Consider the following 101,212-nt stretch of genomic DNA (forward strand, 5'->3'; position numbering starts at 1 on the left):
TTGATCACGCCGATGATCGAGAGCGCCATGCCCACGAAGGACAGGATCGTCACCCGCGCACCGCCCAGCTTGTCGGCGATCCAGCCGCCCGCCCAGCGCGCCAGCGCGCCAAGGGCCGGGCCCATCCAGGCGTAGGTGGCCACCGAGTACGCGGGGAAGGTCGTCTTGATGAGGAGGGGGAGGGCCGCGGCGAAGCCGATGAAGGAGCCGAAGGTGCCGACGTACAGCCAGGTCATCAGCCAGTTGTGCTTGCGCTTGAAGATGATCTTCTGCTGGCTGAAGGGAGTGGAGGCCACCTTCAGGTCGTTCTGGCCGAACCAGGCCACCGCGGCGAGGACCACGAGCACCGGGACCCACACGAAGGCGGCGTTCTGGAGGTAGATCTCCGAGCCGTTGGCCTTCTTCTGGCCCGCCCCGATGGCGAGGACGGAGGACGTGATCAGGATGGGAGTCAGGAGCTGGACCACCGATACGCCCAGGTTGCCCAGGCCGCCGTTGATGCCGGTCGCGTTGCCCTTCTCCTGCTTCGGGTAGAAGAAGCCGATGTTGGCCAGCGAGGAGGAGAAGTTCGCGCCGCCGATGCCGCACAGGGCGGCGATCGCGATCATCGTGCCGTAGGGGGTGTCCGGGTTCTGCACCGCGAAGCCCAGCCACAGCAGCGGCACGACCAGCACGACGGTGGAGATCGCCGTGAAGCGGCGCTGGCCGATCATCGGGCCGAGGAAGGTGTAGAAGATCCGGGCCGTGCCGCCGGTGATGCCGGGGACCGCCGTCAGCCAGAAGAGCTGGGACTGGCTGAAGCCGAAGCCGACGTCCTTCAGGTTGGTCGCGGTGATGCTCCACACCTGCCAGACCACGAAGGCCACCAGCAGGGCCGGCACCGCGATCCACAGATTGCGGGTCGCGACCCTCTTCCCGGTGGACCGCCAGAAGGACGGGTCCTGCGGCGTCCAGTCCGTGATGGTGCGGCCCGGCCTGTACTGCGCCGGATCGGCGAGCTGCGGCCGTACCGCGTCCTGCGTGGCGGAACTCATGGCTTCGTCCTCATGCGTCGAGGGGTGTCCTTGCCTATCCAGGTTCCGCCCCGCCCATGGCCCCGCGGCAGAGGAGAACGGACTGTGGGCGACGGGACAAGGTCCCGTCGCCCACAGTCCGTTGGTCGAGAGATCAGTTCATCGGAAGCACCGGGAGGCAGACCTCCGGATCGTCCAGGCAGACGCCGGTCCGCAGGTCGAAGACCTGCTTGTGCATCGGCGAGGCGACGATCGGCACGCCGTCGCGCGAGCCCATGATGCCGTTGGCGATCACGTCCGCACCCGAGAAGGGGTCGCGGTTGCCGACCGCGTACACGGTGCCCGCGCGGTCCTTGAAGACCGCCGCCTCGGTGCCGTCCGCCAGGACCGCCGTACGTCCCCGGCCCGGCTCCAGGACTCCCTCACCGGCCGCCCCGAAGTCCACCGTCCCGAAGCGGTCCAGGGCCGCCGGGTCTTCCAGGACCGCCTGCCACTCGTCCTCGTACGCCGCCACGTGCCGCTCCATCTGCGCCTCCAGCTCGGCGCAGATCCCGAGCGAGTCCTCGATCAGGACCTCGCGGAGGTGTTCCACCCCGCCCTCCAGCCGCTCCACCCAGGCCGCCGTGCGCTCCAGGCGCTCCCCGGTGCGGATGTAGTACATGAGGAACCGGTCGATCAGCGCGAAGAGTTCGCCGCTCGTCAGGTCCGAGGCCAGCAGGTCCGCGTGGCGCGGGGACGCGCCGCCGTTGCCGCCGACGTACAGGTTCCAGCCGTTGGCGGTGGCGATGACCCCGACGTCCTTGCCGCGCGCCTCCGCGCACTCGCGCAGGCAGCCGGAGACCCCGCCCTTGAACTTGTGCGGGGTGCGCAGGCCCCGGTAGCGCAGCTCCAGGTCGATCGCCAGCTGGATCGAGTCCCCCTGCCCGAACCGGCAGAAGCGGGCGCCGACGCACGACTTCACCGCGCGCAGGGACTTCCCGTACGCCTGCCCGGACTCGAATCCCGCCCCGCCCAGGCGCCGCCAGATGTCCGGCAGCTGCTCCTTGCGGACCCCGAAGAGCCCGATCCGCTGCGCGCCGGTGATCTTCGTGTAGAGGCCGTAGTCGCGGGCCACCTCGCCCAGGGCGATGACCTGCTCGGCGGTGATCTCGCCGCCCGCGACGCGCGGGATGACCGAATAGGTGCCGTCCTTCTGGAGGTTGGCGAGGAAGAGGTCGTTGGAGTCCTGGAGGGCCGCCTGCTCGCCCGCCAGGATGTGCCCGATGCCCAGGTCGGGGGCGAGGGTGCCCAGCACGTTCGCCACCACCGGCTTGCAGACGGCGCAGCCCTCGCCGCCCTGCCCGTACGTCTCCAGCAGCTCGCTGAAACTCCGGATGTGCTCGGTGTGGACCTTCTCGTAGATCTCGGCCCGGGTGAGCGCGAAGTGCTCGCACAGTCCGCGCGGCTTCTCGATGCCCGCCGCCGCCAGTTCGGCGTCCAGGACGGCCTGGAGGGTGCCGAGGCAGCCGCCGCAGCCCGTGCCCGCCTTGGTGCACTTCTTGATCCCGCCGAGGTCGGTGAGGGACTCGGTGACGACGGCCTCGCGGACCTGCGCCTTGGTGACGTTGTGGCAGGAGCAGACCACCGCTTCGTCGGGCAGCGCGTCCGCGCCGGGCGGCGCCGTCCCCTCCGACGGGGGCAGGATGAAGGCCTCCGGCGGGGCCGGCAGCACCCGCCCCGCGTGCGGCTTCAGCGAGCCGTACGCCGCCGCGTCGCCGACCAGGATGCCGCCGAGCAGCGCGCCGTCCGGGCCGAGCAGCAGCTTCTTGTACACGCCCTCGCGCGCGTCGGAGAAGACCACCGACACGGCGCCGTCCCGGCCCTCCGGCGCGAACGGGTCGCCGAAGGAGGCCACATCGGCGCCCATCAGCTTCAGCTTGGTCGAGGTGTCCGCCCCGGTGAAGGTCAGCGCGCCCTCCCCGGCCAGGGCGTCGGCGACCGTCTCGGCCATCTGGTAGCCGGGCGCGACGAGCCCGTACACCCTGCCGTCGACGGTCTGCGCGCACTCACCGACCGCGTAGACGTACGGGTCGCTGGTCCGGCAGTGCGCGTCCACCACCACGCCGCCGCGGTCACCGACCGCCAGTCCGCACTCGCGCGCGAGGCGGTCGCGCGGGCGCACGCCCGCCGAGAAGACCACGACGTCCGCGCTGATCTCCCGGCCGTTGGTCAGCCGCAGGCTGACGGCCCTGCCGTCCCCGTCGGTCCCGACACCGGCCGCGCCGACGCCCGTGTGCACGGCGACGCCCATCGACTCGATGGTGGCGCGCAGCGCGGCGGCGCCCCCGTCGTCCACCTGGAGCGGCATCAGCCGGGGCGCGAACTCCACGACGTGCGTGGTCAGTCCGAGGGTGCGCAGCGCGCCCGCCGCCTCCAGACCGAGCAGCCCGCCGCCGATGACCACACCGGTCCGTGCCCGCCCGGCGTAGGCGGTCAGCGCCTCCACGTCGTCGAGGGTCCGGTACGTGAAGCAGCCCTCGGCGTCCGCGCCCTCGATCGGCGGCACGAACGGGTACGAGCCGGTCGCCAGCACCAGCGCGTCGTAGGCGACGACCGCCCCGGACCGGCTGGTGACCGTACGGGCGGCGGTGTCGATCTGTTCGGCCGGGTCGCCGAGCCGCAGGTCGATGCCGTGCCGCTCGGGGAAGCCGGGCCCGCACAGGGAGAGGTCCTCGCCGCTGGAGCCGGTGAAGGCGGCGGACAGGTGCACGCGGTCGTATGCGGGGCGCTCCTCCTCGGCGAGGACGGTCACGTGCCAGCCGGAATCACCCGGCCGCCCGGGGCCGGCGAGCGCGTCGCGCTCGGCGAGCGCCTCCAGCAGGCGGTGCCCCACCATGCCGTGGCCGATGACCACCAACGTCTGCGCCATGGGTATCGCTCCGTGTGTCCCTGAGCCGTGCACACGCGCGGGCCGCGTATGCCTCCTCCCTCGACGCTAGGTCCGCCACACGGCGGTGAGCTGCGGAAAAGGGCCCCGGCGGAGGGGTCGGGCGCCCCGTCGTCCGCAGGACGTGCGGCCCGCCTCGGTGTGCCCTTCGGGCCACTGGCACGGCCCTCGCCCGCGCCTAGCGTGGAGGCATGCTCGTACTCGCCGTGCACGGCAGCGCCGTCCCGGCCGCCGCCGCGACCATCCGCCGGCTCATCACCGCCATCGAGGCGATGAGCGGGGTCCGTGCGGTCGTCGGCCACTTGGGGGTCCCCCCAGCGGTAGCTGGGGGAGTGCAGGTGCCGTCCCTCGCCGAGGTCGTACGGGAGCACCCTCGCGCGGTGGTGGTCCCGCTGCTGCTCGGCGACGGCTACCACCGCCGCGTCGACATCCCCGCGGTGCTCGAAGGCACCGGTTGCGTGCTCACCGAGGGCCTCGGCGGCGAGCACGCGGTCGCCCTGGCGGTGCGGAGCCGGCTGCGCGACGCCGAGCGCCGCCGGGGCCCCCACACGCGGGCCGACGCGGTGGTCCTGGCGGGCGCCGGGTCCTCCCGGCCGGGCGGCACCGCCGGTACGGCGGCCTGCGCGGCCCGGCTCGCCGAGCTGCTGGAGCACGACGGGGGCCCCGACCCCGTCCCGGTGGTCCCCGCCTACCTGACCTCGGCCGGGCCCACCGTCCCCGAGGCCCTGGCCGCGCTCCGTGCCGCCGGGTACCGCCGGATCGCGGTGGCGGCGCACCTGCTGGCCCCGGGCCGGTTCACGCACGCGCTGGCCGGCTCGGGCGCGTGGGCGGTGTCGGAACCGCTGGCCGACCATCCGCACGTGGCCCGGCTGGTGCTGGAGCGCTACGAGGCCTCCGCGCGGGGCACCGGTGTGCTGAGGGCCGCGCGTCTGGCCCGCTGAGCACGGCATCCTCTGCTGTGCTGTCCGGTATGGCCTACTCCCCCATGACCGCCCGCAGCCGCGAAGAGGACCACCGCGCGGCCACCCCGCTGGAGCTGTTCTTCGACCTCTGCTTCGTCGTCGCGGTCGCGCAGGCCGGCGCCCGGCTGGTGCACGCGCTGGCGGAGGGCCATCCCGGCACGGGGGTGATCGGCTACTTCTTCGTCTTCTTCGGCGTGTGGTGGGCGTGGATGAACTTCACGTGGTTCGCCTCCGCCTACGACGTCGACGACGTGCCGTACCGGATCGCGACCCTGGTGCAGATCGCCGGTGTGCTCGTCTACGCGGCGGGGGTGAGCCGGGCCTTCGACGAGAACGACTGGACGGTCGCCGTCATCGGCTACATCATCATGCGCGTCGCCCTGACGGCGCAGTGGCTGCGGGCCGCCGCCGGGGAGAGCGGTGCGGCCCGCACGACGGCGCTGACGTACGCGGCCGGGCTGGTGATCTGCCAGGCCGGGTGGGTGGGGCTGCTGTTCGCCCCGGACGACTTCAAGCGCTGGCTGTTCCTCGTGCTGGTGGTGGCCGAGCTGCTGGTCCCGGTGCTGGCCGAGCGCGGGCACCAGACGACGTGGCACGCGCACCACATCGTGGAGCGGTACGGGCTGTTCACCATCATCGTGCTCGGCGAGACCATCGCGGCGAGCACGGTGGCGGTGAAGTCGGCGCTCGACGAGCACGAGGCGCTGGGCGAGCTGCTGCCCATCGCCGGAGGCGGGCTGCTGATCGTCTTCGCGGCGTGGTGGATCTACTTCGCGGTGCCGATGCACGAGCACCTGACCTCCAACCGGGAGGCCATCCCGTGGGGTTACGGCCACCTGCTGATCTTCGCCTCCGGCGCGGCGATCGGGGCGGGCATCGAGGTCGCCGTCGAGCACGCGGTCGGCAAGGCGCACATCTCCCAGGTCGCCGCCAATGCCGCGGTGACGGTCCCGGCCGCGCTGTTCCTCCTGATGGTGTGGCTGCTGCACTCCCGCCACTTCAAACGCGGCATGGCCCAGCAACTGACGCTCCCGCTCTCCGCGCTCGTCCTCCTGGCCTGCACCTGGACCGGCCCTTACGCGGTCCTCTACGCGGGCCTCGTCGCGGCCGCGACGGTCGCGGTCGGCATGACCCTCGCCTCCCGAACGCCCCACTGACCCCTGCGGCAACGACGGCGCGCCGAACCGTCACTCCTGCACCCCCGCACCCGTTTTGCAGCGCGGAACGCCCCCCGCCGAAGGAAGAGGCCCTGCCCATGACACTCCCCGCACCACGCCCCGGCAAGGACCCCGGCAGGGAACTGGCCGAGCCCGGCTTCTGGCAGGCGCCCCCCGCCCACCGTCTGGCGGCGTTCGCCCGGCTCCGGGCCGAGGAGTCCCCCGTGTTCATCCCTGAAGGGCCCCGTGCCGGCCACTGGGCCCTCGTGCGCCACGCCCAGGTCCAGGAGGCGAGCCGCCTGCCCAAGGTGTTCGCGAGCGCCCCCGGCGTGACCACCCCCGAGCCGCCCCGCTGGGTCCGCGCACTGTTCGGGGACTCGATGGTCAACCTCGACGGCCCCGACCACGCCCAGCTCCGCAAGATCGTGCAGCGGGCCTTCACGCCCCGCCTGCTGGCGGCGGCCGAGGAGGACATCCACACGGTCGCCGCCCGGATCGTGGACGACGTACTGGAGGACCGGCCCGACGAGTTCGTCTCGGCGGTGGCCTCCCGGCTGCCCCTGGAGGTCATCTGCAACATGATGGGCATCCCGGAGCGCCACCGCGCCGAGATCGCCGACCGCGTCAACCACGCCTCCGAGAACATCGGCGTGGAGCGCGGCCTGGCCGCCCGCCTGCGGATGCCCGGGCGCGGCCTGCGGGCCCTCGCCCGTATGCAGCGGATGGTGGCCGGCATCGGGCGGGAGCGCCGCAAGCACCCCACCGACGACCTGATCTCGGCCCTGGTCTGCGCGAACGTCGACGGCCAGGCCCTGGGGGCCCGCCAACTCGGGGCGTTCTTCTCGCTCCTGATGGTCGCCGGGGTGGAGACCACCCGCAACGCGATCACCCACGGCCTGACCCTGCTGACCGACAACCCCGACCAGCGCGACCTGCTGCTCTCGGACTTCGAGAAGTACGCGGACGGCGCGGTGGACGAGATGATCCGTCACTCGACGCCGATCATCCAGTTCCGCCGGACGGTAGCCGCCGAACACACCCTGGACGGACACCTGTTCCGCCCGGGCGACAAGGTGGTCCTGTACTACGCCTCCGCCAACCGCGACGAGGCGGTCTTCCCGGACCCCGACGCCTTCGACATCACCCGCTCGCCCAATCCGCACCTGGGCTTCGGCGGCGGCGGGCCGCACTTCTGCCTGGGCGCGCACCTGGCCCGGGTGGAGATGAAGGCCCTCTTCCGGGAGCTGCTGACCCGCCCGGTCGGCCTGCGCGCGGTGGGCCTGCCCGATCTGGCGGGGTCGAACTTCGACAACCGGGTCCGCTCGCTGAAGTTCGCGTTCGAGCGGCCCTGAGAAGGCAGAACCGGAACCGGCCGCCGGGCAGGCTGGGAGCCCGGCGGCCGGAGCTGTACGGCAGCGCTCGCTACTGCAGGGTCTGCACCGCGATGACGCAGTGGGCGCTGCTGGTGAGCACCGCCTCGTCGCCCGCGAACGCCTGGAGCACCTCCGGGGCCACCGGCTTGCCCGGGACGGCCTCGGGCCAGGCGCGCGTGGCGAAGAGGAAGTACGCCTGTCCGCTCTCGCGCGCGGCGGCGACCCACTCCGGGGGTGCGATGCACGTCGCGTTCAGGCCGGGCATGGTCAGCGTGACCTGGTTGCCCGCCATCAGCACGATCTGCACCGCGAAGGTGCGCGGGCTGCGGGTGCCGTCCATGACGACGTCACCGATGGGCAGGCCGATCTCCTCCAGCAGCCCGCGGGCCGCCGCCTCGCCGGCCTCCGGGCCCTTCGGGCCGTCCCCGAGGGAGTAGGCGAGGAGGTACGGGATGTCGTGGGCCTCGGAGGGGTCGCCGATCCAGGCGAGCACCGAAAGGGTGCCGAGCTGCGACCGGTCGATTTCGGCTTGAGTGGAAGTCATGCGCCGCACCCTAGTCGTCTCTCCCCCGGCCCTTTCACGGCCTTTCACCCGGGCGGGCTAGACGGCCCAGAATCCCCCTCCGGAATTCGCCTGGATGTTCGCGTCCGCGTACTGGATCCGCTCAATGCGAGCGTTTTCCGGGATTTCGAACACCACCCATCCCTCGGCCCGCTCACCGACCGCGAGGGAATCGAAGACGAGCGGTTTGCCGGTCGTCAGTTCACCGGTCGGTACCACCGGATGGCGCTGCCCCGCGCTGTCGTGCGCCCACATGCGTCCGAGCGCCCCGTACGAGGCCCCGCCCACGTTGACGAAGGACATCGAGGCGGCCACCCAGCGCTTGCCGGCCGGCGGGGCGAAGTTCTTCTCGACGCTGACCGCGGGGTCCACGTACGCGTTCAGCACTACCTGGAGGTGACGGCCGACCTGCTGCCCGTGCACCCGTACGGGATCACCCACACGAGCGTCCTTCGCCCCAGTCCGGTCGGGGGCCTCCTCGGCGCCCGGCGCCCCGTCGTCCGCCGGGACGGCGGGCGCGGCGGCGGGGGCGAGCGCGGCGCCCTCGGGGGCGCTCTGGCAGGCGGTGGCGCCGAGCAGGAGGAGCGGGACGAGCGCGGCGGCGAGGACGGGGGTGTGGCGGCGGGCGGCGGACTGACGCATGCGGGATCCCTTCGGGGATGTATTTCGGTCAGTCTCACGCGCCCGAGCGGGCAATTGCACTCACCGACACGAGCACGCGGAGCCAGTTGCCGTCCGATTGCCAGCACAATGCGTTCCGGCGGAATCCCGCCACCGCGATCCCCTTGGAGGAAAAATGCGCATGTCCGGCCGCCGAATGGCGCTGGCAGCCCTGTCCGCACTGGCCGCCACCACGGTATTCACCGTCCCGGCCGGTGCCACCGTTTTCGAGCAGGGTATTTCCGTACATCCTGAAGCTCACATCGCAAAGGACGGCGCCGTCACCCTTTCCGGCACCTACCACTGCGAGCAGGCGTCACCCGTCGGGGCGATGCAGATCAAGGCGACCGTCGAGCAGGACGGCAGCCGGCTCAGCATCGGCGCCGGGGAGGTCGTCTGCGACGGCACGGAGCGCGAGTGGGTGGCGCACGCGCCCGCCTTCGTCAGGGGCAGCGTGCACCCGGGCCACGCGACGGTCACCGGCGAGCTCCAGGAGATCCACCTCTCGCCGAACCTGATGCCGCGCTCGGTGGCCACGGTCGCCCAGGACACCCAGGACGTCGAGGTCCACGAGGAGCGCTGAGCCGTCCCGGGTCCGTGCGCGCCCGCCGGTCCGGTAGCCGCCGCTACCGGAGCCGGGCGCTGCCCGGCGCCCGCGTCCGGAGGGCGTCAGCGGCACGCGGGCGCGACGCCCGTCATCGACATGAACGCCACCGCCTGGCAGCCGGGGTCCGCGTGCGGGCGCCCCGTCGTCCAGTCCACGACCGTCGGCACTCCGGCGGCCAGCAGGAGCAGGGCCAGGACGCCCGTCACGGCGCCCTGGCTCAGCCTGCGCACAGCACGTTCCGTTCCATGGTTCGCATCATCACCCCGCCCCCGAGGCCCCACAACTCGGCGTGAGCGCCGGGTCACTCCGCGCTCCGGGGGTTGCCCCCGGCGTCGAACTCGCACCACACCGCCTTGCCGTCGCCCCGGGACTCCACGCCCCAATGCGTGGCCAGCGCGTCCACCAGCAGCAGCCCGCGCCCCGTCGTGGCCGCCTCGCCCGGGGTGCGCCGGCGCGGCCACACGCTGGAGCGGTCCTTGACCCACAGCCGGATCCGCCGGACCGGCTCCGGCAGCACCTCCATGGTCAGCACCGCCCCGCCGTCGGTGTGCAGCAGGGCGTTGACCAGTAGTTCCCCGGCCGCCAGCTCCACGTCGTCGGCGAGGTCGGGCATGCCCCAGTCGCGCAGGGCGAGGCGCAGGGCGTAGCGGGCCTCCGAGAGGCCCTCGGGGTCGGCCTGGTGCACGTACTGGTGGATGCGCGGCGCCCGGTGGGTGCCCGGGTCGGGGGCCCGGCGCAGCACGAGCAGGGCCACGTCGTCGCCGGAGCCCCAGCGCTCCCAGAGCCGGTCCAGGAGGTGGTCGGCGAGCGCCCCGGCCCCCTGCGGCCCGCTGCGCACCGCGTGGGAGAGGGCCTCCATGCCCTGGGTGATGACCGATCCCGGCTCCTCCACCAGCCCGTCCGTGCACAGCACCAGGGTCTCCCCCGGGACCAGGTCGAGGCGGGTCTCGGGGAAGTCCTCCTGCTCGAACACCGAGGCCAGCCCCAGCGGCAGGCCGCCGCGCACGTTGGGCCAGCCCGTACGCCCGTCCGTGTGCCGGATCAGCGGGCCGAGGTGGCCCGCGCGGACCGCCCGTACGCCTCCGGTCTCCAGGTCCACCTGCGCGTACATGCAGGTCGCGAAGCGCTCGGTGTCCAGCTCGGCGAGGAAGCGGGAGGCCCGCGCCAGCACGGTGGACGGCGGATGGCCCTCGCCCGCGTACGCCCGCAGCGCGATCCGCAGCTGGCCCATGATGGCCGCCGCGTGCGTGTCGTGGCCCTGTACGTCGCCCACCACGATGCCGACGCGGTCGCGGGGCAGGGCGATCACGTCGTACCAGTCCCCACCGACCTCCCGCCCGCTCCACGCGGAGTGGTAGCGGACCGCGATCTCCCCGCCGGTGATCTCCGGGATCCGCCGGGGCAGCATGGCGGCCTGCAGGCCCGTGGCGAACTCCCGCTCCTGGTCGAAGAGGAGCGCCCGCTGGAGGGACTGGGCGACGATGCCCGCGAGGCCGAGGCACAGGTTGCGCTCCTCGGGGCTGAACTCGGTGCGCCGCCGGTAGAAGAGCACCAGCCCGCCGATGGCCTTGGCCTGCGCGATCAGCGGCAGATAGGCGGCCGCGTCGAACTGGATGCGGTTCAGGTAGTCGCTGAGCAGCGGGAACTCCGCGCCGAGCGCCCTGAGCGAGGTGACGAAACGTGCCTGCCGGGTGATCACCGCGTGCGACAGCGGCAGCGAGCCGTCGAGCCGGGTGAACCGCCGCTCGCTGAGGATCTCCAGCGACTCCCCGCTCAGCGCGATGATCTTGATGGTGCCGCCCTCGACCAGCCCCAGGGCCAGCCCGTCCGCACCGAGCCGCTCCAGCGCGCCCGCCCCGGTCAGGGCCGCCGTGACGTCGTCGACCGTCACCGCCCGCGACAGGGCCTCCGTGGTCCGCTGCACGATCGTCGTCTGCTGCGCCCGCGCCGACTCCAGTTTGCGCAGCTGCGTGGCCTGGGCGAGCTCCGCCGTCGCGTCCCGGACGATCCCCACGATCCGGTACGCCTGCCCGTCCTCCGCGCGCAGCACCCGGCCCGAGGTGTGGGTCCACTGGTCGCGGCCGTCGCGCCGCTGCACGGTGAAGTAGACGCCGTACGACTCCCCGCCGCTCTCCAGCACGTCCGCGACGGCCTGGCGCAGCCGGCCCGCGTCCGCGGGCGGGATCCGCAGCCCGAGCGCCTGCGGGGTCCCGTCAAGCTCTTCCGGCTCCAGGTCGAAGACGAGCATCCCGGCCTCGTCCAGCTCCAGCGTCCCCGCCGCCAGGTCCCACTCGAAGCTGCCCATGCCGTTCAGCGCGAGCCGCTCCCCGGGCCCGGTCCCGGGGGGCTTGCGGTCCTCCCCGGATCTGTCGCGGTCCGCCGCTGCCACGAGTCACACCACCTAACGGCCGGGCCAGCACGGCTGGGAGATCAGCCGCTCCCACTCCTCGTCAGGATGCCCCGGAAGAGTGCGCCCGGCCTCCCGCCAGCGCTTGACGAGGGTGAGGTAGATGGCGGGCTGGACGATGTGCGGGGCGGTCGCGTACGGGGCCTGGTCGTAGGCGGCGGTCCTGTCGTATCCGGTCGTCCGGTCGTAGCCCGACGTCCTGTCGTAGCCGGACGGCCTGTCGTACCCGGCGGTCCTGTCGTATCCGGTCGTCCGGTCGTACCCGGTGGTCCGGGCCGTGGCGGGCTGTTCCCCACGGCTGGCGGGAATGCGTACCCAGCCGCGGCCCTGTGCTCGCTCCGCGCTCATCGCGGACCCCTCTCACCGCAGATACGTCTGGGGTTGCCCGGAGGCAGCCCGGTCGTAGGTCCTGGTGGAACCCGGCAGCGGACCCCTGGCACCGAGGCGCCTGCGGACTCCTTTCACCAGTCTCCCCGCCGTGAAGCCCGCACCGTGCACGAATCGCATGGAAGGGCCGAATGAGGGAGCCGTCAGCAGCCCCGCGAAGAACAGCCCGGGCCACGAGGACTCGAAGCCGGGGCTCAGCTCCGGCGTCCCGGTGTCGCCCACGGTCTCCAGCGCGGCCCGCAGCCCCGCGTCGAGCAGCTCCAGCCGGGCCAGGTCGGGGCTGAAGCCGGTGGCCGCGATGACGTGCGCCGTGTCCAGCACCACGGACTCCCCCGACCTGGTGGTCAGCCCGAGCCGGGTCCGCCCGCCCACCGCGACGGCCCGGTGCAGGTGGTGCCCGAGCAGGACGGGGACGCGCCGCTCGAAGCGGTCCCGCAGCCACCAGGCCCCGGCCGGGCCCAGCGCGGTCGCCGCGATCCGCTCCCGGGTGGCGGCGGGCAGCCGCCGCACCGCCCAGGGCAGCTCCGACCACACCCAGCTGCGCCAGCCGGTGCCGAGCCCGCTGTGCGGTTCGCGCAGGGCGCGCAGCGGCGGCCGGCTCAGCGGCTGCGGCACGGTGTTCCAGTTCAGCCGCGAACGCCGGGCCACCAGGCACGGCCGGGCGCCCTGCTCGGCCAGCAGGGCGGCCGTCTCCAGGGCCGCCTGCCCGGCCCCGAGCACGGCGACCTCGCGGCCGGCGAAACGGGCCAGGTCCCGGTGGCCGCTGCTGTGGGAGTAGTGGGCCGGCGGCAGGTCCCGCAGCGCCGGGGGCAGGTGGACGAAGGGCATCACCCCGACCGCGAGGGCGACCGTACGGGCCAGCAGCGGAGGCCCCTCGGCGGTGCGGACGCGGAAGCCGTCGCCCTGCGGGGTCACCTCCGTGACGGTCACCTCCTCCACCTCGGGCGCGGCCTGCCGGGCGAACCACATCCCGTACGCGCTGAAGGTGCCGATCGGCAGCGGATTGCCGTGCTCCGCGACCAGTCCGCGGGTGGCGCAGTACTCGGCCAGGGTGTGGCGCCCGCCGGGCGCGGACAGGTTGGAGGACCACGGCTCCGACTTCAGGTACATGCCGTCGGGCATGTGGTCCCGCCAGGAGGCCATGGGCCGCCCCAGCAGCCGTACGTCGAGCCCCGCGCCCGCAGCGTGCGCGGCGATCGACAGCCCGTACGGGCCCGCGCCGATCACCACGAGATCGTCCATCCGCGTCACGGCTGTCCCTTCAGCTCCATCGTCTGCGTACTCGGCCCGGTCGGTCCCGCTACCGGGTGACCAGCTCGTCCGGCGCCGCCGGGGCCTCCGGCGGCGCCGGGCGGGAGGCCGGGCCTCCCCGCGTGGCGGGCGGCTGCTCCCGGCCGCCGCGCTGGCGGGGCGCCCGCGCCGACTCCGTGCGGGCGGTGCGCCGCCGCCCGTTGGCCTGCGCGGGGATGCCCCGCAGGGCGCGCGCGCCCTTGCCGAACCCGCGGCCGAGGAAGGCGCCGAGCATGGCCAGGAAGGGCAGCAGGTCGTCGGCGGCGAACCAGGCCGTCTCCACCCGCCCCCGCTCCCCCGCCGTCCGGTCCGGCGCCGGGGCCGCCCGCTCCGCCGGGGCGGATGGCGGGCGGCGGGACAGGGAGCCGCCCCGGACCGCTGCCAGCAGCGCGTAGTTCTCGGCGACGAACACCCGGCCCGGTCCGCCCGAGGAGGCCGGGACCCGCTGGCCCGTCAGATCCAGGTACATCGCCTGTACGACGTCCAGCCCGGCCGCGTCCGTGAACAGCCGGAACTGCGCGCCCGGCCGGGGGTTGAAGTCCACCAGCCGGAAGGTGCCGCGCTCGTCCCGGCGGAAGTCGAGGTCCAGGATCCCCTGGTAGCCGAGGCGTTCGGCCAGCCGCAGCCCCGCCTCCTCCACCGCCGGATCCGGCAGCCAGCGCCCGAAGGCCGTCAGCCCCGTCCGCACCGGCCAGGACAGCTCCTTGCGGCCCGACCCCGCGAGCAGCGGATGCCCGCCCCGGCCGAAGGCGCCGTGGAAGAACCAGTCGGTGTCCGGCCCGGCCGGCAGGAACCGCTGGAGCAGCAGCCGGCTCCCGGCCTCGGCGGAGCGCTCGTACAGCCGGCGCGCCTCGGCGGCCGTGTGCACCAGCGTGGTGCTCCGCAGTCCGCCGCCCCCGGCCGGCAGCAGCCAGGGCCGGCTCCACTTGGCGACCACGGGCAGGCCGAGCCGCCAGGCGGCCTCCGCCGCCTCGGCCCCGCTCGCCGGGACGACGGTCTCCGGGTGCGGGATGTCCCAGCGCGCGCAGAGCCGGGCCAGCTCGGCCTTGTCCGCCACCCTGGCCGGCAGGTTGTCGGGCTGATGGGGAATCCGGTAACGGTCCATCAGCATCGGCGCGACCCGGGACACGGCGATCGCGCTCAGGTCGTCCATGGCAACGAGCACGGCGGGCCTGCCGATCCGCTCCGAGACCCCGGTCAGGCACTCCAGGAGCGCCTCCGGCGCCTCCGGATCCAGCCCGCCCTCCGGCCCGGGATGCACGGCGTGCAGATAGCGCGAACGCCCCATGGGACCTCCCCCGGCCTCGACGACGGCATGGACCTCCACGCCCCTGCGGCCAAGGGATCTGACGGCGCCAAGGGTTCCGTGGTGGAACGGATTCCGATCGAGTCTGAGCAGAACTGCGGGCACATGGTTGAGATACGCGTGCATGGCAACGGTGTCTTTCACCTAGTCGGACCAAGCGGGGATGGTGCGCAGATGCGAATGGCCTACGCAGCTGTCACCGGGCAGGCCAATCGTCAGATCTGATGCCTAACGTCTTTGGTAAGCACACCGATTCAGGAAAGCTCGGGAGACGCCATGCCCAGACCACGCCGCCGACTGGCGAGCACCTGCATCGGTACGGTCACGGCCGGACTGCTCGCGACCGGGGCCGCGTTCGAGGCGCCCGAGAAGGACCCGCCCCAGGGCTCGGGCATCGCCATGGGCGCCTATCTCGACTACGGGCCGCCCGGGGTGGCCCGCATCCCGTACCTCTCGCGCTGGCTGGGCGGCAAGGAGATCCGGGTCGGACACACCTACCTCCCCGGCGACAGGTGGGGCGGCATCGAGGGGAACGTCGACTTCCTGGACGACTGGGCCGAGTGGCGCCGGGCCCGGGACGACCGGATGTTCGTCCTCAACGTGCCCATGCAGGCCCGGAACGAGGGCCGGGTGCCCGACTACCAGGTGGCCCGGCTGATCCGGGCCGGCGCGGCGGGCCGCTACGACCGGCACTTCCAGAAGCTCGCCGAGCGGCTGGTGTCGCTCGGCGTCCCGGACACGGTGATCGTGCTCGGCTGGGAGATGAACGGCGTCACCTACACCCACCGCTGCGGGCCGGACCCGGAGAACTGGAAGACGTACTGGAGGCGCGTCGTCAACACGATGCGGGCGGTACCCGGGCAGAAGTTCAAGTTCGATTTCGCCCCGAACAGGGGTACGGACGCGATCGGCTGGACCAAGTGCTACCCCGGCGACGACGTGGTCGACATCATCGGAATGGATTCGTACGACCAGGCTCCCGGCCGGAGCTTCGACGACCAGATCACCCAGCCGTACGGTCTCCAGGAGCATGTCGACTTCGCGAAAGCACACGGCAAGCCGATCTCCTACCCGGAGTGGGGGCTGTTCCGGCGCGGGGACAATCCGGAGTACGTGCGGCGCATGCTGCAGTGGATCGAGCAGCACCGGCCGATCTACCACACCATCACCGACTACTGCCCGCACGGCGTATGGCAGTGCAAGCAGAACCCGCTGTCCGCGCAGGTCTTCCGCGCCGCGCTGCGGCAGGAGCGGCCCGGCCCGGTGGTCCCGACCCCGGTGAGCCCGAGCCCGGTGTCGCCGAGCCCGGAAGCCCCGAGCCCGGTCACCCCGTCGCCCGAAGCACCACTGCCCGTGACCCCCAGCCCCGAAGCCCCGAGCCCGGTCACCCCGTCGCCCGAAGCACCACTGCCCGTGACCCCCAGCCCGGAAGCCCCGTCGCCCGAGGCACCACTGCCGGTGACCCCGAGCCCGGTCGCGCCGTCGCCCGAAGCACCACTCCCCGTAAGCCCCAGCCCGGTCGCATCGTCGCCCGAGGCACCACTGCCGGTGACCCCGAGCCCGGTCGCGCCGTCGCCCGAAGCACCACTCCCCGTAAGCCCCAGCCCGGTCGCACCGTCGCCCGAGGCACCGCTGCCCGTGAGCCCGAGCCCCGTCACCCCGTCGCCCGAGGCACCGCTGCCGGTGACCCCGAGCCCCGTGGCCCCCACGCCCGAGGACCCGGACACGCCGAGCCCCGAGGCTCCGCTCCCGGTCACCCCGAGCCCCCTCGCCCCCACCCCGGAGGTGCCGGCCCCGGCGCCCTCGCCCGTGGCGCCGAGCCCCCTGGTGCCGAAGCCCGAGTCCACGCCCCCGCCGACACCGACGCAGCCCCAGCCGGCCGACCCGCCGCTCAACATCAGGCAGTGGTGCATCCCGCTCAACTTCGGCGAGTGGCTGTCCAAGCTCGTCGGCAAGCAGTCGGTCTGCGTACAGATCGGCTGGGGCAAGGACTCCGGCTTCTGGCCCTTCTAGACGGGTCATCGCACCCGCAGTTCGTTGAGCCGCGCACGCCAGTCCCTGGCGGCCGGCAGCGCCTCCCGCAGCGCGTCCACCGCCCGCTCGCGCCCCGTCACCTGCGACTCGTGCAGCCGCAGCAGGGGCGCGAGCGCCGTCGTGGCCAGCAGGAACCGCTGGTTGACCACGGTCTCGGGCCGCCAGTGGTTCTTGTACGGCTCGTTGCCGCGCAGGAAGCTCACCACCGGCCGGCCCTCGGCGAGCGCCCGCCCGGCCTCGTAGCGCAGCAGCAGCGTGGCCACGTCCACCTTGCGCTCGCGCAGGTCCGGGTCCGCCCCGTAGAGGTAGCCGCCGCTCAGCGCGGCCGACAGCAGCGTGACGTTGACGGCCACCACCTTCCCGTCCAGCCGGAACTCCGTCAGCCGGCCCTCCCCGGCCCGCACCATCCGCCGGGTGGCCCGGGTCAGGTGCTCGGCGAAGCGGGGCCTGAGGTGCTCGGGCGTCACCCCGCGGCCGCGCCACTGCTTCTCGTGGAGCCGCAGCAGGGTCCGTACGGCACGCGGCACTTCCTGCTCGGTGACCTCGTGTTCCTCGATCCCGGCCGCGTCGGTCTTGCGGAGCTTGGCCCGGACCCGCTGGGCGCCGGAGGCCGGCATCCGCTTGACCAGCTCGTCGAAGGGCAGCGCGGGCAGCTCCATGCAGGTGGAGTCGGCGAGCTGGGCGCCCACCCCGGGCCAGTGCTTGTGGAGCCGCTCGACGGCGGCCCCGGGGCGGACCTCGCGCAGGTCGACGACCGCGCCCCGGGCGGCCCGGTGCAGCCCGCGGGCCAGCGCCGGGACGACCTGGTCGGCGTGGTCCGCCGCCACGAGCACGTCGAAGTAGTCGGTGATGTTGCCACCGAGCGGCACGAGCAGCGGGAGCGGCCGGTGTACGAGCATCAGCGCGGCCGCGCCGACCAGTTCCTCGCCGCGCCGCACGAGGACGATCCGGAGCCGGCCGTCCTTCCCGTACGACAGCCACCAGGAGTGCAGCCAGGCGTGGCTCTGGAAGGGGGTGGCGGTGGGACAGCCGCGGACGAGCCGGTTCCACGGCTCCTCCAGCGCGGCGAACTGCCGGGGGTCGCGGCACAGCGTCACCGACAGGGCCCCGGCGGAGCCCGACGTCATCGCACGGACTCCTTCTCCTTGGTCTCGGTGTGCTCACCCTGCGCGGGGAGCGAGGCGTACTCCTCGACGACGGGCTCGCGCCCCTCGTCCACCTCCACCTCCGCCTCCGCCTCCGCGGCCGCTTCCTCCGGCTTGCGGCGGGCGGGCCGGGCGAGCAGCCAGAGTCCGCCGAGCAGACCGCCCGCACACATGCCGACGCCGCCGCTGATGGGGGCCGAAGGGGAGGCGGGGGCGTTCGGCGCGACGGCCTGGTTGAAGAGGAGCAGCTGCACGCCGGTGTTCTTGGCTGCCTGATTGCTGCTCAGCGACAGGGCGTCGGCGACGGCGTTGGCGATGTCGGCGGCCTCGGACGGGCTCTTCGAGGTGCCCGTGATGGCGATCATCGGGGACTCGGGCGAGGTCTCGGCCCGCACCTGGGTCCGCAGCGTCTGGGCGCTGATCCCGGCCCGGGGCTGGGCGTAGGCGAGGGTGGAGCTGCTGGTGGCGATACGGGCGTACGCCTGGGCGAAGCCGAGGGCGGTGGCCGGCTCGGTGGTGTCGTCGGGGACGGCGACGACGTAGCTGGTGGCGGCGTACTCGGGGGCCTTGAGCACCCCGTACGCGCCGCCCGCGGCGAGCCCGAGCAGCGCGCAGGCCGGCAGCGGCCACCAGACGGGCGCCTTCGGCCGCCGCCGGGCGCGGCGCGGGCCCCTCTTCTCGCGCCTCTTCGCGCCCTTCTCCTCGCCGTTCCTCTCGGTCTTCCTCTCGGCCTTCTCCTCGGCCGTCTTCTCGGCCTTCTTCTCGGCCTTCTTCTGATCGACGGTGTCAGCCATGAGCGTGCTCACTTCCTGGGTGGAGGGAGTTGTTACGGGTGGTCGGATACGGGTCAACCGGCGGCTCCGGGGCGGAGCCCCGGGGCGAGCGGGCCGGCGGTGTGGAGAGGGCCAGGTCGTAGACGTCCAGGAGTTGGCGGGCGCTGCGGGCGATGTCGTAGCGGCGGACCACCGGCGGCGGCGGGAGACGCCGGGCGCCCGCCTCCATGTGGCCGCGCAGGGCCGCGACCAGCTCCTCCGTGCCGGTGCCGATCCGGCGGGCACCCGGGGCCTGCGCGGCCGGCAGGTCGTCGATCGCCGGGCACGTCACGTGCAGCACCGGCAGCCCCGCGGCCAGGGCTTCCACGACCGCCAGCCCGAACGCCTCCTCCCGCGACGGGGACACGAAGACGTCCATGGCGGCCAGCAGCGCCGGGATCCCCGGCGTACGCCCGCCCGCGCTGTCGCCCAGCGGATCCCGCTCCCCCAGCAGGTGGATCCGGCTCTGCGCGCCGAGTTCCGCCGCCAGGGAGCGCAGGCGGGCCCGCTCGGGCCCGTCCCCCGCCAGCAGCAGGTGCGCCCCCGGCAGCGCCGCGACCGCCCGCACCAGCACGTCGAACCGCTTGCCCGGGACCAGCCGCCCCACCCCGCCGACCACGAAGGCCCGCTCCGGCAGCCCGGTCCTGGCCCGGGTGGCCCGTCGTACGCCCTCGTCGAAGCGGAAGCGGGCGGCCTCGATGCCGTTCGGGACCACGTGGACCCGCGCCGCCGGCACCCCCCACCCCTCCAGCCGGGCCGCCACCGTGTCCGAGACGGCCACGGTCGCCGCCCCCAGCCGCTCGCTCGCCAGGTACAGCGCCCGGACCCCGCGCGAAAGCGGGCGCCCCTCGATCTCGCCCTCGCCGAGGGAGTGTTCGGTGGCCACGGCCGGGCCGGCCCCGGCGAGCCGGGCCGCGAGGCGCCCGTACACGCAGGCCCGGTACAGGTGCGTGTGCACGAGGTCGTACCGGCCGCGCCGGATGAACTTCACCAGCCGCGGCAGCGCCCCCAGGTCCCGGTTGCCCCGCATGCCCAGGTGCACGACCCGCACCCCGTCGGCCCGCAGCCCCTCGGCCACCGGCCCGGGGTTCGTCAGCGTCAGTACGTCGCACCGCATCGGCATGTGGCGCAGCAGCAGCCGCAGTTGCTGCTCGGCCCCGCCGACCCCGAGTCCGGTGATGACGTGCAGGGCCTTCACTTGCGCACCCCCCGGCGCAGCTCCCGCACCTGGTGGCGCAGCTGCTTGACGCGCAGCCGGGCGCCGCCGTCGGCCTGGCTGACGTGCGTACGGGGCAGGGCGTGCGGGCCGGCGAGCCGCCCGGGGTCGATGGCGCAGGCGTACCCGTAGCCGGCGTCCCGGGTGGCGGCGACGACCCGCTCGTCGAGGTGCCCGTACGGGTAGCAGAAGCCCTCGGGCAGCGTCCCGGTCAGCTCGCGCAGCAGGTCGCGGCTGCCCCGCAGTTCCTGCTGGAGCACGTCGTCGGCGGCGGCCGTGAGGTCCTGGTGGAGCAGCCCGTGCGAGCCGATCTCCTGCCCGGCCCGGGCGACTTCGCGGATGCCCTCGGCGGTGAGCAGGGACTTGCGGGGGCCCAGCGGGTCCCAGACGTTGTCCACGCCGAGCCGCCCGGGCAGGACGAAGAGGGTGGCGGTGCAGTCGTGGCGGTCCAGCAGCGGGAGGGCCTGGGTGAGGAAGTCGGTGTAGCCGTCGTCGAAGGTCAGCCCGACCAGCCCGCGCCCGCGCCCGGCCGCGCGGGCCCGGAGCAGTTCGCCGACGGACACCCCGCGCAGGCCCCGGGAGCGCAGCCACAGCAGCTGGTCCTCCAGGGTGCGGGGGGTGACGGTGATCCCGTACGGGTCCTCGGCGGGGTCGGTGAACTCGGCGACCGAGTGGTACATCAGGACCCACGGCGATGCGGTCCCGCGGGCGGGGACCACCACGGCGGCGGGCGCCGAGTCGGTGTCAGCGGACATTGCGGAACCTCTGAGTGAACTGGGAGATCTGACCGGGCAGGGCGGTGACTTCGAGGGCGCGTATGGCCATGCCGGTGGCGCCGAACATGGCGGGGACCAGCAGGCAGCCGAGGGCGGCGCTGAGCATCGGGTCGGGGATCATCGGCCCGGCGATCCAGCCGGTGGCGCAGGCGGCGGCCGCGGAGACGGCGAGCCGGCCGGTGCTGACGGCGACCCGGCGGACGTGGATGGCGATGATCCGCGAGCCGAGGCCGGTGAGCAGGAGGGCGGCGGCGGCGGTGATCCCGGCCGCGTTGGCGGCGGCGATGCCGTAGATCCCCCACCAGCGGACGGCGAGGGCTCCGGCCACGATGTTGACGAGGAGCCCGGCGCCCATCGCGAACGCCGGGAACCAGGTGGGCCGGGCGGTCGAGAAGAAGGGCCGGGACAGCGCCCCGACGAGGCAGTGGCCGAGGAGTCCGATGCCGTAGACCCGCATGACGGAGGCGGTGGCGAGGGTGTCCGCGTGGGTGAAGGCGCCGCGTTCGAAGAGGACCTGGATGATCTGGGGCGCGTAGCCGATGACGAGGGCGCTGCCCATGAGGACGGCGAGGGAGGCGAGCGCGAGGTCCTGCTCGACGCGGCGCCGGGCCTTCTCCAGCTCCCCGCCGGCCATGGCCTGGGCCACGACGGGGAAGGTGACGGTGCAGATCATCAGCGACAGCACCATCGGCATCTGCGCGACCTTCTGCGCGTAGTTCAGGTGGGAGATCGCCCCGGGTGACAGCGAGGCGGCGAGGAACCGCTCGACGAGCACCTGCGACTGCCGGAAGACGGCGAAGAGGATGACGGGGGCGATGAGTCCGAAGGCGATCAGGGTGGGCCGGTCGCGGTCGCGCTGGCTGCGCGGGGGACCCGCAACACGCGCAGCCCGGGGCGGGCCGAAGCCCACGTTCCGGATGAAGGCGGGCAGTTGGACGAGGACCATCAGCAGCCCGCCGACGGCGACGCCGGCCGCGGCGGCCCGTACGCCCCACAGGGTGTGGAGGGCCACCATCGTCCCGATGATGCCGATGTTGTACGAGACGTAGATCGCGGCGGGCGGCACGAAGGAGCGGTGCGCCCGCAGCGCCGCGCTGAAGTACCCGGCGACCCCGAAGGAGAGCACGGTCAGCGCCGTCATACGGGTGCACTGGACGGCAAGGCCGGGGTCGGGCAGGCCGGGGGCCAGGACGGCGACGACGGCCGGGGCGGCCACGATCAGTACGGAGGCCACGGCGGCCAGGAAGACGGCGAGCCGCGGCAGGGTCGCCCCGACGAGCAGCCGTACGGGATCGGCCGCGCGGGCCTCCTTGCGGGTGAGGCCCGCGCGGCTGGCGGCCCGCCGGGCCAGCGCCTGGCTGAAGGCGGGCACCATCAGCAGGGCCATGGCGTCCTCGATGAGCAGCGTCGAGGCCATCTCGGGGACGGTCCAGGCGATCAGGAAGGCGTCGCTGTCGTGCCCGGCCCCGAAGAGGTGCGCGATGGTCTGGTCGCGGACCAGCCCGAACACCGCCCCGGCGGCGGTCAGCCCGGCGGTGACGGCGGCCGCCTTGGCCAGGAACCGCCCGAGCCGCGGGCTCCCGCCGGGGGAACCGGGGGCTTCGGGCGCCGAGCGGGGGTACCCCTCCGGCGCCGCCGGTGCGGCGGTGGACCCGGTGCCGCGGGGGCGCCCGGCCCGTGCGCGCACCGCGGCGGCCACCGGCCCGGACGGAGCCGCGGCCGGCGCGGCCACCCGCAGGCCCGGCAGCCCGGCGGCGCCGGGGTACCCGGCCGATCCCGGCAGGGCCGCCGCATCGGCGGAACGCACGGCGGAGCTCCGCCCCGGCACACCCCCGGCGACGAACCCGGGATCCGCCGCGGCCGGCGGCCGAACGGGTAGGACGGGGCCCCGGACGGCCGGACCCGGACTGGGTTCCGCCGCAGCGGGGTTCCGGCCCGGCACCGCCCCGGGATCCGCCGCGGCCGGGGCCCGGCCGGGCAGCACGGGGTCCCGGGGCTCCGGTCCCGGTCGGGGCGCGGTCGGCACCGCGGGCTCACCACCAGAAACGGGCGCCGCCGCGGCGGAGTTCCACTCGGGCGCGATCGCGGCGACGAATCCGGGATCCGGCGGCACCGGCGGCCGGCCGGGCAGCACCGAGCCCCGGGTGACCGCGCCGGAACGCGGCTCGGCCGGAGCGGAATTGCGCCCCGGGACGGCGCCATCGGCGAACCCGGGATCCGCGGGCACCGGCGGCCGGCCGGGCAGCACTGAGCCCCGGGTGACGGGGTCGGAACGCGGCTCGGCCGGAGCGGGATTGCGCCCCGGGACGACGCCGTCGGCGAACCCGGGATCCGGCGGCACCGGCGGGCGGCCGGGCAGGACCGGGTCCCGGGTCGGGCCCGGGGCCGGATCCGGCACGGCGCCGGGGTCGGCGGGGCCGCCCGGGACGCGGGCGGGGCCCGCCCCGGCCGGTGGGCCGGAAGCGGGCCGCCAAGGCGTGGTGTCCGTCACCGGCCGCTCGAACCCTCAGGGATCCCGCCGGGCGCGCCCGCGCCGACGACGGCGGTGCGCACCCCGCCGGAGCTCCCGTGCCTACCGGGGCCGCCCGGGACCGCGTCCCCCCGGGAGGGCACCGGCAGCGCCCACCAGGCCGCCAGGCCGATGATCACCCCGGTCAGGACGGTGGACGGGCCGCCGATGTCCGCGTAGAGGAAGTCGGTCAGCTGCCACACGAACAGGCCGGTCGCGACCAGCCCGCAGTCCCTGGCGGCGCCACCGCCGGAGGCGTACCGGCGCAGGCCCGCCACCAGCAGCGCCGCCCAGCCGCCCGCCAGCGCGGTCAGCCCGATCAGCCCCTGCTCGCTCAGGATCAGCAGGTACATGTTGTGCGGGGAGAGCAGCGGCTGGCGGATGTACGCCTGCCCGGCGCCCGCGGTGTCGCTGCCGGAGGAGAGCCCCAGAGAGGAGTGCCCGTCGCGGTGGGCCGGGAAGCCCTTCAGCCCGACCCCCGCGGCCGGCCGCTCGCGCCACATCGACTCGGCGGCGGCCCACATCGTGTAGCGGTCGGTCACCGACTGGTCGGGGGCGCTGGAGACCTGCGTGATGGAGGTCAACCGCTCGGCGACCATGTCGGAGCCGACCCCGAGCCCGCCGACCAGGACGACCCCGGCCGCGGCCAGCGCGACGAGCACCTTCAGGGCCCGCCGGATCCCGGCCATGCCCATCACCAGCACCGCCGCGCCGGCGGTGGCGATCCACACGCCCCGGCTGAAGGACAGCACCAGCGGCAGCACCAGCGCCAGTGCCGTGCCCCCGGCGATGCGCCGGACCCTGCCCGCCTGCCCCGGCGCCAGCGCCAGGGCGGTCGCCACGACCAGCCCGTACGCCACCACCGTGGCCATGCCCATGACGTCACCGGGGCCGAAGGTGCCCACGGCCCGGATGTCCTGGCCCTGGTAGGAGGCCCCGGTGTGGGTCGCGTACTGCACGACCCCCACCGCGCCCTGCACCAGCGCGAGCACCACGAAGCACCCGCCGGCGATCCGGAACTCCCCGGCGTCGCGCACCAGCAGCACCACCGCGGCCGGGACCAGCACGAAGACCTGGAGATAGCGCACGAAGCCCGGCAGGGCGGCGTACGGATCCCCCGCGGTCATCGTCGCGACCGCGAGCCCGACGGCGGGCAGGCCGAGCACGAGCACGCCCAGCGGGGTCAGCTCCCGCACCCGCCCGCGCAGCGCCTGCACCGCGCAGACGAACACCAGCAGCAGTGAGGCGGCGTCGGCGGGGCCGACCTTCCCGGAGGTGGTGGCGTCCCCCGCCGGGAGCGGGGCGAGCAGGAAGAGCACGGTCGCGGCGAGCGGCAGCAGCGGCCAGTGCGTGCGCAGCAGGCCCGTCAGGTCGGGCCGCCGGGCCCGGTTCACGGATACGGCAAGGCTCATTCAGCTGCCCCCCAGCCGGAAGCGGAAGAAGGAGGCCGCGGTGCGGGCGAGGATCCACAGGTCCTGCCACAGCGACCAGGTGTCGATGTAGTGGTTGTCGAAGCGGGCCCGGTCCTCGATGGAGGTGTCTCCGCGCAGGCCGTTGATCTGCGCCAGGCCGGTGATGCCGACGGGCATCCGGTGGCGGGCCTCGTAGCCGGGGTGGACGGTGGTGAACTTGGCGACGAAGAAGGGCCGTTCGGGGCGCGGGCCGACCAGGCTCATGTCACCCCGTACGACGTTCCACAGCTGTGGCAGCTCGTCCAGCGAGGACTTGCGCAGGAAGGAGCCGACCCGGCTCATCCCGCGGTCCCCGGCGACCGTCCAGCGGGTGGCGGACTCGTGCTCGTCGGCGCGCAGCGTACGGAACTTCAGCAGGGTGAAGGGGCGCCCGTACAGTCCGACCCGCTCCTGACGGAAGATCACCCCCGGGCCGTCGCAGATCCGTACGGCCAGCGCGCACGCGGCCATCACGGGCGCGGCGGCGACCAGCGCGACGAGCGCGAGCAGTGCGTCGAGGCCCCGCTTGGCCCAGCGTTCGAGGGGCCGTGCCGGTCGGGGCAGCAGCGGCTGGACGGCGTAGCCCCACAGCTGGTCGGCGGGGTGCGCGACCCGCATGCCGGTGACCTTGGCGGTGCCGGCCGGGTCGGCGAGCCAGAGCCGGCAGCCGTGGTCGTGGAAGAGCCGGACCAGGGAGGCGGTGCGCTCGTCGGCCTCGGGCGGTCGGGTGAACACCGCGTGGCCCACGGAGTTCTGGATGACCGCCCGCCGGATGTCCTCGTGCGTGGCGAGCACCGGCAGCACGGCGCTGTCCGTGCCGTCGGCGGCGGCCGTGTCGGCGAGCCCGACGGGGCACAAGCCGAATTCGGGGCGCCCGTGCAGGGCGGCGGCCACCGCGGCCGCTCCGGCGCCCGGTCCGACGACGAGGGCGGAGCAGGGCCTGCGGACGGCGGTGCGGCGGTGGAGCAGGTTGACGAACCCGCGTCCCGCGCACGTCAGTACGACCTGAAGGCACACTGCGGTGAGCAGCACGCTCCAGCCGAGGGCCCGGCCCGGATCCACGGCGGCCACGACGGCGCCGGTCCCGCACCACAGGACGGCGGCCCGCCCGGCCAGCGCGGGCAGTTCGAGCAGGGCCGAGGGGGCCAGGCGCGGCCGGTAGAGCCCGGCCTGCGCGTGCAGCGCGGCGAGCAGGAAGGCGACGGGCGGGGCGGCGACGGCCGGCAGCGCCCCCGCGGGCAGGGCCGTCGCGGTGAGTACGGCGGCCAGCGCGTCGGCGGTGAGCAGCGGGAGCACCCCGTCCCGGCGGCGGAGCCGGCGCGGGCGTACGGCGGCCCGGGCCCGGTCGGCCCTGGGGCCGCGCGGGGGGTGGATGGCGGTCGCGGAACGGCGGGATCCGCCCACTGGCGCGGGCGCGAAGGCGCTGCCGCCGGCGGGCCCCGTGCCGCCCTGCCCGGTGTGCCGGGCGGGTGCGCTGTCCATCGTCATCGGCTGATGCGCTCCTGGTTCAAGGGCCGGGGCCTGCCCAGCAGTTCGTGGTACAGGCCGGTGACCGCGTCCGTGGTCCGCCGCACGTCGAAGTCGGTCCGGGCGTGCTGCCGGGCCTGCTCTCCCAGTTCGGCGAGCAGCCGCGGTTCGGCGAGCAGCCGTCCCAGGGCCTTGGCCAGCGCCGTCGGGTCCTCCGGCGGTACCAGGCACAGCCGTCCCTGGCCGGACGGCAGGCTCTCCCGCGCACCGCTGACGTCGGAGACCAGGACCGGGCGGCCGCAGGCCATGGCTTCGAGCGGGGCGAGCGCCATGCCTTCCCACCGCGACGGCAGTACAACGAGATCGGCGCCCCGAAGCCACGGTCGGATGTCGGGGGCGGCGCCCGCGAAGAGCACCCCGGACGGGGCGACGCGGCGCAGCCGTTCGGTGTCGGGGCCGTCGCCGACGAGGGCCAAACGGGCGTCGGGGACGGTGCCCAGCACCTCGGGCCAGGCCCGCAGCAGGATGTCCTGCCCCTTCTGGTGGCAGATGCGGCCCACGCAGACGACGAGCGGACCGTCCCCCCGGAAGGCGGCGGGCAGCGGCAGGGCGGCGCGCGCCCGGGTCCTGTCCTGCCCGGGGTCGGGGCCGCCGGGTCGGAAGTGGTCGAGGTCCACGCCGTTGCGGATCACCGACCAGCGGGCGGTGATCCCCTCGGACTCCCCCGCGCGGCGTTCGGCCTCGCTGACGCAGAGCACCCGGTCGGCCCAGCGGGCCCCGTACCTCTCCCAGCGCAGTGCGAGTGCGGCGGTGGCTCCGCCGACGGCGTCGAAGGACCAGGCGTGGGGCTGGAAGACGGTAGGGACCGAGCCGCGCGCGGCGAGCCGGCCAGCCAGCCCGGCCTTGGCGCTGTGCGCGTGCAGGAGGTCGGGGCGGACGTGTCGGAGCAGGCGCCGGGCGCCGATCACCTCCGCGGGCAGTCCGGGCCCGGGGGCCCGGCCGGCGCGCCAGGTGAGCACCTCGGCGCCTGCCTCGCGGGCGGCGTCGGCGAGCGTGCCGCCGCCCGGGCAGCCGACGACGGAGCGCAGGCCCGCCGCGGACTGCGCGCGGACGAGGTCGACGACGACGCGGGCGACACCGCCCTCGACGGGCTGGGCGAGATGGAGGACGGTCGTGGGCTGTGCGGCCCCATGTTGTGTGGGCACGAGCAGTGGTCTCCTGCGTTCAGCGGCGCGCGTCTGTCTGAACGAAGAGCACACCGAGGAATTGACCCTGACCTTCACCCGTGAACCTGAAACTGAGGCTGCGGGCGCCACCGGACAGGGCGGGACTCAGATCGAACTCGTCCGCGTCATATCCGAGATTGTTCACATAATCAGGTTGCCGAACGGACGTTTGATGCCCGAACTCCGTGATCGTGGAATTCATGACGTCATTGAAAGGATTTTCAGCATCGCTGAGGCTCACCCGGCGGCCACTGTCGGCCGTTACGGTGAGTGAGTCGCCGAGGACGCCCCGGTCCCCGTCGTACGCGACCACCCCGACCCGCCCCGCGGATCCGGCGGGCGCGTCCAGGCCGTCGAGGTCGACCAGCCCGTCGGCGGCGCCGGCGGCGAGGCCCTCGAAGCCGTCCCACAGCGAGATCCGGCGTACCGGCTCCTTCGGGTGCTCGTAGGCGACGACCAGCGTCCAGCCGCCCCAGGCCCCCACCTCGGAGTTGCCCATGGCGATGTTCATCTGGGCCACGGTCCACATCCCGGCGCCGCCCTTGCGCACGAGCGGGGTCACGTCGGCGGAGGCCTGGTAGGCATCGCTGCCCGCGTCCGTGCGGTGGCCCATCACCGTGTCGGCGAGGACCTCCTTGTACGCGCCGCCCGGCTCGGCGACCAGCACCCGGCCGTTGTCCTGGGGCGGCTTCTGCTCGCCCACCCGCAGGTTCCCGCCCCAGTAGAGCCGCGCGTACGAGACCTTCGCGCCCTGGGGGACCTTGAGCTCGGCCCGGGTGGAGTTGTAGGTGTCCGGGTCCTTGTCGACCTCGCTGTAGAACATCTCGTACTCGCTGTTGACCCCGGCCGCACCCCGCCTGACGTCGGAGCACAGCTCCACCTGCGGGGACTGCTCGCGGCGGCAGCTGATGCCGGAGTTGGAGGCCCGTACGAGCCCGCCGTGCTGCACCGACTGGTAACGCTGGGTGAAGGGAACGCGCGGCAATTCTTTGGGAGCGGGGGCCGCGGCCCCCGCCGTGGGGACGTTCCCGGAAAGTACGAGGCAGGACAGCAGACCGAGCGTGCCGAGGATTCTGCGGGAGGAACCCATGACCCTGTCTCCATTTTCGATCAAGGGGACAAAACAGGAGTGAACTTTGTCAGAAATCGGGCTGGAAATCACGTCGGACTCGCTCGTACGGCCTTTTGGGCGATAGCACGCACCCTCGAAGCGGGCGGGTCGTTATGACGAGCACCATTGTTCGAACCGAAAGGGAAAACGGAGATGAAGAAGCGGCTGATGCGCGGCACCACCCTGGCCGTCACGGGCACCGCCATGCTGATGGGCGGCGCGGGCCTCGCCTCCGCGCACGGCGGCGCGACGGCGGAGGCCGTCGCGGCCAAGTCCCCCGGCGTCCTGAGCGGCAACGTGGTGCAGGTGCCCATCGACGTCCCGATCAACGTCTGCGGCAACACCGTGAACATCATCGCCCTGCTGAACCCCGCGTTCGGCAACACCTGCGTGAACGCCTGAACGTCAACCACGCCGTCCGAAACGGCGGCATCCGGGTGAAGTCACGCAACCCGAGCCGGTGGCGGGGCGTTGACCCGGATGCTCCAGTACCGGGCAGTCCTGCAAAAAAGGGATGACAATGATCAAGAAGATGATGGCCGCGGCCGCGGTCGCGACCTCGGTCGTGGGCATGGGTGCCGCCATGGCTCCGCAGGCGATGGCCATCGGGAACGACGAAGGCATCAAGACCGTCAACGGCAACGGTGCCGCGCAGATCTACGGCAACCAGGCCACCTACGGCGCCATGAGCCCGCAGATGGCGCTGATCCAGGGCTCGTTCAACAAGCCCTGCATCGCCCTGCCGGCCAAGGTCAACGCCAACTCGCTGCTCGCCCTGGTCAACGTCGGTGTCCAGGACATCCCGATCCTGTCCAACCCGCAGAACCAGCAGTGCACCGAGAACTCCACCCAGGCCAAGGGCGACGAGGCGCTCTCGCACATCCTGGACAACATCCCGATCCTCTCCGGCAACGTCTCCAACGGCAGCTGATCCGGGCCCGCGCCAGCGAGGCCGCCGCACCTCCGGGTCGCGGCGGCCTCGCCGCGTGTAGGGCCCGACGGTCCGATTCCGACCGCCTTTGGAATAGCCCGACGCGAATCCGCCGGACACCCCCGGCAATTCACTCAGGCATTGGGGTGAATTACCGGCCGACCGCTGAAAATACGCGGTTTCTTTTCTCTGATCCGCTCGTTGTTATTTCTGCAGTGGATACGCCTCTGCGGGAAGGATTGAAATCAAATGATGTACAAGAAGGCAGTGGTGCTGGCCGCCGGCGCTCTGATGGTCGCCGGTGCCGCCGCCCCCGCCATGGCCGACGCCGAAGCCGTGGGCACGGCCGTCGAGTCCCCCGGCGTCGCTTCGGGCAACGTGATCCAGGTCCCGATCCACATCCCGATCAACGTCTGCGGCAACACCGTGAACATCATCGCGCTGCTGAACCCCGCGTTCGGCAACGTCTGCATCAACCACTGACGCAGCGCGTGCGCCCGCAAGGGCAAACCTCCTCGGGGTGGCCTCGGAGTGCACGGCGGTGCACTCCGAGGCCACCTTCGATTCAGCACCGGCGTCCGTGCCGGTAGACAGGGAAGGACCCATGCGACAGGTACTGAGCCGACAGGTACTGGGCAAGGGGATGCTCACGGCGGCGGCCGCGTCGAGTCTGCTGTCGATCGCGACCGGTGCGGCCTACGCACATCCCGGAGCGACGGCCGAGGCCTCGCATTCGCCGGGCGTGCTCGCGGGCAACAGCGTCTCGGTACCGGTGACCTTCGCCCCGAACGTATGCGGCAACAGTGTGGACGGCGGTGCCGCGCTCAACCCCGCGATGGGGAACACGTGCGTCACGCAGACCGGCTCGCACACCGACGACGGCTACGACTACGGGCGCTACCTCAGCCCCGAGAACGCCGAGGCCTTCGAGCGCTACCTCCAGGAGCGCGAGGGGCGTCACGGCAGGGTGCCGGAGCAGCGCCGGGAGGAGCCCCGCCACCAGGGCGGCTACGGCGGCCCCGACGAGGAGCGGCACGAGGAGCAGCCCCGGGAACAGCCCTGGGAGCAGCCGCAGGAGCAGCCCCGGGAGGAGCCGCGGCACCAGGGCGGTGGCGAGCACCAGGGCGGCTACGGCGGCCCCGGCGAGGAGCGGCAGGGCGAGGAGGAGTGCGACGACCACCCCGACTCCGCGCCGCCCCCGCCGGCCCATCACGCGCCCCCCGCGCCGGAACGGCCCCACCCGAAGCCGGTGCCCGTGGCGGAGCGTCCGGCCCCGCTGCCCGCCCCGGCCCCGGTCGAGGAGGCGCCCGCGCCGCCCGCGGAGGAGCAGCCCGCCCCCGCCCCGGTCGAGGAGGCACCGCAGCCGCTCCCCGCGCCGGTCGAGGAGGCACCCGTAACGCTCCCCGCACCGGCGCCCGTCCCGGCCCCGGTCGAGGAGGCACCGGTCACACTGCCGGCCCCGTCGCCCGCGCCGGGTCCGGAGGCTCACGCGCCCGCTCCCGTCGTGGACGAGGCTCCCGCGCCCCGGCCGCCGCACGGGAGCCAGCCCGTGGAACACCCGGCTCCGGCACCCGCCGACCAGCCCCCGGCCGCCCCCGCCGGTGACCTGCCCGTCCACCTGCCCCAGGCGCCTGCCCCCGCTCCGGCACCGGCACCGGCTCCCGCGCCCGTCCCGGCGCAGCAGCCGCAGGCCGCCGCGCCCGCGCACGTGAGCGCGCCCATGCTGGCCCAGACCGGTGCGGGCCAGCCCGCGGCCGCGGCGGCCCTCGCTTCCGCCCTGATCCTCGGCGGCGCGATCCTGTACCGGCGGTCGCGTATCGCCTGACCGGCATTACCGGTAATCAGAAGAAATATCGGCCGGAGAATCCCTTGTCGGATTCTCCGGCCGCTGTCATGAAGCCGTTCCGCACCGCACGCGCGAACGCGTTTCCGTAGCGGCGGGGAATCGTTAGCCAGGTCGAAAGCGGCGCGACGGTCGCCGCCGACGCCTCTGCCCACGGAAAGAAGAGGATTTCGAATAATGAAGCTCACGAAGGTCGCCGCTGTCGTCGCCGGATCCGTCGCCGCACTCGGCGCCTCGGCTTCCGCCTTCGCGGCGCAGGCCGCCCCGGCGATGCCCCCCATGAGCCTGACGAGCGGGGTGACGGAGACGCTGGACGCCGTCAACCCCGTCACCGAGTCCCTCCCGCAGACCGTGGGCAACGGGCTGGCCGAGCAGGGCGACCACGTCAACAAGGTCGTGGGCACGGTCCAGAAGGTCAACAAGGTCCGCAACGACGTCCCGGGCACGGTGCTCGGCCTCGCGAACGGCGCCACCCAGGCGTCCCCGGCTCTCGGCGGCGTGCATCTCAACGGCGGCGCCAACCACTGAGCCGGTCCCGCGCGGACGGACACGGAGAAGACTGTGGGCGCCACCGGCGAGGCCGGGGCGCCCACAGTCGGTTGTGCGACCGACGTCAGTCGTTGAAGCAGACGTTGCCGAACGCCGGGTTCAGCGCCGCGATGATGTTCACGGTGTTGCCGCACACGTTGACCGGGATGTGGATCGGGACCTGGACCACGTTGCCGGAGATGACACCGGGGGAACCCACGGCCGCAGCGTCGGCCGTCGAATCGGCGACGGCGGAGCCGGCGGCACCGGCCGCGGCGAGACCGGCGGTGGCCAGGACCAGGGCGGCCTTCTTGGCAGAGTTCATGGGAAGTGCACCTTCTGTTCGATGTTCTGCCCCGATCCGGGGCTCACATCGAGCGAAACGGTCCAGCCTCCCCGGCGACACGGGTTGGTCCGCGATCAGACCTGTTCAGCTCAATCGCCGTAACCGCGTTGCCACCCAACGCCGTTACGAATCGCCCCGCTCCGCCACCGGGAGGCCTGGGATCTCGATCTCCGGGATCTCGGGGATCTCCGGCACCAGTTCCACCGGCGCCGCCGGATCGGGCAGCGTCGGCGGCTCCAGCCCGGCGATCGGCGGGATCTCCACGCCCGGGATGTCCGGCAGCTCCACCCCCGGGATCTCCGGCAGCTTGATCTCGGGGATCTTGATCTCCGGGATCTTGATCTCCGGCAGGGTGATGCCCGGCGGCAGCAGGGCCTTGATCTGGTCGAGGATGCTCTTGACGAGGTCGTCGATGGGCCCGGCGGCCGCGGCCGCCTTCGAGGGCACCGCACGGGACGCGTCGTCGACGGCGCACGCGGGGGCCGCCGCGGCGGTCAGTATGACGGCGGCGAGGGCCGTGGGGACAAGCAGGCGGGCGCGGGACGGCTTCCGGTGCATGGGGGTTCCTTCGCGTGGGGACACACAAGCGGACCCGAGCGGTCCGCTCCCTACTCACCGTGCAGCACCCGGCACGGAGCGCAACAGGATCTTGAGCGACTGCGGGCTTCGTACGGGCTTCGCGCAGGCGTCCGGGGGCCGCTCACCCGGGCCGGGGAAAACCTCGTGCCCCGCAGGCCGTTTGAGTGAAGCAGCGGAACCAACCCCCCGATCGGACAGTTGACCAGGGCGCTCCATTGGCGGGCACTCGTGCGACAAAAGGATCAAGATGTTCAAGAAGCTCATGACCGCCGCTGCGGTCTCCGCCGTTGCGGTCGGCGCCGGCGCCGCTGCCGCCGCCCCGGCCATGGCCATCGGGAACGACCACGGCATCACCACCGTCAACGGCAACGGTTCCCAGCAGATCTACGGCAACCAGAAGACCCACGGCGCGATGAGCCCGCAGCTCTCCCTGGTCCAGGGCACCCTGAACAAGCCCTGCGTCGGTCTGCCGGCCAAGGTCCAGGCGCAGTCGCTGCTCGCCCTGGTCAACGTCGGTGTCCAGGACATCAACGTCCTGAGCAACCCGCAGGACCAGCAGTGCACCGAGAACTCCACCCAGGCCAAGGGCGACGAGGCCCTCTCGCACATCCTGGACAACATCCCGATCCTGTCGGGCAACTTCTCGAACGGCAGCTGACCTTCCGCTCTCCCGAGGGAACGAGGTGACGAGGGCCCCGGCGGCGTCCAGCCGCCGGGGCCCTCGCGTGCGCCGCGCCGTACCGCGCCGTCAGCCGGTCCAGAAGTCCCACCACCGGGTCAGGATCAGCATGCCGATCACCCCGATGTGCAGGGCGGGCGGCGCCCAGCCGAACTCGGTGAGGAATCCCCGCACCGGGCCGGGGGCGGGGAGGATGCCCGTACGGACGTTGTGCGCGGTGACCGCCCAGAACATCAGCAGGGTGGCCACCCAGGCCAGGCAGCACCACAGGCAGAGCGCGTTGATCTCGTAGAGCGACTGGACCATCAGCCAGCCGCAGAATCCGACGCCGAAGAGCGTTCCGGCGTGCAGACCCAGCCAGAACCAGCCGCGGTAGCGGGCACCGGCCAGCAGGCCCGCGCCGACGCACACCACGACACCGTACGAGACCAGCCCCAGCATGGGGTTGGGGAAGCCGAAGGCCTGCGCCTGCTCGCTCTGCATCACGCTGCCGCAGGAGACGACCGGGTTGAGACTGCAGGCGGGCTTGAAGTCCGGGTCCTCCAACAGGAGGAACTTGTCCAGGGTGATCACCCAGGAGGCCAGCAGCCCGGCCGCGCCGGTGAGGGCCAGCAGCCAGGCCAACCCCCGTGGTGCCGCTTCCCGTTCACCCTCGCGCCGACCGCCGGGCCGCCCCTGCTGGCGGGGGACGCCCACTGTATTCGTTGCCATGCGGCCCATAGTCCCGCGCTCCCCCACAGAGCATGCCTAACCATGCCCATCCATACGCAAGTTGACCTGAAGGGGTGGCGGGAACCCCTGATGCTTCCCGGACGTTTTACCGAACCCCGGACGTGATGTCAGAGCCAGGGGCTACGTTGAGCTTCCGCGAAGTGACAAGCTGCGACGGCCTGGAGATCCACCTTGAGCGATCCGTACGAGACAACCGAGGCGCACCTCGACCGACTCCTCGGCCGCGCCCTCAACTCCTTCGACCTGCCGGACAGGCTCGTCGAGCGCCTCGGCACGGCGCTCGCCCACAGCTCTTCGCTCTACACCACCCACCAGAGCCCGGCGACGGGGGTGTGGCGGGAGACCCACCAGCACACGTACCTGCTGGCCGACGGCGGCTCGGTGTCGCTGTGGGAGCTGGCGTACCGGCAGGAGGGCGACCGTACGATCCGCCACGAGGTCTTCGCGAGCAAGGCGGAGACCTGCCTGGCCGTGTCGCGGCTGTTCGGGGAGGCCCCGGCCGAGACCGCCCTGGATCCGGCACTGCAGTCGGGCGAGGAAGAGCACGAGCACGACGTGTCGGTGCTGAGCGCGCTGTTCGCGGCCTCCGCTCCGGCGCAGCGCCACCGGGAGTACGCGGTGGAGGAGTCCGCGGACCACGCCCGCCGGGTGCTGCGCCGCGCGGAGAACGCGGACCGGCCCGGCGAGCCGGTGGCGGCGCTGCTGCGGTCGGCGTACGCCCACCAGATCACCCAGGCGTTCGGACCCCGCCAGTGCCTGTCGGACGGGCGGGACGCCGGTTTCAGCCTGTACGAGCACGCCTTCGTCCTGCTGGACGGGAGCGAGCTCAGCCTGTGGGAGGTCGAGCACACGGCGACCCCGGACGGCCGGCACATGTGCGAGGTCTACGAAACCGAGGAATCCGCCCGCGAAGCGATGGAACTCCGCGCCCGGGTGCGGTGACCGCGGGCTCCTTCGCGCGTGTCAGAGCGTGGCGGGTTCGGACAGGGGGAGGTCCAGGGGAAGGTCCTCGGTGAGGTGGACCTCGGTCGGGTGCAGGTCCGAGGGGGTCGGCATGGCGCTGCCGGGGAGTTGGACCGCGGCCGCGCCGTGGGTCAGGGCCGAGGCGAGGGCGGTGGGGCCGGTGCCGCCGGCGATCAGGAAGCCGGCCAGGGTGGCGTCGCCCGCGCCGACGTTGCTGCGGACCCGCGCCGGGGGGACCGGCGCCGTACCGTAGTGGGTGCCTTCCGCGGAGACGAGGAGCTGGCCGTCCACGCCGAGGGAGGCCAGTACGGCGCCCGCGCCCAGGGAGCGCAGTTCCTCGGCCGCCTTGACGACGTCGCCGAGGGTGGACAGCGGCCGGCCCACCGCTTCGGCGAGTTCCCGGGCGTTGGGCTTGATGACGTCCGGGTGGGCGGGAAGCGCCGCCAGGAGGGCGGGGCCCGAGGTGTCCAGGGCGACGCGGGCACCGGCGGCGTGGGCGCGGGCCACGAGGTCGGCGTACCAGGCGGGGGCGAGGCCGCGCGGGAGGCTGCCGCAGCAGGCGATCCAGGCGGCGTCGCCGGAGCAGGTGCGGACGGTGTCCAGGAGGAGGGCGGATTCCTCGGGGGTGAGCTCCGGGCCGGGTGCGTTGATCTTGGTGAGGGTGCCGTCCGGTTCGGCGAGGGAGACGTTCGAGCGGGTCTGGCCGGCGATCGAGACGGCCGTGACGTCCACGCCCTGCGCTCCGAGGAGTTCGGCGAGCAGGGTGCCGGGGGCGCCGCCGAGCGGGAGGACCGCCGTCGTACGGACTCCCGCGGCGGCCACCGCGCGGGAGACGTTGACGCCCTTGCCCCCGGGGTCGACCCGGTCGCCGGTGGCGCGCAGTACCTCTCCTCGGGCCAGCGAGGGGACCTCGTAGGTCCGGTCGAGGGAGGGGTTGGGGGTGACGGTGAGGATCATACGAGCACGACTTCCGTACCGGCGGCCTCGATCGCCGCCTTGTGGGCGGGGGCGAGCCCCGCGTCCGTGATGAGCAGGTCGACGTCCGTGAGGGAGCCGAAGCGGGCGAAGTGTTCCTGGCCGCACTTCGCGGAGTCGGCGAGGAGGACGACGCGGCGGGCCGCCGCCATCGCGGCGCGTTTGACGGCCGCTTCGGCGAGGTCGGGGGTGGTCAGGCCGCCGTCGGCCGTGAAGCCGTTCGTCGCGAGGAAGAGGACGTCGGCGCGGATCTCGGCGTAGGCGCGCAGGGCCCACGCGTCGACGGCGGCGCGGGTGCGGTGGCGGACGCGGCCGCCGACGAGGTGGAGGTCGATGCCGGTGTGGTCGGCGAGCCGGGCGGCGACGGGCAGCGCGTGGGTGACGACGGTGAGCGCGATGTCGACGGGGATCGCGGCCGCGAGGCGGGCGACCGTGCTGCCGGCGTCGAGGACGACGCTGCCGCCGTCGGGGAGTTCGGCCAGCGCGGCGGCGGCGATGCGGTCCTTCTCATCGGCGGCGGTGAGTCGCGCGCCTGAGTCCGGCTCGAAGTCGAGGCGGCCGGCCGGTATGGCCCCGCCGTGCACCCGGCGGACCAGGCCGGCGCGGTCGAGGGCCTTGAGGTCGCGGCGTACGGTCTCGGCGGTGACCTGGAAGCGGTCGGCGAGGGAGAGCACGTCGACCCGGCCCGCCTCACGGGCGAGGCGGAGGATCTCCTGCTGGCGCTCCGGTCCGTACATGTGGGTTTACATCCGTTCGATGCCCGACTCTGTTGCTTTCCCCTACCGTACGCTCGAATCGGTAACAAAACAAAAGGAAACGGACATGCCCGCCACCAAGGGCGGGCATGTCCGTGAAGGGGGACCGAGGAACCTCAGGCCACCGGGACCTTCTCGGCGGTGGTGCCGGCGTGCTCGGAGCCGCCCTCGCGCTGCTCCATCGGGATGGACTTGCGCGGCAGCATGAACATCACCGTGAAGATCACGACCAGGACGGCCACGACCCACCACAGCGCACCGCGGAAGGCCTCGACGTACGGCGGCCCGAGGACCATGTCGTCGTCGATCAGCCCGAAGAAGACGACTGAGGTCAGGGCGAGGCCCAGCGCGTTGCCCATCTGGCCCGTGGTGTTGATCAGGCCGGAGGCGGATCCGGCGTCCCGGCGCGGCACCTCGGACAGCGTCGTGTCGTTGAGCGGGGCCACGATCAGGCCCATGCCGATGCCCATGAGGATCAGCGGGGCCGCCATCTGCCAGGAAGCGATCTCCATGCCGTAGCGCTCGGACTCCCAGATGTAGAGGAGCAGGCCCGCCGCCATGACGAGGGCGCCCGCCTGGAGCACCTTGCGGCCGAAGCGCGGGACGAGCTTCTGGACGGACATGCCCGCGGCGGCCGAGACGGCGAGGGAGAAGGGGATGCCCGTGAGGCCGGCGTGCAGGGCGCTCCAGCCGAGGCCCAACTGCATGTACAGCGTCCAGACCAGGAAGAAGATGCCGGTCGCGATGCCGAAGGTCAGCTGGACGGTGACACCGCCGGCGAAGCTCTTGATCTTGAAGAGGGAGAGCTCGACGAGCGGGGAGCCGTCCTTCTTGATCTTGTGCTTCTCGTACGCGACGAAGGCGGCGAAGACGAACGGCACGGCGCCCATGGACACGAAGCCCCACAGCGGCCAGTCGTTCTCCCGGCCGTGGGTCAGCGGGAAGATCAGCATGACCAGGCCCAGGGTGGCGAGGACGACGCCGACCAGGTCGAGGCGCAAGGCCTGGGGGGCCTTGGACTCGGTGATGAACTTGCGGCCCAGGATCACGCCCGCGATACCGACGGGCAGGTTGATCAGGAAGATCGGGCGCCATTCGAGACCGAAGAGGTTCCACTCGGTGAGCAGCGCGCCGAGCATCGGGCCGGAGACGGCGCCGAGGCCGACGATCGCGCCGAACATGCCGAAGACCTTGCCCTTCTCGTGCGGCGGGAAGGTCACGTGAATGATCGCCAGCACCTGCGGGACCATCATGGCCGCCATACCGCCCTGGAGGATGCGGGAGGCGACGAGCATGGAGGGGTTGGCCGCGATGCCGCAGAGCAGCGAGGCGGCGGTGAAGCCGGCGACGCCGACGAGGAAGAGGCGCTTGCGGCCGTAGATGTCACCGAGACGACCGCCCGTGATGAGGCCGGCGGCGAAGGCGAGGGCGTAGCCGGCGGTGATCCACTGGACCGCGCTGGTGGACGCGCCGAAGTTCTCCCGCATGCTGGGTATCGCGATGTTGACGATCGTGACGTCGACCAGGTCCATGAAGGCCGCGGTCATCACGATGGCGAGCGCCAGCCAGCGGCGGCGGTCGGCCGGCGGTGTCGGCGCCGCCGGTTCTTCTCGTACGGGCCCGTTCTCTCTTTCGGGCGATGTCTTGGACGTCTCGGTGCTCATGGAGAGAAACCTAGACGGGATGTAGGTCAGTAGGTGTCCTATTTCGCTGGCAACCTGGGTCACATGACAGACACCCCGGCACGGCTCCTGTCCCTGCTGTCCCTCCTCCAGACCCCGCGCGAATGGCCCGGGAGCGAGCTGGCGGAGCGGCTGAGGGTGAGTTCGCGGACCATCAGACGGGACATCGAACGGCTGCGGGACCTCGGGTACCCGGTGGAGTCCACGCTGGGCGCGGAGGGCGGATACCGGCTGGTGGCGGGGGCGGCGATGCCGCCGCTGCTGCTGGACGACGAGGAGGCGGTGGCGATCGCGGTGGGGCTGCGGGCGGGTGCCGGGCACGCGGTCGAGGGGGTCGAGGAGGCCTCCGTACGGGCCCTGGCCAAGCTGGAGCAGGTGCTTCCGTCGCGGCTGCGGCACCGGGTGAGCGCGCTGCAGTCGGCGACGAGCGCGCTGACGCGGGGGGACGGGGCGAGCGTGGATCCGCGGACGCTGACGACGATGGCGTCGGCGGTGGCGGGGCCGGAGCGGCTGCGGTTCGCCTACCGGGCGCGGGACGGGGTGCGGTCGCGGCGGCTGGTGGAGCCGTACCGGCTGGTGAGCACGGGGAGCCGGTGGTACCTGGTGGCCTACGACCTGGAACGGGAGGACTGGCGGACCTTCCGGGTGGACCGGGTGGGCGAGGCGTTCGCGACGGGGGCGCGGTTCGCTCCGCGGGAGCTGCCGATGGATCCGGTCGCGTTCGTGCGGCGGGGGCTGCGGGGCGCGGAAACGTACGCGGTGGAGGTGAGCTTCGCGGCGGAGCCGGGGGAACTGCCGGCGTGGCTGCGGGACGCTGTGGTTCCGGGGCCGGATGCGGGTGCGGGTGCGGGGCCGAGTGCGGGTGCGGGGCTGGGGCCGGGTGGCGGCGCCCTGGTCCGCTTCGAGACCGGGGACGCCCCGGAGTGGCTGGCGGCCCGCCTCGCCCTGTCGGGCCACCCCTTCACGGTCCACGCCCCACCCGCCCTCGCGGCGGCGGCCCACGCCCTCGGCTCCCGCCTGACGGCGGCCTGACCGCCCGGGCCGCGGCCCGGCGGGGCCGCGTTCGGGGTAGGGGGGAGCCCCGGCGCCTGGGGGGGGATAGGCACCGGGGCTCGTCTGGGGGGCCGGGGGCTGGGCCCGGGGGAGGTTGCCGGCCGCGCTAGGCCACGGCGTCGAAGCCCGTGTCGCGGGCCATCCGCTTCAGTTCCAGGAGCGCGTGCTTCTCGATCTGCCGGATCCGCTCCCGCGTCAGCCCGTGCTGCTTGCCGACCTCCGTCAGGGTCCGCTCGCGGCCGTCGTCGATCCCGTACCGCATCTTGATGATCGACGCCGTGCGCTGGTCGAGCTTCCCGAGCAGGTCCTCCAGCTCCTCGCTGCGCAGCAGGGAGAGGACCGACTGCTCCGGGGAGATCGCGGAGGTGTCCTCCAGGAGGTCGCCGAACTGCGTGTCGCCGTCGTCGTCCACCGACATGTTCAGGCTGACCGGGTCGCGCGCCCAGTCCAGTACGTCGCCCACCCGCTTCTCCGTGGTGTCCAGCTCGGCGGCGATCTCGGCGTGCTCCGGGTCGCGGCCGTTCTCGCGGTTGAACTCGCGCTGGACGCGGCGGATCCGGCCGAGCTCCTCGACCAGGTGGACGGGGAGGCGGATGGTGCGGGACTGGTCCGCGATGGAGCGGGTGATCGCCTGGCGGATCCACCACGTCGCGTACGTGGAGAACTTGAAGCCCTTGGTGTAGTCGAACTTCTCGACCGCGCGGACCAGGCCGGCGTTGCCCTCCTGGATCAGGTCGAGGAGGGGCAGCCCGCTGCGCGGGTAGCGTCGGGCGACGGCCACCACGAGGCGGAGGTTGGAGCGGATGAAGACTTCCTTGGCGCGCTCGCCTTCGGCGGCCAGCGCCTCCAGCTCCGCGTGGGAGGGGGTCTTGCCGGACCGCTCCACCTCCCCGTCGAGGATCTGCTGGGCGTAGACGCCCGCCTCGATGATCTGGGAGAGCTCCACTTCCTTCGCGGCGTCGAGCAGCGGGGTGCGCGCGATCTCGTCCAGGTACATGCCGACCAGGTCTCGGTCTGCGATCTCCCCGCCCGCAGCGCGGGCGCTGCTCGTGGACTGACGACGGGCGACGGCGCGGGTTGCCATGCGTGCTCCCTTGCGATGTTTTCGGTCGCGGTGCGGCTGCCGGACGCCACCGATGGTGCGGTGGGGCGTCCCCGGACACTCTCCCGAGTGCCCGCATCCGAAGGAAACAACGACTGGAATCAGGACAGAATTCCCACGTTGCTCCCTCTTTTTCGAGATCTTGCAGTATCCTGCCCCGCCACAAGAGGGGACACGATGCCGACGGAACCCGAAGAGGTGCAGGTCAGGCCCGGCACGGAGGCCGACCTTCCGGCCCTCACCGACGTGTACAACCACTACGTCCGTGAGACCGCCGTCACATTCGACACGGCCGTCTACACCCCGGAACAGCGCCGCCCGTGGCTGCACTCCCACCCTGAAGACGGCCCCCACCGCCTTCTGGTTGCCTGGACCGGCCAGCGAATCGCTGGATACACGACAAGCAGCGCATTCCGCCCGAAACCGGCCTACGCGAGCTCGGTCGAGGTGAGCGTCTACCTCGCCCCGCACGCGGTGGGCCGGGGTATCGGGACCGTGCTCTACGACGCCCTCTTCACTGCGCTGGCCGAGGAGTCGGTCCACCGCGCCTTCGCCGGGATCGCCCTCCCGAACGAGGCCTCGGTCCGCCTGCACGAGCGCTTCGGCTTCCGCCGGATCGGAGAGTTCACGGAGGCGGGCTGGAAGTTCGGCCGCTACTGGGACGTGCGCTGGTACGAGAAACGGCTGGGCGGCCACCCGTCCGGGTGAGGGTCTGGCATATCCCTGCGGCACGTGACCGCACCTGCCTAGCGTCAGAGGGTCGCTTGTGCCGCCCGGTCGGCGACGCCCACACTTAGAGGAGGTGCTGCACATGACCGCTCTCGCCCACGAGACGCTGGAGGCCGTAATGCCGAAGGTCGCGACTCCCCCGTCGGACCTGGACGACGTCCTGTGGCAGGCATGGAAAGCCATGGAACTCCCCGAGGGCTACCACGCCGAGATCGTCGAGGGATTCATCGAGGTGTCACCCACGGGTCGCTTGTCACACGGCCAGATCACCAATCGCCTGCGCCGCTCCTTGGACAAATTCCTGGACCGGAGCGAGTTCGCGGCGCTCCAGGACATGAACGTCGTCCACGCTCGAAAAGCCTGGATCCCCGACGTCCTCGTCGCGCCCGAGGACCTGGAGCAGCACGGCACCGAAGACGGGATCGGCGTCAAGGCCTCGGCCGTCCAGCTGATCGTTGAGGTCGTCTCCCCCGGCAGCGACAACATCACGCGCGACCGGACCCGCAAGCGGCGGGCCTACGCCCGTGCCGGGATCCCCGTATACGTCCTGATCGACGACTACGACGAGCGCGGAGTCGTGACCGTGCTGACCGCCCCGGACCCGGACAGGGCCGTCTATGACGACGAGGACCGGGTGGCCTACGGCACCACGGCCACCATCCCCGAAGGGCCTGCCAAAGGGTTCACCATCGGCGAGGACATCACCGGGCCCGCACGCATGGGTTAGCCGAACTGGAGGGAGCGCTTCGAGAGGCCGCCCCAGAAGCCTTCGATCGTGTCGCGGCGGGCGGTGAGGTCGCCGGCGGCTTCCGCCGCGCCGAGGGTGACGAAGAGGGGGGCGAAGTGTTCCGTGCGGGGGTGGGCCAGGCGGCCCGACGGGGACTTGACCTCGAAGTCGAGCAGGGAGTCGAGGTCGCCGGCGGCCAGGGCCTCGTGGCCCCAGGCGTCGAACTCCGCCGACCAGGCGGGCACGCCCGTGTGCCGCAGGGCGGCGAGGTTGTGGGTGAAGAAGCCGCTGCCGACGATCAGGACCCCCTCGTCGCGCAGGGGCGCCAGCTTGCGGCCGATGTCCATCAGGCGGCGCGGGTCCAGCGTGGGCATGGAGATCTGGAGGACCGGTATGTCGGCCTCCGGGTACATCTCGACGAGGGGGACGTACGCGCCGTGGTCGAGGCCGCGGTCCGGGATGTCCTGGACCGGGGTGCCGGGGGCCTGGAGGAGTTTGCGGACCGAGGCGGCGAGCCGCGGGGCGCCGGGGGCCTCGTAGCGGACCTGGTAGTAGTGCTCGGGGAAGCCCCAGAAGTCGTAGACGAGCGGGACCTGTTCGGTGGCGCCGAGGGCGAGCGGGGCCTCCTCCCAGTGGGCGGAGACCATCAGGATCGCGGTCGGGCGCGGGAGCTTCGCGGACCAGGCGGCCAGTTCGCCCGGCCAGATCGGGTCGTCCGCGAGCGGCGGGGCTCCGTGGCTGAGGTAGAGCGCCGGCATTCGGGTGGTCATGGGGGGCTCCTCGGTCGTCGGTGCGGGGCCGCACGAAAAGACTAACCCCGCTTGGTTCAAATTTGAACCAAGCGGGGTCTTCAGTCATTCCCGTACGGGCGCCCCCGTCAGTGGGCGATCACCGGGACCTTGACCTCGGCGTCCTTGCCGACACCGGAGCCGGAGCCCGAGCCGGAGGCCACCGGGCCGCCCGCGCCCGGCCGGCCGGTGTTGATCAGGGTCAGCGCGATGGTCGCGCTCGTGAGCAGGATGCCGACGGCCCACCAGATGGCGGTGGAGTAGCCCTCGACCATGGCCTGCGCCTGCACCAGCCTGGCCGCCGCACCGCCGCCGGCGGCCTCGGCCGCGTGGTCGGTCAGGTACGCGGTGGTCGCCGAGGCGGCGATGGTGTTCAGCAGCGCGGTGCCGATGGCGCCGCCGACCTGCTGCGAGGTGTTGACCATGGCGGAGGCCACACCGGCGTCGGCCGGGTTCACCCCGTGCGTGGCCAGGGACATCGCCGGCATGAACGCCGTACCCATGCCGAGGCCGAGCAGCAGCTGCGCGGGCAGGATCAGCGCCGGGTACGAGGACCCGACCTCCAGCTGGGTCAGCAGCAGCATGCCGGTGGCGGCGGTCAGGAAGCCCGGGCCCATCAGCAGGCGGGGCGGCACCCGGGTCATCAGGCGGGCGCCGATCTGGGTGGAGCCCGTGATCATGCCCGCGATCATCGGCAGGAAGGCGAAGCCGGTCTTGACGGGCGAGAAGCCCTTCACGACCTGGAGGTAGTAGGTGAGGAAGAGGAACAGGCCGAACATCGCGATGACGGCCAGGCCGAGCGAGAGGTAGACACCGCCGCGGTTGCGCTCCAGCAGGACGCGCAGGGGCAGCAGCGGGGACTTGACCCGGGACTCGGTGAGCACGAAGCCCAGCAGCAGGACCCCTGCGACGACGAACATCGAGACGGTCACGCCGTCCGACCAGCCGGCCGACTCGGCGCGCGTGAACCCGTACACCAGCGAGACGAGACCGAGCGTGGACAGGACCACGCCGGGGATGTCCAGCGGCGCGCGGTTGCGGGAGCCGGCGGGCTCGCGGATGACGAGCCAGGCGCCCACGGCCGCGATGATCGCGAAGGGGATGTTGACGAAGAAGGTCCAGCGCCAGTTGAGGTACTCGGTGAGGAAGCCGCCGAGGATCAGGCCGACGGCGCCGCCGCCGCCCGCGATCGCACCGTAGATGCCGAAGGCCTTGGCGCGCTCCTTGGCGTCGGTGAACATGACGGCGAGCAGGGAGAGGGCCGCCGGCGCGAGCAGCGCGCCGAAGGCGCCCTGGAGGGCGCGGGCGCCCAGCATCATGGCCTCGCCGTTGGCGGCGCCGCCCAGCGCGGAGGCCAGGGCGAAGCCGGTCAGGCCGACGATGAAGGCGTTCTTACGGCCCCACTTGTCGGCGATGCGGCCGCCGAAGAGGAGCAGTCCGCCGAAGGCCAGCGCGTACGCGGTGATGACCCACTGGCGGTTGCCGTCGGAGATGCCGAGGTCGGTCTGGGCGGAGGGGAGGGCGATGTTCACGATGGTCGCGTCGAGGACGACCATCAGCTGGGCCAGGGCTATGAAGACGAGTGCCTTCCAGCGGCTGGGGTCGGCAGCCTGCGGGGGTGTCGCGGCTGTTTTCGGCATGGGGGTACCCACTTCACTGTGCGGAATGACTGAAAAAGGCTAGTTCGGGAGGCTTGGGTGCGTCACATGGTTTTCTGCCTCAGGTCGTCCAGCGTGGCGGCCGAACCGGACAGCTCGGAGCGGGCCGGGGCCCGCAACCCGTCGAGGAACAGCTGGAGATGGCGGTGGGCGAAGCGGTCCGCGTCGAGGCAGGCGCTGCCGGGGAGGGGGCGGCTGAGCTGGGCCATGGCGAGCGTCAGGTCGCCGGCGCCGATGTCCGTACGGACCAGCCCGGCCTCCTGGCCGGCGGCCAGCAGGGTCTCGACGGCCCCTTCCAACGCGGTGCGTGCCGCGAGGAGTTCTGGGTGGTCGCGGTCGAAGTCGTCGGCGAGCATGGGGCACAGGGCGCCGACCCGCTCGTCGGCGGCGGTGTGCGCGAAGCGGCACAGCGCCGCGAAGGCGTCCGGTTCCTCGGCGAGGGAGGCCTCGGCCAGGGAAGCGACCCTGCCCATGACGAAGAGGACGACCTCGCGGATGAGGGTGGGGCGGTCGGGGAAGTGCCGGTAGAGGGTGGCATTGCCGATGCCCGCCCGGCGGGCGATCTCGTCGAAGGGGGCCCCGGAGCCGAACTCGACGAGCATCTCGCGGGCGGCGGCCAGGATCCGCTCGCGGTTGCGGACGGCGTCGGCGCGGGGGCGGGGGACCGCCTTGGAGCCGGCCGGCCGCGCCAGGTCCACGGCCGCGTCCGGGACGGGGAGGGCCGTCGGGGCGGTGGCGGTGGGGCGCTTCATTGCGGGGCCTTCCTGACGCGGTGACGAGATGGGCGAGGGGTGCGACCCCGCCAAACGGGGAGCCGGTCCCCACTTCGTGGGACTCACGTACAAACGGGGAACGGATCCCCGGTTATTTCACTCGCCCGTGTGACCTGAGTCACAAGAGGATGCACGTTCGGCCTCTCCCGACGCGCGGGCGTGTCGCAGCCGTCGGAGGGTGATCGAACGGAGCGCAGACCGGACAGGGCCGGCTGCCGCGGACCCGAAGGCGATCTCCATGCCGCAGACCCGCCACCGGATACGCACATCACGCCGCACCAGCGCGTACATCGGCCTGACCGCGCTGGCCATCGGCGTCACCGCGACCGCGAGCACGGGGATGTCGGGCGGCACCCGCTCGGCGGCCGGGCCCGTGGCCACGACCGCCGAATCCGCTCTCGCGCCGTGCCGGATCGCCGGCACGATGGGCGTGCAGATGTCCGAGGGCCTGCCCACCCCGCCCGGGTACTCCCGGTCGACCGGCGAGGTCCGGGCCCTGAACCTGATGATCGACTTCCCCGACGCCAAGGGCGAGGGCACGGCGCTCGACCGGCTGGCGGAGTTCTTCCCCAAGACCTCCGAGTGGTTCCGCACCAGCTCCTACGGCCGGCTCAGCTACCGGGCCGAGGCGCCGATAAGGACCTGGCTGCGCATGCCGATGCCGTTCGCGGCGTACGGGATCGAGCGCGGGTCCGCGTACGAGCCGGGCTACCGGCAGCTCGTCGAGCACATCGCGAAAGCCGCCGACGACGAGGTGGACTTCAGCAAGTACGACCTGATCAACATCCTGGTGACCCCGAACGCCGGCCCGTCCGCCCTGGACGCGGTCCTGTCCGTGACCTTCTCGGGCAACGGCGAGGCGCCGGTGGCCGACGGGGTGCCGCTCGCCAACACCTCCTTCGTCTACAGCCGCCAGGACGACGGCTCGGGCACCTACCGGGAGACCGGCTACCGGGTGCTCCCCCACGAGAACGGGCACGTCTTCGGCCTGCCGGACCTGTACACCTCCGACGGCGGGGGCACGGTCGGGCACTGGGACATCATGAGCGAGGACTGGGGCGCCAACAACGACCTGCTGGGCTGGCACAAGTGGAAGCTGGGCTGGCTGGACGGGGCGCAGATCAGCTGCGCGTCGAAGTCGGGCGCCAGCGACCACGTGCTGTCGCCGCTGGCGGTGGCGGGCGGCACGAAGCTGGCCTTCGTACCGCTGTCGGAGAGCGCCGGGTACGCGGTGGAGGTGCGGACGCGGGCCGGGAACGACGAGGCCGTCTGCAAGCCGGGCGTCCTCATCTACAAGGTGGACTCGGACGTGGACACGGGGCGCGGACCGGTGACGGTGTCGGACAGCGCGGGTGCGAGCGGCGGCTGTACGAGGCGGCCCAATGTGCACGCGGAACTTTCGGACGCGCCGTTCCGGCCGGGCGAGAAGTTCACCGACGAGAAGGCGGGCATCAGCATCTCGGTGGTGGGTGAACTGCGCAACGGCAGCTACCAGGTGCGGATCATCAGGCCGTAGCGCTCCGCCGGGCCGGGGCGGTCCGCTTCAGCGGCTCGGCCGCGGCGGACGTTGGGCCAGGGCGGTCAGGGCCATGGCGAGCAGGAGGACGACCGTGCCCGGCATGGTGACGACCGGGCGGTAGGAGGGGTCGACGGCCAGGAGGCCGACCAGCTGGACGCCGAGTCCCGCGGCGATCAGCAGCTGCGCCCAGCCGAACAGCTTCGGCCGGACGATGTGCCGGCGCTGCCAGGGCGGCATCCAGCCCCGGCTGAGCGTCGCGGCCCCGGAGACGGCGAGCAGCACCGCCACCGCACCCACGGGTACGGCGACGTAGAGGCCAAGTTCCATGAAGGCCCTCCCCTTTCACGTGGACGCGATGATGCCACGCAGGGATCACGTTTCGAGAAGCGGCGGCGGCCGAACCGCGGTTAGCGTGACGGACATGGACATCGGCATTCACACCACCTCCCTCCCGCACACCGACCCGGAGGCCTCCCTGGCCTTCTACCGCGACATCCTCGGCTTCGAGGTCCGCAGCGACGTAGGACAGGGCGCGATGCGCTGGATCACCGTCGGCCCCGTCGGCCGGCCGGACACGTCGATCCTGCTCGCGCCCCCGGCCGCCGACCCCGGCATCACCGAGGACGAGCGCCGCACCATCCTCGAAATGATGGCCAAGGGCACCTACGGCTGGATCCTGCTGGCCACGCGCGACCTCGACGACACCTTCGAGAAGGTGCGGGCCGCCGACGCCGAGGTCGTCCAGGAGCCGACGGAGCAGCCGTACGGCGTCCGCGACTGCGCGTTCCGCGATCCCGCGGGCAACCTGATCCGCATCCAAGAGCTCCGCTGAGAGGAGTCCCCCGATGTGTCGTCCCGCATGGGGACAGGCGCTGGCCGCCGCGCAGCGCCGGAAAGACCTCGAAGCACGAGACGAGGACGCGCGGCCCCCGAACGACGAGACGCCCGCCGACGAAGCCCGGATCGGCGACCTCATCGGGACGGCCGCGAGCTGACCCAGCCGCGTGGCGCGTTCACCCGTCGCCATCCCGCGAACGGGTGATGTCTCGCCCTCTCGCCGCAAGGCAGGCTCCCCACTGACCGGAGCACGCTACCGAGCGGGGGATGAGCCAGCCTTGGACATCTTGGTACAGAAGTACGGGGGGAGCTCGCTCTCCCAGACGGAAAGACTGCGCAGGGTGTCCGAGCGGGTGGCGGCGAGCCACCGCGCCGGCCGGCGCACCGTGGTCGTGGTGTCGGCCCGCGGGGACACCACGGACGAGCTGCTGGACCTGGTCGAGGAGGTCGGCGGGCGGCACGCGGCACGGCGCGCGCCCCGGGAGATCGACCAGCTGCTGGCCACGGGCGAGTACGCCTCCGCGGCACTGCTCGCTCTGGCGCTGGAGCGGCTGGGCGTACCGGCCGTCTCGCTCACCGGGGCGCAGGCCGGCATCCGGGTGGTCGGCCGGCACGGGGAAGGTGTGATCGACTCGATCGACACGGCGCGCGTCAGGCGTTGTCTCGACGAGGAGCTGGTGGTCGTCGTCGGAGGCTTCCAAGGGCTCAACGACGCCGGTGACGTGGTCACCCTGGGCCGTGGCGGATCCGACACCACGGCCGTCGCCCTCGCGGCGGCCCTCGATGCCGGGAGCTGTGAGATCTACACGGACGTGGACGGCGTGTACACGGCCGACCCGCGGCTGGTCGAGTCGGCCCGGAAGATCCCGCGCGTGGCCGCGGACGTCATGGTGGAGATGGCCTTCTCGGGAGCGAAGGTCCTGCACTCCAGGTCGGCGGAGCTGGCCGCGGCCAAGGGCGTCGAACTGCACGTCAGAAGCTCATTGGTCGACCGGGAGGGAACCGTGGTTGGCGGGGGCGACATGAGTCCGCTGGAGACCGGGAGCGCGATCAGCGCCATCACGTCGGACACGGATGTCGCGCGGATCCTCGTGCACTGCAAGGGCCGGAGCGACCCGGCGTCCGAGATCCTGGCCCTTCTCGCCGGGAACGCGGTGCCGGCCGATCTCGTGGCCCGCTCCGGCCCGCAGGAGGAGGAGTTCCGGATGGGCTTCACCGTGCGCCACAGTGATGTCGCCCGGATCGAGGAGCCGCTGGAGTCCGCCGTGGCCCCCTTCGACGGCGGCATCTCGGTGGACACCGAGGTCGCCAAGGTGTCGCTGATCGGCATGGGGCTGCTGAACCGTCCGGAGTACCTGGCCCGCCTGACGACGGTGCTCTCCGGGGCGGGGATCGGCACCAGCTGGATCGCCGGCTCCCAGCTGCGCGTCTCGGTGATCGTGCCCAGGCACGAACACGTGCGGGCCCTGCGGCTGCTGCACGCGGAGTTCGGGCTCGGTGCGGACGTCCTCGTGTGACGACCGAGGACGCGACGGCGCGACGGCGCCGCGGCCTGTGGGCCGCGGCGCCGTCGCGTCGTCCGTCCGGCACGCTACTGCCCCCGGAGTGCCGCCTCGGCGTCGTAGCCGTACAACCAGTCCTGCTTGCGCAGGTTCTGGGTGCCGGCCAGGGCCAGGTCGCGTTCGCGCTGCCCTTCCCCGTCGGAGAGGTGAAAGGTCCGGGAGTTCGCCCGGGACAGCCGCTGGAGCTCGTCGGTACGCGGTCGGCGCACCTGCTCGTAACGGACGAGCGCCGCGGGGATGTCGTCCGGTCGGACGCCCTGCAGGCAGGCGGTGAGCACGACGGCGTCCTCGATCGCCTGGTTGGCCCCCTGCGCCTGGAAGGGGAGCATGGGATGGGCCGCGTCCCCGACGACCGCGATCCGGCGAGTGGACCAGCGGGTGAGCGGGTCGCGGTCGTGCAGGGCCCAGCGGCCCACGGAGCCGAGGGCCTTGAGGACGCTGAGCACCTCCTCGTTCCACCCCTGGTAGGTCTCCACGAGGTCCTCTACGCGGCCTTCGGCCGTCCACGACTCGACCGACCAGTCGCCGGCCGGGGCCGTGGCCCCGACACTGATCCACCGGCCGGCGCTCACCGGGTAGCAGACACAGTGCTGTTCCGGACCGAACCACAGCCGGACCTTCGGGTCCTCCAGGAGGAAGGGCAGCTGCTCGCCCGGCACCAGTCCGCGGTAGATGGACTGCCCGGAGAACCTGGGTTCGTCCATGGCGAGGGCGTCGCGCACGACCGAGTGGATGCCGTCGGCGCCGATCACCACGTCGGCCTCGTACGTGGAGCCGTCCTCGAAGAGGAGCCGCGCCCCCTCCGGCAGCTCCTCGACGCCCACACAACGACGCCCGATGTGGAGGATGTTGTCATCGATGCTCGACAGCAGCGCCTGGTGCAGATCGGCGCGGTGCACCGTGTAGTACGGCGCCCCGTAGAGCTCCTCGCAGGCGTCGCCCAGCTCGGTGCGGCCGAGCAGCCGGCTGTCGTCCCAGCTGCGCATCTCCACGGCGGAGGGGCGCACCGCCACCGGACTCAGCCGCGGGGCGAGACCCAGCCGGTGCAGGAGGCGGGTGGCGTTGGGTGCGAGCTGCACACCGGCCCCCACCTCACGCAGGTTCTTCGTCTGTTCGAAGACCTCGCAGCGGATGCCGGCACGGCTGAGGGACAGTGCCACGGTGAGGCCGGCGATGCCGGCGCCCACGACCGCTATGCGGGCGCCGCCACGCTTCCCCGGGGAAGGCGTGTGATTCTGGCTCATGATTACAACTCTCGACGGGCGGTCTCAGTAGTAGAGGATGGCCTTGTTCCAGTCCTCGTCCGGGCCGAACAGACTGCGGGGTTTGACGACGTCGGGCATGCCGGTCAGCACGTCCCGCGGGACCAGGCTGCCCGGGGCGATCCCCTCGACCCGGCATTCGACGCCCAGTTCCCGCCGCACCGTGTCCGCCAGTTCGGCGCACGCCGCGGTCCGGTGTTCCGCCGCCACCTCGATCTCGACCCGCAGGTGGTCGGAGGCGGTCTGCGCGCGCCAGAACAGCACTCCGTACTCGAAGGGGAGGTTGTAGACGAGGTCCTCCAGCCGGTGCTGGGTGATCAGGGTGTCGCCGATCCGGTGCCCGTAGACGGCCCGTCCGAGGACGGTGACGGTGGGCAGCACCCAGCCGCACGGACAGGGGTCGTACGAGACCTCGACCGAGTCCTCCAGGTTGTAGCGCAGCAGCGGCATGGCCGCCCGGTGGAGCGGTGTGACGACCAGCTGCCCCACGCCCTCCCGGCCGATCTCCCCGGTGTCCGGGTCGCGTACCTCGAACAGGACGCGGTCGGCCCACAGGTGCAGGCGGCCGTGCGTGCACTCGCCGGCCAGGCTTCCGGTCTCGGTGGAGCCGTACTCCTCCACCACCGGCACGCCCCACAGCCTGCTGATCCTGGCCCGCCGGGCCGGGCTCAGCGGCTCGCCGCCCACGAACAGCGCGCGCAGCGCCGGGAAGTCCCGGTCGGGCCGGAGCCCCGCGGCCTTGGCCGCGGCGGCCCACAGCAGGCACTCCGTGGGCATCGACCAGGTCAGCGACACGTCGAGGTCGTGCAGGGCCCTGACCACCCGTGAATACGGCATGGCCAGCGAGCGGTTGTCGCCCGGGACCACGGTCGCGCCGTTCAGCCGCCCCGCCGCGTGCGCCAGGTGTCCGGTGAGCAGCATGGCGTACGGGGTGCGGACCAGCAGCGTGTCGGAGGCGTCCATGCCGACCCACTTGCGGGCGAAGCGTTCGGCGAGGTCGACCCAGTCCTCCTCGGTGTAGTAGGAGGGCGTGGGCTGACCGGTGGAGCCGCTGGACTCGTGGTAGGTCGCCAGTTCGCTCCTGGGCACCGCCAGCATGCCGAACGGGTAGTTGTCGCGGAGGTCGGACTTGGTGGTGGTGGGGAGCCGGCCGAAGTCGGCCGCGTCGCCGGGTATCGCGTCGGTACCCGTCCGGCCCTGGTAGAAGGGCGACTTGGCGGCCCGCTCGAGGATCCCGGGCAGCAGCGCCTGCTGCAGCGCCGCCAGTTCCTCGTACGTGGACCAGTCGCCGATGCCGGGCAGCCTGTCGGTCGTCGTCACCGGGTTTCCTCCAGTCCGAGAAGTCGGCAGGCGTTGCGCCACGCGATCTTCTGCCATGCGTCGTCGTCGAGCCCCAGCCGGCGGAGCTTGGTCAGTTCCACCTCGGGGTGCTGCAGCGGGGCCTCGGAGCCGAAGAGCAGCCGGTCCGCGCCGAGTTGGTCGACGGCGGTGCGGGCCACGATGGTGTAGCCGCCCGACGTCTCCAGCAGCACGTTCCGCAGCGGGGCGATCAGCTCGACCGCGTACAGGTCGATGTTCCCGATGCCCGCGTGCCCGAGGACGAAGGTGACCTCGGGATAGCGGGTGGCCAGGGACACGAGGTCGGCGACCCGGCTGCCGGAGCGTTCCAGGCAGACGGTGTAGACGCTGTGCCCGACCTCCCGGGCCACGTCGACGAGGCCGGCGGTGCGCGGGTCGTCCAGCCCGATTCCGTGCACGGCCGGGGAGATCTCCATGCCGCGGAAGTCCGCCGCGGCGCGCCGGTAGTGCTCCGGGTCCCGGTGCGGGTTGGCGAAGAAGAACGGGATCAGCCGGCCGTCCGACGCGGCGCAGGCCCGCAGCACCGCGTCGTTGTCCGCGTCGGATTCGATGTTCCCGCCCTCCACCAGGAAGCGGGAGAGCTGCGCGAGCGGCATGGTGCCGCCCGCGCAGACCACCGCACGGCCGATGCCGCACTCGTCCATGGTGGCGAGCAGCCGCCCTGGCGCCTGGGGCACCGGGGCGAGCCGCACATGGAAGTCCAGCACCGGCCGGGCGGCCTCCGCCACCGACATGTGCGGACTCACTTCTCGAGGCAGAATTCGTCGATCGGGTAGCCGACGTGACGGTCCTCGGTCGGCAGGTAGCCGAGCACCTTGTCACCGGGCTTGAGCTCGGTGCTGTTGAGCACGACGCCGCCGGGGCCGAGCACCCGCACGTGCCAGTCGTCCTGGAGGATGAGGTTGACCCGCTGGCCGTTCGGCGCGACCGCGTCGATGGAGATGAGCGGACGGGACTCGATCTTCACCCGGCCGACGGTGACCATCCGGGTGCTGCCCTTGATGTCGACGGCCATCACCTTGCTGCCCGACTTGAGCTCGCTGAGGTAGCTGGTGCGCTCGTCCTTGGACAGCGTGTACGAGTGGATGGCGCCGGCGTTCACCCGGAACGGGCGGGTCGGCATGTAGGGCAGCGGGTGCGTCTCGCTGACGCACAGGATCATGCCCTTGGAGTGCGAGCCGACCATGATGCCCTCGTCCTCGCGGAGGTACGTGCAGGTGTCCACGCACGCCCGCTCGCCCATGCCGATGTGGGAGGTCTCCACGATCTCCAGCTCGGTCAGGTTGAGGTCCGGCACGTCGGACTGGGCCGCCGCCTTCAGCTTGGCCGCGTCGCCGACCGCCTTGGGCGCCATCATCACGCCGTCCGAGCCGTGCTCCAGGACACCGAAGATGATCTCGGCTTCCTCGACGTCGTGGGCGACGGTCACCATGCTGCCGGTCGAGCGGGCGGCCGCGGCGATGACGATCTCCAGCGGGATCTTGGTGGGGTCGCGGAAGAGCAGCAGGCTCCACCGCTCGGTGCGCGCCGACTCGCACGCGTCCTCCAGGGTCGGCGCGTCGATGATCTCCACGAAACGGCCGAACTCCACCCCGGGGTGCTTGATGGCCAGTTCGGCCGGGGTCACACCGTGCCGGGCGGGCTCGACGACGACCACCGTCGCGTCCCCGAAGTCCTCCGGCAGGTCCTTGCCCTGCGGGAAGAGGATCTTGGTGATGGTGGGCGGCAGGTCCGCCAGATCGGCCGCGTCGTCCGCGACGATGCCCTCGACGCGGTAGTGCAGCGCCTCCTGAAGGGTCGCCTCCTTGGCCTCGCCGAGACCTCGGATGTCCAGCCAGCTGATCTTCATTTCGGTACTCCTGTATGGATGTGAATGGTGTGAAGGCGAAAGGGCGGCCGGCGGTGCGGCTCAGCCGACAAGGGTGCGGAGTTCCTCCGGGCGCGGCGTCTGCGCGGCGTGACGCTCGCCGATGCCGTGGCCGCGGAACTGGCGCAGGCGCTGCGCGATCTGCCGCGTCATCGCGCCGGGGTCGGCGGACTCGAAGACGTTGCGCCCCATCGCGAAACCGCTGACGCCGCCGCGCAGCGCCTCGTCCACGTAGGCCAGCACGTCGGGCACCGCGGTCCTGCGCGGGCCTCCGGCCACGATGACCGGGATGGCCGCGTTCTTGACGACGTCCGCCATCTCGTCGGGGGAGCCCACGTACGGCGTCTTGACGATGTCGGCGCCGAGTTCGGTGGCCACGGTGATGGCGTGGGCGACGAGCGCGGGGTCCCGCGGATTGGTGACCTTCGGGCCCCGCGGATAGATCATGGCCAGCAGGGGAACGTTCCAGCGGTCGCAGAGGTCCGAGACGCGGCCGAGGTCCGTGATCTGCTGCCGCTCCTCGGCCGAGCCGAGGTTGACGTGCACGCTGACCGCGTCGGCCCCGTGCCGCAGCGCCTCGTCGACCCCGCTCACCAGGTACTTGGCGTCCGGGTCCTGGGCGTGCATGGTGCTCGCGCTCAGGTGGACGATCAGCGAGCTCTTGGCGAACCGGTCCGGGCTGACGTGGCGCAGCCCGCCCTTGTGCAGGACCACCGCGTCGGCGCCGTTGTCGACGATCTGTCCGACGAGGGCGTCCAGTCCACCGTCCCGCATGGGGATCGGCCCGTCGCTGATGGGGTGGTCCAGCGGTACGACAAGCAGCGGGTCGCCGCCGTCGCTGTACAGGCGCCTCAGCCGGATCCTCCGGCCGAATGAAAGATTGGTGAACATCACTCATCCCCTCCTCGCGGGTGTGGGGCGGGAACCCAGCGGTCCGTAGTCCCGGCTCACTCGGTTTGCCCTGGCCCGTCGACGGCAAGTTTTCGTCGACCGGCCGTGGCGTGCCATCGCCCGTTTACGTGATCCCGCCGATGAGGAGCACGGGAGATCACGGGAGATCCGGGCGGCGGACCGGAGTGCTTTCGGCCACGCACGAGATCCACCCGCGTGAGACGCCAATGGACAACCAGCCAGCAGCAGTTACCGTGAGATCGAAAGAATGTGCTGGTGAGAGGGCCAGATTGGAGCATCAGGCGCGAATCACCAGCGATCGCCACGGGGGAACGATGCACAGCATGGTTGTGGAGAGCGCCGGTCCGATCGTCGGCCGGGAAACAGAATTGGCCGGACTGCGGGAGGCCCTGAGAGCGGCGGCGTCGGGAACCGGCCAGTGTCTCGTCGTGGAGGGGCCGCCCGGAATCGGCAAGAGCCGGCTGCTGCAGGAGGCCGCCCGGGAGGCGGGGCGGCTGGGGATGACGGTCGCGCTGGGCCGGGCCACCGAGCTGGACCGGGTGGCTCCGCTCGCGGTCTTATTGTCCGCGCTGCGCGACAGCGCGCCCGCCGTCGTGGACTCGGCGGACATGGCGGCGCTCGGCGGCCTGGGCGGCCAGGAGGCCAACCGCTTCTGGCTGGTGAGCCGGCTCGGCGACCTCATAGAGGAGTACGCCCGCACCCGCCCGCTGCTCATCGCCCTGGACAACGCCCAGGCGATGGACGAGCTCACGGCGTTCACCCTGCAGATCCTGGTGCCCAGGCTGCGCGCCTGCTCGGTGATGTGGCTGCTGGCACGACGCTCGCCGTCGGACCGGTCACCGAGGTACGACGTGGTCGGCCGGCTCCTCGAGGACGGTGCGCGGCACATCGCGCTGGAGCCGCTCGGCAGCGAGGCCATCGCCCAGTTCTGTTCGCACGCGGTCGGCGCGGCGCCCAGTTCCGTACTGGCGGGGCTCGCCGCGGGCAGCGGCGGCAACCCCTTCCTGCTCGGACAGCTGCTGGACGCACTGGAGGACAGCGGCCGGCTGTACCGCGCCGACGGCAGGGTGGAGGTCGTCGGGGGCGACACGCTGCCCGACGACTTCCTGTCCGCGGTCGACTACCAGCTGCGCCACCTGTCCGTGCCGACCCGCCGGCTCCTGGAGGCCGGCTCCGTCTTCGGCCGGCCCTTCCTGCTGAGCGAGGCGGCCGGCCTGCTCGGCGAGCGCGGTGTCGCCCTCCTGGACCGGGTCGAGGAGGCGGTGGAGGCACACGTCCTGGTGGACGACGGCACAGCGCTCGCCTTCCGCCACGACCTCATCAGGGAGGCGGTCTACGACGGGCTGACCGGATCGGTGCGGCGGGTCCTGCACGAAGAGGCCGCCGCCGTCCTGGAGGCCTCGGGCAGACCCCGCGCCGAGACCGCGCTGCACCTGATCCGGGGGGCCTGCAGGAACAGCCCGCACACCATCGACGTGCTCTGCGAGGCGGCGGACGAGGTGGCCTCCACCTCCCCCAGCACGGCCGCGGACATGATGCTGGAGGCGCTCGACATCCTGCCTTCCGACGATCCCAAGGCGCCCTCCCTCATCGCCAGGGCGGTGAGCCTGCTGGCTTCGTCCGGTCGCATCCCCGAGGCACGTGAGCTGGGCGGAGTGGCGCTGCACCGCAACATCAGCCGCGTCCAGGAGGCGGCCGTCTACGTCGGGCTGGCCGACGCGCTCAAGCACGCCGGCCAGGACGCGATGGCGGTCGAGTACACCCGCCGGGCCCTGGCCCACCCCGGGATTCCGGACTCGGTACGCGGACAGCTCCTCGCCGTCCAGGCGCACGCCCTGCTCAACGGCGACGACCTGACCGGCGCGGAGGCCGCCGCGACCGAGGCGATGGTGCTCGGGGAGCCGGAGACGGCGGTCTACGCGGGCGCGGCCCGCAGCGCCGCCGCGCGCATCCGCGGCAGGATCGACGAGGCCGTGTCACTCGCCTCGGACGCCGTGCAACTGGCCGACGACGCGGGCCGGGACGCGCGTCACCGGCACCCGCGGCTGTGGCTGGGCCGCGCGCTGGTCGCCGCCGACCGCTTCGGCGAAGCCGATGCCGTCTTCGAACTCGGGGAGGGCGACGCGCGCACCCTGGGCTCCGCCTGGTCACTGCCCCTGTGGCACTACGGCCGGGCCGAGCTGCGGATGATGGCCGGCCAGCTGGACGACGCCCAGGCGGAGGCACTGGCCGGGAAGGCGGTGGCCGAGCAGCTCAGCGCACACGCCATCGTTCCGTCGCTGCTCGCGATCCTCGGCCAGGTGGCCATCCACCGCGACGAACTGGTGCGGGCCCGCGGGATGTTCAGGGACGCGCGCCGGCTGGTCGACTCCGGGTGCGGGGTCGTCGCGGAGGACCTCGCCTGGCTGCAGGCCCAGCTGGCGTACGCCGCCGGGGAGCCGAAGGCGGCGGTGACCGCCCTGTCGGAGGTCTACGAGCAGTTGGAGGAGCGCCCGCTGCTGCTGACCCAGGTCGCCTGGGCGTCGCCGGGGCTGGTGCGGTTCGCGCTCGACGCGGGGGCGCGCCCGGAGGCGGAGGCAGCCGCGGCCGCGGCCCGGCGGCTGGCCGACAGCACCCCGAAGAACGTCTCGCTCACGGCCGCCATGCACCATGCCGAGGGCCTCCTGAACGACGACGTGGCCGCCCTGCACGCCGCGGTGGAGACGTACCGGACGAGCCCGCGCCACCTCGCGCGGGGCATCGCCCTGGAGGACACCGCCCACGCCGAGGCCCGGGCGGGGCGCCGCACCCACGCCATCGCCCTGTTCGAGGAGGCCCTCGGCCGGTTCACGCACTGCGGGGCCACCCGGTCCGTGGCACGGGTCCAGCGGGCGCTGCGCGCGCTGGGCGTACGCCGTAAGAAGTGGCAGTCGGTGCAGCGGGCGCAGACGGGCTGGGACAGCCTGACCGACGCCGAGCTGCGCGTGGTGCGCCTGGTCGCCGAAGGGCTGACCAACCGGGCCGCCGCGGAGCGGCTGTTCCTGTCGCCGCACACCGTCGACACGCACCTGCGCCACGCCTTCGCCAAGCTGGGCGTCTCCAGCCGGGTGGAGCTCGCGCGGCAGGCGATGGTCCACGAGGCGGGCGAGGAGCCGGCCGGCGCCTGATCCCCCGCCTGAGTCCCCGGGGCGGTGGCCGCCCGAGCGGTCACGCCCCGGGGCGCAGGTCTTCCCGTATGCGGACCATGGTGTCGACGATCGGCTGCACGATCCCGCCGAAGTACTGGGCGGTCGACTCCACGAAGGAGCCGTCCCGCTCGCCCTTCGCCTTGCCCTCCGCCGAGAGCACCACCCTGATCGTGAACGTGGTGGCCCCCTGCTCGTCGTGCCCGATCTCGTTGTGGATCTCGGCCAGGTAGGGGTCGTCCAGCTGGTGGAAGACCATGAGCCTGCGGTCGTGGAAGACGACCCGCTCCCGGGCCTTGGCCTGGCCCGCCACGGTGATCTCCCGCAGCAGCCCGTCGTCATGGCGCTCCAGCACCCGGCAGTCGGTGATGCCGGCGATGAACGGAACCGGGTTCTCCGCCTTGCGCAGCATCCCCTGCCAGACCTCCTCGGGGTCCAGCCCCTGTTCGGCCCCGCCGCCCTCTCCTACGACCGGCAGCGTCCAGCTCAGCACGGACATGGGTCTTCGCCTCCTGTGCGCCGGCCGCCGCGGCGGACGCCGTCGCCCGCGCGTCGCGGCGCTCTCGCAGTAGGGACAGCTTCCTCCCGTACGCCTCACGGGACATCCCCGGTTCGCGTGAGCTTCTCCCCGGCGCCGGGCCGCGTCCACTCCGGCCGGACCGGCCGAGGATCACGTAAAGACGCGATGCGCGACGAGGCGCGGCTGACCAGGCTGGGGATCCCGCAGCGCGGTTTCGAGCCCTCCGTGGGCGGGCGTATCGGTACTTGATGGGGGAGCAGTACATGAGCGGCATTTCACGTCGAAGATTCCTGGTGACCACGGCGGCGGCGACCGCCGTCACCGGTGCCGGCACGGCTGTCGCGGCGGCGGCGGAGGAGGGGCTGAGCGCGGCGGCGGGCGGTCCCTTCGACGTCACCTCGGCGGATCAGCAGTACGCGGACCTCGTCCGCGGGTTCAACCAGCGCTGGGTGGGCACCCCCGACTACGTCCGGATGGTCACCTCGCCGAGCCAGGCGGTCACCGCCGTGCAGGAGGCCGTCAACGCGGGCAAGCGGATCGCCGTACGCAGCGGCGGCCACTGCTACGAGCCCTGGGTCAGCGACGGCATCAAGGTCGTCGTCGACATGTCCCAGATGAACCGGGTGTACTTCGACTCCTACCGGCAGGCGTTCGCGGTGGAGGCCGGCGCCACGATCGTGGAGATCTACAAGACCCTCTACAAGACCTGGGGCGTCACCCTGCCCGGCGGTACGTGCCCGACGGTCGGCGCGGGCGGACACGTGGTGGGCGGTGGCTACGGCGCGCTCTCCAGGCGGCACGGCCTCATCGTCGACCACCTGTACGGGGTCGAGGTGGTCGTGGTGGACGCCTCCGGCAAGGCCCGGCTGGTCACGGCCACCCGCGACGCGTCGGACCCCAACCGGGACCTGTGGTGGGCGCACACCGGCGGTGGCGGCGGCAACTTCGGCGTGGTGACGCGCTACCTGTTCCGCTCGCCCGACGCCGCCGGCAGCACCCCGCAGAGCCTGCTCCCCAAGCCCCCGGCCTCGCTGCTGGTCAACTCCGTCTCCTGGTCGTGGGCCGACCTCACGGAGCAGTCCTTCGGCCGGATCCTGAAGAACTACGGGACCTGGTGCGAGAACAACGCCTCCGCGTCCTCGCCGTACGCGGGCCTGTTCAGCCAGCTGAAGCCCGGGCCCAAGGCGGCCGGTTCGTTCTCCCTGACGACGGAGATCGACGCGACCCTGCCCGGTGCGGAGCAGCTGCTCGACAACTTCCTGGCGGCCGTCAACCAGGGGACGGGCGTCTCCTTCCGCGTCGACGAGCGCAGGACCGTGCCGTGGCTGCACGGGGTCGAGTGGCCCGGCTTCACCGGCGGCGGCGACCCCACCAACCGCTTCAAGGGCAAGTCGGCGTACATGCGCAAGACCTTCACGGACGCCCATGTCGCGGCGTTCTACAAGCACTTGACGCGCCCCGACTACCCCTACCCCGGCGCCCTGGTGATGATCAGCTCGTACGGCGGCAAGGTCAACACGGTCTCCCCGACGGCGACCGCCGTGTCCCAGCGCAGCTCCGTCATGAAGCTGATGTACGTGAACTTCTGGCGGGACCAGTCGCAGGACGCCTGGCACGAGGCCTGGCTCCGCGAGTTCTACCGGGACGTGTACGCCGACACCGGCGGCGTCCCCGTGTCCGGCGACATCACCGACGGCTGCTTCGTCAACTACGCCGACGGCGACCTATCCAACCCGGCGTGGAACACGTCGGGCGTGCCCTGGCACAACCTCTACTACGGCGTCAACTTCCCACGGCTGCAGCAGGTCAAGGCCAAGTGGGACCCCAAGAACATCTTCCGTCACGCCCAGTCCATCCCGCTGCCGGCCTGAACGGGCGGTACGGCGGAAGACCGGCATGTCAACGCAGCACTGACTAGGAGTCGAAACAGATGAGTCTCAACGGCAAGGTCGCCATCGTCACGGGTGCCTCCCGCGGAATCGGCCGTGCGACGGCCGAGCGCCTCGGCCGCGAGGGCGCCGCCGTCGTGGTCAACTACGTCAGCAACGAGGAGGCGGCGCAGGAGACGGCGAAGGCCGTCATCGCGGCCGGCGGCAAGGCCGTCACCGTCCAGGGCGACGTCTCGGTCGCCGCCGACGTCGCGGCCCTGTACGAGGCCGCGGTCAAGGAGTTCGGCGGCGTCGACATCGTCGTCAACAACGCCGCGACCGTGGCCGCCGCGCCGGTGGAGTACATCAGCGAGGAGGACTTCGACCGCCTCGTCGCGACCAACCTCAAGAGCGTCTTCCTCTCCCACCAGCAGGCCACCAAGCACCTGCGGGACGGCGGCCGCGTGATCAACCTCGCCGCCGGACTGCCGTCGGCGGCCATCGCCTTCCTCGGCGCCTACGGTGCGACCAAGGTGGGCGTCGAGGTCCTCACCCGCTCCCTCGCCCACGCGCTGGGCGAGCGCGGCATCACCGTCAACGCCGTGGCCCCCGGCCCGACCGACACGGACATGCTCGCCCCCGAGGCACGGGCCAACCTCGACAGCCTGATCGCCCAGACCCCGCTGCGCAAGCTCGGACAGCCGGGTGACATCGCGGACGTCGTGGCCTTCCTGGCCGGCGAGGACGGCCGCTGGCTGACCGGCCAGACCATCCACGCCAACGGCGGCTTCGCGTAGGACTCCCGCACCGGCCGCGCCAAATGCCGCGGTCCGGGTCCCGTGAGGGGACCCGGACCGCGGCATTGCCGTACGTACGAACACTCAGGCCGTGGCGACCGCGCGGCCGGCGGTGAGGCGGACGGTGTTCACGGTCGCGGCGGCCGTGTCGTAGAAGAGCAGGTCGTTCTCCGCGATGAAACCGGCCTCCTGCCGGCTCCGCTCCAGGCCCGCCGCGGACAGGGTGGCGGTGAACGTGAAGGTGAGACGGCCCTCCTCGTCCTCGCCGATCTCGTTGGTGATCTGGGTCAGCAGCGGGTTGTCGATCTGGGTGAAGACGATGCGCCGCTTCGGCTCCAGGGTGATCCGCTCCCGCAGCAGCACCGAGTCGTCGCCCCGCAGCGCGATGCGCCGCACGAAGCCGCCGTCGAACTCCTCCAGCACCTCGGCGAAGCTGATCGACGGCACGTAGGAGACCGGGTTGGCCGCCTTGTGTACCAGGCTCTCCCAGAGCTCGTCGCGCTGGACCTCCGGGTACTCGGGAAGGCTGGGGTCGTTGACGAGCAAGGTGTAGGTGAAGACGACCATGGGTCGAACCTTTCGTGCGTTCCGGTAGCAAACGGCGTTGCCTTTCGCCGCAGCATCGCCTCCACCCGGCTCCGGGGACATCCCAGTTTCACGCGATCTGCCGAGACCGGTTGGCGGCCGCCCGCCCGCCGCGCGGGCCGCGAAGGATGGCGTGAAGACGTGATGCTGCGTACCGGGGGCCGCTTGACGATGGAGCAGCATCACCGCGCCGCTGCTCTCGTCGCGGCGAGACGAGCGGGGCACCGCGGCGAGACGGTGCGGAACGCCGCCGGAACCGACCCCGATGACACGACGAATGGGACACCTCTCATGACCAACGACACCACGCCGAGTCGGAGCGGGGCCGTGAGCCACGCCGACTCCCCGGCGTCAGAGAAGGCGGAAACGGCCGGTGGCCGCAGTCCCTGGGCGATGTTCTCGGTGCTGGCACTGATCGAGTTCATGTCGGTGATGGACGCCTCGGTGGTGAACATCGCGCTGCCCGCCATCCGCGACGACCTCGGGTTCTCGACCACCGGCCTCGCCTGGGTCGTCGACGCCTATCTGCTCGGCTTCGCCGGCTTCCTGCTGCTGGCGGGCCGCGCCGCCGACGTCATCGGCCGGCGGCGGCTCTTCACCACCGGTGTGGCCCTCTTCGCGCTCGCCTCGCTGGGCTGCGCGCTCGCGGCCGACGACTGGCAGCTGGTGGCCTGCAGGCTGCTGCAGGGCCTGGGCGCGGCCCTGGTCACCCCGGCGGCCCTGGCGCTGATCACCGACATCTTCCCGGAGGGGGCGGAGCGCAACAAGGCGCTCGGCCTGTTCATGGGGATGGCCGGCATCGCCGCGCCGGTCGGCCTGGTGCTCGGCGGACTGCTCACCACGGTCGGCTGGGAGTGGATCTTCGTGATCAACGTGCCGATCGGCATCGGCATCCTGCTGGCCGCCCTGCGGCTGCTGCCGGCGACCGGCCCGCAGGCGGACGCCAAGCTCGACGTGATCGGCGCGGTCACCGCCACCGCCGGACTGGTGGTGCTCATCCTGGCCGTGTCCCGCGGTGGCGCCCAGGGCTGGGACTCGGCCGCGACACTGGCCGAGTTCGCCGCCGCCGCGGTGCTGCTCGTGGCGTTCGTCGTCCGCCAGCGCACGGCGGCCGATCCGGTCCTGCCGTCGGTGCTGCTGCGCATGCGGCCGCTGGTCATCGGCAACCTGGCCTTCACCCTGGTCGGTACGCTGCTGATCTCCACCTTCTTCATCATCACGATCTACCTCCAGCAGGTGCTCGGCTACGGCCCGGCGAAGGCCGGCCTGTCCTACGTGCCGATCCCGCTGGCCATGCTGGCCGGTACGCAGGTGGCGCCCCGCGTGCTGCGGTTCGGCCCGCCGAACGTCCTCATGGGCGGTGTCCTCGTCCAGGCCGCGGCGCTCACCGCCTGGGCGCTGGTGATCGACGTCGACGGCGGTTACCTCACGGGCTTCCTGCTGCCGGCCGTGCTGTGGTCCTTCGGCCTCGGCGTGTCCATCGTCTCGTCCTTCGTCGTCTGCACGATGGGGCTCACCGGCCCGATCGCCGGCGCCGGCTCGGGTCTCGCGACCACCACGTACCAGGCGGGCGGAGCTATCGGCCTGGCCTGTCTCGTCGCGGTCGCCGACTCCCGTACCCACGCCGTGTCCGCCACCCGGGCGCCGCTGGAGGCCCTGGTGTCCGGCTACCAGCTCGCACTGTGGTGCTCGGTCGGGGTGGCGCTCCTGGCGGCGCTGCTGACCCGGTTCATCCGCTTCGGCGGGCAGCCGCAGGCGGAGGGCCGGCCCTCGTAGCGCGTCCGGTCGGGGCCGGACCGGACCCCGCGTCCGTGCCCCGCCCCTTCATCCCCTTGTCCCTCCCCGTGCCGATCCCGCAGGAGCACCCGTGCTTGACCACGTCCCGTCCCTCCCCGACAGCGCGCCCGTCCTGATCGTCGGTGCCGGACCGGTCGGTGCGACCCTCGCCCTCGAACTGGCCCACCACGGCGTGCGCAGCACCGTCGTCGAACGCTCCACGACCGTCTCGGCGCATCCCAAGATGGACTTCATCAACGGCCGCAGCATGGAACTGCTGCGCCGCCTCGGCGTGACCGAGGAGATCCGCCGGCGTGGTGTCGCGCCCGACGAGCCGTTCGACTTCCACTGGATCGCCGACCCGGCGCAGCCCCCCGTCTCGGTCTGGGAGTACCCCTCGGTGGCGGGGGTCCGCCGGAAGTTCGCCGACGTCACCGACGGCTCGGCGCCGATCGAGCCGTACCAGCGGCTCCAGGGCTCGCTGCTGGAGGACGTCCTGCGCCGGCAGGTGCGCGAACACCCGCTGATCGACCTGCGGGAGGGATGGGACCTGCTGGACCTGGCGGACGACGGGGAGGGGGTGTCGGCGCGGCTGTCCGACACGGTGCACGGCGCCGAGCACACCCTGCGCGCCTCCTACCTCGTCGGCTGCGACGGCGGCGGCAGCACGGTCCGGCGGGCCGCGGGCATCACGACGCAGCAGAGCGGACCGAGCACCCGCCACTGCGACGTCTACTTCCGCAGTGAGGACCCCGCCCTGTTCCGCAACGGGAAGTTCTTCCTCACCATCTCCGCCGGCGGGGCGACTCTGGTGAACCGCGACGGCGGGAGCACCTGGACCGGCACGTTCGTCCTCCCCGAGGGGGAACCCGAGCCGGCCGACCCGCTCGCCGTCGTCAAGGAGCGGCTGGGCTTCGACTTCGTCGCGGACGAGGTCCTCAACGTGGCGTACTGGTACGGGCGGCTGGCCGTCGCGGACTCGTACCGCGAGGGGCGGGTCTTCCTCGCCGGCGACTCGGCGCACCAGTTCTACCCGACCGGCGGGCACGGGGCGAACACCGGCCTCGGCGACGCCTGCGACCTCGGGTGGAAGCTCGCGGCCACGGTGGGCGGCTGGGCGGGCCCGCGCCTGCTCGACTCCTACGAGGCCGAGCGGCGGCCCGTCGCGCTCTTCAACCGCGAGATGTGCGCCAATCTCCTCGCAGTCTGGATGCGCTTCCCGCAGCTGGCGGCCGCCGGCGCGTCCCGCCCCCAGCTCGCGGCGTACCTCGGCAAGGAGAGCTTCCAGATCGACAACCTGGGCATCCACTTCGGCTACCGCTACACCGGCTCTCCGGTCGTACGGCACGAGGACGCCGCGGAGCCCGACTGGCAGTGGCAGTCGATCGTCCCGACCACCCAGCCCGGCGGCCGCGCGCCGAACATGCGGCTGGAGGACGGCACACCGCTCTTCGACCGGCTGGACGCCGGTTTCACCCTGATCGACCTCTCCGGCGAGAACCGGGGCAAGGACCTCGTCGAGCAGGCCCGGCGCCGGGGACTTCCGGTCGCGCTGCTCACCGTCGACAGCTCCGCCGTGCACGCCGTCTGGGAGCGCGATCTGGTGTTCGTACGGCCCGACCACCACGTGGCGTGGCGCGGCGACGTGGCACCGGCTCCCCGTGCGTGGGACGAGGTGTTGGAGCAGGTCACCGGTAGTTGACCGATTTACGCACGAGTACTCAATCAACGGGGGATGTGGGATGTCAGGCATGGCCGACCGGTCCGGCACGCTGGTCGCCTCGACCGACTTCAGCGGCATGGCCGAGGGCGAGCTCGCGTATCCGGATCCGTGGGAGGCGCGGCAGCAGCCCGCCTGGGCGGACCGGCAGCTGCTCGGGCGGGTGAGGCGGCAACTCGCCGCCTCGCCGCCGCTGGTCCGCGTCGAGGACACCGATACGTTACGTCGTCTGCTCGCACGCGTCGCGGCAGGCGAATTCCATGTGGTCCAGGCGGGCGACTGCGCGGAGGACCCGGCCGAGTGCACACCCGGCTACGTGACGCGCAAGGCGGGCGTGCTGGGCGCGCTGGCGGGGGTGATCCAGACCGCCTCGTCCAAGCCCGTGCTGCGCGTGGGCCGGATCGCCGGCCAGTTCGCCAAGCCGCGTTCCCGCCCGACCGAACTCATGGGCGACCGGGAACTCCCGGTCTACCGCGGACACATGGTGAACGGCCCGCAGCCCGACCCGCTGGCCCGTGAGCACGACCCCGCCCGGATGCTGGCGTGCTACGAGGCCGCGAGCAGCGCGATGGCGCTCCTCGGGTGGTCCGGCTCCCGGTCGCAGGCCGATGCGCACGTGGAGTCGCAGGTGTGGACGAGCCACGAGGCGCTCGTACTGGACTACGAGGTTCCGCTACTGCGGCGCACGGAGGACGGGCGTCTGCTGCTCACCTCCACGCACTGGCCGTGGATCGGCGAGCGCACCCGGCAGCTGGACGGCGCCCACGTCGCGCTCCTGGCCGAGGTGGTGAACCCGGTCGCCTGCAAGGTGGGGCCGACCATGACGCCCGACGAGCTGCTGGCCCTGTGCGAGCGCCTCGACCCGGCACGCGAACCGGGGCGCCTGACGCTCATCGCGCGCATGGGCGCCGACGCGGTGGCCGCGCAGCTGCCGCCGCTGCTGGAGGCCGTCCGCGCGGCCGGCCACCCGGTCGTCTGGCTGACCGACCCCATGCACGGCAACACCGTGGGCGGTCCGGACGGCCTGAAGACCAGGTTCCTGGACACGGTCCGCCACGAGGTGAGGGCGTTCCAGGCGGCGGTCCGCTCGGCCGGCGGCGTCCCCGGCGGGCTGCACCTGGAGACCACCCCCGACGAGGTCACCGAGTGCGTGGCCGACCACACCCGACTCGATCAGGTCGGGGTCAAGTACACGAGCCTGTGCGACCCGAGGCTCAATCCCCGGCAGGCCGTCGCCGTGGCCTCCGAGTGGCGCGGATGAGCGTGCGCCCCGTCGAGTTCCACACCAGACCAAGCCAGCGGAGGTCCGTAGGGATGGAAGGCAACACAGCGATCGTCACCGGCGCGGCGGGTGGCATCGGAGAAGCGGTGGTCCGCAACCTCGGCGAGCGGGGAGTGCGGGTCGCGGCGGTCGACCGGGACGCCGACCGGCTCGAGGAGACGGTACGGCGACTGGTCTCGGCGGGACTGACCGTCGAGGCGTTCCCCGCCGACGTGACCTCCGCCGAGGCGGTCGAGGCGATGGTGGAGGCGGTGGAACACCGGCTGGGGCCGGTGGAGTACCTGGTCAACGCGGCGGGAGTACTGCGGCTCGGCGAGGCGCGGAAGCTGACCGACGAGGACTGGGCCGACACGTTCGCCGTGAACACCACGGGCGTCTTCCACGTGTCCCGAGCGGTGGTCAACCGCATGGTCGACCGTACGCGGGGGGCGATCGTCACCGTGGCCTCGAACGCGGCGGGAACGCCCCGCACCGACATGGCCGCCTACGCCGCCTCCAAGGCGGCGGCGACGATGTTCACCAAGTGCCTGGGCCTGGAGGTCGCCCGGTACGGCATCCGCTGCAACGTGGTGGCGCCTGGCTCCACCGACACCCCCATGCTCAGCTCCATGTGGCGGGACGAGACCGGCCTCCGGCAGACCCTCCAGGGCCGGCCCGAGGCGTACCGCGTGGGCATCCCCCTGGGCAGGGTCGCCAGCCCCGACACCGTCGCGGAGTCGGTCGTCTTCCTCCTCTCCGACCAGGCGTCCCACATCACGCTGCACGCCCTCACCGTCGACGGCGGCGCGTCCCTCGGCGTCTGACCACACCAGCACGCACGCACAGCCTTTGTCCGGCGCCGCCGCGGAAGCCCGGCGGACCGGAAGCCCTGAATCACGCGGGAGATGTTCATGTCCGGCCTGCCCCCCATCCACTCGTACCCCATGCCCACCGAAAGAGACCTGCCCGGCAACACGGCCCCCTGGGTGCCCGACCCCCGCCGCGCGGTCCTGCTCGTACACGACATGCAGCGCTACTTCCTCAAGCCCCTGCCCGCGGGCGAACCACCCCACAACGAGCTCGTCGCCCATGCCGTCCGGCTCCGCGAGCGGTGTGCCGCATCCGGCGTACCGGTGGCCTACACGGCACAGCCCGGCGGCATGGACGAGCGGCAGCGAGGGCTGCTGAAGGACTTCTGGGGACCCGGGATGCGCCCGGACCCCGCGGACCGGCTGGTCGTCGACGAACTGGCGCCGGCCGCCGGGGACCGGACGTTCACCAAGTGGCGCTACAGCGCCTTCTTCCGGTCCGGGCTGCTGGAATGGATGCGGGAGTCGGGCCGTGACCAGCTCATCCTGTGCGGGGTGTACGCGCACGTCGGCGTACTGATGACGGCGGTGGAGGCGTTCAGCCAGGACATCGAGACGTTCCTGGTCGCCGACGCGGTCGCCGACTTCTCGGAGAAGTACCACCGGATGGCGCTGGAGTACGCGGCGGAGCGCTGCGCGGTGGTCCTCACCACCGACTCCGTCGTCACCGCGCTCGACACGGTGGTGACGGCCCGATGACCTCGCTGAAAACCCCCGAACCGCAGGACCTGCTGTCCCGCCTCCTGGTCGGCGAACCACCGCCCTTCGCGCTGCTGTACCGGCCCGAGACGGTGGGGCCGGAGCTGCTGGAGGTGGTGACCGGCGAGGTCGCCGCGCTCGACTCACTGGCGCAGCTGCCGATCCGGACGCGGCCGACGGGCGCGGGCCGGGCGGCGCACGAGGTGCTGGCGCTGCTCCCGTACCGCCAGATCGCGGAGCGCGGCTTCGCCTGCACCGACGACGGCGAACCCCTGCTGGCCATGACGGTCACCGAGCAGGCCGTGATGACGGTCGCCGAGGTGGTACGCCGGATTCCGGAGGTGCCGATCGAGGTCACCGGCAAGCACTTCGACGTGGACGACGAGACGTACGCCGGGATCGTGCGCCGGGTGATCAGGGACGAGATCGGCGAGGGCGAGGGCGCGAACTTCGTCATCCACCGCTCGCTCGTCGCGGACATCGGCGACTACACGCTCGCCCACGCCCTGTGCTTCTTCCGGCGGCTGCTCGCCTGCGAGCAGGGCGCGTACTGGACGTACCTGGTGCACACCGGGGAGCGGACCCTGGTCGGTGCCAGCCCGGAACGCCACATCAGCCTGCGCGACGGGGTCGCGGTGATGAACCCGATCAGCGGCACCTACCGCTACCCGGCGAGCGGCCCCACCCTGCCGGACGTGATGGAGTTCCTCGCGGACCCCAAGGAAACCGACGAGCTGTACATGGTCGTCGACGAAGAGCTGAAGATGATGGCCCGGATCTGCCCCGACGGCTGCCGCGTCACCGGGCCGCACCTCAAGGAAATGGCCCGGGTGGCGCACACCGAGTACTTCGTCGAGGGACGGACCACCCGCGATGTGCGCGACATCCTCCGCGAGACCATGTTCGCGCCCACCGTCACCGGCAGCCCGCTGGAGAGCGCCTGCCGGGTGATCAGCCGCCACGAGCCGCGGGGACGCGGCTACTACAGCGGGGTCCTCGCCCTCGTCGGACACGACGGCGGCGGCGAGCGCACCCTCGACTCCTCGATCCTGATCCGCACCGCCGACATCGACGGCGGCGGCCGGCTGCGCATCGGCGTGGGCGCCACGCTCGTACGGCACTCGGACCCCGAGTCCGAGGTCAAGGAGACCCACGCCAAGGCCGCCGGGCTGCTCACCGCGCTGGAGGGCGACCACCGGTCGGGCTTCGGCGACCATCCCGACGTCAGCGCGGCGCTGGCCCGGCGCAATGACACGATCGCGGGCTTCTGGCTGACCGACGGCACCGACCGCAACCACCCGGACCCGGTCCTCGCCGGCCGCACGGCCCTCGTCATCGACGCCGAGGACACCTTCACGTACATGCTCGACCAGCAACTGCGGGCGCTGGGCCTCGACGTGACCGTCCGCCGCTACGACGAGCCGTACCGCCTCGACGCCCACGACCTCGTGGTCATGGGACCGGGTCCGGGAGATCCGCGCGACACCGACCACCCGAAGATCGCCCACCTGCACGCGGCCACCGCCCGACTCCTCGCAGAGGGACGCCCGTTCCTGTCGGTCTGCCTCAGCCACCAGGTCCTCTCCGCCCGCCTCGGCTTCCCCCTGAGACGGCGCGACGTGCCCAACCAGGGAGTACAGAAGGAGATCGACCTCTTCGGGGACCGCGAAAGGGTCGGCTTCTACAACGCCTTCGCCGCGTGGAGCGACGAGGACAAGGCCGACTGCGAGGGCATCGGCCTCGTGGAGATCAGCCGCTCCCTGGACACGGGCGAGGTCCACGCCCTCCGCGGCCCGCACTTCTCGTCCCTGCAGTTCCACGCCGAATCGCTGCTCACCCAGGAGGGCTCACGGATCCTGCGGGACGCCATGACCCGAATCCTCCCCGCGCCCGCGTACAGCGGACGCGAATGATCCGGAATCCGCCCGCCCGCCGGTGAACGCCGGGCGCCAAGATCGCAGATGCGGATCATGCGTCACCCGCTACACTGACGGCGGTGGCCCGGCCTCACGGCCAGGCCTCCCGTCCCGCCTTCGTAGCTCAGGGGATAGAGCACGGCTCTCCTAAAGCCGGTGTCGCAGGTTCGAATCCTGCCGAGGGCACGATCCGAGGACCCCCAGCCGGGACGTGGCTGGGGGTCCTCTTCGTCTACGCGGGCGGAGCATCTCCGGGCCGGGGAGGCGGAGTTGCCGTCGGTGTCGCGGGGCCCGGGAGGGTGAGGCGGGCCTCGGCGCCGGAGGGGGTGCGGTTGCGGAAGGTGAGGGTGGCGCCGAGGGCTCGGGCCTGGCCGGTGGCGATGGTCAGGCCGAGGCCGTGGCCCTTGTTCATGCCCTCCGTACGGAAGCGCTGGGGGCCGGCGGTCAGGAGGTAGTCCGGGTAGCCGGGGCCCTCGTCCGTGACGGTGAGGGTGGGGCCGTCCACCGTGACCGTGACCGGGGCCGCGCCGTGCTTGTGGGCGTTCGCGATCAGGTTGCCGAGGATCCGCTCCAGGCGGCGCCGGTCCGTCTCCAGGAGGGCGGTGGAGACCACCACCAGGGTGGTGGACGTGCCCGAGGCGCGGATCGTGCGCGCCGCCAGCTCGGCCAGGTCGTACGAGTCCAGCTCGACGCGCTCGCTGCGCGTGTCCAGCCGGGAGATCTCCAGCAGGTCCTCGGTCAGCGCGCGCATCGCCCGCACCCGGTCCCGTACGAGTTCGGCCGGGCGGCCCGGCGGCAGGAGCTCGGCGGCCGCGTTCAGGCCGGTGAGCGGGGTGCGCAGCTCGTGGGCGACGTCCGCGGTGAAGCGCTGCTCGGCTTCGAGCTTGCGCTGGAGCGAGGAGGCCATCGTGTCCAGGGCCCGGGAGACCGCCGCCACCTCGTCCTTGTTCCGCGGGCTGTCGCCGACCCGTGCGTCCAGGTCTCCCCCGCTGATCCGACGGGCGACCTGGGCGGTGACGTGGAGCCGCCGGGTGATCCGGGTGACGCCGAGCGCGCCGATCAGGAGGGTGCCGCCGATGGCGGCCACGGAGGAGCCGAGGATGGCCCGGTCCAGGTCCCGGATGGTGCGCCGGCTGCCGCTGAAGTCGACGGAGACGGCTATCGCGGTGTCGTGGTCGGCGGGGCCGGCCGCCCACATGGCGGCGCGGTCGCGGTGTTCGCCGATGGCGGTGCCACGCTTGCCGCCGGCCGCCAGTGCGCGCAGCTCCGGGGGCAGGCCCACCGGGTCGATGCCCTCGCCGCGCGCCATGCGCCCGCCGGTCTCGTACGCCGTGACGGTCCGCTCCAGCTTGGCCAGGGCCTTCTCGCGCGCGGCGCTGACGGTCTGGTGGGTCATGGCCCGGTGCACGAAGCCGCCGAGCAGCGCCGCGAGACCGCAGCACATGAGGGTGATGAAGACGGCCGCCTTCCAGGTCAGCGTCGCCGTCCAGGCGGGCAGGTGCATCGGGTGCATACGGCGCATCAGGGCTTCTCCGCCGCCGGTCTGCGGACGGTCTCCGTTACGCGGGGCATCATGATCTGCCGCTCGGGGAGCCACGTCCACGCGGTGCGGAGCTCGGTCCCGGCGGGGCTGGTGGCCGACTGGATGATGAGGTCCCGTTCCGTCAGCTGCACGTCGGTGACGCGAGCGGCCGTGTCCATGATCTGCACCACCCGGCCGCTGTCGGCCGTGTAGACGCGGAGGTTGAGGCGGTGGCCGGGCAGCTCGATGCCGAGGATGAGCTCGTCGCGGCCGTTGCCGGTCAGATCACGGTAATGGGCCTTCCGGACGGGGCAGTCCCCGGCCCCCGGGTCCGCGCACCGGGCCAGCGCCGCCTTCATCTCCTCCTCGCCGGCCTCGTCCGGCGCGGCGGGGGCGTCGGGGGCGCTCGGGTACGGCGCGCCCGGGCGCGAGCGCAGGTCCGCCGCCAGTACGTCCATGGGCCGTACGTCCCGCAGCGACGTGCCCTCCGCCAGCTCCATGCCGTCGATCGGGAGGGGCCCCTCCGCGTGCAGTACGTCGTCCACCGCGGGCGGGGCGGGGGGTCGCTCGGGCCACGGCCGGTACGGGCCCTGGGCGCGGGCGGCGGGGCGGCCCTGGTCGGCGGCGCGCGGGGCGCCGCTCGCGCTGCCGCTCGCTCCGCCGAGCGCTCCGCAGCCGGTCAGCGGGAGGATCGCGGCGGGGAGCAGGGGGAGGGCGGCCAGGCGCAGGGCCGCCGCCCGGCCCTCGGCGGCCTTTCGTGACCTGGACATCACTGCGGCCGGCTTACGCCACCAGGTCGGCGTAGAGGATGACGTTGTTGGTGCGGTGGCCGTCCTTGATCTCGCCGCCGCAGGTGAGCAGGCGCAGCTCGGGGCGGGCGGTGTCGCCGTAGACCTTGGCGGTCGGGAAGTCCTTCTTGTTCACGTCCTCGATCTCGCGGATCTTGAACTTGGCGGTCTTGCCGTCCTCGCGCGGGACCTCGATCAGGTCGCCGAGCTTGATGTTCTTCACGTTCTTCATCAGAGCGGGTCCGTGCTTGGTGTCGAAGTGGGCGACGAGTACGGAGGGGCCCTTCTCGCCCGGGGTGACTCCCTCGGTCCACCAGCCGGGGTTGTCCGCGTCGGTGTCGGCGTTCGGCACGCCGAGCTCGCCGGTGGCCGGGTCCACCTTGAGGTCGACCATCTTCTTCGCGTCCACGCCCGCCGCGTCGATCTTCATGCCGGTCGGCTTGGAGCGGGGCAGCGCGGGGGCGGTGGTGTCGGCGGCGGGGGCGGCGGTGCTGCCTACCTTGGGGTCGGGCGGCAGTTTGGCGCCCGTGGGCGCGCCGCCGCAGGCCGCGAGGGTGCCGGTGGCCGTGGCGGCCAGGGCTGCGGTGACCAGCACGCGGCGGGTACGGGCGCTGCGCGGGCCGGCGCTGCGCGGGCGGCGGGCGGGGGTGAGGGTGCTGGGCATGGGGTACTCCGGGCAGGCAGACGGGGTGGGTGGGCGGAGGCGGGCGGCGACCCGCCCGGCGGAGCGGAAACGGGGGGAGAGGGCGGGGGCCCTCCGGCCGGCTCCCGGCGGCGGGCCGGGGCCGGGGGGGGGGGCGGCCCCCGGGGGGGGGGGGGGGGGGCCGCCCCCCCCGGGGGGCCCCCCACCGGGGGGGGGGGGGGGGGGGCCCCCCGGGCGGGCCCCGGGGGGGGGGCGGGGGCGGGGGGGGGGGTGGGGTGTCGTCCGGGACGGGCTTCGATGTTCGGCGCCTGTTCCGGGTTTGTTCTGTCGGGCAGTGGCGTGCGCCGAATTCATCTCGTTTTAGTCCCGGACGACACCCCACCCCGCCCCCGCCCCCGGCGCAGGCGGTCAGGATTCCGTGCGGCCTCGGCGGAGGAGGGCGAAGCCCAGGGCTGCGGCGCCCGTGGCGGCCAGGCCGGCGCCGCCCGCGATGAGCCCGGCGCTGTCACCGGAGGTGGCCGGGTCCATGCCCTCCGCGCCGGCCTTCACGCCGCCCTTCGGCGGAGCCGGCTTGGTCTCCGGCTTCGGGTCGCCCGGCTTGGTGGTCGGCTTGGTGGCCGTGCCCTCGGTCCAGCCCTTCAGGGTGCCGTCCGGGTTCAGGACGAAGTGGGCGCCGTTGTGCTGTGCGGTGTCCGCCTTCTTGCCGTCCGTCTTCATCGTGTGCCAGACGGCCTTGCCGTTGAGGATGTCGGCCTCGAAGCCGGCCTTGGTCTTGTAGACGCGGGCGTCGAAGCCGGAGGCTCCGAGGTTCTTGTACTCCTTCACGAAGGTGCGGCCATGCTGGCCGGCGCCCTCCTGCAGGCCCTTCGCGGTCAGGTCACCGTTGAAAGTCAGGGTGAAGGTGATCCCGTCGATCTTCTGGGTGACCGTCTTGGCCATGCCCTTGCCGTCGTGGCCCTTCAGCGTGCCCTTGGCCTGGCCGTCCTTCGCGACATCGGCCTCGTAGCCCAGGTTCGAGGTGCGTACGCCGTTCACGTACTCCACCAGGTCGTAGACCTTGCCGGACCAGCCCTTGTCGAACTTCGGGCTGCCCACGAGCTCGCGCTTGACCTCCTTCTTCTTCTCCTGCTGCTGCTGCGAGGGAGTGGTCGGGGCGTCGGCCGCGAAGGCGTGGGCGGCCGGGAGGGCCAGAACGGTGACGGCACCGGCTGCGACGGCGGCGGTACGGAAGGTGGCGCGCATGGATGGTTCCCCTCGGGTCGGTCTGCGTCGCCTGTGGTCGTTTTGTCCTGGCGACAGCGACGACGCTACGAGGGTCATGTGTTGGTCATCCGTCGGCAATGTAACGGTTGTCCGGATGGTCTCCCGCGAAGACGTCAAGGACCAAAGTCCCTGGTCACAGAAGTACGAAAGCCCTCCCGGCCGGAACCGGGAGGGCCGCGTCATCGTACGGAATCAGCTCAGGCCTCTGCTGCGCTCGCCGATGCGGTCACCCTGCGGAGTCCCGGACCGCTTCAGCGCCGCCTTCGTGTGCGCCCCGCCCTTGACCTTGCTCCGCAGCCGACCGTCGAAGCCGTGGCCCGCGGGACGCGGCGGCCGATCCGGCTCCGGAGCCTGGAAGGCGGCTCGGAAATCCTGCTTCTGCTCTTTGCCCATCCCGTCGTCAACTCCCTCAGGAAGCACTCAATCGGACTACTCGGATCGTATGCACATATAGGGATGAACGCACCCGGGCTGGTGGCCGCCGAGGATCGATCAAGGGCGTGGCGGAGTAGGGCGCTCCGGCACGCCCAGCGCCGCGTTGACCAGTTCCTCCGGGCAGGGCGTACCGCGCGGCAGCTGGTACTTGGCCGCGACCCGGTACTCCCCCGGCCCCGGCGCCAGCAGCTCCGTCCACACATCGCCCGCGTCGTCCGGAGCCGCCTTGAAGAGGCACCCGGCCGCGTTCGCGTACTCCTTCGGCACGGAGCCGCGCGCCTTCGACGCGAAGGACTCCGGCGGCGGCGGCACCGCCTTGCCCGCCCCGTCCACCAGCCCCAGCCACGGCGAGTGCGGGATCCGGACCAGCACCCGCCCCGCCCGCTTCACGTCGATGACGAGCTGGTCGGCGCCCGCCCGCACCACCGTCGCCGGCCCGGACACCAGGTCCGTCGGATCGTGGACCTTGAAGAGCCGCCAGTTCGCGTCGCCCCACACCTGCTGGAGGTACGGGAGCCCCGCGCCGACCAGCCGTGCCTCGGCCTCCCCGCCCGAGTCCGGCTTGTCCGCGGGCAGCACTACGTAGTGCACGGCCCAGCGCTCCAGCCACTCCCGGTAGCTGTCGGCGGTCAGGCTGTCGTCGTAGAAGAGCGGGTTCCGCTCCAAGTCGGCCTGCCGGTTCCAGCCGCGCGCGAGGTTCACGTACGAGGGGAAGGCGGAGGACTCGCGATGGCTGCTCGCCGGGACCACCTCGACCCGGCCGCGGTCGGCGCCCGCCTTCCGGAGCTGGTCGACGAGCGGGGCCAGCTCCCGGTTCCAGGCGGCCACCGGGGTGGTGCGCACGATGTCCGTGACGCTGTTGGTGGTGATCCAGATGTTGAGCCCGGCGAAGGCCAGCACCGCCGCGTACCAGCGCCGCGAGCGCGGGAACTCGTACGGGAGGGCCGCGAGCAGCACCGCCCCGCCGAACAGCATGACCAGCCGGGTCACGTTCGAGCCGATCTGGGAGTCGATCGCCCAGGTCAGGAAGGTCCCGAAGGCGTACACGGCGGAGGCGATCCGGACCGTCTTCCACCCCTTCGGGACCAGGAAGAGGATGGCGAGGGCGAACACGAACGGCAGCCAGGCCGAGCCGAGCTTCATCGGCTGCGTCCCGGAGAAGGGGAACAGCCAGGCCGACAGCCCGACCACGGCCACCGGGGCCAGCCCCAGCGCGTACGCACCGGGGCGCCGGCCGCTCAGGAACAGCGCGGCCGCGATCACCCCGAGGAAGAGCCCGGCCACCGGACTGGAGGCCGTCGCGAGCCCGGCCAGCGGGGCCGCCGCGGCGGCCTTGGCCCAGCGGCGCTCCGCCCACTTGCGGGGCCAGCAGAAGACGGCGGCGACGGCGCCGAGCGCGAACATCACGCCGAGGCCGAAGGTGACGCGGCCCGACAGGGCGTTGCAGAGCAGCCCGAACACCCCGGCCAGGGCGGGCCACAGGGGCTCGCGCACGGCGCCGCGGCAGCGGGTCAGGATCAGCGCGAGCAGCCCGGCCGAGACGGTGCCCGCGATCATCATCGTGGTCCGGACGCCGAGCATGTGCATGAGGTACGGGGAGACCACGCTGTACGAGACGGGGTGCATGCCGCCGTACCAGGCGAGGTTGTACGCCGAGTCGGGATGGCGGCCCACGAACTCGGCCCAGGCGTCCTGCGCGGCGAGGTCGCCGCCGCTGTTGGCGAAGCTGAAGAACCAGACGACGTGCAGCAGACCCGCGAGGAGGGTGGCGACGGCGATCGGGTGACGGCGGAGCCGGTCGAGGACGCCGAGGGCTCCGCCGGCCGGGGCGGGAACGGGGACGGCGGCAGCGGGACCCGGTACGGCACCGGACGCGCGGTCGAGCCCGGGGCCGGGCGTGGCCCCGGGCGCGGGAGCCGGCAGGGTGCCGCCCGCCCCGCGTCGGTCCTGCTGCTCAGCGGTGGTCACGGCCGCACTCCCCAACACCTCGGTCCACTACGGTCCCGGTCCCAAGACGCGTTCCGGCGCCCCGAGGTTGCCCGGGACGCCGGATCCACGCTCCCACCCGCCCGTCGGCGATCAGCCGACGCGCGTCAGCTTGCTGCCGATGCCCGGCGCGACGAGGTCGCTCTGCAGCGCCACCGGCACCTTCACCTGGCTGGCACCCTCGCCCACGGTGAGCATGCCGATCTCGGTGCCGGCCTTGGCGGTCTGCGGCAGCTTGCTGCCGCCGTCGGCGAGCTTCACGTTCACGGTGAGCGTGGCCCAGCCGATCGCCTGCACGTCGGCGGTGGCGACGACCGGCGTCCGGCCGCCGAGTCCGTCGTCCACGTAGCCCACCACATCGCCCTTCTTCACGACGGGAGCGCCTTCGAGGCTCTTCTGGGTGGCGATGAGGAGCTGCTTGCTCGCGGCGAGCACGCTGTCGATGATTGGCGGCTTGTGCTGGCCGAGGACGGCGCCGACGATCAGCTGGTTGGTGTTGCCGATCGTCTTCTTGGCGGCGAAGAGGAGGTTTCCGCCGGCCTTCGTCGTCGTACCGGTCTTGATGCCGAGCGAGTCGTTGAACGGGACGAGGCCGTTCCAGTTCCGCCAGGTCTTGCCCGACGGGTCGGTCCAGTTCGGCTTCTTGGTGATGTCGAGCAGCGTCTCGATCTCCACGAGCTTCAGGCCCAGCTTCACCTGGTCCTCGGCGGTGCTGACCGTCGTCGCGTCCAGACCCGAGGGGTCGGTGTACGTGGTGTTGGTCATGCCGAGTTCCTTGGCGGTGTCGTTCATCTTCTTGACGAACGCCTCCTGGGAACCGGAGTCCCAGCGCGCGAGCAGCCGCGCGATGTTGTTGGCCGACGGGATCATGAGGGCCGCGATCGCGTCGTACTCCGAGATCTTGTCGCCCTCCTTGACCGTGTCGAGGGTGGACTCGTTGTCGGTCGAGTTGTTCTTCTTGCCCTCGGTCTCGGCCGTCTTGTCGACGTCGATCATCGCGCCCTTCTCACCCTTCTTTATGGGGTGGTCGCGCAGGATGATGTACGCCGTCATCGACTTGGTGACGCTCGCGATCGGCACGGGCTTCTGCTCGCCGGACTGGCCGAGCGTGCCGAGGCCGGCGGCGGCCATGTAGGCCTGGCCCTCGCTGGGCCAGGGCAGCTCGGGCTTGGAGCCCTCGAAGGTGTACGAGGACTTCGCGCTCATCACGAGCTGCGGCTGGGGCAGCGGGCGCACCAGCTGGACGACGGCGAGGATGATCGCCAGGAGCACCGCGAGCGGGAAGTAGATCTTGAACCGCCGGATGGCGGTGCGCATCGGGCTCGGCGGCGGGGGCGGGTTGTTGGTGAGGTCCGCCAGCATGTCGAGCGGCGGCTTGGGCGGCAGCGGCTGCTGGGTGGTCCGCTCGTTCCGCTCCGCGGAGGTCGACGTGGCCGCTGCGCGAGCGGGGGCCGGGGCCGGGGCCGGGGGCTTCGGCTGCCGCTCCCCGGGCTCGTCGGTCCGCAGCGGTACGAAGGTACTGGCCTTGGGCTTGCCGGCCGACTCCACCTCCGCGGAACCGGAATCCGCCTTCGGCGGCTGTACGGGGGCTGCGCCGTCCCCGGCCACGGCAGATCCGGAGCCGGGCTTCACGGCCCGGAACACCGCGGTCTGCTCCGAGTCGGCAGCCTCGGGCTTCGCCCCTGCGGCCTCGGAGCCCGGCTTCGCGACCCGGAACACCGCGGTGCGCTCGGAGTCCTGGGACTCCCCAGCCGAAGCGTCGGGCTTCGCCCGCGCTGCCTCAGCCGGAGCCGAAGCCGACTCCTTCACCGCGCGGAACACCGCGGTCCGCTCGGACTCCGCGGACTCCCCGGCGGTAGCGGCGGGCTTGGTCTTACCGGCGTCGACCGGAGCGGCAGCGCCGGACGCGGCCTCCGCAGCCGAAGCCGGCTTCGCGACCCGGAACACCGCGGTGCGCTCGGAGTCCTGGGACTCCCCAGCCGAAGCGTCGGGCTTCGCCCGCGCGGCCTCACCCGGAGCCGAAGCCGACTCCTTCACCGCGCGGAACACCGCGGTGCGCTCGGAGTCGGCGGGTTGGGAAGCGGAAGCGGCGGGCTTGGCCTGGGCGGCCGGGGCGTCCGACACGGAAGCGGAAGCCTTCGCGGCGCGGAACGAAGTGGTGCGCTCGCCGCCGGCGGGCTTCGACGGCTCGACCGCGGCAGCGGAATCCGAGGACTCCGGCTCGGCGGCCGAGTCCACCCGTCCGGAGGACCCGGCGGGGTCGGGAACGGCCTTGAACACCGTTGTCGCGCCACCCGGTTCCGCGTCCCGCTCCGCCTCGGAGTCGGCATCGGAACCGTCGGCCGTGGCAACCCACGCCGCCACGGCATCCCGCAACGGATCCCGCTTCCCGGCATCGGCACCAACACCGGCCTCGGCATCGGCATCGGCCACGCCACCGGCCTCGGCGTTGGCACCTTCAGCGGCACGGGCACCGCCCTCGGCACCGGCAGCGCCAGCGCCCTCGGCACCGGAATCCGCAGCGCCACCGACACCCGCATCGGCACCGGCCACGCCACCAGCCTCGGCGTTGGCACCTTCAGCGGCACGGGCACCGCCCTCGGCACCGGCAGCGCCAGCGGCCTCGGCACCGGAATCCGCAGCGCCACCGACCTCGGCATCGGCATCCGCATCGGCACCGGCCGCGCCACCGGCACCCTCAGCGGCACCGGCAGCGCCGGCGCCCTCCGCGCCGGAATCCTCGGCAGCGGCGTCGGTACCGCCACCCCCCGCGGGAGCGATCGGTTCCCGGGGTCGGAACACCGACAGCCTCGGGTCGCGCTCCGCGGAGGACTCCGCAGCCCCCGGCGCACCTTCATCTACCGACTTGTCGGGGGACTCGCCCGCCACCAGTTCCTCCTCCATCGCCGCCACGTCCGGCTGTCCGAATGTCTAACAGTGTCCCGTCTAGGGGGCATCGCCCACGTGCTAGACGAGAACGACATAGCTGCGGGTTCCCCCACAAAGCGACCACGCGCTCTCGACAGATGAATGTGAGAGGCGTCACCCTGTCACTCATCCACGCGGGGAGGCATGGATGGGCAGGAGCCGCAGAACAATTCCGGAGGAGCTTCTGCTGCTCGCCTTGGACCCGGCCACGGGTACCACGGCGCAGCCGCAGTCGCTCGACCTCGGCCTGGCCGGGGCACAGCTAGTGGAGCTGGCTCTGGCAGGACGGATAGCCCCTGACGGGGATCGTATCGCCGTGGTGATGCCACGGCCGACAGGAGATCCGACTCTGGACTCCGCACTGGAACTGCTGCGCAGGCGCGGCAGCCCGGTACGGGCCGTCCACTGGATCGGCGGACCCCGGCTGGGGCTCCGCCAGATTTACCTCGCTCATCTGGAGCGCTGCGGCATGGTGCACGCCGTCGCGGGACAGATGTGCGGGGTGTTGCCGACGACTCGCTACCAGGCGACGGACACGGCGATCAGCCGGGAGATCCGTGCCCGGCTGGACAGCGCGATCCGCACCGGCGTACCGCCGGACCCGCGGACCGCGGCGCTCGCCGCACTGGCCCACGCGGTCGGACTCGGCAAGCACCTGTACCCCGGCAACGAGGGGCGGTCGTCCAGGTCCCGGCTGCGGGACCTGATCCGGCACGACCCGATGGGCGGACTCGTGGCGCATGCCGTGATGGACGTCCAGAACGGTGTGGCGGCACAGCCGCGCCGTGACCGCGCTCCGGCACCGCCGGCCGCCCGGGCCACGGCCGGCAGCGTTCCGCTGCAGCCGCGCCGGACCGGTGCGATGGCCCGCGCGGCCGCGCACTGATCGAGCTCCACCCGTACGAGAGCCACCAGCGCGCGGGGTGGCGGGTCCGGTGAACCGGTCCCGCCACCCCGCGCGTCTGCTTTCCCACCGCTTTCCCTGCCGTTCCCCAGCGGCGCCACATGCTTCGGTGGCAGTCTGCTCAACATCAGACACGCAGAGAGACAGCAAGAGAAGGCGGAGGTGCCGTTCACGTGGCGTCCAATGTCAATCCCACCGTCCGACGCCGCCGACTGGGCATGGAGTTGCGCAAGCTCCGCGAAGACAAGGGCATGACGGCCGAGCAGGTCGCCGAGCGCCTGCTCGTCTCCCAGTCCAAGATCAGCCGGCTGGAGAACGGCCGCCGCTCCATCAGTCAGCGCGACGTCCGTGACCTGTGCGAGGTGTACGAGGTGGAGGATCCCCGCCTCGTGGACTCGCTGATGCAGATGGCGAAGGACTCCCGCCAGCAGGGCTGGTGGCACGCCTTCGGCGACATCCCGTACAGCGTCTACATCGGCCTCGAGACGGACGCCGCCAGCCTGCGCACGTACGAGCCCCTCGTGATCCCGGGCCTGCTCCAGACCACGGAGTACGCCCAGTCCCTCGTCCGCGGCGCGTGGCCGGAGACCGCCCCGGCCGACGTGGAGAAACGCGTCCAGGTGCGCATGCACCGGCAGAAACGGCTCTCCGCGACGGACAACAACAATCCGGAGCTCGGGCCGCTGCGGCTGTGGGCGGTCATCGACGAGGCCGCGCTGCGCCGGGAGGTGGGCGATGCCGAACTGATGATCCGGCAGCTCGGGTACTTGATAGAGCAATCGGAGCAGCCGCACGTCACGGTGCAGGTCATGCCCTTCTCGCTGGGTGCCCATCCGGGCGTCAACGGCCAGTACGCCATCCTGGAATTCCCGGACGCGTCGGACTCGACCGTGGTCTACATCGAGGGCGTGACGAGCGACCTGTACCTGGAGAAGGCCAACGACGTGCAGAAGTACAGCGTGATGTACGAGCACCTGCGCGCCCAGGCCCTCAACGTCGACCAGACGCGGCAGTTCATCTCCGGGATCATCGACCAATATGCGGGCAAGGCGAAATGAATCTGCGGGGTCCGGCGGGCCGGGGCGGCACGGTACACCGTCACTCCCCGGCCACAGAAGGCCTGAATGGAATATGCCACTCGGTCGGGTGAATGGTCCCTTCACCCATCAGGAGCTGCGGGTAGCGTCGATCACGTCAACGGAACCACTCGCAGAACCGGAGAGAAACATGGCCATTCGCCAGGGCGCCACGCACAACTGGACCAAGTCCTCGTATTCCGCCAACGGCGCCTGCGTCGAGGTCAAGTCCCCCGTCATGGAGGCCATCGCGGTGCGCGACTCGAAGGTGCAGGACGGCCCGTCCCTCACCTTCGCGCCCGGGTCCTGGACCTCGTTCGTCGCCGATGTCACCGAGGGTCGGCTGGGGCGCCTCGCCTGAACGTCACTGCGCGCGTCCCAACCGTTCCAACCGCCCTACCAGTACGACCAGTACCACCGCATGGAGCCCTCTCGACCGGCCCGCCGTCCTGGCCGAGGGGGCTCGGCCATGTCCGGCCTCCGGATTCCCGCCTCCGGATTCCCGCTTCCCGTCTACCGGAGCTGGTCCACGTACCGGTCGGTCCCCGGCACCGTGGGGATGAACGGCGCCACCAGCTCGACCCGCCCCAGCCCCGCCTCCGCGACCTCCGCGTCCAGCCCCCGGAAGCGGTCCCAGCAGGTCCGGGGGTCCTCCTCCAGGAACCAGAGCAGCGTGAGCCGGGTGTCCACCCCCTCGACCTGCTTGACGTACGTCATCCGGTCCCCGGGCAACGGCGTCGGCCGGAAGATCGTCACCATGGCGGCCGGGGAACCCTGCAACCGCTTCGGCAGCGCGCGTGAACGCAGCCACTCCAGCAGCTCGGCCCGCTGCGCGGGGCCGTCGGCGTCGACGACCTGGACGACGAGCCCGGCGTAGGGGTGGTCGAGGGCGTGGAAGTCCCGGGGGCCGGCGGCGCCGTCGCGGTAGACGGTGGCCTCGTGGTCCTGGAAGGCCGTGAAGACGTGTGTACGGTCCTGGTAGACCCGGCCGTCGCGGTTAAGCCGCTTGTTGATGCCGACGGTCCACTTCATGTGCTCGTCGTAGCGGCCCTCGGTGACCCAGTACGTCGATATGTAGCATCCGGCGGTGACGGGTTGGGCGACGGCCGACTTCTCGGGGTAGCGCAGCTCCTGGAGCTCGCGCGTGGCCACCCAGCGGCGGCCGGCGTACATCCAGGGCATGGCCATGGCGCCGGCGTAGTAGTGGTCGTCCTCGTACCAGCGGTTGTAGGCGTACTCGTGGCCCGGGTGCGGCTCCACCATGGTGATCAGCGCGTGGCCGGGGCGGACGCCGTAGGGGCCGACGGCCGCGAGGTCGGCGTAGTCGTCGGCGCGGGTGCCGCGCTCGGCTGGTGCTGCTGTCTCTTCTGTCGTCATGGAACCGGTCTAGCTGATGAATCGTCAGATCGGGAGCCCGCGGGAGGGGTTGGTCGCACGATCCGCCGCCGTTCCAGCATCCGATATATAGATGTCGTCTGCATCTTTCTGGGGCTACGATGCGCGCACCCGACTCCCCGAGGAGCCCCCGTGCCCGCTGCCGCCGCCACCGCCGTCGCCTCGACGCCGCCCTCGTTCGCCGCTCGCGCCACCTCGGTGGGGGGATCCCCCGTACGCGAGATCCTCGCGCTCACCGAACGCCCCGGGGTGATTTCCTTCGCCGGCGGCCTCCCCGCGCCCGAGCTGTTCGACACCGCGGGCCTGCGCGCCTCGTACGACGCGGCCTTCGCGACCTCCGCTCGGCGGGCGCTCCAGTACTCCACCACCGAGGGCGTTCCGGAGCTGCGCGCGGCCGTCGCGGACCGGGCGACGACGCGGGGCCTGGCGACGGGCCCGGACGACGTGCTCATCACCTCGGGCTCGCAGCAGGCCCTCACCCTCATCACGGCCACCCTGGTGGAGCCGGGGGACGTGGTCCTGGTCGAGAACCCCACCTACCTGGCCGCCCTGCAGTGCTTCGGGCTGGCGGGGGCCCGGGTGATGGCCGTCCCCTGCGATGAGCAGGGGATCCTCCCGGACGCCCTGGCCGACATCGTCGCGCGGGAGCGCCCCAAGCTGCTCTACACCATCCCCACCTTCCAGAACCCGACGGGACGCACCCTGCCGGCCGAGCGGCGGGCGGCCATCGCGAAGACGGCGGCACGGCTCGGGCTGTGGCTGGTCGAGGACGATCCGTACGGGGACCTCCGCTACGAGGGGGACCACGTGCCCTGGCTCGCCGCCCATCCGGGGGCGGAGGACCGTACGGTCCTGCTCGGCAGCTTCTCGAAGGTCATGGCGCCGGGGCTGCGACTGGGCTGGCTGCGGGCCCCGGCGGCACTGCGGCGGGCGGCGGTCGTCGCGAAGCAGGCGGCCGACCTGCACACCTCGACGGTGGACCAGCTGGCCGCCGCGCACTACCTGGCCGCGGTGGACCTCGACGCCCACGTCGCGACGGTCCGCGCGGCGTACCGGGCCCGGCGCGACGCCCTCCTGGCGGGCCTGCCCGAAGCCCTCCCGGCGGGCTCCGAGTGGAACCGCCCGGAGGGCGGCATGTTCGTCTGGGCACGCCTCCCTGAGGGCTGGGACGCGGCGGCCCTGCTGACGTCCGCCATCGCCGAACGGGTGGCCTTCGTCCCGGGAGCCCCCTTCCACACGGGCCCGTCGGACCTCCGCACCCTCCGCCTGTCCTTCACGACGCACACGTCGGAGGAGATCGGGGAGGGGCTGCGGCGGCTGGGGGTGGCGGTGGCGGTGGGGAGATGACGGGTACGGGGCTTGGGCCTGGTCGGGGTCCCCGCCCCCAAGCCTCGAAGCCCCGACCAGAAGCACGCCTCCGCTCCCGCCCCCGCCCCTTCACAACCCCCGGCCGCTCCCCTAGCCTGACGGACCGTCAGATGCGCATGCGCAGGGGATCCGGCTGGAGGCTCGTCATGCTGCTTCAAGGGAAGACCGTCATCGTCTCCGGCGTCGGGGCCGGGCTCGGGCATCAGGTGGCTGCCGCCGTGGTGCGGGACGGGGGGAATGCCGTGCTCGGGGCGCGGACCGAGGCCAATCTGGCCAAATCCGCCGCCGAGATCGACCCCGACGGGGCGCACACCGCGTACCTGCCCACCGACATCGGGGACGAGGCGCAGTGCCGGGCGCTCGCCGCGCTGGCCGTCGAGCGGTTCGGCGGGGTGGACGGGGTCGTGCACGTCGCCGCCTGGGACTCGTACTTCGGCGGGCTCGAGGACGCCGATTTCGGGACCTGGCAGCAGATCATCGACATCAACCTGCTCGGGACGCTGCGCATGACCCGCGCCTGTCTGCCCGCGCTCAAGCAGGGCGGCGGCGGATCCGTCGTCATCATCGGGACGCAGTCCGCCATCGCCGCGCCCAACGAGGTGCAGCAGGCCGCCTACGCCGCCTCCAAGGGGGCCCTGACCTCGGCCATGTACTCCATGGCCCGCGAGCTCGGCCCGCACCGGATCCGGGTCAACACCGTGCTGCCCGGCTGGATGTGGGGGCCGCCCGTGCAGGCCTTCGTCACCTTCAGCGCCCATACGGAAGGGGTTCCCGAGGCCGAGGTGCACGCGCGCCTCACCGAGCGCATGGCGCTGCCCGACCTGGCCACCGACGGGGACGTCGCCGATGCCGCCGTGTTCCTCGCCTCCGACCGGGCGCGGGCGATAACCGGCCAGTCGCTGCTGGTCAACGCCGGTGAGGTGATGCGGTGACCCTCCCCGCCCCCGTACTACCGGATCGTATGCTCGGCCCATGACCACTCCGAGTGACGCTCCGACCGAAAACGCGATGCGCCGCGCGCTCCGGCGGGCCCGCGGCGGCGTCGCGCTCGACGCGACCGAGGCGGCCGTACTCCTCCAGGCGCGCGGCGAGGACCTCAAGGACCTCGCCGCCTCCGCCGCCCGGGTCCGGGACGCCGGGCTCGCCGCCGCCGGGCGGCCCGGTGTCATCACCTACTCCCGCAAGGTCTTCATCCCGCTGACCCGCCTGTGTCGCGACAAGTGCCACTACTGCACCTTCGTGACCGTGCCCGGCAAGCTCCGCAAGAGCGGCCACGGCATGTACCTCTCCCCCGACGAGGTCCTCGACATCGCCCGCCAGGGCGCGGCGATGGGCTGCAAGGAAGCCCTGTTCACCCTCGGCGACCGCCCCGAGGACCGCTGGCCCGAGGCGCGCGAGTGGCTCGACGCGCACGGCTACGACGACACCCTCGCGTACGTGCGCGCCATGGCGATCCGGGTGCTGGAGGAGACGGGGCTGCTGCCGCACCTCAACCCAGGGGTCATGTCGTGGGCGGACCTCCAGCGGCTGAAGCCCGTCGCGCCCTCCATGGGCATGATGCTGGAGACCACCGCCACCCGCCTGTGGTCCGAGCCCGGCGGCCCCCACCACGGCTCCCCCGACAAGGAACCCGCCGTCCGGCTGCGGGTGCTGGAGGATGCGGGACGCTCCAACGTCCCGTTCACCACCGGCGTGCTCATCGGGATCGGCGAGACGTACGAGGAGAGGGCCGAGGCCTTCTTCGAGCTGCGCCGGATCCAGCGCAGCTACCACGGCATCCAGGAGGTCATCGTCCAGAACTTCCGCGCCAAGCCGGACACCGCCATGCGCGGCATGCCGGACGCGGAGCTGGAGGAGCTGGCCGCCGCCATCGCCGTGGGCCGCCACATCCTGGGCCCGAGCGCCCGGATACAGGCGCCGCCGAATCTGGTGGACGCCGAGTACGCGCTGCTCATCGGTGCCGGCATCGACGACTGGGGCGGGGTGTCGCCGCTGACCCCCGACCACGTCAATCCCGAGCGCCCCTGGCCGCACATCGAGGAGCTGGCGGAGCGGACCGCCGCCGCCGGGTTCGAGCTGCGCGAACGGCTCACGATCTACCCGGAGTTCCTCCAGCGCGGCGAGCCCTGGCTGGACCCCCGGCTGCTGCCGCACGTACGCGCGCTGGCCGACGTACAAACCGGCCTGGCGGATGAATCCGCGCCCGTCGAGGGGCGGCCGTGGCAGGAGCCGGACGAGGGTTTCGCGGCGCACGGGCGCACCGATCTGCACGCCACCATCGACACCGAGGGCCGTACGGGCGACCGGCGCGAGGACTTCGACCACGTCTACGGCGACTGGGAGGCCCTGCGCGAGGCGGCGGCCCCGGGGATGGTCCCCGAGCGCATCGACACGGACGTACGGGCCGCGCTCGCGCAGGCCGCCGACGACCCGACGCGGCTCACCGACGAGCAGGCGCTGGCCCTGCTGCACGCGGACGGGCCGGCGCTGGACGCGCTGTGCCGGATCGCGGACGACCTGCGGAAGTCGGTGGTCGGGGACGAGGTCACCTACATCGTCACGCGCAACATCAACTTCACCAACGTCTGTTACACCGGCTGCCGGTTCTGCGCCTTCGCGCAGCGCCGTACGGACGCCGACGCGTACACCCTCTCGCTGGACCAGGTCGCCGACCGGGCCGCCCAGGCCTGGGAGGTGGGGGCGGTCGAGGTGTGCATGCAGGGCGGCATCCACCCGGACCTGCCGGGGACGGCGTACTTCGACATCGCGCGGGCGGTGAAGCAGCGGGTGCCCGGCATGCACGTGCATGCCTTCTCCCCGATGGAGGTCGTCAACGGTGCGACGCGTACGGGGATGTCCGTACGGGACTGGCTGACGGCGGCCAAGGAGGCCGGGCTGGACTCCATCCCGGGGACGGCGGCGGAGATCCTGGACGACGAGGTCCGCTGGGTGCTGACCAAGGGGAAGCTGCCGACGGCGGACTGGATCGAGGTCATCAGCACCGCGCACGAGCTCGGGATCCGCTCCTCCTCGACGATGATGTACGGGCACGTGGACCAGCCGCGGCACTGGCTCGGGCACTTCCGCACGCTGGCCCGGATCCAGCGGGACGCGCTGGCCAAGGGCGTGGAGGGCTTCACGGAGTTCGTGACGCTGCCGTTCATCCACACCAACGCGCCGGTGTACCTGGCGGGCATCTCCCGGCCCGGGCCGACGGTGCGCGACAACCGGGCGGTGACGGCGATGGCCCGGATCCTGCTGCACCCGTACATCCCCAACATCCAGACGAGCTGGGTGAAGCTGGGCGCGGAGGGCGCGGCCGAGATGCTGCGGTCGGGGGCGAACGACCTGGGCGGGACGCTGATGGAGGAGACGATCTCGCGGATGGCGGGTTCGAGTTACGGCTCGTACAAGTCCGTGCGGGACCTGATCGCGGTCGCGGAGGCGGCGGGGCGGCCCGCGAAGGCGCGGACGACGCTGTACGGGGAGGTGCCGCGGGAGCGGCAGCGGGCGGCGCGGGCTTCGGACGGCCACCTGCCGGAGCTGCTGCCCGTACTGGACTGACCTGACCTGACCTGCCGTACTCGGGAGCCCGGCCGGGGGGTGTTCCGGCCGGGCTCTTTCGCTGTGCCGGCGGGCTCGGGTCTGGTCAGCCGGGTCAGCCGGGTCAGCCGGGTCAGCCGACGAGGAGGTCCTTCTTGAGCTGCTTCAGCTCGCGGGAGTCGATGCCGAGGCCGTCCTTCAGGTAGCGGTCGAAGGAGCCGTACTTCGCCTTGACCTCGTCGTAGCCGGAGTTGAGGTACTCGGGGCGCACGTCGAGCAGCGGCTTGTAGACGGCGGCCTGCGGGGCGGGCAGGCGGGAGAGGATCGCGTCGTTGGCGGCCTTGCGGTAGTCGTTGCTGGCCAGGTAGTCGGCCTCGACGGTCTCGCGGGGCACGCCGAGGGCGGTCCGCAGGGCGGCGTTGGCCCAGCCGGTGCGGTCCTTGCCGGCGGTGCAGTGGAAGAGCACGGTGCGGGCGTCGTCGTTCTGTATGCCTTCGAAGACCTGGGTGTAGGCCTTCTTGCCGCCCTCGCCGCTGACCATGGCCTTTTCGGCGTCGACCATGGCCTTGACGGCCTCGTCGGGGGTCCTGGGCATGGTCTGGAAGGAGCCGGAGCCTGCGAAGACGTCGGCGACGACGTAGGTGGCGCCGGCGGGGACCTTGTCGGCGTCCTTGGTGCGCTCGTCCTGCATGCGGAGGTCGAAGACCGTCTTGACGCGCAGGCGCTGGAGCTTGGCCAGGTCGTTGTCGGTCAGCTTGTTGAGGGCGTCGGAGCGGTAGACCTCGCCCATCTTGACCCACTGGCCGGTGGTGGTGCGGTAGCCGCCGGCGTCGCGGAAGTTGACGGCGCCTTCCAGCTTGATCAGGCGGTCGGCGAGGCGCAGGCCCTGGCCGTGCTCCGGCTTGAAGTCGAACCACTGGCGGTCGGCGGCGGGCAGGCCGGTGACGACGGCCTGGCCCTGGGCGCCGCCCTGGGCGACGACCTTGCCGTTGGCCTTGATCTCGACGCGGCGGGTGCCGGGGGCGCTCCACTTGAGCGTGTACGAGCCGTCGGGGGCGGCGGTGACGGTGGCCTCGGTGAAGGGGATGTGGGCGGCGGTGCGGTTGTGCTGGTGGCCGGAGGCGGAGGCGGAGGCCGCGGGGGCCACGACCAGGGAGGCGGTGAGGGTGGAGGCGACGACGGTCGCGGCGAGGAGGGCCTTCTTCATGGCTCCGAGGCTGGGCGGCGGCGGGAAACGTCGGATGAACGAGGTGTGGCCGAAAACGGCCGGGCCGAAGGCGAGTGGCAAAACGTGCCATGCGCTGCCGCGGGGCGGGCGGCTGGCCGGCCGGGTGTCCCGTGCCACGCGGCTGCGCCGGGCGGGCGGCCGGTCGGCCAGGGGCCCGCACACGCGGCTGCGCCGGGCCGGAAGCCGATCAGCCACAGGCCCGCGCACGGCGGCTGCGCCGGGCCGGAGGCCGGTCGGCCACAGGCCCGCGCACGGCGGCTGCGCCGGGCGGCTGGCCGGTTGACCAGGGGCCCGCACACGCGGCTGCGCCGGGCCGGAGGCCGGTCGGCCAGGGGCCCGCACACGCGGCTGCGCCGGGCCGGAGGCCGGTCGGCCACAGGCCCGCGCACTCGGCTGCGCCGGGCGGCTGGCCGGTTGACCAGGGGCCCGCGCACGCGGCTGCGCCGGGCGACTGGCCGGTCGGCCACAGGCCCACACACACGGCTGCACCGGGCCGGAGGCCGGTCGGCCACAGGCCCGCGCACGCGGCTGCACCGGGCCGGCGGCTGGTTGGCCCGTGCCACTGGGCGGTGTCGGGCGGGCGGTCGGGCCGGGTGGGGGCGGGGGCCGAATGTGTCCGGATTCCGGCCGTTCTCCGCTCACTTACGGGCCGCTCGGCGGGCTCCTTCCGGGTCTCGGCCGGACGTGTCCACTAAAGTGCGCGCCAGTGCAGGCACGGTCGGGGGGACGGTGGCGGCGATGGACGCGACAGCCGGAGCAGCGGGCGTAGTGGTCGGCAAGGGCCGGATGGCCGGGGTGGACGAAGTGATCGGTACGCACATGACGGACCCGCCGGGCGGCGCGAGCACCCATGCCGGTGCGCTGCGCGCGGCCGACATCAGCGGCGCCCCGCCTGGCCCCGGCCGGGCGGGCGGCGTACTCGGCACGGTCGAAGCCGGCAGCGCGGGCTCCCCGGGCGATCCCAGCGCCGCGGGCGTACCCGGCGGCGCGCTGCGCCGAGTCGGCCCCGCGGGAGTCACCGCCGCGACTGCCGATGAGGGGGCCGGGCGGGCCGCGGCCGGGTTGTGGGGCCGGTTCGAGCAGCAGGACTTCCGAAGCCGAGTGCGCGGAGCGCTCCTCGGTGGCGCGATCGGCGACACCCTCGACCCACCCGCCGACCCGGACCACGGGCCCGGTGACGGGACCGGGCACGGGACCGGGCGCGCGGCGGGGTACTCGGCCGGGTTCGGGGTGGGGCATCGGGGTCGGGCCGGCGGGGCGGGGCGGGTGGGGGCGGCCACGCAGCTCACCCTGTTCACCGTGGACGGGCTCATACGGGCCCACGTGCGCCGGGACACCGGCGCCTGGCACCCGCCCACCGACATCCACCGCGCGTACCTCCGCTGGGCCGCCACCCAGCGCGACTGGGGCCCCGACGAGCGCCGCGAGGACAACGGCTGGCTCGCGCAGCAGGAGTGGCTCTACAGCCGCCGCGACCCCGACCGCGCCTCCCTGACCGGCTTCGCCGACGACATCCTCGGCACCCTCGACCAGCCCAAGAACCCCACCGCCCGGGACGCGGCCGCCGCGACCCGCTCCGCGCCGTTCGGGCTGCTCGTCGGCTGGGAGCCCGCCCTCGTCCTCCAACTCGCCGTCGAGTGCGCCGCGCAGAGCCACGGCCACCCCGCCGCCTACCTCTCGGCCGGCGCCTTCGCCGTCATCGTGCACGGCCTGACCCGCGGCGACTCGCCCGATGTCGCCGTCCACCGCGCCCTCGGCCTGCTCGCGGCCCGCCCCGGCCACCAGCCCGTCACCGACGCCCTCCAGCAGGCCCTTTCGGCCGTCACCCAGGGCCCGCCCACCCCCGACCGCGTCCAGGCCCTGTCCCCCACGGCCGACGCCGAGCACACCCTCGCCGTCGCCGTCTACTGCGCGCTCGTCGCCGAGGACATCCCGCACGGGCTGCACCTCGCCGTCACCCACGGCCGGGACTCCGCCGCCACCGGCGCCCTGTGCGGTGCCCTGCTCGGCGCCCTCCACGGCGAGACCGCCCTCCCCGCCGCCCGCGTCGCCACCCTCGAAGGCCGCGCCACACTGCTCGAACTCGCCGACGACTTCGCCCTGGAGATGACCCAGGGCCCCACCCTCCACGGCCCGTCCGCCACCGCCCCGGGCTGGACCGACAGATATCCCCCGCTTTAGAACCGCCCGCCGACGACTCACGAATCGGGCCAAGGTTGCACAGGCTCGGGGGTGATTCCACTCATGACGCCCCGTACGTAGGTTCGTGATAAAAACGATCGACATATCACGAGTCGATTCGTCACAACGGGGCGGCTGAATACGGCTCTCGGCTTTCCTGGCATGCTCCGCACGACCTGGCGGAGACCGTGATCAACTCCACGGAACACACCGCGGTTCTGTCTTTCTTTCATAACGAGCATCGGGCGCCACGCCGCCCATCCCGACCTTGGGGGAGGAGGGGAGAAGTGAGACGCCGTACGGCGATCCTCAGCGGCGGCGGCGCCGTGATCGGGGCTCTCGGCTATGCGGGGCTGCGGTCCGTGCGCGGCTCGGACGCCGCTCCCGCCGTTCCACCGGTCGACCGCGATCTCGCCCTCCGTGACCCTGCGGCTTCCCCCTCGGCCCGCGCCGTCTTCCGGATGCTCGCCGACCTCGAGAACGAGGCCAGGGCCGGACGCCCCCGTGCCACCCTCATCGGACAGCACATCGAGCTCCACAACGAACTCAACAATCCCGACTACGGCGACTACCGGGGCCTCAAACAGCCCGGCTACTACTACCGGAAGTCCGCCGACATCACCGGCAAGCTTCCGGGATTCGTCGAGGTCGACCTCGGCCCCGGCTACGAAACGGAAGGCTGGGGCGTGGACCGGCCGCGCACCTACTCGTCCGCCTGGCCCTCCCGCCGCAAGGAATGGGCGTACGTCGACGACGCCGTCGACCTGGCGGTGGGTGTGTGGTCGGGGCTTCCACGAGCCGACGAGGGCACCTACAACCGGGACGGGAAGGAGCGCCGCAGCGACGGCTCCCCCTCCGAGCTCCCCCGGAACGGCGGCAAGCCGGCAGGCCTCGTCGGCATGTCCTTCCACCAACCGTGGCCCGGCAGCAGGCTCAAGGGCTACGAGGAGACCATGCGGCGGAATTCGCCCGCCGCCGCGGATCCCGGCTGGATCGGCAGACTGCTGACCCCGGGCACCGAGGAGCACCGTGCGTTGCTCCTCGACCTGTCCTTCCTCGCCGACCACCTCGGCTACCTCGCGGCACTCGACGTACCCGTGCTGCTCCGTCCGTACCACGAGATGAACGCGAGCGCGGAGGACGGCTTTTGGTGGTCGGGGCTGGCGCCCGAGGAGTACAAGACGCTCTGGCGGACGCTCTACGAACACCTGGTGGACACGCGAGGCCTGCACAATCTGATCTTCGTCTGGTCGCCGAGTGCCTGGGACCACGTCCACGGCAGCGAACCGTGGGACTACTATCCGGGCGCGCGCCACGTGGACGTCGTCGGCGTGGACGACTACAGCGGCAGCCCCCGGAAGCCCTTCGGCGGCGGCGTGTGGACCAAGAAGTGGTACGACGGTCTCGCCGGCTACGGCAAGCCGCGGATGATGGCCGAGTCCTTCCACGTGCCGGTCAACAGCGCCCAGCCCCGGACGCTGGAGCAGACGCCCTGGGTGATCTGGACCGTGTGGGGCCAGGGGCTCACCCAGCACAACCGGTCGGGACCGCAGGGAATGAACACCCCCGCCGACGTGGCGGCCACGTACGGCTCCCCACGCGTGCTCACCGGCGGACCGGACTCCGGCGACTCGGAACGTTTCTGGCGATCGCTGAGACCAACGTGACACGTCCCGGACCCGTCAACTTTCAGCCGGCGAAGACCCGAACGCAATACTCCGCTGCCAGAATTCGAACGGTGTCACGACGGGTCTCCTGGGTCCCGACCATCCCGCTGTTACCACCTATCCAGACGAGGCGAGAGCAATGCCCCTCTCCATGGGTCTGGCCTCCGGCCGAGCAACCCTCACCGTTCCGCGTATCCACCGCGTTGCCGCGTACATCGCCCTGGCCTGGGCAGTGGTGCTGCTCGCCTGGGCCGCCTACAGCTGCTTCTGGCAGGTCGGTGCCGCCGACTTCGCCAAGGGGATCGTCTACTTCGGGCTCGGCGACGGCACCGGACGCGCGGACACCGCCGACCTGAACCTGGCCGTCGTGTACCTGGCGGCCAGCCTGCTGATCCTGCGTGCCAACTCCTGGGCCCGCGGACTCGCCTGTGGCGCCGCCCTCATCGAGGGCTACAACCGGCTGCGCAGCCTCACCGGCGCACTGTTCGACAGCCATCAGAGCGACTGGTTCCTGCACACCACCGAAGGACAGCTGAAGCTGGCCACGTTCGCCGCCGGGGTGCTCGTCACCGCGACGCTGGTGATCCTGCTGATCAAGGAAGCCACCGTCTACGAGCCGTGGGTGCCGCCGACCAACGCCTGGGCCCAGCAGCCCGCCCCGTTCACGCCGCAACCCGCTCCCCCGATGCCGCCGCAGGGCCAGTACGGATACCCGCAGCAGCACCAGCAGGCACCGCTCGTTCCGCCCGCCCCACAGGCACAGGCGATGCCGCCCCAGGTTCCGAACCCCTACCAGTACCCGCAGCAGCCGGGCACGCCCTACCAGGGACACCAGCCGCCGCAGCCGCCCCAGCAACCCGGCAGTTAGGCGCCGGCACGTTCCATGTCGTCTCACTCGGAGATCCGTTCAATGACCGCCACCACCCATAGCGCGGACCATTCAGGCACACGGCACGGCGCCAAGATGGCGCAGCGTCACGCCTCGTGGAAGCCCGGCATCCTGCCGTTCCTCCTGCCCTTCCTGATCCTGCTCGGCTTCGGACTGTGGTCGTACCTGCCGAACGACACCCCGATGGCGTGGGCACTGACGATCGTGTGGTCGCTGCCGGTCGTCGGCGTGATGGTCGGACTCCAAGGCGCTCTGCTGATCAGGCGCCGGGTGCGGCGCGCCCACGAGATGATGCCGGCGGCCCCCGTCGAGAACGACTTCCTGATCGCCCTGGTTCCGACGATCGGGCGGCACGACACCTACCCGGCACTGGAACGTTCCGTCCTGTCGTACGTGGATCACCTGCCCCAGTACTTCCCGCACATGCGAGTCGATGTCCTCACCGAAGAGGGCTGCGAGGCGGCGGAGCGGATCCAGGCGCTGGAGGATCGCAGTCCGCTGATCCGGGTCGTCACCGTGCCGAAGGCGTACGTCACTCCCAACGGGACCCGCTTCAAGGCGCGTGCCAACCACTACTCGCACGAGCTGCGCATCGCCGAGGGCGAGGCCCTGGACGACGTCTGGGTCCTGCACATGGACGACGACACCGCCGTCGGACCGGACACCTCGGCCGCCGTCGCCCAGTTCGTCAACCGGCAGCGCAGGGCCCACCCGGACGACGCCAAGCACATGGCGCAGGGCATTCTCACCTACCCGCGTGAGAACGCGGTCAACATGTTCACCTGGCTCGCCGACGCGGTGCGTCCCGCCGATGACATCGCCCGCTTCAGGGCCCTGACCGGCATGGGTACCCCGGTGGCCGGTGTGCACGGCGAGCTGCTGCTGCTGCGAGCCTCCATCGAGGCCACCATCGGCTGGGACTTCGGCCCGAAGGCCATCGTGGAGGATGCCCAGCTGGCCCTGAACTTCTGCCGCCTCTACCCCGGACGCAGCGACTGGTTCAACGGCCGCTGCTACGGAGCCTCGCCCGCCAGTGCCCGCGACTTCATCAAGCAACGCGAGCGCTGGGCCTGGGGCCTGGTGGCCCTCTGCTTCAACCGGACGATTCCCCTGCGCTACCGGTGGTTCCTCGCGATCTGTGTGACGACGTGGATCCTCGGCCCGCTGCAGCACATCGGTGCCGTTCTGCTGATCGCGTGGTTCACCGGAAACATGAACACCTCGCCGGTCGCGCAGTCGGTCGTCGTGCTGTGGTCCCTCAACTTCGCCTATGTGGTGTGGACCTACTGGGAAGGACTGAGGCTGAACGCCCTGGTCTCCCTCAGCGGCAGGCGCAAGTGGTGGGAGCCCATCGTCGTCATAGGCCTCATACCCCTCTTCTCGATCCTGGAAGGACTCGGCGGCTTCCGCGGATTCATCAAGTTCGTGCGGCGCGAAGAGAACAAGTTCGTCGTCATCGCCAAGCCCGCCTGACCCTTCCCCCAGGAACTCCTCTCCCATGAAACGATCTCGCATACCCCTCCTCGCGGTCTTCCCGGTCACGGTCATCACCGGTGTGATCGTCGCCCCGCTGATCCTGGGCAACCACCCCGTGCGGTGGACCGCCGGATCCGCGATGCCCCACGTGGTCGTGGGCGATGCGCACGCCGGCCCCAAACCGACCGTCGAAGCGGCCGGCAAGGACGCCAAGCCGCCCGCCGGCAGCGGCACCGGCACCGGCACCCAGCCGCCTCCCGCCGCTCCCGCCACGGTGGCCAACCCGTGGAAGCCGGGCATGCCGCAATGGGGCGTGCAGATCTACTGGGAGGACACCCCGGAGCAGTCCGCCTCCTACCTCACGGAGAAGGCGCAGCTGCAGGCCAAGTACCTGATCGGGCTCAAGGCGAATTCGGTGTCGATCTCCTTCCCCTTCTACACCGGGAACGTCACCTCGACCAAGACGACCGCGGGCCCGCGCACGCCGAGCCCGGAGCGCCTCGAAACCGTACTCAAGGTCTTCCAGGAGGCGGGTCTGCGCACCACCGTGCGCCCGTTGATGGACGAGAAGTCGCTCGGCGGCATGCCCAATTGGCGCGGCACCATCAAGCCGTCCGACAAGGACGCCTGGTTCGCCTCGTACACGAAGTTCCTCGGCCCCTACCTGGATGTGGCGGAGAAGCACAAGGTCGCCTCCTTCACCCTGGCGACCGAGCTCAACTCCCTCGAAGGCGATCCCCGATGGAAGGCCCTCGCCGACACGGCGGAGAAGAGCTACTCGGGCGAGATCGGCTACGACGCCAACTACGACAACTACGTGGCGGGCCGGATCAACATGCCGGTCGAACAGCTCGGCGTGGACGCCTACTTCCCCGTGAAGGTGCCCGATACCGCCCCGGTGGAAGACCTGGTCAAGGGCTGGAACGTCTGGCTGGACAAGAAGTCCCGCGGGCCCCTTCCCGAGATCGTGATCTCCGAGGCCGGTATCGGCGCGATGACGGGCGCCTACCAGGAGCCCGGGGACTTCCACACCAAGCGCGCCCTCAACACCCAGGTACAGGCGAACTGGTACAACGCGGTCTGCCAGGTCGTCAAGCAGCGCAAGATGAAGGGCGTCTACTGGTGGTCGATCTACTTCGACGACGATCCGTTCGCCAAGCCGGCCGACAGCGCGTCACGGCTCCACTTCGCCGGGCGCCCGGACACCGAGAAGGCCATCCGGGACTGCTTCGGCTCGGACTACGCGCTCACCGGCAGCACCCCTACTTCCTGACGCCGACCAAAGGCAGACATTGACATGAGCGAGGCCATCCTCCTCGTCGGCGGTAAAGGCACCCGGCTGCTCCCGCTGACCGCTTTCACCCCCAAGCCCCTCCTGCGGGTGGCCGGCGTGCCCTTCCTCACGCACCAGCTGGCGCGCGCGGCCGCGGCGGGGGTCACCCGGGTGGTCCTGGCCACCTCCTACCTCGCCGAGCTCTTCGAGCAGGAGTACGGCGACGGCTCCGACCTCGGCCTGGAGTTGGTGTACGTCACCGAAAAGGACCCGCTCGGCACCGGCGGTGCGATACGCAACGCCGCCGACCATCTGACGTGCGCTCCCGGCGACCCGGTCCTCGTGTTCAACGGAGACATCCTCTCCGGCCTGGACATCGCCGCCCTGCGGGACGGCCACAGCGCATCCGGTGCCGATGTCAGCCTGCATCTGACCCGGGTCCCCGACCCTCGGGCCTTCGGCCTGGTGCCGACCGGACCCGACGGTCGCGTACTGGCCTTCCTGGAGAAGCCGGAAACGCCGGAGGAGATCGTCACCGACCAGATCAACGCGGGCTGCTACGTCTTCACCCGTTCGGTCATCGACACGATCCCGACCGGTCGCGAGGTGTCCGTCGAACGCGAGACCTTCCCCGGTCTGCTCTCCTCGGGCGGCTATCTGCGCGGAGTCACGGACGACAGCTACTGGCTCGACCTCGGCACCCCGGCGGCCTTCACCAAGGGGTCGGCGGATCTCGTACGCGGCCTGGTCGTCTCGCCCGCCCTGCCCGGCCCCACCGGTGAGGCGCTGGTCCTGCCCGGCGCCCAGGTGCACGAGCACGCGGTGCTGAGCGGTGGCACCGTGGTGTGCGAGGACGCCGTGGTCGGGGCCGGCGCCGTGGTCGAGGGCAGTGTCGTCCTGCCCGGTGCCGTGGTCGCGGCAGGCGCGCTGGTGCACCGTTCGGTGGTCGGCCGCCAGGCGTCGGTGGGGGCGGGATCCGCCGTACGCGAGGCGATCGTCGGCGACGGCGCGGAGGTGGGCCCGCACAACGAGCTGCCCGCAGGCCTGCGGATCGCCTGCGGCGTCAGCCTGCCCGCCCAGGCCGTACGCGTGTCCGCACCGGTCATGGCGTGAAGCCCAGCCGCTGCGGGGGCAGGGTGGCCGGGACGCGGAGGGGGAGCCGGGCGGACAGCCGATCAGAAGGAGGGTCGGCCTGACGCCCCCTCAACATTCGTACGTTCAGCCCGTACCGTTGCGGTTCCCACGTCTCGGAGGTGCCTGAAGCCATGCGGATCGCCACGACCATCTTCCTCACCGACCGCACCGTCTCGCCCGTCCGCCTCGCCCGGAGTCTGGAGGAGCGGGGGTTCGCCGGGCTCTACCTGCCCGAGCACACGCACATCCCGGTCTCCCGGGACACCGGGGCGCCCATGGGGGGCGACCTCCCCGAGATGTACGGGCGCACCCTCGACCCCTTCGTGGCCCTCGGGCAGGCCGCGGCCGTGACCGAGCGGCTGCGGCTCGGCACCGGGATCACCCTGGTCGCCCAGCACGACCCGATCGGCCTCGCGAAGCAGATCGCCACGCTCGACCACCTGTCCGGCGGCCGGTTCACCCTCGGCATCGGATACGGCTGGAACGTGGAGGAAGCCGCCGACCACGGCGTCGAGTGGCGCACCCGCCGGGAGCTGGTCCGCGACCGGATGGCGCTGATGCGCGCCCTGTGGGCCCCCGAGCCCACGCCGTACGTCGGCGAGTTCTCCTCGGTCCAGGCCAGCGCGGCCTTCCCCAAGCCGGCCCAGCCCCCGCGCGAACTCACCCCGGGCCACCCCCTCCACGGCCCCCGCACCCTGATCGGCGGCGCCGCCGGGCCCAAGCTCTTCGCCGCCATCGCCGACCACGCCGACGGCTGGATGCCGATCGGCGGCCGCGGCCTGACCGAGTCCATGCCGGTGCTCCGCCAGATCTGGGAGACCGCGGGCCGCGACCCGAAGACCCTCCAGGTGGTCCCGTACGCCGTCCAGCCCACGCCGGGCAAGATGGCCCACTACGCCGACCTCGGCCTGGAGGAGATCGTCCTCCAGCTCCCCTCGGCCCCGGAGCCGGAGATCCTGCGCGCCCTGGACGACTTCGCCCAGTACCTCTGACCTGCGGTGCGCGCGGAGGAAGGTGCCGCAAGGCGCGCGACTCATGTACATCTGGTACATTCGTTGCATGAGTGAGCCTGTGATCGAGTCCATGGCAGAGGTGCGCAGCCACCTGGCGGACGCCATAGACCGCGCGCACCGCGAGGGAGTGCCCACGATCATCACGCGGCGCGGCAAGCAGGAGGCCGTCGTGATCGACATCGACGAGTACCAGCGGCTTCGCCGCCTGGCCGATGAGGCCGAGGACGCTTGGCTGAACAACCTGGCCGACGAGGCCGAGAGCGAGGGCCTTGAGGGGTCCGTCTCGCTTGAGGAAATGGCCGCCATCCTCCGCGATCAGCAGGCCTGACGGATGGGTTACGTCACCCGGTTCACCGCTCACGCACAACGCGACCTGCTCAAGGTTCCCCGCCCCGACGCGGTGCGCATCCTGCACCGGCTCACCGAACTACAGAAGGCCCTCACGGACGGGGACACCGCAGCGTTCGACATCAAGGCCATGCAAGGTCACGCATCGCGCTGGCGTCTGCGCGTCGGCGACTACCGCGTGGTCTACACCGTCGAGAACGGCCAGCTGATCATCTGGGTACTGGCGGTCGGCCACCGGCGCGAGGTCTACCGCGACCACTGAAGCGCGCCACACCCCCGGTCGGCGGGGGAAATCCCATCGACGGCGGGGCCGGGGTCACCGACGATGGGTGGTATGCCGGGACAGCACAAACGCAAGCGGCGCCAGGAGGCGGATCGGCGTAGCCGGGAGCTGCCGCCGGGGCGGTGGGAGCCGCTGCTCACCACCGAGGGCCAGGCCGAGTTCCGGGCGTACGTCCGCCGCCTGTACGCCGAGGGCCGCATGGCCGATCCGGAGCACCTGCGGATGGACACCTTCTCCCGCCGTCTGGAACGCCCGACCGTCTACCGGGTCAGCCTCTTCATGCCGGAGCCATCCGCGTGATCGGCCGATTGGACGCGCTCCCCGCCCGGATCCGGGTGCGGGTCGACGCTTACGTCCTCCAGGTCAGCCGGTTCGACGCCGGCCTCAGTCAGGGAATCGGCAGGAGCCGGGCCCGGTTCACCGTGCACGACCGGCGAGCCGGCGCCTACGGCGGCCTCCGCCGCCCCATCCCCCTCCGGCACCTCAGGTGTTCCGGATGGCGCGGACGGTTCGGGGGTCCTCGGCCCGATACCGCCATCCGTCGCCACTTCCCCCTTGATCGCCCCGGACCTCAGCCGGTAGCCGATCGTGGCCTCGACGATCCGCTCCTTCAGGCGGTCGACACGGTCGGACCGGGCCACAGGAACGTCCAGCGTCCGCGCCAGCTTCTCCAGTGCGGCCCGGCTCAAACCCAACTCGTCCAGATGAGCGAGGCCTTCCTCGCGCGAGTTCATGCCGGCCAGCACCAATCGGACCCCGTCGGGATCAGGCAGCACATCCCTTCCGCCCGGCTTCCCCGGACGGGACTGACGGGTAGTGAGAGTGAGCCTGGCCTTTCCCCCCGCCAGATCGGCGAGTTCATGCGGCGTGAGGCTCTTCAGAAACTCGCCCACCCGCTGGAGCACAGCGTGGGAGAGTTCGATCGACGGCTCCACGTCCTACCACCCGATCCGACTGCTGAACTCGGTCACCATGTCCTCCAGCTCACCGACCAAGCGCTGTTTGCGCTCTGCCCCGTAGGCCTGCAGTACCAGCGGCTTTCCGACTTCGGGAGCGTCCGCGAAGAGCGTCTTGTCGTCCCTTACATACGTGTCGAACACCGGAACGCCGAGGGCTTTGGTCTGATTGATGTACTGACGCAGCGCCTGAATGGGCCGCTGCGCATAGAACTGCATCATGGTGAACACGACACCGACCAACGACGGATCGATCTGCCGGTCCGGTCCACCTTCGGACTCGGCCTTGGCATAGGCATTGAAGTCGCCCACCAGCTCGGCGAGGCTGCGCTGCAGGTAGTCGATGCCCAGGGTCGAAAGGTAGTCCGGCCGCGCCGGGATCAGGATGTGGTCGCTGGCGACGATGGCCGTCTTCGTCACGATGTTGAAGTTCGGCGGACAGTCGATCAGGACCAGGTCGTACTCCTGGAACGACTCCTCCGCCAGGCCCTCAGCCAGCCGCCGGTGAACACGCAGGTACTTCTTCTGCGTCTGCTTGAGCGTCCCGCCACCCAGTTCCGTGGCCAGTTCCAGGTCCACGTTGATCAGCCCCAGGTGTGAGGCGATCAGATGCAGGCATCCGGCGACGCGTCCGATGTGTGGCGCTGCCGTGATCAGCGAGGAGAGCTCAATGGGTGAGGAATCGTCGGTGAAGGAGTCGTACCAGCTCTTGATCGTCCTCTTCTCCTTGAGATGAGCACTCCAGAAATCCGGCTTCATCAGCGAGAATGTCAGACTCGCCTGCGGATCGAGGTCTATGAGGAGGACCTTCTTCCCTCGATGCGCGAGCTCCGCCCCGATATTCGCCGTGAGCGTGGTCTTGCCCACCCCGCCCTTGTAGTTGATGACGGCCACAACCTGCATGAATCCCACCCCTAGCCGACTGCCCGGCCGCGTTGACAAGGCCGGGCGCGGTGGGAGCGTAGCCGATCGGTTACGACTTTCCATGAAGAGAGACTCTTTTATCCATCATACGGATGAGTAACAGTAATTATCGGCCAGTTGAGAAGAATTCAGCCGGTTGGATGAGATGTCCCCCAGGGAGTGTGAGGTGGGCCGCCGGGCGAGGTGCCAGCCTGTGGGGCTGGTCCTTTTCCCAGCGACCTCCTCCCGAACCCGTCGTGCGACGTTAATCGCAACG

At 72.2% G+C, this 101,212-nt stretch carries 90 protein-coding genes, 1 tRNA gene and 1 pseudogene (1 of these 92 cut by a window edge); 45 read left to right on the forward strand and 47 right to left on the reverse strand.

Annotated features, from left to right (window positions below):
* Positions 1 to 1,034, reverse strand: the 5' portion of a protein-coding gene (locus ACGFYU_RS21765; RefSeq protein ID WP_393828942.1) for an MFS transporter. It extends 376 nt beyond the left edge of the window; the window shows 1,034 of its 1,410 coding nt (coding positions 1-1,034); its start codon is at positions 1,032 to 1,034; its stop codon lies off the left edge, out of view.
* Between the two features lie 133 nt (positions 1,035 to 1,167).
* Positions 1,168 to 3,921: a nitrite reductase large subunit NirB gene (nirB, locus tag ACGFYU_RS21770; RefSeq protein ID WP_393828943.1), complete on the reverse strand. Its 2,754-nt coding sequence runs from the start codon at positions 3,919 to 3,921 to the stop codon at positions 1,168 to 1,170.
* Between the two features lie 209 nt (positions 3,922 to 4,130).
* Here nirB and ACGFYU_RS21775 point away from each other — a divergent pair, with 209 nt between their 5' ends.
* The 3 genes from ACGFYU_RS21775 to ACGFYU_RS21785 all read left to right on the forward strand — a co-directional run bounded on the left by ACGFYU_RS21775 (position 4,131) and on the right by ACGFYU_RS21785 (position 7,410).
* Entirely contained in the window at positions 4,131 to 4,880 is a 750-nt protein-coding gene (locus tag ACGFYU_RS21775; RefSeq protein ID WP_393828944.1) for a sirohydrochlorin chelatase, read from the forward strand.
* 29 nt (positions 4,881 to 4,909) lie between these two features.
* Positions 4,910 to 6,058, forward strand: a complete 1,149-nt coding sequence (locus ACGFYU_RS21780; protein WP_393828945.1) for a low temperature requirement protein A — start codon at positions 4,910 to 4,912, stop codon at positions 6,056 to 6,058.
* Between the two features lie 98 nt (positions 6,059 to 6,156).
* Complete coding sequence (locus ACGFYU_RS21785; protein WP_393828946.1) at positions 6,157 to 7,410, forward strand: cytochrome P450; 1,254 nt, start codon at positions 6,157 to 6,159, stop codon at positions 7,408 to 7,410.
* A gap of 70 nt (positions 7,411 to 7,480) precedes the next feature.
* On the opposite strand, the gene ACGFYU_RS21790 is transcribed toward ACGFYU_RS21785, so the two are convergent.
* Positions 7,481 to 7,975 (reverse strand): DUF5949 family protein, encoded by a 495-nt coding sequence (locus ACGFYU_RS21790; protein ID WP_393828947.1) that lies wholly within the window; start codon positions 7,973 to 7,975, stop codon positions 7,481 to 7,483.
* A gap of 57 nt (positions 7,976 to 8,032) precedes the next feature.
* Positions 8,033 to 8,635 carry a hypothetical protein gene (locus tag ACGFYU_RS21795; protein WP_393828948.1) on the reverse strand — a complete coding sequence of 201 codons (603 nt, stop codon included), beginning with the start codon at positions 8,633 to 8,635 and terminating at the stop codon, positions 8,033 to 8,035.
* A gap of 160 nt (positions 8,636 to 8,795) precedes the next feature.
* Here ACGFYU_RS21795 and ACGFYU_RS21800 point away from each other — a divergent pair, with 160 nt between their 5' ends.
* Positions 8,796 to 9,236, forward strand: a complete 441-nt coding sequence (locus ACGFYU_RS21800) for a DUF6299 family protein (RefSeq protein ID WP_393828949.1) — start codon at positions 8,796 to 8,798, stop codon at positions 9,234 to 9,236.
* An 86-nt stretch (positions 9,237 to 9,322) separates the two neighbouring features.
* Here the strand turns inward: ACGFYU_RS21800 and ACGFYU_RS21805 are convergent, their stop codons facing one another.
* The 5 genes from ACGFYU_RS21805 to ACGFYU_RS21825 form a co-directional block, all read right to left on the reverse strand.
* A complete protein-coding gene (locus tag ACGFYU_RS21805; protein WP_393828950.1) occupies positions 9,323 to 9,490 on the reverse strand; it encodes a hypothetical protein in 168 nt (55 codons plus the stop codon).
* Positions 9,491 to 9,561: 71 nt separating this feature from the next.
* Positions 9,562 to 11,649 (reverse strand): SpoIIE family protein phosphatase, encoded by a 2,088-nt coding sequence (locus ACGFYU_RS21810; RefSeq protein WP_393828951.1) that lies wholly within the window; start codon positions 11,647 to 11,649, stop codon positions 9,562 to 9,564.
* 12 nt (positions 11,650 to 11,661) lie between these two features.
* Positions 11,662 to 12,015, reverse strand: a complete 354-nt coding sequence (locus tag ACGFYU_RS21815) for a hypothetical protein (protein WP_393828952.1) — start codon at positions 12,013 to 12,015, stop codon at positions 11,662 to 11,664.
* A 12-nt stretch (positions 12,016 to 12,027) separates the two neighbouring features.
* Positions 12,028 to 13,296 (reverse strand): NAD(P)-binding domain-containing protein, encoded by a 1,269-nt coding sequence (locus ACGFYU_RS21820; protein ID WP_393829031.1) that lies wholly within the window; start codon positions 13,294 to 13,296, stop codon positions 12,028 to 12,030.
* A gap of 58 nt (positions 13,297 to 13,354) precedes the next feature.
* A complete protein-coding gene (locus ACGFYU_RS21825; RefSeq protein ID WP_393828953.1) occupies positions 13,355 to 14,632 on the reverse strand; it encodes an ATP-grasp domain-containing protein in 1,278 nt (425 codons plus the stop codon).
* A gap of 294 nt (positions 14,633 to 14,926) precedes the next feature.
* Here ACGFYU_RS21825 and ACGFYU_RS21830 point away from each other — a divergent pair, with 294 nt between their 5' ends.
* Positions 14,927 to 16,663: a glycosyl hydrolase gene (locus ACGFYU_RS21830; protein WP_393828954.1), complete on the forward strand. Its 1,737-nt coding sequence runs from the start codon at positions 14,927 to 14,929 to the stop codon at positions 16,661 to 16,663.
* A gap of 5 nt (positions 16,664 to 16,668) precedes the next feature.
* On the opposite strand, the gene ACGFYU_RS21835 is transcribed toward ACGFYU_RS21830, so the two are convergent.
* The 9 genes from ACGFYU_RS21835 to ACGFYU_RS21875 form a co-directional block, all read right to left on the reverse strand.
* Positions 16,669 to 17,811 (reverse strand): GNAT family N-acetyltransferase, encoded by a 1,143-nt coding sequence (locus ACGFYU_RS21835; RefSeq protein ID WP_393828955.1) that lies wholly within the window; start codon positions 17,809 to 17,811, stop codon positions 16,669 to 16,671.
* Complete coding sequence (locus ACGFYU_RS21840) at positions 17,808 to 18,623, reverse strand: lipopolysaccharide biosynthesis protein (protein WP_393828956.1); 816 nt, start codon at positions 18,621 to 18,623, stop codon at positions 17,808 to 17,810. Before ACGFYU_RS21840 ends, ACGFYU_RS21835 begins: the two co-directional genes overlap by 4 nt.
* The gene (locus tag ACGFYU_RS21845; RefSeq protein WP_393828957.1) at positions 18,616 to 19,839 is read right to left on the reverse strand and encodes a glycosyltransferase; all 1,224 of its coding nucleotides are present in this window, start codon (positions 19,837 to 19,839) and stop codon (positions 18,616 to 18,618) included. Before ACGFYU_RS21845 ends, ACGFYU_RS21840 begins: the two co-directional genes overlap by 8 nt.
* Positions 19,836 to 20,612, reverse strand: coding sequence for a polysaccharide deacetylase family protein (locus tag ACGFYU_RS21850; protein ID WP_393828958.1), 777 nt, complete (start codon positions 20,610 to 20,612; stop codon positions 19,836 to 19,838). Before ACGFYU_RS21850 ends, ACGFYU_RS21845 begins: the two co-directional genes overlap by 4 nt.
* Positions 20,602 to 22,320, reverse strand: a complete 1,719-nt coding sequence (gene murJ / locus ACGFYU_RS21855; RefSeq protein WP_393829032.1) for a murein biosynthesis integral membrane protein MurJ — start codon at positions 22,318 to 22,320, stop codon at positions 20,602 to 20,604. Before murJ ends, ACGFYU_RS21850 begins: the two co-directional genes overlap by 11 nt.
* Before the next feature lie 800 nt (positions 22,321 to 23,120).
* A complete protein-coding gene (locus tag ACGFYU_RS21860; RefSeq protein ID WP_393828959.1) occupies positions 23,121 to 24,554 on the reverse strand; it encodes an O-antigen ligase family protein in 1,434 nt (477 codons plus the stop codon).
* Positions 24,555 to 26,075 carry an exopolysaccharide biosynthesis polyprenyl glycosylphosphotransferase gene (locus ACGFYU_RS21865; protein ID WP_393829033.1) on the reverse strand — a complete coding sequence of 507 codons (1,521 nt, stop codon included), beginning with the start codon at positions 26,073 to 26,075 and terminating at the stop codon, positions 24,555 to 24,557. It lies immediately after the preceding gene.
* A gap of 2 nt (positions 26,076 to 26,077) precedes the next feature.
* Positions 26,078 to 27,265, reverse strand: a complete 1,188-nt coding sequence (locus tag ACGFYU_RS21870; RefSeq protein ID WP_393828960.1) for a glycosyltransferase — start codon at positions 27,263 to 27,265, stop codon at positions 26,078 to 26,080.
* A gap of 19 nt (positions 27,266 to 27,284) precedes the next feature.
* Entirely contained in the window at positions 27,285 to 28,448 is a 1,164-nt protein-coding gene (locus ACGFYU_RS21875) for a DUF3344 domain-containing protein (RefSeq protein WP_393828961.1), read from the reverse strand.
* A gap of 102 nt (positions 28,449 to 28,550) precedes the next feature.
* On the opposite strand from ACGFYU_RS21875, the gene ACGFYU_RS21880 reads away from it, so the two are divergent.
* From ACGFYU_RS21880 to ACGFYU_RS21900, 5 genes are all read left to right on the forward strand, one after another.
* Positions 28,551 to 28,799 (forward strand): chaplin, encoded by a 249-nt coding sequence (locus tag ACGFYU_RS21880; RefSeq protein ID WP_393828962.1) that lies wholly within the window; start codon positions 28,551 to 28,553, stop codon positions 28,797 to 28,799.
* 118 nt (positions 28,800 to 28,917) lie between these two features.
* Entirely contained in the window at positions 28,918 to 29,328 is a 411-nt protein-coding gene (locus tag ACGFYU_RS21885; protein WP_393828963.1) for a rodlin, read from the forward strand.
* Between the two features lie 249 nt (positions 29,329 to 29,577).
* Entirely contained in the window at positions 29,578 to 29,811 is a 234-nt protein-coding gene (locus ACGFYU_RS21890; protein ID WP_393828964.1) for a chaplin, read from the forward strand.
* A gap of 121 nt (positions 29,812 to 29,932) precedes the next feature.
* The gene (locus ACGFYU_RS21895) at positions 29,933 to 31,153 is read left to right on the forward strand and encodes a chaplin (protein WP_393828965.1); all 1,221 of its coding nucleotides are present in this window, start codon (positions 29,933 to 29,935) and stop codon (positions 31,151 to 31,153) included.
* Positions 31,154 to 31,348: 195 nt separating this feature from the next.
* Positions 31,349 to 31,699, forward strand: coding sequence for a hypothetical protein (locus tag ACGFYU_RS21900; RefSeq protein ID WP_393828966.1), 351 nt, complete (start codon positions 31,349 to 31,351; stop codon positions 31,697 to 31,699).
* 85 nt (positions 31,700 to 31,784) lie between these two features.
* Here the strand turns inward: ACGFYU_RS21900 and ACGFYU_RS21905 are convergent, their stop codons facing one another.
* Positions 31,785 to 32,024, reverse strand: a complete 240-nt coding sequence (locus ACGFYU_RS21905; protein ID WP_393828967.1) for a chaplin — start codon at positions 32,022 to 32,024, stop codon at positions 31,785 to 31,787.
* Positions 32,025 to 32,168: 144 nt separating this feature from the next.
* A complete protein-coding gene (locus ACGFYU_RS21910; protein ID WP_393828968.1) occupies positions 32,169 to 32,603 on the reverse strand; it encodes a hypothetical protein in 435 nt (144 codons plus the stop codon).
* Positions 32,604 to 32,871: 268 nt separating this feature from the next.
* Between ACGFYU_RS21910 and ACGFYU_RS21915 the strand changes: the two genes are divergently transcribed.
* Positions 32,872 to 33,282, forward strand: coding sequence for a rodlin (locus tag ACGFYU_RS21915; protein ID WP_393828969.1), 411 nt, complete (start codon positions 32,872 to 32,874; stop codon positions 33,280 to 33,282).
* A 90-nt stretch (positions 33,283 to 33,372) separates the two neighbouring features.
* Here ACGFYU_RS21915 and ACGFYU_RS21920 read toward each other — a convergent pair whose 3' ends face one another.
* Entirely contained in the window at positions 33,373 to 34,014 is a 642-nt protein-coding gene (locus ACGFYU_RS21920; protein ID WP_393828970.1) for a vitamin K epoxide reductase family protein, read from the reverse strand.
* Between the two features lie 192 nt (positions 34,015 to 34,206).
* Here ACGFYU_RS21920 and ACGFYU_RS21925 point away from each other — a divergent pair, with 192 nt between their 5' ends.
* Positions 34,207 to 34,977, forward strand: coding sequence for a DUF6227 family protein (locus ACGFYU_RS21925; RefSeq protein WP_393828971.1), 771 nt, complete (start codon positions 34,207 to 34,209; stop codon positions 34,975 to 34,977).
* 21 nt (positions 34,978 to 34,998) lie between these two features.
* Here ACGFYU_RS21925 and pfkB read toward each other — a convergent pair whose 3' ends face one another.
* The 3 genes from pfkB to ACGFYU_RS21940 all read right to left on the reverse strand — a co-directional run bounded on the left by pfkB (position 34,999) and on the right by ACGFYU_RS21940 (position 38,392).
* On the reverse strand, positions 34,999 to 35,955 hold the full coding sequence (pfkB, locus tag ACGFYU_RS21930) for a 1-phosphofructokinase (RefSeq protein ID WP_393828972.1): 957 nt from the start codon (positions 35,953 to 35,955) through the stop codon (positions 34,999 to 35,001).
* Positions 35,952 to 36,710: a DeoR/GlpR family DNA-binding transcription regulator gene (locus tag ACGFYU_RS21935; RefSeq protein ID WP_393828973.1), complete on the reverse strand. Its 759-nt coding sequence runs from the start codon at positions 36,708 to 36,710 to the stop codon at positions 35,952 to 35,954. The genes pfkB and ACGFYU_RS21935 overlap by 4 nt, the downstream gene beginning before the upstream one ends.
* A gap of 134 nt (positions 36,711 to 36,844) precedes the next feature.
* Positions 36,845 to 38,392 carry an MFS transporter gene (locus ACGFYU_RS21940; RefSeq protein WP_393828974.1) on the reverse strand — a complete coding sequence of 516 codons (1,548 nt, stop codon included), beginning with the start codon at positions 38,390 to 38,392 and terminating at the stop codon, positions 36,845 to 36,847.
* A gap of 63 nt (positions 38,393 to 38,455) precedes the next feature.
* On the opposite strand from ACGFYU_RS21940, the pseudogene ACGFYU_RS21945 reads away from it, so the two are divergent.
* A pseudogene (locus tag ACGFYU_RS21945) lies at positions 38,456 to 39,439 on the forward strand (helix-turn-helix transcriptional regulator); the annotation flags it as partial.
* A 130-nt stretch (positions 39,440 to 39,569) separates the two neighbouring features.
* Here the strand turns inward: ACGFYU_RS21945 and ACGFYU_RS21950 are convergent.
* Entirely contained in the window at positions 39,570 to 40,547 is a 978-nt protein-coding gene (locus tag ACGFYU_RS21950; RefSeq protein ID WP_393828975.1) for an RNA polymerase sigma factor RpoD/SigA, read from the reverse strand.
* Between the two features lie 195 nt (positions 40,548 to 40,742).
* Between ACGFYU_RS21950 and ACGFYU_RS21955 the strand changes: the two genes are divergently transcribed.
* Together ACGFYU_RS21955 and ACGFYU_RS21960 are read left to right on the forward strand one after the other, a co-directional pair.
* Positions 40,743 to 41,273 (forward strand): GNAT family N-acetyltransferase, encoded by a 531-nt coding sequence (locus ACGFYU_RS21955; protein WP_393828976.1) that lies wholly within the window; start codon positions 40,743 to 40,745, stop codon positions 41,271 to 41,273.
* 103 nt (positions 41,274 to 41,376) lie between these two features.
* Complete coding sequence (locus ACGFYU_RS21960; protein WP_393828977.1) at positions 41,377 to 42,021, forward strand: Uma2 family endonuclease; 645 nt, start codon at positions 41,377 to 41,379, stop codon at positions 42,019 to 42,021.
* Here the strand turns inward: ACGFYU_RS21960 and ACGFYU_RS21965 are convergent.
* From ACGFYU_RS21965 to ACGFYU_RS21975, 3 genes are all read right to left on the reverse strand, one after another.
* Positions 42,018 to 42,791, reverse strand: coding sequence for a dioxygenase (locus tag ACGFYU_RS21965; protein WP_393828978.1), 774 nt, complete (start codon positions 42,789 to 42,791; stop codon positions 42,018 to 42,020). The two genes, ACGFYU_RS21960 and ACGFYU_RS21965, sit on opposite strands and share 4 nt — an antisense overlap.
* Before the next feature lie 107 nt (positions 42,792 to 42,898).
* A complete protein-coding gene (locus ACGFYU_RS21970) occupies positions 42,899 to 44,449 on the reverse strand; it encodes an MFS transporter (RefSeq protein ID WP_393828979.1) in 1,551 nt (516 codons plus the stop codon).
* Positions 44,450 to 44,511: 62 nt separating this feature from the next.
* Positions 44,512 to 45,219 carry a TetR/AcrR family transcriptional regulator gene (locus ACGFYU_RS21975; protein ID WP_393828980.1) on the reverse strand — a complete coding sequence of 236 codons (708 nt, stop codon included), beginning with the start codon at positions 45,217 to 45,219 and terminating at the stop codon, positions 44,512 to 44,514.
* A 259-nt stretch (positions 45,220 to 45,478) separates the two neighbouring features.
* Here ACGFYU_RS21975 and ACGFYU_RS21980 point away from each other — a divergent pair, with 259 nt between their 5' ends.
* Complete coding sequence (locus tag ACGFYU_RS21980; RefSeq protein ID WP_393828981.1) at positions 45,479 to 46,756, forward strand: M6 family metalloprotease domain-containing protein; 1,278 nt, start codon at positions 45,479 to 45,481, stop codon at positions 46,754 to 46,756.
* A 27-nt stretch (positions 46,757 to 46,783) separates the two neighbouring features.
* On the opposite strand, the gene ACGFYU_RS21985 is transcribed toward ACGFYU_RS21980, so the two are convergent.
* Positions 46,784 to 47,086, reverse strand: coding sequence for a hypothetical protein (locus ACGFYU_RS21985; RefSeq protein ID WP_393828982.1), 303 nt, complete (start codon positions 47,084 to 47,086; stop codon positions 46,784 to 46,786).
* A 94-nt stretch (positions 47,087 to 47,180) separates the two neighbouring features.
* Here ACGFYU_RS21985 and ACGFYU_RS21990 point away from each other — a divergent pair, with 94 nt between their 5' ends.
* From ACGFYU_RS21990 to ACGFYU_RS22000, 3 genes are all read left to right on the forward strand, one after another.
* A complete protein-coding gene (locus tag ACGFYU_RS21990; protein WP_393828983.1) occupies positions 47,181 to 47,591 on the forward strand; it encodes a VOC family protein in 411 nt (136 codons plus the stop codon).
* Positions 47,592 to 47,604: 13 nt separating this feature from the next.
* Entirely contained in the window at positions 47,605 to 47,754 is a 150-nt protein-coding gene (locus tag ACGFYU_RS21995; protein WP_393828984.1) for a hypothetical protein, read from the forward strand.
* A 120-nt stretch (positions 47,755 to 47,874) separates the two neighbouring features.
* Positions 47,875 to 49,113, forward strand: coding sequence for an aspartate kinase (locus ACGFYU_RS22000; RefSeq protein ID WP_393828985.1), 1,239 nt, complete (start codon positions 47,875 to 47,877; stop codon positions 49,111 to 49,113).
* A gap of 74 nt (positions 49,114 to 49,187) precedes the next feature.
* Here ACGFYU_RS22000 and ACGFYU_RS22005 read toward each other — a convergent pair whose 3' ends face one another.
* Genes ACGFYU_RS22005 through ACGFYU_RS22025 form a run of 5 tightly spaced genes read right to left on the reverse strand, consistent with a single transcriptional unit; the run spans position 49,188 to position 54,537 of the window.
* Positions 49,188 to 50,402: an FAD-dependent monooxygenase gene (locus ACGFYU_RS22005; protein WP_393828986.1), complete on the reverse strand. Its 1,215-nt coding sequence runs from the start codon at positions 50,400 to 50,402 to the stop codon at positions 49,188 to 49,190.
* 24 nt (positions 50,403 to 50,426) lie between these two features.
* Positions 50,427 to 51,740, reverse strand: coding sequence for a phenylacetate--CoA ligase family protein (locus ACGFYU_RS22010; protein WP_393828987.1), 1,314 nt, complete (start codon positions 51,738 to 51,740; stop codon positions 50,427 to 50,429).
* Entirely contained in the window at positions 51,737 to 52,513 is a 777-nt protein-coding gene (locus ACGFYU_RS22015) for an amidohydrolase family protein (RefSeq protein ID WP_393828988.1), read from the reverse strand. Before ACGFYU_RS22015 ends, ACGFYU_RS22010 begins: the two co-directional genes overlap by 4 nt.
* Positions 52,514 to 52,521: 8 nt before the next feature.
* A complete protein-coding gene (gene griH, locus ACGFYU_RS22020; protein WP_393828989.1) occupies positions 52,522 to 53,628 on the reverse strand; it encodes a 3-amino-4-hydroxybenzoic acid synthase in 1,107 nt (368 codons plus the stop codon).
* A gap of 60 nt (positions 53,629 to 53,688) precedes the next feature.
* Positions 53,689 to 54,537 (reverse strand): 2-amino-3,7-dideoxy-D-threo-hept-6-ulosonate synthase, encoded by an 849-nt coding sequence (locus ACGFYU_RS22025; protein WP_393828990.1) that lies wholly within the window; start codon positions 54,535 to 54,537, stop codon positions 53,689 to 53,691.
* A gap of 344 nt (positions 54,538 to 54,881) precedes the next feature.
* Between ACGFYU_RS22025 and ACGFYU_RS22030 the strand changes: the two genes are divergently transcribed.
* Positions 54,882 to 57,704 (forward strand): helix-turn-helix transcriptional regulator, encoded by a 2,823-nt coding sequence (locus ACGFYU_RS22030; RefSeq protein WP_393828991.1) that lies wholly within the window; start codon positions 54,882 to 54,884, stop codon positions 57,702 to 57,704.
* Between the two features lie 40 nt (positions 57,705 to 57,744).
* On the opposite strand, the gene ACGFYU_RS22035 is transcribed toward ACGFYU_RS22030, so the two are convergent.
* Positions 57,745 to 58,221 carry an AtaL-like protein gene (locus ACGFYU_RS22035; protein WP_393828992.1) on the reverse strand — a complete coding sequence of 159 codons (477 nt, stop codon included), beginning with the start codon at positions 58,219 to 58,221 and terminating at the stop codon, positions 57,745 to 57,747.
* 284 nt (positions 58,222 to 58,505) lie between these two features.
* Between ACGFYU_RS22035 and ACGFYU_RS22040 the strand changes: the two genes are divergently transcribed.
* Together ACGFYU_RS22040 and ACGFYU_RS22045 are read left to right on the forward strand one after the other, a co-directional pair.
* Complete coding sequence (locus ACGFYU_RS22040; protein ID WP_393828993.1) at positions 58,506 to 60,113, forward strand: FAD-binding oxidoreductase; 1,608 nt, start codon at positions 58,506 to 58,508, stop codon at positions 60,111 to 60,113.
* A gap of 59 nt (positions 60,114 to 60,172) precedes the next feature.
* Complete coding sequence (locus ACGFYU_RS22045; protein ID WP_393828994.1) at positions 60,173 to 60,907, forward strand: SDR family oxidoreductase; 735 nt, start codon at positions 60,173 to 60,175, stop codon at positions 60,905 to 60,907.
* An 84-nt stretch (positions 60,908 to 60,991) separates the two neighbouring features.
* On the opposite strand, the gene ACGFYU_RS22050 is transcribed toward ACGFYU_RS22045, so the two are convergent.
* Positions 60,992 to 61,474 carry an SRPBCC family protein gene (locus tag ACGFYU_RS22050; protein ID WP_393828995.1) on the reverse strand — a complete coding sequence of 161 codons (483 nt, stop codon included), beginning with the start codon at positions 61,472 to 61,474 and terminating at the stop codon, positions 60,992 to 60,994.
* 309 nt (positions 61,475 to 61,783) lie between these two features.
* Here ACGFYU_RS22050 and ACGFYU_RS22055 point away from each other — a divergent pair, with 309 nt between their 5' ends.
* The 7 genes from ACGFYU_RS22055 to ACGFYU_RS22085 all read left to right on the forward strand — a co-directional run bounded on the left by ACGFYU_RS22055 (position 61,784) and on the right by ACGFYU_RS22085 (position 69,919).
* Entirely contained in the window at positions 61,784 to 63,268 is a 1,485-nt protein-coding gene (locus ACGFYU_RS22055) for an MFS transporter (protein WP_393828996.1), read from the forward strand.
* 91 nt (positions 63,269 to 63,359) lie between these two features.
* Positions 63,360 to 64,970 carry an FAD-dependent monooxygenase gene (locus ACGFYU_RS22060; protein ID WP_393828997.1) on the forward strand — a complete coding sequence of 537 codons (1,611 nt, stop codon included), beginning with the start codon at positions 63,360 to 63,362 and terminating at the stop codon, positions 64,968 to 64,970.
* 97 nt (positions 64,971 to 65,067) lie between these two features.
* Positions 65,068 to 66,249: a 3-deoxy-7-phosphoheptulonate synthase gene (locus ACGFYU_RS22065; RefSeq protein WP_393829034.1), complete on the forward strand. Its 1,182-nt coding sequence runs from the start codon at positions 65,068 to 65,070 to the stop codon at positions 66,247 to 66,249.
* 53 nt (positions 66,250 to 66,302) lie between these two features.
* Positions 66,303 to 67,073, forward strand: a complete 771-nt coding sequence (locus ACGFYU_RS22070) for a 2,3-dihydro-2,3-dihydroxybenzoate dehydrogenase (RefSeq protein ID WP_393828998.1) — start codon at positions 66,303 to 66,305, stop codon at positions 67,071 to 67,073.
* Positions 67,074 to 67,160: 87 nt separating this feature from the next.
* A complete protein-coding gene (locus ACGFYU_RS22075) occupies positions 67,161 to 67,817 on the forward strand; it encodes an isochorismatase family protein (protein ID WP_393828999.1) in 657 nt (218 codons plus the stop codon).
* Positions 67,814 to 69,730 (forward strand): anthranilate synthase family protein, encoded by a 1,917-nt coding sequence (locus tag ACGFYU_RS22080; RefSeq protein ID WP_393829000.1) that lies wholly within the window; start codon positions 67,814 to 67,816, stop codon positions 69,728 to 69,730. The genes ACGFYU_RS22075 and ACGFYU_RS22080 overlap by 4 nt, the downstream gene beginning before the upstream one ends.
* A gap of 116 nt (positions 69,731 to 69,846) precedes the next feature.
* Positions 69,847 to 69,919 (forward strand) — tRNA-Arg (locus tag ACGFYU_RS22085).
* Between the two features lie 46 nt (positions 69,920 to 69,965).
* Here the strand turns inward: ACGFYU_RS22085 and ACGFYU_RS22090 are convergent.
* The 7 genes from ACGFYU_RS22090 to ACGFYU_RS22120 all read right to left on the reverse strand — a co-directional run bounded on the left by ACGFYU_RS22090 (position 69,966) and on the right by ACGFYU_RS22120 (position 78,803).
* Positions 69,966 to 71,255 carry an ATP-binding protein gene (locus ACGFYU_RS22090; protein ID WP_393829001.1) on the reverse strand — a complete coding sequence of 430 codons (1,290 nt, stop codon included), beginning with the start codon at positions 71,253 to 71,255 and terminating at the stop codon, positions 69,966 to 69,968.
* Positions 71,255 to 72,025 carry a hypothetical protein gene (locus ACGFYU_RS22095; protein WP_393829002.1) on the reverse strand — a complete coding sequence of 257 codons (771 nt, stop codon included), beginning with the start codon at positions 72,023 to 72,025 and terminating at the stop codon, positions 71,255 to 71,257. Before ACGFYU_RS22095 ends, ACGFYU_RS22090 begins: the two co-directional genes overlap by 1 nt.
* A 13-nt stretch (positions 72,026 to 72,038) precedes the next feature.
* Positions 72,039 to 72,707: a sortase domain-bontaining protein gene (locus ACGFYU_RS22100; RefSeq protein ID WP_393829003.1), complete on the reverse strand. Its 669-nt coding sequence runs from the start codon at positions 72,705 to 72,707 to the stop codon at positions 72,039 to 72,041.
* 387 nt (positions 72,708 to 73,094) lie between these two features.
* Positions 73,095 to 73,928 carry a hypothetical protein gene (locus ACGFYU_RS22105; RefSeq protein ID WP_393829004.1) on the reverse strand — a complete coding sequence of 278 codons (834 nt, stop codon included), beginning with the start codon at positions 73,926 to 73,928 and terminating at the stop codon, positions 73,095 to 73,097.
* Between the two features lie 213 nt (positions 73,929 to 74,141).
* On the reverse strand, positions 74,142 to 74,342 hold the full coding sequence (locus ACGFYU_RS22110; RefSeq protein ID WP_393829005.1) for a hypothetical protein: 201 nt from the start codon (positions 74,340 to 74,342) through the stop codon (positions 74,142 to 74,144).
* A gap of 99 nt (positions 74,343 to 74,441) precedes the next feature.
* On the reverse strand, positions 74,442 to 76,352 hold the full coding sequence (locus ACGFYU_RS22115; RefSeq protein ID WP_393829006.1) for an MFS transporter: 1,911 nt from the start codon (positions 76,350 to 76,352) through the stop codon (positions 74,442 to 74,444).
* 111 nt (positions 76,353 to 76,463) lie between these two features.
* Positions 76,464 to 78,803: a hypothetical protein gene (locus tag ACGFYU_RS22120; RefSeq protein WP_393829007.1), complete on the reverse strand. Its 2,340-nt coding sequence runs from the start codon at positions 78,801 to 78,803 to the stop codon at positions 76,464 to 76,466.
* A gap of 643 nt (positions 78,804 to 79,446) precedes the next feature.
* Between ACGFYU_RS22120 and ACGFYU_RS22125 the strand changes: the two genes are divergently transcribed.
* From ACGFYU_RS22125 to ACGFYU_RS22135, 3 genes are all read left to right on the forward strand, one after another.
* Positions 79,447 to 80,184, forward strand: a complete 738-nt coding sequence (locus tag ACGFYU_RS22125) for a GPP34 family phosphoprotein (RefSeq protein ID WP_382649795.1) — start codon at positions 79,447 to 79,449, stop codon at positions 80,182 to 80,184.
* 191 nt (positions 80,185 to 80,375) lie between these two features.
* Entirely contained in the window at positions 80,376 to 81,260 is an 885-nt protein-coding gene (locus ACGFYU_RS22130) for a helix-turn-helix domain-containing protein (RefSeq protein ID WP_393829008.1), read from the forward strand.
* A gap of 169 nt (positions 81,261 to 81,429) precedes the next feature.
* Complete coding sequence (locus ACGFYU_RS22135) at positions 81,430 to 81,639, forward strand: DUF397 domain-containing protein (RefSeq protein WP_393829009.1); 210 nt, start codon at positions 81,430 to 81,432, stop codon at positions 81,637 to 81,639.
* 152 nt (positions 81,640 to 81,791) lie between these two features.
* On the opposite strand, the gene ACGFYU_RS22140 is transcribed toward ACGFYU_RS22135, so the two are convergent.
* A complete protein-coding gene (locus ACGFYU_RS22140; protein ID WP_393829010.1) occupies positions 81,792 to 82,655 on the reverse strand; it encodes a hypothetical protein in 864 nt (287 codons plus the stop codon).
* Positions 82,656 to 82,805: 150 nt separating this feature from the next.
* Between ACGFYU_RS22140 and ACGFYU_RS22145 the strand changes: the two genes are divergently transcribed.
* The 3 genes from ACGFYU_RS22145 (at position 82,806) to ACGFYU_RS22155 (ending at position 87,605) form a co-directional block, all read left to right on the forward strand.
* Positions 82,806 to 84,020, forward strand: a complete 1,215-nt coding sequence (locus ACGFYU_RS22145; RefSeq protein WP_393829011.1) for a PLP-dependent aminotransferase family protein — start codon at positions 82,806 to 82,808, stop codon at positions 84,018 to 84,020.
* Positions 84,021 to 84,187: 167 nt separating this feature from the next.
* Positions 84,188 to 84,973 (forward strand): SDR family oxidoreductase, encoded by a 786-nt coding sequence (locus ACGFYU_RS22150; protein ID WP_393829012.1) that lies wholly within the window; start codon positions 84,188 to 84,190, stop codon positions 84,971 to 84,973.
* 40 nt (positions 84,974 to 85,013) lie between these two features.
* A complete protein-coding gene (locus tag ACGFYU_RS22155; protein WP_393829013.1) occupies positions 85,014 to 87,605 on the forward strand; it encodes a bifunctional FO biosynthesis protein CofGH in 2,592 nt (863 codons plus the stop codon).
* A gap of 112 nt (positions 87,606 to 87,717) precedes the next feature.
* Here ACGFYU_RS22155 and ACGFYU_RS22160 read toward each other — a convergent pair whose 3' ends face one another.
* On the reverse strand, positions 87,718 to 88,791 hold the full coding sequence (locus ACGFYU_RS22160) for a tyrosine-protein phosphatase (protein ID WP_393829014.1): 1,074 nt from the start codon (positions 88,789 to 88,791) through the stop codon (positions 87,718 to 87,720).
* Positions 88,792 to 89,874: 1,083 nt separating this feature from the next.
* On the opposite strand from ACGFYU_RS22160, the gene ACGFYU_RS22165 reads away from it, so the two are divergent.
* The 10 genes from ACGFYU_RS22165 to ACGFYU_RS22210 all read left to right on the forward strand — a co-directional run bounded on the left by ACGFYU_RS22165 (position 89,875) and on the right by ACGFYU_RS22210 (position 99,376).
* A complete protein-coding gene (locus ACGFYU_RS22165) occupies positions 89,875 to 90,993 on the forward strand; it encodes an ADP-ribosylglycohydrolase family protein (protein WP_393829035.1) in 1,119 nt (372 codons plus the stop codon).
* Positions 90,994 to 91,280: 287 nt separating this feature from the next.
* Positions 91,281 to 92,660 carry a glycoside hydrolase family 26 protein gene (locus ACGFYU_RS22170; protein ID WP_393829015.1) on the forward strand — a complete coding sequence of 460 codons (1,380 nt, stop codon included), beginning with the start codon at positions 91,281 to 91,283 and terminating at the stop codon, positions 92,658 to 92,660.
* 139 nt (positions 92,661 to 92,799) lie between these two features.
* Complete coding sequence (locus tag ACGFYU_RS22175) at positions 92,800 to 93,528, forward strand: hypothetical protein (protein ID WP_393829016.1); 729 nt, start codon at positions 92,800 to 92,802, stop codon at positions 93,526 to 93,528.
* 96 nt (positions 93,529 to 93,624) lie between these two features.
* Positions 93,625 to 95,022 (forward strand): glycosyltransferase family 2 protein, encoded by a 1,398-nt coding sequence (locus ACGFYU_RS22180; protein WP_393829017.1) that lies wholly within the window; start codon positions 93,625 to 93,627, stop codon positions 95,020 to 95,022.
* A 25-nt stretch (positions 95,023 to 95,047) separates the two neighbouring features.
* A complete protein-coding gene (locus ACGFYU_RS22185) occupies positions 95,048 to 96,298 on the forward strand; it encodes a glycoside hydrolase family 113 (RefSeq protein WP_393829018.1) in 1,251 nt (416 codons plus the stop codon).
* Between the two features lie 24 nt (positions 96,299 to 96,322).
* Positions 96,323 to 97,411 (forward strand): sugar phosphate nucleotidyltransferase, encoded by a 1,089-nt coding sequence (locus ACGFYU_RS22190; RefSeq protein ID WP_393829019.1) that lies wholly within the window; start codon positions 96,323 to 96,325, stop codon positions 97,409 to 97,411.
* 152 nt (positions 97,412 to 97,563) lie between these two features.
* Positions 97,564 to 98,424: an LLM class F420-dependent oxidoreductase gene (locus ACGFYU_RS22195; RefSeq protein ID WP_393829020.1), complete on the forward strand. Its 861-nt coding sequence runs from the start codon at positions 97,564 to 97,566 to the stop codon at positions 98,422 to 98,424.
* Positions 98,425 to 98,491: 67 nt separating this feature from the next.
* Positions 98,492 to 98,773, forward strand: a complete 282-nt coding sequence (locus ACGFYU_RS22200; protein ID WP_393829021.1) for a type II toxin-antitoxin system Phd/YefM family antitoxin — start codon at positions 98,492 to 98,494, stop codon at positions 98,771 to 98,773.
* A 3-nt stretch (positions 98,774 to 98,776) separates the two neighbouring features.
* Positions 98,777 to 99,055 carry a type II toxin-antitoxin system RelE/ParE family toxin gene (locus ACGFYU_RS22205; protein ID WP_393829022.1) on the forward strand — a complete coding sequence of 93 codons (279 nt, stop codon included), beginning with the start codon at positions 98,777 to 98,779 and terminating at the stop codon, positions 99,053 to 99,055.
* A 72-nt stretch (positions 99,056 to 99,127) separates the two neighbouring features.
* The gene (locus tag ACGFYU_RS22210) at positions 99,128 to 99,376 is read left to right on the forward strand and encodes a hypothetical protein (RefSeq protein WP_393829023.1); all 249 of its coding nucleotides are present in this window, start codon (positions 99,128 to 99,130) and stop codon (positions 99,374 to 99,376) included.
* Here the strand turns inward: ACGFYU_RS22210 and ACGFYU_RS22215 are convergent.
* Positions 99,337 to 100,011, reverse strand: coding sequence for a hypothetical protein (locus ACGFYU_RS22215; RefSeq protein WP_393829024.1), 675 nt, complete (start codon positions 100,009 to 100,011; stop codon positions 99,337 to 99,339). The genes ACGFYU_RS22210 and ACGFYU_RS22215 overlap by 40 nt on opposite strands.
* A gap of 3 nt (positions 100,012 to 100,014) precedes the next feature.
* Positions 100,015 to 100,926, reverse strand: coding sequence for a ParA family protein (locus ACGFYU_RS22220; RefSeq protein WP_393829025.1), 912 nt, complete (start codon positions 100,924 to 100,926; stop codon positions 100,015 to 100,017).
* Between the last annotated feature and the right edge of the window lie 286 nt (positions 100,927 to 101,212).

Source organism: Streptomyces sp. NPDC048337, assembly GCF_043201175.1.
Lineage (GTDB): Bacteria > Actinomycetota > Actinomycetes > Streptomycetales > Streptomycetaceae > Streptomyces.

Coding starts and splice junctions, on each gene's coding strand:
- nirB (WP_393828943.1), bottom strand. CDS start 3,921: ATGGCGCAGACGTTGGTGGTCATCGGCCACGGCATGGTGGGGCACCGC.
- ACGFYU_RS21775 (WP_393828944.1), top strand. CDS start 4,131: ATGCTCGTACTCGCCGTGCACGGCAGCGCCGTCCCGGCCGCCGCCGCG.
- ACGFYU_RS21780 (WP_393828945.1), top strand. CDS start 4,910: ATGGCCTACTCCCCCATGACCGCCCGCAGCCGCGAAGAGGACCACCGC.
- ACGFYU_RS21785 (WP_393828946.1), top strand. CDS start 6,157: ATGACACTCCCCGCACCACGCCCCGGCAAGGACCCCGGCAGGGAACTG.
- ACGFYU_RS21790 (WP_393828947.1), bottom strand. CDS start 7,975: ATGACTTCCACTCAAGCCGAAATCGACCGGTCGCAGCTCGGCACCCTT.
- ACGFYU_RS21795 (WP_393828948.1), bottom strand. CDS start 8,635: ATGCGTCAGTCCGCCGCCCGCCGCCACACCCCCGTCCTCGCCGCCGCG.
- ACGFYU_RS21800 (WP_393828949.1), top strand. CDS start 8,796: ATGTCCGGCCGCCGAATGGCGCTGGCAGCCCTGTCCGCACTGGCCGCC.
- ACGFYU_RS21815 (WP_393828952.1), bottom strand. CDS start 12,015: ATGAGCGCGGAGCGAGCACAGGGCCGCGGCTGGGTACGCATTCCCGCC.
- ACGFYU_RS21820 (WP_393829031.1), bottom strand. CDS start 13,296: ATGGACGATCTCGTGGTGATCGGCGCGGGCCCGTACGGGCTGTCGATC.
- ACGFYU_RS21825 (WP_393828953.1), bottom strand. CDS start 14,632: ATGGGGCGTTCGCGCTATCTGCACGCCGTGCATCCCGGGCCGGAGGGC.
- ACGFYU_RS21830 (WP_393828954.1), top strand. CDS start 14,927: ATGCCCAGACCACGCCGCCGACTGGCGAGCACCTGCATCGGTACGGTC.
- ACGFYU_RS21835 (WP_393828955.1), bottom strand. CDS start 17,811: ATGACGTCGGGCTCCGCCGGGGCCCTGTCGGTGACGCTGTGCCGCGAC.
- ACGFYU_RS21840 (WP_393828956.1), bottom strand. CDS start 18,623: ATGGCTGACACCGTCGATCAGAAGAAGGCCGAGAAGAAGGCCGAGAAG.
- ACGFYU_RS21850 (WP_393828958.1), bottom strand. CDS start 20,612: ATGTCCGCTGACACCGACTCGGCGCCCGCCGCCGTGGTGGTCCCCGCC.
- ACGFYU_RS21860 (WP_393828959.1), bottom strand. CDS start 24,554: ATGAGCCTTGCCGTATCCGTGAACCGGGCCCGGCGGCCCGACCTGACG.
- ACGFYU_RS21865 (WP_393829033.1), bottom strand. CDS start 26,075: ATGGACAGCGCACCCGCCCGGCACACCGGGCAGGGCGGCACGGGGCCC.
- ACGFYU_RS21880 (WP_393828962.1), top strand. CDS start 28,551: ATGAAGAAGCGGCTGATGCGCGGCACCACCCTGGCCGTCACGGGCACC.
- ACGFYU_RS21885 (WP_393828963.1), top strand. CDS start 28,918: ATGATCAAGAAGATGATGGCCGCGGCCGCGGTCGCGACCTCGGTCGTG.
- ACGFYU_RS21890 (WP_393828964.1), top strand. CDS start 29,578: ATGATGTACAAGAAGGCAGTGGTGCTGGCCGCCGGCGCTCTGATGGTC.
- ACGFYU_RS21895 (WP_393828965.1), top strand. CDS start 29,933: ATGCGACAGGTACTGAGCCGACAGGTACTGGGCAAGGGGATGCTCACG.
- ACGFYU_RS21900 (WP_393828966.1), top strand. CDS start 31,349: ATGAAGCTCACGAAGGTCGCCGCTGTCGTCGCCGGATCCGTCGCCGCA.
- ACGFYU_RS21905 (WP_393828967.1), bottom strand. CDS start 32,024: ATGAACTCTGCCAAGAAGGCCGCCCTGGTCCTGGCCACCGCCGGTCTC.
- ACGFYU_RS21910 (WP_393828968.1), bottom strand. CDS start 32,603: ATGCACCGGAAGCCGTCCCGCGCCCGCCTGCTTGTCCCCACGGCCCTC.
- ACGFYU_RS21915 (WP_393828969.1), top strand. CDS start 32,872: ATGTTCAAGAAGCTCATGACCGCCGCTGCGGTCTCCGCCGTTGCGGTC.
- ACGFYU_RS21920 (WP_393828970.1), bottom strand. CDS start 34,014: ATGGCAACGAATACAGTGGGCGTCCCCCGCCAGCAGGGGCGGCCCGGC.
- pfkB (WP_393828972.1), bottom strand. CDS start 35,955: ATGATCCTCACCGTCACCCCCAACCCCTCCCTCGACCGGACCTACGAG.
- ACGFYU_RS21935 (WP_393828973.1), bottom strand. CDS start 36,710: ATGTACGGACCGGAGCGCCAGCAGGAGATCCTCCGCCTCGCCCGTGAG.
- ACGFYU_RS21940 (WP_393828974.1), bottom strand. CDS start 38,392: ATGAGCACCGAGACGTCCAAGACATCGCCCGAAAGAGAGAACGGGCCC.
- ACGFYU_RS21950 (WP_393828975.1), bottom strand. CDS start 40,547: ATGGCAACCCGCGCCGTCGCCCGTCGTCAGTCCACGAGCAGCGCCCGC.
- ACGFYU_RS21955 (WP_393828976.1), top strand. CDS start 40,743: ATGCCGACGGAACCCGAAGAGGTGCAGGTCAGGCCCGGCACGGAGGCC.
- ACGFYU_RS21960 (WP_393828977.1), top strand. CDS start 41,377: ATGACCGCTCTCGCCCACGAGACGCTGGAGGCCGTAATGCCGAAGGTC.
- ACGFYU_RS21965 (WP_393828978.1), bottom strand. CDS start 42,791: ATGACCACCCGAATGCCGGCGCTCTACCTCAGCCACGGAGCCCCGCCG.
- ACGFYU_RS21970 (WP_393828979.1), bottom strand. CDS start 44,449: ATGCCGAAAACAGCCGCGACACCCCCGCAGGCTGCCGACCCCAGCCGC.
- ACGFYU_RS21975 (WP_393828980.1), bottom strand. CDS start 45,219: ATGAAGCGCCCCACCGCCACCGCCCCGACGGCCCTCCCCGTCCCGGAC.
- ACGFYU_RS21980 (WP_393828981.1), top strand. CDS start 45,479: ATGCCGCAGACCCGCCACCGGATACGCACATCACGCCGCACCAGCGCG.
- ACGFYU_RS21985 (WP_393828982.1), bottom strand. CDS start 47,086: ATGGAACTTGGCCTCTACGTCGCCGTACCCGTGGGTGCGGTGGCGGTG.
- ACGFYU_RS21990 (WP_393828983.1), top strand. CDS start 47,181: ATGGACATCGGCATTCACACCACCTCCCTCCCGCACACCGACCCGGAG.
- ACGFYU_RS21995 (WP_393828984.1), top strand. CDS start 47,605: ATGTGTCGTCCCGCATGGGGACAGGCGCTGGCCGCCGCGCAGCGCCGG.
- ACGFYU_RS22005 (WP_393828986.1), bottom strand. CDS start 50,402: ATGAGCCAGAATCACACGCCTTCCCCGGGGAAGCGTGGCGGCGCCCGC.
- ACGFYU_RS22015 (WP_393828988.1), bottom strand. CDS start 52,513: ATGTCGGTGGCGGAGGCCGCCCGGCCGGTGCTGGACTTCCATGTGCGG.
- griH (WP_393828989.1), bottom strand. CDS start 53,628: ATGAAGATCAGCTGGCTGGACATCCGAGGTCTCGGCGAGGCCAAGGAG.
- ACGFYU_RS22025 (WP_393828990.1), bottom strand. CDS start 54,537: ATGTTCACCAATCTTTCATTCGGCCGGAGGATCCGGCTGAGGCGCCTG.
- ACGFYU_RS22030 (WP_393828991.1), top strand. CDS start 54,882: ATGGTTGTGGAGAGCGCCGGTCCGATCGTCGGCCGGGAAACAGAATTG.
- ACGFYU_RS22035 (WP_393828992.1), bottom strand. CDS start 58,221: ATGTCCGTGCTGAGCTGGACGCTGCCGGTCGTAGGAGAGGGCGGCGGG.
- ACGFYU_RS22040 (WP_393828993.1), top strand. CDS start 58,506: ATGAGCGGCATTTCACGTCGAAGATTCCTGGTGACCACGGCGGCGGCG.
- ACGFYU_RS22045 (WP_393828994.1), top strand. CDS start 60,173: ATGAGTCTCAACGGCAAGGTCGCCATCGTCACGGGTGCCTCCCGCGGA.
- ACGFYU_RS22050 (WP_393828995.1), bottom strand. CDS start 61,474: ATGGTCGTCTTCACCTACACCTTGCTCGTCAACGACCCCAGCCTTCCC.
- ACGFYU_RS22055 (WP_393828996.1), top strand. CDS start 61,784: ATGACCAACGACACCACGCCGAGTCGGAGCGGGGCCGTGAGCCACGCC.
- ACGFYU_RS22065 (WP_393829034.1), top strand. CDS start 65,068: ATGGCCGAGGGCGAGCTCGCGTATCCGGATCCGTGGGAGGCGCGGCAG.
- ACGFYU_RS22070 (WP_393828998.1), top strand. CDS start 66,303: ATGGAAGGCAACACAGCGATCGTCACCGGCGCGGCGGGTGGCATCGGA.
- ACGFYU_RS22075 (WP_393828999.1), top strand. CDS start 67,161: ATGTCCGGCCTGCCCCCCATCCACTCGTACCCCATGCCCACCGAAAGA.
- ACGFYU_RS22080 (WP_393829000.1), top strand. CDS start 67,814: ATGACCTCGCTGAAAACCCCCGAACCGCAGGACCTGCTGTCCCGCCTC.
- ACGFYU_RS22090 (WP_393829001.1), bottom strand. CDS start 71,255: ATGCGCCGTATGCACCCGATGCACCTGCCCGCCTGGACGGCGACGCTG.
- ACGFYU_RS22095 (WP_393829002.1), bottom strand. CDS start 72,025: ATGTCCAGGTCACGAAAGGCCGCCGAGGGCCGGGCGGCGGCCCTGCGC.
- ACGFYU_RS22100 (WP_393829003.1), bottom strand. CDS start 72,707: ATGCCCAGCACCCTCACCCCCGCCCGCCGCCCGCGCAGCGCCGGCCCG.
- ACGFYU_RS22105 (WP_393829004.1), bottom strand. CDS start 73,928: ATGCGCGCCACCTTCCGTACCGCCGCCGTCGCAGCCGGTGCCGTCACC.
- ACGFYU_RS22110 (WP_393829005.1), bottom strand. CDS start 74,342: ATGGGCAAAGAGCAGAAGCAGGATTTCCGAGCCGCCTTCCAGGCTCCG.
- ACGFYU_RS22125 (WP_382649795.1), top strand. CDS start 79,447: ATGGGCAGGAGCCGCAGAACAATTCCGGAGGAGCTTCTGCTGCTCGCC.
- ACGFYU_RS22135 (WP_393829009.1), top strand. CDS start 81,430: ATGGCCATTCGCCAGGGCGCCACGCACAACTGGACCAAGTCCTCGTAT.
- ACGFYU_RS22140 (WP_393829010.1), bottom strand. CDS start 82,655: ATGACGACAGAAGAGACAGCAGCACCAGCCGAGCGCGGCACCCGCGCC.
- ACGFYU_RS22150 (WP_393829012.1), top strand. CDS start 84,188: ATGCTGCTTCAAGGGAAGACCGTCATCGTCTCCGGCGTCGGGGCCGGG.
- ACGFYU_RS22155 (WP_393829013.1), top strand. CDS start 85,014: ATGACCACTCCGAGTGACGCTCCGACCGAAAACGCGATGCGCCGCGCG.
- ACGFYU_RS22160 (WP_393829014.1), bottom strand. CDS start 88,791: ATGAAGAAGGCCCTCCTCGCCGCGACCGTCGTCGCCTCCACCCTCACC.
- ACGFYU_RS22175 (WP_393829016.1), top strand. CDS start 92,800: ATGCCCCTCTCCATGGGTCTGGCCTCCGGCCGAGCAACCCTCACCGTT.
- ACGFYU_RS22180 (WP_393829017.1), top strand. CDS start 93,625: ATGGCGCAGCGTCACGCCTCGTGGAAGCCCGGCATCCTGCCGTTCCTC.
- ACGFYU_RS22185 (WP_393829018.1), top strand. CDS start 95,048: ATGAAACGATCTCGCATACCCCTCCTCGCGGTCTTCCCGGTCACGGTC.
- ACGFYU_RS22190 (WP_393829019.1), top strand. CDS start 96,323: ATGAGCGAGGCCATCCTCCTCGTCGGCGGTAAAGGCACCCGGCTGCTC.
- ACGFYU_RS22195 (WP_393829020.1), top strand. CDS start 97,564: ATGCGGATCGCCACGACCATCTTCCTCACCGACCGCACCGTCTCGCCC.
- ACGFYU_RS22200 (WP_393829021.1), top strand. CDS start 98,492: ATGAGTGAGCCTGTGATCGAGTCCATGGCAGAGGTGCGCAGCCACCTG.
- ACGFYU_RS22205 (WP_393829022.1), top strand. CDS start 98,777: ATGGGTTACGTCACCCGGTTCACCGCTCACGCACAACGCGACCTGCTC.
- ACGFYU_RS22210 (WP_393829023.1), top strand. CDS start 99,128: ATGCCGGGACAGCACAAACGCAAGCGGCGCCAGGAGGCGGATCGGCGT.